This is a genomic window from Campylobacter taeniopygiae, from assembly GCF_005406225.1.
Taxonomy (GTDB): Bacteria; Campylobacterota; Campylobacteria; order Campylobacterales; family Campylobacteraceae; genus Campylobacter_D; species Campylobacter_D taeniopygiae.
The window spans coordinates 1-99,681 of the sequence record NZ_NXLY01000007.1 but is presented as its reverse complement, the minus strand read 5'-3'; the positions used below and the strand labels follow the sequence as shown (position 1 = coordinate 99,681).

Here is a 99,681-nt window from a genome sequence, read left to right as displayed (position 1 = left end):
TCTCCTTTTTCTACTACTTGAACAGTAGAAACAGATTCTTTTACAGCTTGGTTATCTTGTTCTAAACCTTGTTTAGTCATAAGGATGTTTTCATTGATGGCTTTTGAGATTTGACCAAACTCATCATTGGTTTTTATATTAATAGTAGAGACATTCTTTGTTTTATGATTGATAAAATCAAAGAAGGCATTAAGACCACTTTGGATGGTGGTGAGTGGGGAGAGGAGTTTGGCGATAAAAATATATAATAATAAAGAAATAATTGCCACCATAATCAAAGAAGAAACAATTTGCACATAAGTCATTTTAAGAATTGGCTCGGTTACAATATCAAGTGGTTCGCCAATACATATGGTTGAATTTTCGTATTTTGCACATATAGCAAATCTTTCGCTATTGTCCCTTTTTCTTGTATATTCAAAAGGTTCAAAATCCGCTTTTGTTTTAGATATAGCAGCAATTTGATCAATATTATAACCTTCTTTAAGTTGCTCTTTATCTGTCGCTGCAAAAATTTTATTGTTTTTATCAAATGCAAAAGTTCTTCCAGGATTTGCCTCATACTCTTGTTGTAAATCTTTAGTTAAAACATCAATTGCCAAAACTCCAATAAATTTACCATCTTTGTATAGGGCTTTAGAGTAGGTAAAACAAGGAAGTTTAGAAGTGATATCGACATAAGAAGGAGTTATATAAACATCATTTGTTTTTAAAGCTTCTTGATAATATTCTCTTGTTCTTGCATCATAATTATCTGCCTTTCCATAAATACCAAAATCTAACCCTTTAGAATCAGAATCAGAATCAGAAACAATTAATTCTCCATTAGGTTGAGCAATATAGGCTGCCAAAAATCCTCCAGCATCCCTTAAAACTTTAAGCTCCTCGCCCACATTTTCTTTAAGTGCTTGCTCACTACTCAATTCATCATAAGAAAAACCTGAAATTCTTTTACTATAATTTTCAAGAGCTTCCAAATTCTTTTCTTGAAATGATATAAGAGAGTTTTTAGCAACCTTTATATAACTAGTTTCTGTTTCAATAACTTCATCATAAATCAAGTTCTTTAGGAAAAAATAAGTTATAAAACCTAAAATACTTAAGCAAATTATAGTTATTAAACCTGCAACAAAAGAAACCTTAAATTTCAAATTTCCCATAAATATTCCCTTTTTCAATTTTAATAATTTTTACCAAAAGATGGTATTATAACGAAATAAGAATTTATTTTATATTAATTAAATACTATCTCTAAAATATTTAAAACAGGGTTTAAACAATGGTAAAAAAAATATTTTTCTTATTTGCAATTTTATTAAGCTTTTTAAATTTGACTTGGGCTAAAGATATAAAAAATCACAAAGATATCCCTACTGTAAGTGTGAGCATACCACCTCAAGCCTTTTTTGTTGAGAAAATAGCCGGAGATACTGTAAAAATAAATATTATTTTACCGCCTAATACCAATGAGCATCATTTTGAATTTAAGCCAAGCGTTATGAAAAAACTCGAACAAAGCGAAATTTATTTCACTATAGGTTTAGAATTTGAAAAAATTTTTATTGATAAATTTCATCACAATTTTCCTAACTTAGAAATAGTCAATATGCAAAAAAATATCAAATTACTTGATTTTCAAGATTCACACCACCAAAAAGATCCTCACACTTGGCTAGATCCTGTCTTAGTGCAAACCATGGCTTTAAATATTTATGATGCCTTGATCCAAAAATATCCTGAAAATAAAAATCTTTACAAAGAAAATTTAAACAAATTTTTAGCAGAATTAGACAATCTTAATTTGCAAATTTCTTCAAAACTTGAAAATATAAAACAAAAAGAATTTATTGTTTATCACCCTTCTTGGGCTTATTTTGCCAAACGCTATCATTTGATTCAAATTCCTGTAGAAAATTTAGGAAAAGAACCAAAAATAAAAGAATTAAAACAGCTGATAACTTTTATTAAAGATAAGCACATTAAAACTATTTTTGTTCAAAATGGCTTTCCTGAAAATGCAGCAAAAACCTTGGCCCATCAATGTGATGCCCAAATTTACATCATCAATCATCTTTCAAAAGATTGGGAAAAAGAACTTTTAAAAGTCAGCGATGCTCTATCTAAAGCTTTAAAATAGGTAATTTATGGAATTTTTTTCTATTAAAAATCTTAATTATTCCTATAATAAAGAATGCGTTTTAAAAAACATCGATCTAATATACGATAATCAAGATTTTTTATCCATAATAGGTCCAAATGGTGCTGGAAAATCCACACTCATAAAGCTAATTTTAGGACTTTTAAATTCTCACAATACAATCACATTTAAACAAATTAAAAAAAGTGAAATCGGCTATGTTCCACAACATACTTTAGCCAATCCAAATTTTAATCCTAGAGTCCTTGAAGTCGTGCTTATGGGACTTATCAATAAAAAAAGATTTGGTTTTTACAAACAAGAAGATAAAAACAAAGCCTTAAAAGCTTTAGAAAAAGTCCAAATGCAAGATTTTTGGAATAAAAAAATCAACGAATTAAGCGGAGGGCAAAGACAACGCGTATTTATAGCAAGGGCTTTGGTGGATGAATGCAAAATGCTTATTTTAGATGAACCAACCGCAAGCGTTGATAGCAAATCAGCAATACAAATTTTTGAGCTTTTAAAATCTTTACATGAAAAAGGCATAGGCATTTTGCTTGTTTGCCATGATATCAATTTAGTTCTTGTTTATAGCGATAAAATCGCACATTTAAATAAAGAATTATTTTTACATTCTAATCAAAAAGAAAAAAAGAAAAGCGATTTTTTAAAACATTTATACGAAAATCATTCCCATTTTTGCGATGTAGAAATGAGTTTAAATTCATGCTTGTGCGATCATAATTGCAAGGATAAAAATTTAAAAACACCACTGCACTTTTCTAAGGAAAAATAATGTTTGAAATTTTTCATTTCACTGTATTTCAAAACGCTCTTTTTGCGGCAATTTTAGTCAGTATTGCTTGCGGAATTATAGGAACTTTAATCATGATCAATCGGCTTTTTTCCATGGCCGGAGGGATTACACATGGGGCTTTTGGAGGTATAGGGATCGCTTTTTATTTTTCCTTGCCTATTTTGCTTAGTACAAGCATTTTTACCCTTATCTTAGCCTTTATCGTTGCCTTTTTAGTCAAACATTACGAGCACAGAAGCGATAGTATCATTGCTGTGATTTGGGCATTTGGCATGGCAATTGGGATCATACTTATAGATTTAAGTCCTAGCTATAATACCGATCTTATGGCTTATCTTTTTGGAAACATTTTAGCGGTTGAAAATGAGGATTTATATTTAATGGGTTTAATTGATGGGGTTGTGATTTTTTTAATGCTTTTATTTTATAGACAATTTGAAGCGATAAGCTTTGATGCTGAATTTGCAAAAGTGCGTGGAATTAATACAAATTTTTTTCATTATCTTTTAATCGCACTGATGGCATTTTGTATTTGTATTTCAATCCGCCTTGTTGGACTTATTCTTATTATAGCGCTGCTAAGTATTCCTAGTTTTATCGCTGAAAATTTTAGCAAAAAACTTGGTTTTATAATGATTCTAGCAAGTTTTTTGAGTATGATTTTTTGCTTAGGCGGGCTTTTGCTTAGTTATTATTTCGATCTTTCTAGCGGAGCTTGTATTATTATCGTTGCTTGTTTTGGTTTTTTAATCAATTTAGGCGTGAAAATCGTTTGCAAAAGGTAAGGGTGCGAACAAAATTTTTAATTTTATGCGACCTTCTAAGAAATTTAAAAAATCACTTGCTTTAAAAAAATACTCATCTTTTTTGCTTTTCTCTTTTAATTCTAAAGTCCTCCCGCACAAAGGATAAATAAGCCAAACCTCTTTTACCTTAAATTTAGCAGCATAGGCAAACATTTGATAAAGATCGCTTTGTGCGATAGAGTATTGTTTTTTATCATCACTATCACTTAGAATTTTCCATTTAGTATCTGCGATTATATGATCTTGGATATAAAGATCTGGTTTAAGCAAAAAACAATCTTCGCTGTTATTTTTATTCATTAGAAATTTAGTTTTATCTTGAGTTTTAATCTTAATTTGATCATTGGCTATTTTAAACATATGAGTTACATAATCTTCAAAAAGTTTTTCCATAGGAAAAAGCAAAGCAAAAGCTTCGTTGCTTCCTTTATAAGGGGTAAAAGTTTCTTTTTGTAAAAAAATCCTACACCAAGAAAGCAAAGTTTCATAATAATCAAAATGTCTTGAAATTTTATACTCAAAATCTTTTTTGTAGTTTTTAGATAATTGCACATCATCAAGCATTTGCAAGGCTTTTGTGACTTTAAATTTATGCATAGTTGTTTTGGATTTTAAAAACTCAAGTGTAGATTTTATCAAACGATTTGGCGGAATATCCAAGATAAACTCATCGCTTTCTGTAAAAAATCTTTCTTTATGGATAAGATTGTGTTTTAAATTTTCACTAAAAAGCAATTTTCCCTTTAAAAAAGCCCTGTTATCTTGTATGCTCACATAATCTTTTTTTAATCCTTTTTTAAAAATCAAATCCAATTCTTCCAAAAACATAGAAATAAAAATTTCAAATAAAGGCATTTTAGAAGTTTTCAAAGATGAAATATGACTTTTTTTAAAAGGAGAATTTTTTAAGGTTGTAAGTAAATTTAACAAAAGTTGCTTAGAAGGAAAATTGTAATTTTTTTCATAGTTAAAATTTACAAATTTTTCTATTTTGATCTCGTTTTTAGGCTCGTTCTTTTGTATATCTAGTTTATAAATTTGTTTTATTTGATGAAAATTTATTTTTTTAAAATTCTCATCTTTCTCTCCTTGATAATTTTCTAAATCGGTACATTTGGGTAAAATCTCCAAAATCCCGCTTTTTGTTTGTATCATACCCACATAATTTTTAGCTTTTAGCGTATTTTTATTTTTAAAACCTAAAAAAATTTCATTATTTTTAGCAAATTCTTCTAATTCTTTATAAAATTTATTTGCCCTATTTCCAAAATCTTTTTTTAAGTCATTCTCGCCAAAAGCCTGATATTCAATAACTTGAAAAACATTAGTCATTGTTTTTATTATTTTCTTCGGTTTTGTTATCGATATAAATTTTTTGATACGTTTCTATTTTATCCCAAATTTCATTATCAAAAGGGTTAATATTATAAATAGTTTTCTCATTGTATGTTTCTAGCTTCTTAATGCTATTTAAATAATCATTTTCTTTATTTTCTGCTTTTTCAACCATACGATTATCGTTTAAAACAGCATTTATTAAAGCATAATCATCGTAAAAATACTCTTGCAAAAGAGGGATAATTTTATTTTGAAAAACGCTCTTTAAATTTTCTAAATTTTTAACACCTATGAAAAACGCATGTCCTATAGTTTTTTCCCTATCTAGCAAGCATTCTATACGAGTATTGATAGCTGTTAATAGTTTTGATAAATCTACATCTTTATATTCTAAATTTTCTAATTCTTTAGGATCAGGCATCATCTCTACAAATTCAAAACGCCTTCTTAAGGCTGTATCAAGCGAAGTTATACTTCTATCAGCTGTATTCATAGTGCCTACAATATAGACATTTTCAGGCACCCCAAATTTTTCACCACTATAAGGCAAAGTTACCCTTAACTCTTCTTCCTTGCCTATTCTTTTGCTTGGTTCTATCAAAGTTATAAGCTCGCCAAAAATCTTACTTACATTACCGCGATTGATTTCATCAATAATGATAATGTAAGGCAAATTTGTTTCTTTTGGTTTGTCTTGATAATCTTTCAAACCTTGCGATTTTAAATAATTTAATATAGCTTTAACATATGCTGAATTATATATTTCATTTACACTGGAAGTTTTATATAATTTCATTATATTTTCTATATTTACTGGATAATCTTTATGATTTTTACTCATATCATCAAATTTAATTCTAAATGTTTTTCCACCTCTATACTGAATAGAATATTTTGTATTTGGCAATTTAAAATATTTTTCCGGATTATCATCTTCTTCTTTTGCTTTTTCTTTTAATTTATTTATATAAACATTAAAGTCTTTTATATTATCTTCATTTTCTAAAGCCTTTTTGCAAAGTTCTTTAAAAATTCCATCTCTTATTTCATATTCCAACTCTTTAGAATTTCCATTATCTTCGTTTATAACAGGTTTTATACCCTCTACAAATTCTTCATATCCGTAACTTTGATGAAAGGTAGTAAAAACTATTTGTCCATTTTTTACATACTCATCAAATTTTGCTTTTTTGTCTATTCTATTTTCTAAATTTTCACCCAAAATTTCTAAAGCTTTATCTATAGTATGATAAGTCTTTCCTGTCCCTGGAGGCCCATAAAGAATTTGATTTAAAGATATATTTTCATCTTGTATATCTTTTCCAAAATGAACTTTAAAAAATTTCTCATAATATTTCAATGCATTAAAATACATATTACCATTTTTAAGATTTTCTGATAAAAAATTTTTATCTTTGTCTAATTTGTGTTTATTTCTATAAAATTCATTGTTATCACTACAACTATACAAACTCTTATCTAAAAATTTCTTAGATATATTATCTATTGCATCAATATATTCTTTTATAACTTCATCGTGCAATTCACTTTTTAAAAAATTAAAAAATAGTTCTTTTATTTCTCTAATATAATTTTCACTATTTTCACCATATTCAAACCATAAAGGATTGGCTATTTTATTTATCATATCTATTAATGATAAATTTTCATCTTCTATTAATTTTCTATAAATTTCACATGTTTTCAATTTCTGTTTAAATTTATTTTTGGATATTACGTTTAAAACATCTTTTGAAAAAATATTAACTATTTTAATATTTTTTATATCTTGATAATGAAAAGCTATTTTCCATTTTACAGCATCCCCAAAATTTATCTTTTCTATCGCCTCTAAATCATTATTTTTACTTGCTTGTATTATTTTTACAATTATTTTTTTTACATTTTCAAAAGCTTCATCTTGGTTATTTCCATATTTAGATAACCAAGCATAATTTTGATTATACAATCTACCTTTAGAAGATTTTTTTTCACCCTCATCGTTTCTTCTATATATACCAAATTTAAAACTTGAGCCACCCCAAATGCTTCCTATATTGCCAAGTTTATTTTCTATCCAAAAAGTAAAATCATCTCTATTTGGATTCTCTTTTAATACACTGGTATATTCTTTTAAAGTCATTTCTTGGACTCTATCCAAAGTCCATACTTCTTGAAATTGTAAAAAATTATCCGCCAATTCTTGAGATTCTTTTTTATCTAAATTCCACATTCAATTTCCTCTTTAGCTATTTTAAAAATTAATAAACATTATAATAAATTATTTATTAATATTTAATAAATAATTTATTTACCACTGTACGAAAGTTCTAGCTTTTTTTATATCATTAAATTTAAGAGTGATTTTTTCATTATCTAAGGTTTGTAAATTTATATTTTCATTTTCAACGCTAAGAATTTTTGCCTCGATCTTTTCTTTTTCATTGGTTGTGATTTTTACAAGCTCATGGATGCTTTTTTCAAAATGCTCTATTTTACTAAGCTTTCTTTCAAGCCCACAGCTTGAAACCTCTAAAAAATACTCTCCACTTACAGGTGGTTCCACATCAAAAATAGGTGATAAAATCTCACTAAGCCTAGCACAATCATCCAAATTTATCCCCACTCTTTCACCTTTTTCATTTAAAGGATTCATCACATAAATTCGGTAAATTTTTTTTCCATTTTCACTGACTAATTCACTATCATAAAGTTCTAAATTTGCTTCTTTGCATAAAGCCTCAAGATTCATTTTTTTCCTTTTTTATCTTTTCAAAAAGCGCATCCATGTGATTTTGATACTCGAGTCTATCATCAAATTTAAAATGAAAATTCGGACAGCGATACCAACCTTGCTCACTCATACAATAGTTTTGCAAAGCCCTTGATGCCTTTTTTAAAGCGTTAAGAATTTTTTCTTGCTCATGGGCATTGAAAAACATTTTATCAAGATACACAAAAGCATCATATCTGCCTTTTTTGCATTCTACATCCACAACACAAAGATTTTTTAAATTCTCATCATCTAAATTTGCCAAAGCTTCAGGGATAAGCTCTTTTAAAATGCTTTCTGTGCGTAATTTTTTAATCTCGGCTGGATTCATAGACTTACTTTTTCTTCAACTTCTTTATAACTTTCTATATAATCACCCACTCTCATATCATCACATCCTTGTATGCCAACGCCACACTCATAGCCTTTTGCAACCTCTTTAACATCATCTTTAAAACGTTTTAAAGAACTCACGCTTCCTTCAAAAACCACAACGCCTTCTCGTATGAGACGAATTTTAGCCCCTCTATTGATCACGCCTTCTGTAACCATACAGCCCGCAATTTGACCCAATTTTGGCACATTAATCACTTGTCTGATTTCAGCTTGACCCAATTGCTCTTCAGAAATTATAGGGCTCATCATACCACCAAGCAAGGCTTTAACATCGTCTAAAAGATTATAAATAACATTGTAGGTTTTTATTTCAACACCTTTATCTTTAGCACGTTCTTTGATTTCCCCTGTTGGACGTATATTAAAACCAAGCACGATAGAATTTTCACTCGCACTAGCAAGTTCAATATCGCTTTGTGTGATTCCACCTACCCCGCTATGGATGATATCGACTTTAATTTCATCGTTTCTTAATTTTTCCAAACTCGCTTTTAAAGCTTCTAGCGTTCCTTGAACATCTGCTTTTAATATAACTGGTAAAGCTTTGATATTGCCTTCTTTGATTTTAGCTCCAAATTCATCAATGCTGACTTTTGTGGATTTGCTAAGCTCTTTTTGACGATTGTATTCATAACGTTTAGCTGCATACCCTCTTGCTTCTTTATCGGTTTTAACAGCAATTAAAATTTCACCCGATTGTGCCACTTCACTTAAACCAACTATCACTCCACATTCACCTGGCTTGATCTCTTTAAGTGCTTTACCTTGATCATCACTCATAGCTTTTATTTTTCCATAAGAAACACCCGCTACAACCGTATCACCTACTTTTAAAGTTCCATTTTGCACGATCACAGTAGCAACTGCACCACGACCTTTTTGTATGGAAGATTCTATAATACTTGCCTTTGCGTAATTTTTAGGATTTGCTTTTAACTCTAAAATATCAGCCTGTAAAAGCACGATTTCAAGTAAATCTTCTATCCCCATCCCCGTTTTAGCAGATACACCTACAAATTCATAACTTCCACCCCACTCTACTGGCATGATCTCAAGTTCAGCAAGTTGTGTTTTTACCATATCAGGATTTGCGCCCTCTTTATCCATCTTATTGATCGCTATGATGATAGGCACATTAGCAGCTTTTGCATGATTAATCGCTTCTTTTGTTTGAGGTTTAACCCCATCATCAGCAGCTACAACGATAATAACAATATCAGTGATACTTGCACCCCTTGCACGCATAGCCGTAAAAGCCTCATGACCTGGAGTATCGATAAAGGTGATCTTTCGATCATTTTTTTCCACCATATAAGCACCCACATGCTGGGTAATTCCCCCTGCTTCACCACTTGCAACACGAGATTTTCTGATAAAATCTAGCAATGAAGTTTTACCATGATCAACGTGTCCCATTATCGTAATAACAGGTGCTCTAGTGATTAAATCTTTTTCATCATCTTGAGTTTCATAATCTTTTACATAATCAAATTCATCCGCTTCATTAGTAATAGTAATTTCTATGCCAAATTCAGAGCCCAAAATCTCAATAGCATCTTCATCTAAAAAATCATTTTTAGTTGTCATCATACCAAGCATAAAAAGCTTTGAGATCACTTCGCTTGTGCTTTTGCCTATTTTATCGGCAAATTCATACACTCTAATTTCTTTAGGAATTTCAACGCTTGTAATGGCTTCATTTTCTTTTTTTTCCACTTTTTTAGGCGGTTTTTTACGACTTCTTCTTTGAATTCCACCTTCAGCAAAATTAACAGAATTACCCACAGCTTGGCGTAAAAAATTAGGCTGTTTTTTAACCATATTGTTCGGCTTTTCTTCTTCCTTAACGCTAAAATCAGGCAAAACAACCTCATCCTCATCATCTAAAGAAATTTCGGCAAAATCTTGATTTCCTAAAAGATCCATTTTTTGAGTATTTTCTTTTTTGACTGCGATATTAGGTTTTTTATCTTTTTTCTTCTTTTTTGCAGAATCATCGAGATCAGTATTTGAAAACATCGTTTTTAAATTAATTCTTTCTTGATTTGAAGGAGTTTCAGCAGCACTTTTTGGTTCTTCTTTTTTTGCAAGTTCTTCTTCGGTTTTTTTCTTTTTAACAATCACAAGCCCTCTTCTTTTTGCCAAAGTAGCACTCGCTAAACTCTCTTGAACTTTTTCTTTAGGCTCTTCTTTGACTTCTTCTTTTGGCTTAATCGTTTCTACTTTTTCTACCTTTTCTTGTTTTGCTACAGTAGTAGTTTTTGCAGTTTGAACCTTGTCTTCTTTTGCTTTGGTTTTTGTTTTTTTTGCCGGAGTTTGCTTGATATTTTTCTTAAAAGCTTCGGGGATAACTTTAGTTTGTATGTATTCATAAATTCCCGCAGCAACATCAGGTTCTACGGCATTTGATGCGGTTTTGATATTGAGTCCTAATTCGTTGGCCTTTTCGATGATTTCTTTGCTATCGTATCCTAATTCTTTTGCGATTTCATGAATTCTAATTTTTGCCATTTAAAACGATCTCCTTTATATTCTGCTGAGTGATTTTTATATTTAATTTTTTACATATTTTTGAGAATGTGGCCTGAAATTTTTCATCCTCCATTAAAAGACAATGATTGCACAAATAAATACTACGACCAAAAGCTAAATTTTGGTATAACTCCGCCTTAAAAACCTTTAATCTATGCAATTCTTTTTGAAAAAAACGATTTTTGCAAACCACGCACATTCTAACCGGTTTATGTTTGTCTGCATTTTTAGAATTATATCTTTTTTTTTCATTTTTTAGCAAATTTCAAAACCTTTATTATCAAATTCTAAAACCAAAATTTTAAAATTTCTAAATTTTTTCTCAAGTTGCTGTTTTAAATAATTTGCATCCTCTTTATAAGCAAGATTAAAAAAACTAGAACCTGATCCTGAAAGAGTACTCATTAAAGCTTTGTTTTCTAAAGCAAATTTTTGCACCTCAAAAAGTTCGGGTAAATTTTTCATTCTATGATTTTGATGAATTAAATCTTTACTAGCTATAGTTAATAAATCGTATTTTTTTTCCAAAAAACAAGCTGTAAGAAAAGAAGAATGAGCTAAGTTAAATACGCACTCTTTAAGATTAAAACTTGATGGTAAAGCCGTACGACTTTGCTCTGTGCTTATAAATACATTTGGAATAACTACAACAGCACTTAAATTTTCATCTATGGATTTTTTTATACTAAAAACATTTTCATTTTCAACCACAGAAGTTACAAATCCTCCCAAAACCGCCGGAGCTATGTTATCAGGATGATTTTCATATTTTAATGCCTCATTTAAGATTTTTTGTTTTTCAACCCTAAATCCAGCCATTTCAAAAGCCGCTCCAATAGCTCCAACAATGACAGCAGAAGAGCTTCCAAGACCTCTAGATAAGGGAATTTTATTTTCAAAAATAAAGCGAAATTTTTCTTTTTTTCCACTCAATCTTTCATAAACTTCATTAAAAATACTCACAAAAATATTATTTTTTTTAAGGCTTAAATTTTCACTGCCTTCTCCATAAATGCTGATGCTAAAAAAATTGGATTTTTCAATGATAGTGCTATTAAAAAGCCCTATGCTTAAACCAAGACAATCAAATCCTGGTCCTAAATTTGCACTCGTTGCAGGTACTAAAATTTTCAATATTGATTCCTAGTAAAATTATTTAAATTGCAGGTAAAAAATAAAAAGGTAGATTATCATCTTTTTTATTAAGCTTGCTTAAATTTGAAGGTAGGATAAACTCTCCTGAAACAGCCTTTTCTAAAACAATTTCATCCCCTTTTTTGACAAAACACATTTCTCTATGAGCACTGATGGGCTGATTATTATTCAACTCAAATGCGCTAATTGCAAACAAAGGGATATTTTTAACTATACTTAGGGTACTCAAACTCACATAAGAAATTTTAATCCCCATAAAAGAGCCTGGACCGTTAGCATAAATAAGCTCATCAAAGGTGAAATCTTGAAGTAATTCTTGTAAAATTTTAGGTATAAATTCACTCGCTTTTTCATCGCTTGTTATGCTTTTTACAAGAAGATCATTTTCATAAACACCAAGCATTAAAGGCTTAGATAAGGCATTAAGTAAGAGAGAAGTTTTTATGCAAAAACCTTTTCATAAGCTTTTTCATTTGCTTTTTCAAGACTGACAATTTCATAAGCTTCTTTATCTTTTAACACCTCTTTAGTGAGCAAGTGATTTAAATGATGGCTTCCAGCAAAAGATATATAATCGCCAAAAACTCTATATCCAAGCAAGGTTAAATCCCCGATAGCATCTAAAATTTTATGTCTTACAAATTCATCCTTAAAACGCAAACCTTCAGGATTTAAAATTCTACTCTCATCGACAACTATAGTATTTTCCAAACTGCCGCCAAGGGCTAAATTTTTATCTCTAAGCATTTGAACATCTTTTAAAAAACCAAAAGTTCTAGCTCTTGCGATATTTTCTATATAATTTTTTTTGCTGAATTCAAAATTATAAGTTTGCTCACCTATAACCGCATTATCAAATTTGATGGTATAATTAATGCGAGGCTCTTTAGTCGGTATTAATCTTACAAATTTATTCCCATCTCTTACTTCTATTGGTTTTTTAATAACCATAATTTTTTTAGGTGCATCTAGTTCTACAACTCCCGCTTCATCAAGCATCATACAAAAACTAATACTTGATCCATCCATAACAGGAGCTTCGTTTGCATTTAAAACAATACGCACATTATCAATTCCATAAGCATTTATAGCACTCATTAAATGCTCTATCGTTGAAATAAAACCGCGATCATCTCCTAAAACAGTGGCCATTTGAGTATTGATTACATTTTCAGGAATCGCTTTGTAACTTGCATTTAAATCACTCCTAAAAAAAACTATGCCGCTATCAGCCTCCAAAGGCTCAAGAGTAATTTCGATAGGTTCGCCTTTGTGTAGTCCTATTCCTACACCTTTTACTGATCTTGCTAAGGTTAATTGTTTCATTGTTTTTGTCCTAAAATTATTTTTTTTCCATTATTTAAAACTTTATAAATGTTTTCCTCGATCCATTTTCTATCTTGCCATTGCTCCGGACGTGTTTCTATTCCTTGAACTAAAACCCCAAAATGCAAATGATCTCCAAGAGCTAAACCACTTTTTCCTGTTCTTGCGATCACACTTTGGCTGGCTATTTTTTCGCCGACATCAATATCTTTAGATGAGCAATGTCCATAAAGACTATAAACACCAAAGCCATGATAAACAATCAAATTAAGCCCGTAAATTCCATTCTTTTGTGCAAATACAACTTTTCCAGAATTATTGCTAAAGATTGGAGCTTCTCTAACACTAGCCAAATCTATACCCATATGGTAAGAATCGCTAACAAATTGACCATTATAAGAGTAATATCTATGATCAGCAAAATCCCCAACTTTTAACGCATGTTTCAGTGGCAAAAATAAATTAAGGGAAAAATTATCAATTTTATCTTCTAAAACATTTGAAGTGATTTCATGTATGAGTTTTTCATTATCATTTCTTAAAGTTTCATTGACGAATTTAAATTTGTCAAAACGCGTAAAATTATTGTCTTTTGGAGCGTATTCTTGAGCTAAATTTTCAATTTTACCATCTAAGAAACTATCCGTAAGGTTAATATTAGAAACTTTATACTTTCTATTTAAAAAATAATACCTTATGCGCTCTTTAGAAGTATTTCCGGCCTTATCTGTTGCAATCACATAAGCTCTAAACTCATCGTCTCTTGCATCCCAAGCAATAAGGGCTGCATAATAACCATCTTTAACATAAGGAGTTGCTTTAAAGATCTTTCCTCTATTTGTCTCGATATAAACTTGATCTAAGTTAGCATCTTTTGCAGAAAATACAACGCTAGCTGCCCCGCCTTGCTCGATTTGATAAGAATTGCTTAAAATATTTATTTTAGGAGAGGCATTATCGACTATAATCGCGATTTGTTTTTTTGCTTTATCTTGATCAAAAATATTCCAAAAACAATCATTTTCAGCAATAATTTCCATGATAAAAGATTTTGATTTTTCGCTACTTTTTGGCAAAGCAACTTGCAAAGTAATATCATTTAATTTTTGTATTTTTTCATCTGCAATTAACATTCCAGAATCTTGATCATCTTTTTTTAAGATAATTTTTACATTTTTAATAGAATGATTCTCATCTTTAATATGCACAGAAATAGGTTTTTCAAGATTTGTATAGACAATATCGGGCATAAGAATTTGAGGTAAGCTTTTTCTCACTATATCTTCTTTTTTTACAATAAAAAAAGCTGCCAAAACAACAAGGATTAAAAAATACAGATAAAAAGTCTTTTTCTTTCTTCTTGCCATCTTTTCTTCCTAAGATAAAAATCAATATTTTTAGTTTTTAAAAATTTTATAAAAATATAGTAAACACTTAAAATAGAGAAATTAAAAATCATAAAGAAGCTTAACTTAAATAAAAACAGCTTTAAAACATTTTGTTTTTGTTAAAATTTTTCTGATATAATCATAACTTTTGTAATATAAAGCTTATTTTTAGGTAAAAAAATCAATGAAAAAAATTATCAGTGTTTGTTTATTAGCTACTTTGAGTAGTGCTACTGTTATAAAAGAAATTAAATTTAGCGGTTTAAATCATCTTTCAAATACAAGTGCACTTAATCTTACCGGTTTAAAAATTGGAGAAAAGCTAGATCTTTCTAAGGTTAATAAAGCCATACTTAATCTTTATAAGCAAAATTATTTTGATAATATTGCCGTAGAAGAAAATAATGGGATTTTAAACATTATTGTTACAGAAAAACCGAGTATTGCTAAAATCACAGTTACAGGAATTGCTTCCAATGATCGTAAGCAAATTGAAAGTATGCTCAGAATTAAAAGAGGAAATTTATTTGACGAATCAAGTGCCAAAGAAGCATGTGATCGCATTAAAAACTACTATGAAGCAAGAAGTTATTTTGACACTGTTGTAGAATACAAAACAAAAACTCTAAACAATACAGACGGCCTAGAGCTTGAATTTATAGTAAATCGTGGAGAAAATATTATCATCGATAATGTTTATTTAAGTGGAGCTAAAAAGCTATCTTACTCCGATATAGAACCTGCTGTTATCAATAAAGAAAAAGAATTTATGGGCTGGATGTGGGGAAGAAATGACGGAAAGCTTAAAATATTTGAATTAAATAATGATAGCGCAAGAATTAGCGATGAGTATATGAAAAAAGGGTATTTAGATGTACAAGTTTCAGCTCCTTATCTAAAAACTTATACGGATTTATATCAAGCTGATTTAACCTATTTTATCAAAGAAGGCAAACCTTATAAAATTAAAAATATCTCTATAGAAAATCCTTTATTTGAAGAAAAGCAAAATTTAAAAACAGTTAAAAATCTACGCTCTAGCGTCGGTAAAATTATCAATATCGAAGATGTTAGAAAAGATGTAAAAACTTTAGAAACGCAAAGTGCTGATTTAGGTTATGCTTTTGTTGAAGTTTATCCAGATATCCAAAAAAATGATGAAACCCATGAGGTTACAATTAATTTTAAAGTCATTCCTCATGAAAAAGTTTATATTAGAAATGTAATTATTGCAAATAATTCTCGTACAGTCGATCGTGTTATACGTAGGGAATTATATATTACAGAAGGCAATTTATATAATAGAACGGATTTAACCGAATCCAAAAACGCTCTAAGAAGAACTTCTTATTTTGATGATGTTAATATTAAAGAAAAAAAGGTTGATGATACACATATTGATCTTATTGTCGATGTCAAAGAAGCTTCAACCGGTGCAATTTCTGGAGGTATAGGATATGGATCAAGTGATGGACTACTTTTAAATGCTTCTCTTTCTGATACAAATATTTTTGGATCAGGAATTAAAAGCTCGGTGAGTGTGGACAAAAGCGACGATACTTTATCAGGAAGAATCAGCTTAATTAACCCACGAGTTCTTGATAGTCAATATAGCCTAGGAGGAACTCTTTATTCTAATGATTATGAGTGGGATAATTATTCAGAAAAAAATTATGGATTTGATATTACTGTAGGTCGTCAATTTGCAAGATATTTTAATGCAAGTTTAACTTATAATTTAGAACAAAGTGATATTTATCATCTTAGTCCAACCCTTTTAAGAACAGGCTATGATCTTGGAAAAAGTATCAAAAGTTCTATATCTCCAGCCCTTTCATTTAATAATACAGATGATTATTATTTACCAAGATCTGGAATCATCACTTCGACAAGTCTTGAGTATGCTGGAATCGGTGGAGATCAAAAATTTCTATCCTCAAGCACTAGGTTTAATTTTTATCAAGGTTTGCAAGATTATATAGGCTATGATCTCATTTATCGCTATAAAGCAAGTTTTTATAAAGTTTGGAATAGAGGTTACTTACCAATCAATCAAAGAATTTATTTGGGAGGTATTCGCTCAATTCGTGGTTTTGAAAGTAGAACTGTAAGCCCTAAAAATGAATGGGGTGATGAAGTGGGCGGAACGATAGCTTTTGCCAATTCCGTAGAGCTTAGTTTTCCATTGATAGATAGAATCAAACTTCGTGGAAGTATGTTTTTTGATTATGGTATGATAGGACGTAAAAATTTAGATGAAATTAAAAGAATGAGTACGGGCGTTGGTTTAGAATGGATCACTCCTATAGGACCTTTACAACTCATCTTTGCTAAACCGCTAAATAAGAAAAAAGGCGATGATACGAGTACTTTTGAATTCAATCTAGGAACACGTTTTTAATATTTTTTAGATGCATTAATGCATCTAAAAAATCAAATACTTACTACAAATAAATTTCATTTCATAAAAATTTTACTAATTGCAAGAAAAGATAAGAAAATTTTGATATAATTCTTAAATTTTTTAAATCTAATTAGGTAGTTTATATGAATTTTGCAGATATTTTTTCAAAAATTAGAAGACAACAACCTAGCGTAAAAGAAGCACCAAATCACTGGGTAAAATGCCCAAGCTGTCATGCTTTAATGTATTATAAAGAAATAGAATCTTGTTTTAATGTATGCCCTAAATGTTCTCATCATATGAGAATTTCTCCTATAGAAAGAATCAATCTTTTAAGCGATGAAAATAGTTTTGTAGAATTTGATGCAAATTTGGAAGCTATTGATCCTCTAAAATTTGTTGATAGCAAATCCTATAAAAAAAGATTGAGTGAAAATCAAAATAAAACAGGCAAAAAATCTGCGGTCGTAAGCGGAGAATGTACAATTGACGGGATTAAAACTCAGCTAGTTGTATTTGATTTTTCTTTCATGGGGGGCTCTTTAGGATCAGTAGAAGGTGAAAAAATAGTTCGAGCCATACAAAGAGCCATCAGTAATAAAAATCCTTTAGTGATTGTAAGTGCAAGTGGAGGTGCTAGAATGCAAGAAAGCACCTATTCTTTAATGCAAATGAGTAAAACAAGTACTGCTTTAAAACTCTTAAGCAAAGAAAAAATTCCTTATATTAGCATCTTAACAGATCCAACCATGGGAGGTGTGAGTGCTTCTTTTGCTTGGCTTGGAGATTTGGTGATTGCCGAGCCAGGGGCTTTGGTAGGCTTTGCAGGAGAAAGAGTTATAAAACAAACCATAGGAGCTGATTTACCACAAGGCTTTCAAAGAGCTGAATTTTTATTAGAACATGGTCTTATAGATGCAATAGTCGAACGATCTGAAATGAAAAAATATCTTAGCGATGTACTTAAGTTTTTTTGCGGAAACTGATTTGCAAATTAATATTTTTTATATACAAAAAAGTGATGAATTTGAAATTTTAGATCAAAAATATTTTAAGTTAATATCTAAATTTGCCACAATTAAAGAATACAATCTTTTTAATAAAAAAATAGCTAATGCACAAAATCTTAATAATCCAGAACTAGCAAAAAAAAGTTATGAAGAAGTATTTAATGCACATAAAAAAGGCTTTAATATAGCCCTTGATGAAAGAGGCAAAGAGCTAACAAGTTTAGAATTTGCCAAAATGATACAAGATAAAATTGAATTAAGTTTTTTTATAGGTGGAGCTTATGGACTGAGAAAAGAATTTACAGAAAAATTAGATTTTAGCCTTTCGTTGAGTAAATTGACTTTGGCACATTATTTTGTTAAAACTTTGCTTTTAGAACAAATTTATCGCGCCTTTTGCATTAACTCCAATCACCCTTACCATAAATGAATTAGGAAATTTCATGAAAAAAAATGACTTAAACTTTTTTAAAGATAATCTAGAGCAAAGAAAAAAAGCTATCAAAGAAGATTTGCACAGCAATTCTAAAGAAATTGAAGCCTTACACAATAGCGTTCCTAGCGATAGCGTTGATTTTTCAGTGATAGAAACAAATTCTCAAATTGATCTTGCTATCAGTGCTAATTTAAAACAAGAATTAAAAGAAATTGAAGAATCTCTCGATAAAATCAAAAACAATACTTATGGAATTTGTGAATCTTGTGATGACGAAATTGCTGTTGAAAGACTCAAAATAAAACCTCATGTAAAATATTGTATCACTTGTCGCGAAAATTTAGAAAAAGGAAAAATTTATGAAAGTTAAATTATTTTTGGGTGCTAGCCTTATTTACACTCTTATAATTTTTACATTTGCTTGGTATTTAAAACTTGGTAGCTATACTCTAAATTTTAGGACTTATAATTTTGAGCTTCCGGTTATGATTTGGTTGATTTTACCTTTAATTCCTTTGATTTTTTTTGCTACTTTTCACATGATCTTTTATCATTTTTTACTCACTTTTAAATTCAAGCATTTCTTCAAAGACTCTGCCAAATTTGAAAGCTATATCCAAAATTTACTTTTAGAAAAAGAGTTAAATACAAGCTTTAGCACTCAAGAATTTAGAAAAGTAGCACAACTAGCAAAAATTGTAAAAACCCATGAAAAAATTCCAAATGAAACCAAGATCAATGAAATTCTAGATCTTATTGATGCTTTAAATAATCAAGAATATGTCAATATTTCTAAATTCAAGCTTGCAAATAATAATATTTTATTTTTAAAAAATGAGCAAAATCGCATTCAAAATGATATAAATTATGCCTATTCTAAAATAAAAAACATCACTGAAATCAAAGACGAGTTTGAGGAATTAGCCTTTAATACTCTTCTTAAAAAAGGCAATTACGAACAAATCAAAAGTATTAAAATTTCTAAAAATTCTCATCAAATTTTAAATTTAATCAAACGCTTTAAAGATGGAAATCTTGAACTTAATACCGCTGAATTTGAAGTTTTACTGACTCATTCTCTCTTAAATGAAAAAGAATATTTAAGCATTGCGAAAATGAGTATTAAATTTTTTAATCCAGATGCAATACTAGGAATTTTTTCTAAAATAAAAAATGAAAAAAATGAAGCGTTAAAAGCATACTTATATTTACTTGCCGAATTTGGACTTTTAGATGAGTTAAGAGAGCAAATTAGAAAAGATGAAAAAAAATTCAGTGATTTTAAAGCCTTTTTAATCCTTAAAGAAAATAACATCAAATTTGATTTAAATCATCTTATACAATGATAGATTTTACCAATAAACCCTTATTTTTAGCTCCAATGGCAGGTTTTTCAGACTTGCCATTTAGAAATGTGGTTAAAAAATTTGGAGCTGATGTAACCATTAGTGAGATGATAAGCTCTAATGCTTTAGTTTATGAAAGCTCTAAAACTTTGCACATGTTAGAACGTTCCGAATTTGAAAAACCTTATATTGTGCAAATTGCTGGAGGCGATAAAGAAGTGCTTAAAAAAGCGGTTGAACTTCTTAATCAAATGGATTTTATAGATGGTATAGATTTTAACTGCGGCTGTCCTGTAAATAAAGTAGTTAAGCAATGTGCCGGTAGCGCCTTATTAAACGATTTGGAACTTTTTAAAACTTTAGTGGGAGTGATCAAGCAAACCAATAAAAAAAGATTGACAAGCGTCAAATTTAGACTAGGATTTAATGAAAAATATCCTGAAAAAATGGCTAAAATTTGCGAAGATTTAGGTGTTGATTTTGTAAGCATTCATGGACGAACAAGAAAACAACTTTATAGCGGAAAGTCTGATTATGACTCTATAGCCTTTGCTAAAGCAAATGTAAAAATTCCTGTTATTGCTAATGGGGATATTAATGCAAATAACGCGCTTGAAGTTTATAATATCACAAAATGCGATGGATTGATGATAGGAAGAGCAAGTATAGGTAATCCTTGGATCTTTTATGAAATAAAACATAATAAAAAAGTTGAAGAAAATTTAAAAAAAGAAATTATATTAACCCATTTTGAAGAAATGCTAAAGCATTACCAAAATCAAGCTGTAAGTATATTTCGTAAGCATTTGCATGAGTATTCTAAAGGACACAAAGAAGCTTCAGCTTTTAGAGATGAAATCAATCGCATCAATGATGCAAAAGAAATGAAGAAAAAAATAGAATCATTTTTCCAATCATTTTAAATTTGAAGTTTTTAAAAGATTAAAAACTTCAATAAAATTTTTACTGACATCCCTCGCATTCTATGCTGCGATCGGCCACATTGACTTTTTCACTATTAGGGCTTTCACTTCTTAAATAATATGTAGATTTAACACCAAGCTCCCAAGCAAGTTGGTAAATTTCATTAAGATAACCTCCGCTTGCCTTATCTAGCGATAAAAAGATATTTAAACTTTGTCCTTGATCGATCCACTTTCCACGTATAGCAGCTGCTTTTACTAAAATTCTTTGATCAAGCTCATAAGCTGGAGTATAATATTCCCAAGTTTCAAGGCTTAAATTTGGAACAACAACAGGTATCATGCCGCTTAAATTCTGCTCAAACCACTTGCGCTTATAAACAGGTTCTATAGTTTGAGTGGTTCCTACCAAAATAGATATAGAAGAAGTAGGAGCAATCGCCATTAAATACCCATTTCTCATACCATCTTTTTTTACTTTTTCTCTAAGTTTATTCCAATCACAATCACTTTGATTAAACAAACCTTCTCTTAAAGTTAAAGCTTTAGCTTGTTCATTGGCAACATCAATAGGAAAAATTCCTTTACTCCAGTTTGATCCTTGAAAATCAGGATAAGATCCTTTTTCTATGGATAAATTAGAACTTGCATTGATAGCCTCAAAACTAATTTTTTCCATAATTCTATCAATCATTTCAAAATGCTCTTCACTTCCCCAATGAATTCTAGCTTCGGCAAGCATTTGTGCTTCTCCCATAACTCCAAGCCCTATAGAACGCGATTTTAAATTTGTATCTTTTACTTTTCTATGAGGATAAAAATTTAAATCGATCACATTATCAAGCATACGAATAGCCGTAGGCACAACGCGTTCTATATCTTCATTAGAATGTACTTTGCTTAAATTAACACTTGCCAAATTACACACAGCGGTTTTGCCGTCATTTTTGTATTTTTCAACTATATAAACTTTATTGCCATCAATACTGTCTAAAGTTGAAATTTTCTTAGCTGATTTTTCATAGCCACCATCTATAATAACACGCTCTTCTTCATCATAATGTCTCTCATCGCCGTTTTCAAAAACAACTTTAATTTGATAATAATTAGCATCGGTATTTTGAAAAATTTCAGTGCATAAATTTGAACTTCTAATGATTCCAACGTGAGAATTTGGATTGGCTTTATTAGCAGTATCTTTAAAACATAAAAATGGCAAACCTGTCTCAAAATAATTTAACAATATTTTTTTCCAAAGCTCTTTAGCCTCTACGATTTCTTTAACTATATTTTCATCTTTTTCATATTCTTCATAACGTTTTTCAAATTCTTCACCATACAAATCACACAAATCAGCTGTATCAGCAGGATCAAAAAGCGTCCATTTATCATTAGCTCTAACCCTTTTCATAAAAAGATCATTGATCCATAAAGCAGGGAAAAGCTCATGTGCTCTACGTCTTTCCTCTCCGGAATTCTTTCTTAAATCTATAAAATCACCTATATCCATATGCCAAGGCTCTATATAAACCGCAATAGCACCTTTTCTAGTTCCAAGTTGATCTACAGCCACCGCAATATCATTTGTAATTTTTAAAAAAGGAATGATCCCTCCGGCTGCATTTTTATGTCCGTCTATGCTTCCACCCATAGCACGAACTTTAGACCAATCCCAACCTATACCACCACCAAATTTAGATAAAAGTGCCATTTCTTGATAAGAATCAAAAATTCCTTCAATATTATCAGGAGTGCTTCCTATATAACAAGAACTGAGTTGATGTCTAGTGGTTCTAGCATTTGAAAGAGTTGGGGTAGCAAGCATAATTTCAAATTTAGAGATCAAATCATAAAATTTTTTAGCCCATTCTCCAGGATTAAATTCATTTTGCGCCAAAAACATAGCTATAGCCATAAACATTTGCTGTGGAAGTTCTATGGGCATACCCTTACTATCTTTGATCAAATAGCGATCATATAAAGTTTTAACACCCAAATAAGTAAATTGCATATCGCGTTCAGGCTTAATATAGTCATTTAAATCGTCTAAATCATATTTTTCTTTTAAGCCCAGTAAAATTCTTCCTTCTTTTTCCCCTCTTTCAAAATAATCACGTAGGTGATTATAGCGATTCATACCATTAACTTTTTTATACAAATCAAACAAAAAAAGTCTAGCAGCAACAAAAGTCCAATTTGGACAATCAATATCTATCTTATCTACAGCCGTTTTAATAAGAGTTTTTTGAATTTCTTCAGTTGAAATTCCATCCCTAAACTGAATTTTTGCATCAAGCTCTAACTCACTTAAACTCACACCTTCTAAATCTCTCACAGCATCGGAAGTGCATTTTTTAATTTTAGAAATATCTAACTCTTCTGTTCGGCCATTTCTTTTTATAACTTTCATTGTTTTCCTTGCTTAATTATTTAAATGTTCTTGCAAAAATAGCATCAATATTTTTTGTATAGTAATTATAATCAAAACATTTACGTATATCTTCTTCGCTTAAACTTTTTCTTAAATCTTCATCATTTAAAAGTGCGATTAAAAATAAACTTTCGTTTTTATCATTGATTGCTTCTTTGCCATTTTGCAAATCAGCCCATACCTTCATAGCATTTCTTTGAACGATTTTATAAGCTTCCTCGCGACTAATTCCTTTGAAAGGAAGTTCTAGCAAAACACGTTGAGAAAAAACAAGTCCTCCGGTAAGATTTAAATTTTTCATCATATTTTCTGGATAAACTAAAAGATTTTCAATTAAATTTGTAAGACGTGCAAGCATAAAATCTGCTGTTATAAAAGCATCAGGTAAAATAAATCTCTCTACACTAGAATGAGAAATATCTCTTTCATGCCAAAGTGCAACATTTTCCAATGCTGGAGTAACAAAAGATCGAAGAACTCTGCAAAGTCCTGTAATATTTTCACTCAAAACTGGATTTCTCTTATGTGGCATTGCCGAACTTCCTTTTTGCCCTGCACTAAAAAATTCTTCAGCCTCATAAACTTCCGTTCTTTGAAAATGCCTTATTGCCACAGCGATTTGCTCACAAGATGAAGCTAAAATCGCAATAGCTGAAATCACTTGTGCGTAACGATCTCTTTGGATAACTTGATTTGAAACTGGAGCAGGTTTAAGATCTAAATTTTTGCAAACCTCTTCTTCAAATTCCAAAGGAGCGTGGGCGAAATTTCCCATTGCACCGCTGATTTTTCCATAACTAATCACTTCTTTAGCGTGCTCTATAAGATCTTTAGCGTGCAAAATTTCATCATACCAAATTGCAACAACCAAGCCAAAAGTTATAGGCTCACCATGAATTCCATGACTTCTTCCAACCATTAAAGTATTTTTATGCTCCATAGCACGTTTTTTTATGGCTTCTAAAAGCAATGAAATATCCTCTAAGATAAGCTCCAAACTTTCTTTGATTTGTAAAGCAACCGCAGTATCAATGCAATCAGAACTCGTCATTGCATAATGCACAAAGCGACTCTCTTCTCCCAAACTTTCACTCACACTTGTAAGAAAAGCTATAACATCATGTTTGGTTGTTTTTTCAATTTCATCAATTCTATCAATGTCAAATTTTGCATTTTTTAAGATTTTTTCACAGTCAGTATCATTAATAAGACCTAATTTATTCCAAGCTTTTACAGCTGCTAATTCTACTTTTAACCATGCATCATATTTGGCTTTAACATCCCATTTTTTAGCCATAATTTCTCTGCTATATCTTGCAACCATGCTTTTAAACCTTTTTTAGTTATAATTTTAAAATGAAAAAATGGAATTTTATCTAAAAAATTCTAAGAAAGAAGTTAAATGCCCTATATCAAAACAAAACTACCTAATAATGGAAAAAAGGCGTTTCAGGTCCTTATGGAGGCCTTAAAAATTCCCATAAATGAGGCACAAAGACTGATCGATAAAAAAAGACTTTTTTGCGATGGAAATTTAGTTGAAGAAAAAAATAAAATTTTAAATGGAACGATAGAATTAATTGTTTATGAAACCCATCCAAAGGGAGTGGAGATTGTATTTGAAAATGAAAATTTTGCCGTACTTGAAAAACCAAGTGGCGTTCTTAGCCATCCTAATGGAAGGCATTGTCAATATAGCCTTAGTGATGAAATTTGGCATTTATGGGGAAAGCAAGCCTGTATAGCCCATCGTCTTGATAAAGAAACAAGCGGTTTAATCCTCGTTGCAAAAAATAAATATGCTCAAATTGAATTTAAAACCATGTTTGAAAAAAGACAGATTCAAAAAGAATATTTAGCTTTGGTTTTAGGAAAAGTAGAAAAAAATTTCAAAATTGATGCTTGTATAGATTTAATCAAAAATTATCACGATGTAAAAACCAGAATGCAAATTTGCGAAAAAGGAAAACAAGCTTTGACCGAATTTGAAATTTTGAATTTTTTTCCTAAGCACAATTGCACACTTTTACTTTGCAAACCCTTAACAGGAAGACAGCATCAAATAAGAATTCACTTACACCATGCAAAATATCCTATATTAGGGGATCCACTTTATGGCTTAAAAAAAGAAGAAATTGAAGCGATATTAGATGAAAAAATAAATTTGGAAGAAAGAATCCATCTAACAGGTGCTAAACGCTTATGTTTGCATGCTAAAACATTAAAATTCATTTTTAGAGATCATCAATTTATCATTGATTCTAAAAAAAATATTGAAAATGAATTTATACAAGCCTTATATATCTAATGCTTTAAAAATTTATTATTAATTAATAAATTTTACATTATGATTATAAAACTTTTAAAAACAAGGAAACTAAACAATGAAAATATTTTATACAATGCTATTTTTAATAACAACAACATTTGCAATTGATATGATCACTCCACTTCCAGATAAAATACCTTATGATAAACAAAAAGCTATCCTTGGAAAAAAATTATATATGGATACCTCTTTATCTAAAGATGGAAAAGTATCTTGCAATACCTGCCATAATATTAATAATTATGGAGTGGATAATACCACAAATTCAACAGGGGTGAATAATCAATTAGACACGCCTTTTAACACACCAACGACTTTTAATTCTGTGTTTAATTTTGTCCAATTTTGGAATGGACGGGCACAAAATTTACAAGAACAAGCAAAGGTGCCTTTATTTAATCCTAAGGAAATGGGTCTAACTCCAGAATTTCTCTTAAAACAAGTCAATGCAAATGCTGATTATGTAAAAAGTTTTAAAGACATTTATGGGGAAGTTAGCGTAGATAACATAGCTGATGCAATTACAGAATTTGAAAAAACGCTCATCACTCCAAATTCTCCTTTTGACAGATATTTAAAAGGAGATAAAAATGCAATTTCTGAAAAAGCAAAAAGAGGCTATGAAGAATTTAAAGCTCAAGGTTGTATTTCTTGCCATCAAGGGCAAAATATAGGGGGCAATATGTTTCAAAAAATTGGCATTTTTCAAGAATATCCTAATCAAGAAAATTTAGGACGCTATGAGATTACAAATAAAGAGAGTGATAAAATGGTATTTAAGGTACCAAGTCTTAGAAATATAGCCAAAACAGCCCCTTACTATCATGATGGAAGTATACCGACTTTGGATGCTTGTGTTCAGTTCATGGCCTATTATCAACTTGGAAAATTTTTAGATCAAGAAACCGTAGATAATATAGTAGCTTTTCTAGAAAGTTTAACAGGAGAATATCATGACAGCATCCAATAAAAAAATTTCTTTTTTATATCAATTTATTTTTTTAGCAATTTGCACACTGGTTGCTATTTTTATATTATTAGGAATTATTTTCAATAATTACACCTCAAGTAAAAATACTAAAGAAATTATAAATACTTTACAGACGCTTCAAATTTTAAATACACGCATCGATAAAGTTTTTCAAAATAGCTTTAATTTTATCAACTATGATGAAAGTGTTGCAGCTGTTAAACAAATGGAAGATATGTTAAAAAAGCTTAAAGAATTAGGGATTGATGATTCTCATGCTGAAGCTATTTTTAAAGAAAAATTAGCACAATTAGATCATTTCAAATCGGCTAATTCCATCGCCGTAAATTCTAAATTTTATCTTTTTGAATTAGCTAAAGATTATTTCAATGAAACTGAAAATAATTTAAGCAAAAAAGATTCTCAAAATTTAAAGACAATGAATGCTATTCTTAGAATTGTTGCCACAGAAAATGTTTTAGAAAAAACCACATTAAAACATTTAGATGCCTTGATACAAAATTTATCAATGATGAAAAATAATGATACTTTAGATCTTTTTGCAACCCATTATAAAATGATCTTAAAACAAATCCAAATTATGCAAAGCGAATCAACTATTTATACTAATTCTACTTTAGCTAAGGAACTCAATCGCCTTAATCAAATCACACAATCAAATATTGATAAAATTAATATACAAAAACTATACGTAGCAATTGGGGTTTTTGTTTTGGTTTTTGTTTTACTGATTTTATTTATCTCTATTACTTTGAAAAAAATCATTATTCCTGTAAGAATCTTAGAAAAGCTAAGTACTAATTTAGCCAGTAAAGAAGCCAACTTATCCTCTCGCTTAAATATAGATCCAAAAAGCGAACTAGGACAAAGTGCTGCACACATCAATTCTTTTATTTCAGTTGTTCAAAATTCTGTACTTGAAGCTATTGAAAATGCAGAAGCCAATCATAAAAATTCCGAACAACTAAAAAACAACGCTAACACACTTGAAGAGAGTTCTAATTCTCAAAATAATCAAATTGAAAATGTGAAAGAAATTACTAATGTTTTAGATGATCACATTATACTAGCTGGAAATTTGGCACAAGAAAGCGTTGATAATATGCAAGATATGCATTTATTGATGAATAAAGTTGGAAGCACTCTTACTCAACTTGTTAATCTTATTAATGAAAACAATGCAAAAGAGCAAAATGTTGTTGTTAATATGGATAATTTAACCCAAAGTGCCGACAATATTATAGAAATTACTAATTCTGTTAGAGATATAGCCGATCAAACCAATCTACTTGCCCTTAACGCAGCTGTTGAAGCAGCTAGAGCAGGAGAACATGGACGAGGTTTTGCAGTCGTTGCTGATGAGGTTGGAAAACTTGCCGATAAAACAAGTAAATCTCTTTTAAGTATCAATGCTACTGTTAATACTATCGTGCAGCAGATCAATGATAATAAATCTTTAATGGATCTTATTCACGAATCCATGAAAGAAACTTCTGACAAAACCAATAGCTTACAACAAGAACTCATTAACTCTATGCACAAGTTAGAAAGCTCTATACAATCGACTCAATTTATGAAAGATAAAAGTACACAAGTGCAAGAAAAAATGGTTATTTTAAGAGATAGCGTTGATAAAGTAAATGAACTTGCTAACCTTATCAAAGATCTTTCTTGTGAAATTAATAATATTTCTAGCAATGTCTTCAATGGAGCTTCTAAACTTTCACAAAAACTTAATAATTTCAAATAATTTTTTCCGTATTTTATAAATACGGATTAAATATTTTATGTTTATTTTATTTTAATGGGGTACAATTTAATAACTTTAGCTAAAAAGGAGTTATTATGGAGTTTTTGGAACTTTTATTAATTTTTGTTGCCTTAATACTCATCATTAAAAAACCAGAAAAAGAAAATCTGGCTTTTAGTTTAGTGATGATAGCTTGGCTTATGATGATTGTTTTTTATGTTGGTCACAAATCAACTGGACTTTTAACCATAATGAATTTGTAAGAAGGATAAAAAATGAACGAAATTAATAAAGCAAAAAAATTTTATACCTTAATGTGTCTAGCGGGTTTTTTAATCATACTTTTACCCGTAGGAACTGCAAATATTATTTTTGGTTATTTTCTAGCTGACAGCCCTTGTGTGCTTTGCTGGGGACAAAGAGAGGCGATGATTTTTATCGGAGTAATGGCTCTTTTCATAGTTCGCTATGGAATGAAAGGAAAATATCTAGCTGCTCTTTTAATCATGACTGCAGCGGGTCTTTATCAGTCTTTTGCGCATTTTGGAAATCATGCCATGGAAGATTTAGATCAAGGTTTTGGTTTGCCTGTTTTTGGAATTCATACCTATTTTTGGGCTGAAGTTGTATTTTGGGCAGTTGTATTGCTTTTAGGTTTCATTTTTATTTTTGCACCAAAATTCAGTGCCTTTGATAAAGAATTAAATGGTGAAAAATTTAGAAAATACACAGGCTTCTCACTTGCTGCTGTTGTTATTAGCACTATTATTGTAGCTTCAAATGTTTTTCAAGCTTTTGTTGGAACTGGCGTATTTCCTTATGTAGGTCAAGGAGATCCTGTAAGATTTACCCTTAATCCAAAATATATAATTTGGAGCACAGATAGCTGGAATGGATTATGGCAAAATATCTCTTTCTTAGGAAAACGAGATGTTAAAGCTCCTGATTATGCTTTTGCACCAGCAAGTGATAAACTAGGAATTAAATTTGATAATGATGTCAATAATTCTCCGTTTGCAAAAATTGATGAAAATCTAAAAATATTAGATGAACAAACCATTAGCTTTAATAAAGCGATCAATACACTAGATTTTATCAACAATGAATTTGTAGCAAGTTCTAAATGGGATGTTTATTTCTTAGACAACAACTTCACTACAAAAGATAGCTTTGAGCTTGATCCATATTTTTCAGCAAGCATCGATCCTATCGTAGGAATTATTCCTTATATGAATGATAAATTTATCCTTATGGGTTCTAATAAATCTTTCTTAAGATTTAAGAAAAATCCAAATGCGGACGACACTTTACAATATGCTGATTTTGTAAAAGGAGCTAATCACTTTGAAGGTCAAGGAAAAGATCTAGGCCGTGGAAGATTAAGTACTATAAGATCTAAATTTAATCACGTAGCAAGTATGACTACAGATGATCAATATTTTTATCTTGCTACAGTTCCAAACAATAAAGACGCTAAAACCTTTGTTATTTCTAAATACTCTTTAAAAGATCTTGTTTTATCTGGAGAATTTACACCAAAAGCAGATCTTAAAGAAGGTAAAACTTTAGGGGATCTTTATATTACTTCAATGACTGATAAAGATGGAAAAATATACGCTTTAAGTAAAAATCATAATGTTATAGCAGTGATTGATCCAGTTAAAGAAGAAGTTGTTAAAACTCTATCTTTTCCAAATACTATAACTAATGCAAGAAGTATTTTCTTTAAAGATGGAAAAATAAATATTCTTTCTTATCAAGATGGAGCAAATAAACTCTTTACTCTAAATTAAAACTCAAGTCCTAGTTAAAGCTAGGACTTTTGCATTTTTAAAAGCTTAAATCCAAAATCATCTTGATATTCTCCTACGATTTGAAAACCAAATTTTTGATAAAATTTTAAAGCTTTTTTATTGTCAAAATTAACTTCTACTTTATTTAACTTAAAATCCTGCATCGCCTTTTTTAAAAGTTGAGATCCAAAACCTCGATTAAAAAACGAAGGGTGTATAAAAAGCATTTGAATTTCTTCTTGATGAAAACCTAAAAAACCTGCCAATTCATCTTTTTCATAAGCAAATAAAAATTCTAATCCTTTAAAATCAAATTCCATTAAATATTTTTTAATGATTTTAAAATTCTTTTCATCTAAAAAATCATGACTTGCCTTAACACTTTCTTCCCAAAGCCCTAAAAGCTTTTCTATTTGAGTTTTGCTTAATTCTTTATAGTGTCTAATCATTTTTATATTTAATCCTATCTTTTACTCCTGCTTGTTTAAAACCTTTTAAACGAAGCAAACAGCTATCACATTCCCCACAAGCTTCATCATTGCTTTCATAACAAGACCAAGTAAGTTCCAAAGGCACATTATCTTTTAAAGCTAACTCAACGATTTGCCCTTTATTGAGATTTATAAGCGGAGTTTTTAGTGAAACTTTAAAATTTTTACTCGTTCCATTATTGATAAAACTCTCTGCTTTTTCTATAAATTCACAAGTACAATCAGGATAACCACTACCATCTTCTTCCACAACCCCTATAAAAATACTTTCACAATTTTCTTTTTCAGCTAAAGATCCCGCAATGCTTAAAAAAATTCCATTGCGAAAAGGAACGTAGGTTATAGGTGGAGTGTCGCTATTTAAAAGAAGTTCATTTTTAGGTATATTTAACTCCTTATTAGTTAAAGCATTTCCTCCTATGATCTTAATAAAACTTACATCCAAAATATAAGATTTTTCAACTTTTAAAGCTTGGCAAATTTTTTTAAAACATTCTCTTTCTTTTTCTTGAGTTCTTTGTTCATAATCAAAATGCAAAGCTACGATCTCATAGCCTTCTTTTTTTGCCAAATAAGCACACAAAGTGCTGTCCATTCCACCGCTGATTATGCAAAGTGCTTTTTTACTCATTTTTATCCTTAATTTGTTATAATTTTTGTAATTTTAACGAATTTTTTAATCTAAAAATATAAAAAGGCAATTTTATGATAAATATAAAACTCATAGAACACATTTTTAAAGCCGCTTCCATTAGTCGCTGGAATGATTACCCAAGAATGGCAAATTTAGTTGAGCTTGATAAACAAGCGCATAAATTTATTATTGCTTATTTTATTGCTAAAATGGAAAAAGATGTTGATATGAAAATGATTATAGAAGGGGGTATTTTTGAGTTTTTAAGTCGCGTTGTGGTGACCGATATACGCCCTGATGTTTATCATGAAATCGTGCGTCAAAAAAAAGATGAGGTTAATGCTTGGGTTTTAAGTAAAATCGAGCCCATGATAGCAGATATTGAAGATGGAGAATTTCTTAAACGTTTTGAAAATTATCTTAATAATAATTCCTATGCTAAAGAAAGACTCATTTTAAAGGCTGCTTCTTATTTTGCTACTAGATGGGAATTTAATATCGTTTATCAAACCTCAGCTTTTTTAAATGATATTGACGATATTAAAAACAAAGTTGAAGAAGAATTGGAAGATTATTACGAGTTAATAGGAGCTAGAAAAATCGCTCTAAATCAAAAAATAGCAAAAATAATCGATCTTAGTGGAAGATTACGCTTTCAAAAACGTTGGGCACAAACTCCAAGAATTCCAGAAACTGCTGTGCTTGGACATATGTTAGTAGTTGCAATTTTGGGTTATTTTTATTCTTTAAAAATCAAAGCTTGTGATAAAAGATTAGAAAATAATTTTTATTGCGCTTTATTTCACGACTTGCCAGAAAGCCTTACAAGAGATATTATTAGTCCTGTTAAATATGGCATAGAAGGTCTTCATGAAATTATAAATGATTATGAAATGAAACTAATCAATGAAAAAATTCTTCCTTTTGTACCTGAAAATTTAAGAGCTGAATTTTCTTTTATACTAGGCATTAGAGAAGGAAGAGCTGGAGAACCTAATTTTGTAAAAAATGAATTTGAAAATCGCACCTATAAAAATAAAAAAATAGAACTTTGTAGCGGGAGCTTGAGTTCTTTTAATGAAAATGATTTTGGAGCGATTGATGGAAAAGCTTTAAAATACTGTGATAAACTCGCTGCTTTTATAGAAGCAGGACTTAGTATAAGCTATGGGGTTAAGTCCAAAGAACTTGAAGGTGGTTTTTTAGGAATGTATGAATTTTTTGAAAAAAACCGCACTATAGATGGAGTCAATTTTTTTGAAATATGCACAAAACTTAAAGAATACTTTAAAATTTAAAATAAATTTATTGACAAGATATATTGAATGTGGTAGAATGAAATTGTAATCAAAAATCCAAAAAAAGGAGAGAGACTATGAAAACTGATAGAAAATATACTCTAGCATTTTTTATAGGGATTTTAGCAGGTGTTTTTGGTGCAATTGTAAAATGGGGATGGGAAGTGCCTTTTCCTCCACGAAATCCTAATGTATTTTGGCCAGTAGATGCATTAGAACGCGTAACTCCACCTAAAATTTTTCTAGAGCAATTAGGGTTACCTACGGATTGGACTTATACATTTTCAGGTATGCAAATGCCTTTGTCAATTTTTATAGTCCATGTGGGATTTTCTATTGTATTTGCAATAGCATATTGCATGATAGCAGAGAAATGGCATAAAATCACAATGTGCCAAGGAGCTGTTTTTGGCTTTTTTGTTTATCTTTTTGCCCATGTAATTGTTATGCCTTTAATTGCAGAAGTTCCACCTCTTTCAGAAATTCCTTTTGATGAACATTTATCTGAAATTTTTGGACACATAGTTTGGCTTTGGGGTATAGAAATCGTGCGTCGAGATATAAGAAATCGTATCACGAAAGAAGTTGAAATATAAAAGCATCTTGAATTAGATGCTTTGCAATTTCATCAAGTATTTATAATTGATAAAAATTATCAATTGACAGAAGTATTTTTTTATAATACAATACACACTTATCTTAAAAAAGGAGTCTAAATGAGACAATACGAAACTTATAAGTGTTCAAAATGTGGCAACGAAGTTGAAATTCAAGTTGTAGGTGGAGGAAAACTTACCTGTTGTGGCGAAGAAATGCAATGCATTACAACAGATTTAACGGCTGTAAATCTCATGAAAGCTTTTGCAGGAGAATCTATGGCTAGAAACAAATACGACTTGTTTGCCGATATTGCAGAAGAAGAAGGATGGCATGCAGTTGCTAGACATTTTAGAGAAGCTGCCGAAAATGAAAAATGGCACGCAAGGGCTGAATTTAAAGCTTATCATGAAATCGTAGATGGCAAACCTTTAGAAATAACAACAAAAAATCTTGTAAGCGCAGCAGAAGGTGAAAATTACGAACATACAACCATGTATCCAAATTTTGCAAAAATTGCAGAAGATGAAGGCAAAAAAGCTATAGCAAGATTATTTACTGCTATTGGAAAAGTAGAGATTGAACACGAAAGAGAATATCTAGCTCTTAAAAAAATGCTTGAAGAGGAAGAATTCTTTAACAGCGAAGAAGAAGATTTATGGGTTTGCGAAGTTTGCGGACATATCCATCGTGGCAAAAAAGCTCCTGCTGCTTGTCCTTTATGTAAAGCTCCAAGAGAATACTTTAAAAGAGAATTTTTAGGTTAATTAAGCAAGCCTTATATTAAGGCTTGTAACTCCTCTTAGATAAATTTAGTAAAATATTTCTATGAAACTTTTATTTTCAGATAATGAACTTTTACCTAGGTATGATGAAAATTTAATAGGCATAGATGAAGCAGGACGTGGAGCTTTAGCGGGTCCTATGATGATGGCAGCTTGCAAGCTTAATAAAAAAATAGACGGACTTTGCGATTCTAAAAAACTCAGCGAAAAAAAACGCGAAGAACTTTATGAAATCATTATACAAAATTCAAACTATCTCATCTTAGCTTTTTCATCCGATCAAATTGACACTCTAGGGCTTAATGCTTGTTTAAAAACAGGCTTAGCACTCATAAAAAGGCATTTTAAGACACACTCTCATTTTTTATACGATGGCAATACAAATTTTGGAATTAGTGGCATTAAAACCCTAGTTAAGGCAGACGCTAAAATTTTACAAGTAAGTGCAGCTAGCATACTTGCAAAAGTAAGCAAAGATAGAGTTATGAATTTTTTAGCTAAAGAATTCCCTTGTTATGAATTTGAAAAAAATAAAGCCTATGGCACCAAAACCCATAGGGAATTAATAGCCAAATTTGGAACTTGCAAACTACATAGAAAAAGTTTTAAACTAAAATGAAATTATCATTTTAGTTTATTTTTATCCTTGTGTGATTTTCAAAAAAGCTGTTAAACTTGGATCTTTTTCATGCTTGCAAATTTCAAGCATTTTCAACATCTTTTCATAATCCCTTGGCATAATCTTAAAAAAATCCTTCTTATCAAATTTATCTAGTATATCCTTAGCTTTTTTTGAATCGGTATAAAAAATATGTTTTTCTATCATCTTTTTTAATTCTTTTTCGTCTTTAGCGTTTAAATCCTTAATATCCACAAGCTCCGTATTAACATGAACTTCATTGTGCCTTCCTAGTATGTAAGCAACGCCTCCACTCATTCCAGCTGCAAAATTAGCACCCACATCACCAAGCACGACTACAAGCCCGCCTGTCATATACTCACATCCATGAATTCCCATTCCTAAAACCACAGCTTTAGCACCTGAATTTCTCACACAAAATCTCTCTCCAGCTATGCCATCAAGATACACTTCACCTTCAGTTGCACCATACAAACAAGCATTTCCTGCGATGATATTTTCTTCGGGTGAAAAAGTCGCCTCATCTGAAATTTTAGCGATGATTTTTCCTCCACTTAAACCTTTGCCTAAATAATCATTACTATCTCCGATGATCTCAAGCTTGATCCCTTTGATCAAAAAAGCTCCAAAGCTATTTCCAGCATTTCCTATAGCTTTAATATGGATATTATCTTCCATTAAAGCATCTTTTCCATGAGTTTTTAAAATTTCACTTGAAAGCATAGTCGCAAAAGTCCTGCTTTGATTGCCCACTTCTAAAGAAAGTTTGATCGGTTCTTTTATAGCATTTTTACAAAGCGGGAGTAAAATTCTATAATCAATCGTTTTTTCAAGTTTATTATCTTTATAATCTTTAAAATGCACTGCGGTTTTATTGTAAGTGGATAAAGATTTTAAAATTTTATCTAAATTAATTTTTCCTGCTTTAGCTTGTGCATTTTTTTGATGAAGTTTATCCACACGACCTATCATATCGTCTAAACGTTCAAAACCTAATTTAGCCATGTATTCTCTTAACTCTTCTGCTATAAAATACATAAAATTAACAACCTCATCCACCTTACCTTTAAAATTCTTTCTAAGCTTTGCATCTTGAGTGGCGATTCCAACCGGACAAGTATTAAGATGGCAAACCTTATTCATACTACAACCCATTACAATCATAACTGCTGTTGCAAATCCGAATTCTTCAGCCCCTAAAAGTGCTGCTATGGCCAAATCTCTTCCCGTCATGAGTTTGCCATCAACTGCTAATTTTATTCTATCTCTAAGCTTGTTTAAAATAAGGGTTTGGTGTGCTTCAGTAAGTCCTAACTCCCAAGGAATTCCCGCATGTAAAATTGAAGTTCTAGCACTCGCTCCTGTTCCTCCATCATAACCTGAAATTAAAATAGAATTAGCTCCTGATTTTGCAACACCAGCAGCAACGGTTCCTATACCATTTGCACTGACGAGTTTTACTGAAATTTTCGCATCCTTGTTTGAATTTTTTAAATCATAAATAAGCTGAGCCAAATCTTCAATAGAATAAATATCATGATGTGGTGGCGGAGAAATAAGAGTAACAGCTGGAGTAGAATGTCTAGCTTTTGCGATCCAAGGATAAACTTTAAAACCTAGCAATTGTCCCCCTTCTCCAGGTTTTGCCCCTTGAGCAACTTTAATTTGAATTTCTTTTGCATGGATTAAATAATTTAAATCCACTCCAAAACGGCCACTTGCAACTTGTTTTATAGCAGAATTTTTATCGCTTTCATAGCGTTCTTCATCTTCCCCACCCTCACCTGAATTTGACTTTGCACCTATTTTATTCATCGCCATAGCCAAACACTCATGAGCTTCTTTAGAAATTGATCCATAGCTTATTGCACCGGTTCTAAAACGTTTTACTATGCTTTCTACACTTTCTACTTTATCGATGCTGATAGCTTCATTAAAATCAAATTCCATTAAAGAACGCAATGTCACTTGTTTTTCATCAATCAAAGAAGAATACTTTTTAAAAATTTTATAATCATTATTTTGACACGCCTTTTGAAGATTAAAAACAATCATAGGATCGATTAAATGTTCCTCTTTAAAAGTTTGCTCATTGAAAGCATTTTTATAAAAATGAAGAAATTCTTTTTCAAAATCGTGCAAACTAATACCCTCTATACGAGAGACAGTAGAGCCAAAATATTTATCAATCATTTTAGAATTTAATCCCAAGCATTCAAAAAGTGCCGATCCATTATAACTTTGCAAAGTAGAAACACCCATTTTAGAGGCGATTTTTACTATGCCATTTGAACTTGCATGGATAAAATTTTCCACCGCTTTTTCATAACTTAAATCAAGTTCTTTATCTTGAATGAGTTTATAAATACTTTCATAAACCAAATAAGGATTGATCACAGTCGCACCATAACCCAAAAGACAAGCAAAATGATGAATTTCTCTAGGTTCTGCACTTTCTATAATGATACTTGTATGTGTTCTTAAATTTTTTCTAACCAAATAATTATGCACCCCAGAAACCGCAAGTAAAGCAGGGATATAAGCATTATTTTCATCGACTCCTTTATCACTTAAAATCACGATAGAAGTTCCTTTTTTTATCTCTTTTTCTATTTCTATAAAAAGATTATCCAAAGCCTTTTCTAAATTCATTTTAGAATAATCATAAAGTATAGAAAATTCTTTCACTTTAAAATTTTTCAAAGATCTAATCTCAAACAATTCTTCATTCGTAATAATTGGTAAAGAAATTTTTACACGTTTCGCGTTCTTTTCATCAGGCTTTAATAAATTTCCTTCACAACCTAAATAAATTCTCGTTGAGGTTACGATTTCTTCTCGTATAGAATCAAGCGGAGGATTGGTCACTTGCGCACAAAGCTGCTTAAAATAATTATACAAAGGTTGATAGTTTTTAGATAAAACAGCCAAAGGCGTATCAACTCCTGTAGAAATAATCTCTTCTTTAGCATTTTGTGCCATAGCCTTAATACTAAGTTCGACCTCATCCCAACCAAAAATTTTTTGAAGTTTAAAAATTTCATCTTGCTTTAAAAATTTGTGCTTATAGGCTCCACTATCTTGTTTTTCAAGATCGATCAAATTTGTAAGCCATTTTTGATAAGGTTTAGCATTAGCATAATGTTCTTTAATTTCATGATCAGTTACCACCCTACCTCTTGCAGTATCGACAAGTAAAAGTTTTCCTGGCTCTAAACGTTTTTTAGCTTTGATATTTTTTTCATCGATTTTTAAAGCTCCTGTTTCACTAGAAAGTATCAACATATCATCTTTTGTAAGGTAATACCTTGAAGGACGAAAACCATTTCTATCTAAACTCGCCCCCATAATCACACCATCTGTAAAAACAATCGCAGCAGGACCATCCCAAGGCTCCATTAATAAAGAATGATACTCATAAAATGCACGTTTATGACTTTGCATATTTTCATTTTTATGCCAAGGTTCAGGTACCATCATCATAAAAGCTTCTTCTAAAGTTCTGCCATTTAAAGCTAAAAATTCTAAAGTATTATCAAACATAGCAGAATCACTGCTTTCTTTAGCAATGATTGGAAAAATTTCATCCAAATTTTCAAAATAATCACTTTGCATCAAATCTTGTCTTGATCTGATGCCATCAACATTACCTCGTATAGTATTAATCTCACCATTATGCACCATATAACGATTTGGATGTGCTCTTTCCCAACTTGGAAAAGTATTGGTAGAAAAACGAGAATGCACTAAGGCTATAGCTGATTTCATATTGACATCTTTAAAATCAAGATAAAAATCACTCAATTGTGTAGAAAGTAACATTCCTTTATAAACAATAGTCCTAGAAGAAAAGCTAGAAAAATAAAATTTAGGCACATGTAAAGCCCTTTTTTCTATCAAACGACGGCAGCTATAAAGCACTCTTTCAAATTCAATTCCTGCATTTATTTCATCAGGCTTTTTCACAAAGGCTTGTAAGAAATAAGGCATAGCTCTTAAGGCACTCTCTCCTATATCGCTAGGATTAAAAGGAACTTCTCTAAAACCTAAAAATTCAAGATTTTTATCTTTTAAACCTTGCAAAAATATAGCCTTAGCTTCCTCTTTAGCCTCTAAATTAGGAGATAAAAACATTTGTGCAACAGCATAATCACCTTTTTTTGGAAGTTCAAAGCCTAATTCTTGAGTTTTAAAAAAATCGTGCGGAATTTGGATTAAAATTCCAGCTCCGTCTCCTGAATTTTCTTCAGCTCCAAAACCTCCTCTATGCTCTAGATTCATCAAAATTTCTAAAGCATTACAAATAACCTTATAAGAAGCAATACCGCGTATATTAGCAACAGCAGCAATCCCACAAGCATCATGCTCATTTTTAGAATCATAAAGTCCTATGCTTTGATTTTTTTCTAAAATATCCTCTAAATTCATCTTTACTCCTTATAAATTGTTTTTCACTATTTATAAGGATTATAACATAAATAAGAATATAAACTAGACGCTATAAAAACATAGCGATAATACTTCCTAAAATCAGTAAAGGGCCATTGTAAAAAATAAAAGTTGGTATGCAAGTATCTTTAATATGATCGTGCTGTTTATCAGCATTTAAGCCCACAGTTGTTCCCATTGTGGTTTCACTAGCAGGACTTCCAGCATCTCCTAAGGCTCCAGCTACCCCTAAAATAAAAATCGTCAAAGGGATACTAAAACCAAGCTCTATACAAATAGGACAAAAAAGCGTCGCAATGATAGGAATCGTTCCAAAAGAAGTTCCTATACCCATAGTCACGATAAGTCCGATTAAAAGCATTAAAAAGATGGCTAAAAATTTGCTTTGTTTGATCCATGGAATCACAAAATTAACAAGTTCTTGCACCGCTCCACCATGTCTTAAAACTTCTCCGTATCCCGCTGCTACAAGAATAACAAAGGCGATAAACCCCATAGTCTTAAGCCCGTCATCAAAAATCTCATTGACATTGCTATATTTTACCCCACCTAAAACGACCATTAAAATAAAGCCTAAAAGTCCAGATAAAGGTAAATTCATAGTGATAAGTTGCAAAATTAAAGTCAAAATCAATCCGGCTAAAACACCCCATTCTTTACGTGTCATTTGCAAATTTTCTAAGTCGATTTTAGCTAATTCTATTTCTTTATATTCCTTTGGTTTGCGATAAAAAACAAAAATCGCTAAAAAAAGCCCAGTAATCATACAAATAGCTGCAAAATACATCGTATGAGTGACATCATTTAAAGTTACATTAACGCCGTTTTTTACAAGATTATCTTTTAAAAGATCTTGGAAAGTCAAACCAAATCCAACAGGCAAAACCATATAAGGAGTTGTAAGACCAAAAGTTAATGCACAAGCAACTGCCCTACGATCTATCTTTAAGCGATTAAACAAACTTAAAAGTGGCGGTATAAGCAAAGGAATAAAAGCCACGTGAATAGGGATTAAATTCTGAGAAAAACAAGAAATTATAGCAATGGATAAAATCAATAAATATTTTTTATGAGAAATAAAATGACTTACTATTTTAATCAAATACGCTGTTAAGTGAGTGCGAGAAATGGCTGCAGCGATCGCGCCCAAAATAACATAACTTAAAGCCGTTTTTAAATTGCCTTGCATACCATCAATCAAAACATTCATACTCTCTGTTAATGGCATATGATCTAGCATTCCTGCTACAAGTGCTGAAATTAAAAGGCTTAAAAGCACATTGAAACGAAATAAACAAAGTAAGCTCATCAATAAAACGCTTACTATAACTGGATTTGTAAGTAAAGTCAATTTTTTTCCTTCATTATAAATTTTTGATTTTATAAAAAATCATGGAAATGTTATTTTATTATAAAATACTTATTTTTACATCATTATTTTAAAATAATAATTTTTTTTAATTAAAAACATTAATATTATAAATTATTTAGATTATTTAAATTATACTAAAATTATCGTATTTAAAAAATCAAAGGAAGTTACAATGAAAAAAACTGATCACAATGAAGAAAACAGAAGAGATTTTCTAAAAAATTTAGGAGTGAGTTTGCTTGGTATAAGCGTATTATCTAGTTTTTCTTTTAAAAATTTTTTAGGCAGCAAAGCTTTAGCAAAAGAATTACCAAATTTTAAATTAGAAGGAAAAAAAGATTTAATCTATCATGGTGATAGACCAATGACTGCAGAAACAGAAATTTATGCTCTTGATAGCGACTTTACAAAACCTGAAAATTTCTTTGTTAGAAATAACGGCGTTCCACCAACTCTAGAAACTATCAAAGCAAGATTAAAAAAAGGTTGGACTTTAGAAATCGGCGGCGAAAGTGTTGTGAATTCTAAAACTTATACTTTAGATGAGTTAAAAAAGAAATTCAAAACTTACACTTATGCCTTAACCGTTGAATGTGGCGGAAACGGAAGAGCAGAAGTTTTACCTAGCACTAAAGGAACTCAATGGGGTTATGGTGCTGTGGCTTGTGGTAGATGGACTGGAGTAAGATTAAAAGATATTTTAGAAGATTGTGGTCTTAAAAAAGACGCTGTTTATATCGGATATTATGGAATAGACACTAAGTTAAATGGTGAAGAAAGCGCTCCTATTAGCCGTGGTGTTCCTATTTCTAAAGCTTTACAAGATGAAACCTTAGTCGCTTGGGCTTATGAAGGAAAAGACATTCCACTATACAATGGCTATCCTTTACGTTTAGTTTGTGGAGGTTATCCTGCGAGTACCAGTGGAAAATGGCTAAGCAAAATCGTTGTAAGAAATAAAGTTCATGATGGTGAAAAAATGGAAGGATCTTATAGAGTTCCTGTAACTCCGGTTAAACCAGGTGATTTTAGCTATAAAGGCGAAACAAAAATCATAGAATCAATGCCGGTAAGATCTGTAATTACCAATGTAAAAAATGGCACTCAAGTAAAAGTTAATAAAAAATTTGAAGTTAGAGGAAAAGCTTGGGCGGGAGAGTTGTTTGTAAAAGATGTTTTTGTAAGTTGTGATTATGGTGTAACTTGGATTAAGGCTAAAGTAGAAAAACCACTTAATCGTTTAGCATGGCAAAAATGGAGCGCTGAAGTTTCCATCCCAACAAAAGGATATTATGAAATTTGGGCTAGAGCAGTCGATAGTGAAAATAAAAGCCAACCTATGGTTTTAGCACAATGGAATCCAGGCGGTTATTTAAATAATGCTTGCCATAGAGTGAATGTATATGGAGTTTGATCATGTTTAAAAAAATTTTATTTTTACTCACTTTAAGCTTGAGTTTTTCCCTTGCTCAAGATTATAAAGTCAATCCAGAAACAGGTTTGATCATCGATCCTGTTTCACCTTTAGTGGAAGCTAATTGTCTTGCTTGTCATAATTCAGGACTCATTACAAATATGCACGCGAACAAACAAGCTTGGTTAGCTGCTATTAGATGGATGCAAGCAGAAGAAGGACTTTGGGAAATTCCGGCCGAAGATGAAGAAAAGATTTTAAATTATCTTGAAAAATACTACGGAGAACAATACAACACTAGAAGAAGAGTTCCTTTGGCTGTTCTTTTAGAAAATAAATAATTTTAATTTATCAAAAAAAGTGAATTTCTTTTTTTGATAAAAATCTTTAAATGATTTTTTTATCTTTCAAATATTTTTGCATTTTTTCATCATTATAAATTTCATCATAGAATTTATATCCTATTCTTTCAATATCTGATATATCAATATCCTTGTTTAGATTTTGTATAAATTCATTAAAATCTTTATTTTTATTTACCAACAAATCTAAAGTAATAAGATCTAAATTTGATTTTTCTCTAGCCTTAATGATCACTTTAGAATCGTTAATATCTCTAACATCAAGCTTGATAAAACCGATTCCAAAAGCATTGTTTAATCTCCAAAGCTCATTCATAATCTCATCATCAAATTCCAAAGCAACCAAATAACCTTCATTTGCCCAGCTAGAATTACTCACAGCTTGAAAATAACTTTGTCTTAAATTTGAAAAATCAAGTTTTATTTTAAGCTCAAAACTATAAATTTTGTAAGAAATTTGATTTAAATTCTTGCAAAGTTTAAAAGTTTCATCTTCATAATCTTTGAAAGGAAAATGCACACCTACTATATCAGGATGGATCCATTCATTTTCACCACTTTTTCCTTTATGGGACTTTTCATGAAAAATAGTCTTAGAATAAAGATTAAAATCAGGACTTTCAAATAAAAACTTAACCACTAAAGGATGCAAATCTCTTTCTCTAAATTTACTTTCTTCTTTTTGAATTTCTATATTTTTTGATTTTGCAAGATTGAGTTCATTTTCTCTTTCTTTTAGCCAAAATTTCGTTGGATTTTTAGAAACAACTAAAAATAAAGAGTCTTTGCCATTTAAATTAACATAAATTTTAGCAGCTAAACTTGCAACAGGGGTTTTAGTTAAAGTTCCATTTTGATAACTTTGGAGTTTTTTATCAAAATTTTTATTTAAAGCGTATTGCCAAATTTCATTCGCACTTAAAGGAATTTCACTTTCTTTTAAAACTTCTATAATCAAATCTAAAAAGCTATATTTTTTCATCAAATTATCTTTAAATCAGTTTTGAAATAAAGAAGAAAAAATCTTCTTTATTTATTCACACATCCAAATGCTTCACATCCTTAGCGTGCGCTTGGATATAATCGCGTCTTGGCTCTACCTCATCACCCATGAAAAGATTAAAGGTATCATTAGCACTTTGTGCGTCTTCTATAGTGATTTTAAGAAGTCTTCTTATACTTGGATCCATAGTCGTTTCCCAAAGCTGTTCAGGATTCATCTCACCTAAACCTTTATAACGCTGGATATAAGCTCCTTTTTTGGCATTTCTCTCAACTTCATCTAAAATTTCTAAGATATCTTTTTCAAAAGTTAAATCACGTTCTTTGATTTTATTAAAGATATAATTTGCTTCTTCATAAAGCGGATGCGCAAATAAATCATCATTGATGATGAGTTCTTCTAGGCCATTTTCAGTTTGTATATACATACGAATTTCATTTTCATTGATGTAATGATTTAAGATATTGTGGCCTTGTTTGTCTAAAAATGCTTTGATGATTTTAAAAAGTTCTTCATTGTTTTCTTTGATAAAATCAGGATTTTCTATAAGATAACGGATCACAGAAATCACATTAAAACGTTTTTTTAGATCATTTAAAACTGATCTATAAGCGGCAACGATTTTTAAAAAGTCTTTAAGATCATTTAATCCTATGCCTTCATAATTAGAACTTTCAATTCCTGTCTCGATCAAATAATCATTTAAAGCTTTTTCATCTTTAAGATAAATTTCTTTTTTTTGCCCTTTTTTATAACGATAAAGTGGCGGTTGTGCAAGATAAATATGTCCATTAGCCACAAGTTCATTCATAAAACGGAAGAAGAAGGTTAAAAGCAAGGTTTGTATGTGTGATCCATCCACATCCGCATCCGTCATAATGATGATCTTATGATATCTTAATTTTGAAATGTCAAAATCATCACCTATACCACAACCAAAAGCGGTGATCATATTTTGGATTTGTTCTGATTTTAAAATTTTATCCAGTCTTGCTTTTTCAACATTAAGAATTTTACCACGCAAAGGCAATATCGCTTGAAAAGATCTTTCACGTCCTTGTTTTGCAGAACCACCCGCAGAATCACCCTCAACAAGATAAATTTCACTTTCACTTGGATCCTTACTTTGACAATCAGCCAATTTTCCTGGCAAAGTTCCAACACTTAGGCTTTCTTTTTTACGGGTTAATTCTCTAGCTTTTTTAGCCGCTTCTCTACCACGTGCAGCCATTAAAGCTTTATTCATAATGGCTTTTGCTTCGATAGGATTTTCTTCAAAATATTTGCTTAGATACTCAAAACTAGCCTTTGAAACGATAGGACGCACATAAGAAGATCCTAATTTTCCTTTAGTTTGTCCTTCAAATTGTGGTTCAGGCACCTTCACACTTACAACAGCTATAAGGCCTTCCCTTACATCTTCACCGGTGATTTTATTATCTTTTTCTCTAGCGCTAGCATTAGCTTCGATGTAATTGCTGATCACACGAGTTAAGCCCATTCTAAAACCGGCTTCATGAGTTCCGCCATCTGGGGTTTTGATATTATTTACAAAAGAGAGTAAATTTTCACTATAAGTGTCATTATAAAGCAAAGCTACTTCTACATTAACATCTTCTTCATCTACACTAAAGAAAATCGGTTTTGTTAAAGCTTCTTTTTTATTCATATCGCTTACAAATTGTGAAATTCCACCTTCAAAATGAAAACTTTCACTTTTACCTACACGATTATCTTTAAAATTAATCGTAATTTTTGGATTTAAATACGCAAGTTCTCTAAATCTTTTTGCCAAAATTTCATAATCAAATTCAGTCACTTCAAAAATGGTATTATCAGGCCAAAATTCAATTGTCGTTCCTGTTTTTTTACTTTTTCCTATGACGCCAAATTCACTTGTAACTTTACCTTCTGAAAATTCTTGACGATAAATTTCTCCATTTCTTTCAACTGTGGCTACAAGTTTTTTAGAAAGAGCATTAACAACAGAAACTCCAACCCCGTGCAAACCACCTGAAACTTTATAGGTATCTTTATCGAATTTACCTCCTGCGTGAAGAACGGTTAAAACAACAGTTAAAGTAGGCATATTTTCCGTTGGATGCATATCTACAGGGATACCACGTCCATTATCACTTACGATACAGCTTCCTTCAGTGGTAATTTCTACATCAATAGTATCACAATGTCCAGCCATAGCTTCATCGATAGAATTATCCACTACTTCATAAATCATGTGATGAAGTCCGCCTATATTGGTATCACCTATATACATACCAGGGCGTTTTCTAACAGCTTCTAAGCCTTTTAAAACTTTAATATTACTTCCGCCGTAATTTTCTTGCATATCTTTCCTTTTTTATCTAACTTTTTAAAAAATTTCTTACAAAATCATAGGCATAATGATCATAGATAAACCTTGAGATTTAACTACGAAAGCTAGATTAGATTCATTAACATTTAAGCTGAATTTTTCTTCTTCTATAGACATTAAAAAATCAAGTAGATATTTTATTTTTATAGTTAGAGTGAATTCTTCATTTACACCTGTTTGAATTTCAAGTTCAGTTTTTGCTTCCATATTGTCTAAGCTGATACCTTCAAAGATGATTTTATCTTTATTAAAATGAAGTCTCATTTTTTCAGTTACGACGCTGATTTTCTTAAGACTATCGATAAAATCTTCAGTTGAAAATTCAAGAGTTTGTTTGAATTCTTTTGGAATGACTTTTTCATAATCTGGGAATTTATCGTTGATAAGTTTGGTAAAGAATTCAAAATTATCATTTTTAGCGATAAGCATATTTTGATCATAATAAATTTCTATTTTTTCATAGAAAAGTTTTTGCATTTCCATAATAGCTTTTTTAGGAATACTTATAGAAAATTCTTGAGGATTAGTTTTATCAAGAGTATAAACAGCAAGGCGTCTAGTATCAGTTCCAACGAAATTGATTTTATCAGTTTTGATATCTAAAAAAGCACCATTTAAAGAATATTTTGGATTGTTAGTATCGATGCTTGGTAATATTTTTTTAAGAGAACGACTCAAATCACTTGAATCAATATCAAATTGATTTTTTCCTTCTGTTTTTGGAAAATCTGGAAAATCTTCATAATTAAACATAGGCAATTTATATTTTGTTCTTTTTTGTCTTATAAACAAGAAATTATCAATAGTTTCTAAGATAACTTCTTCATTATTTAAACTTTTAACAACATCAGCTATATTTTTTGCATTTGCAGTTGCAAAACCACTGCTTTCAACGCGGATTTTTCTTATTTTATAATTAATTCCTATTTCAAAATCACTCGCTTTGATGATGAGTTTATCTTCTTCAGCTTGAAAAAGTAAGTGTGAAGTGATGGTGCTAGAGTCTTTTTTTTCAACGTAAGCATTACATAAAAGTATAGCTGACTCAAGTGTATTTTTGTTAATACTGAGTTTCATTTTTTCTCCTTGCTTATATTTAATTTTAAATTCGTCGTAATAATAGGGCTGTTGAAATTGTGAAATTTTTCAGCAAAAAATCATTAAATTTGTATTTTATCATACTTTGCTTAATTCTATTTTTTTCACATACCCTTTCTATTTTTTTCACCTTTTTTCACTTAAATTTGACTTTTGGCCAAGACTTTATTTTTTAATTCTTCTATTTTAATTTTTGTTTCGCTATTTTCTTCCATCAATTCTTTGATTTTTTTCACATTATGTGAAATAGCCGTATGATCTTTCATTACGAAAAAATTCGCTAATTGTGAAAAAGTAAGGCTAGTAAGTTCCCTTGCTAAGTAGATCGCAACGCGTCTAGCTGTGACTACATTTTGTTTTTTATTGTTTGATTTCACATCGCTTGGCTTGATGTTAAATTCTTTACAAACTAAGGCTAAAATATCTTCTATGCTAATATTTTCTTTTTTTTCTTTGATATGATCTTTCATAACACTTTTTGCAAGTTCAAGCGTGATTTCTTGTCCGACTATATTTGCATAAGCGTTTAAGCTGATGATGATCCCTTCAATTTCTCTTATATTATCCCCTAAAGAAGTAGCGATGTAATTTATGATGTCATTAGAAAGATTGATATCATTAAATTCACATTTTTTTCTTATGATAGCGATTTTAGTATCAAGTTGAGGTGGAGTGATATCAGCGATGATCCCATGTGCAAAGCGGCTTTTTAAGCGTTCTGTGATGCCTTTTAACATATTGGGTGGATTATCTGAAGTCATGATAATTTGGCCATTATTATTTTTGATTTCATTAAATATAAAGAAAAATTCTTCTTGAATTTTATCTGTTTTGCCTAAAAATTGCACATCATCTATGAGTAAAACATCGCAATTTCTATATTTTTCATGGAATTTATCTAAAGAGCCATTTTTTAAATTTGAAGTGAATTCATTGACAAAATTTTCACTCGTTGCATAGATCACTTTTTTACCCATTTCTAAACTTGCATTGCCCACAGCCTGAAGTAAGTGAGTTTTTCCAAGTCCTGTTGGCCCATAGATAAATATAGGATTATAAAGTTTGCCGAGTTTATCTTTATGAGTGATGGCCTTACAAGCTCCATAAGCGTATTTGTTAGAATCCCCAACCACAAAACTTTCAAAAGTAAAAGAAGGATTTAAAATCGTGCTTTGCTCTTTAGTGTTTGCGATATCGATTTTAGTTGTGCTTTTGCTGTGTTTTTGATTTTGGGCTTGAATTTTGATATTGGCTTTTATCCCGCTTTGCACTTCGTAAAAATGTGAAATTTGATGGGCGTATTTTGTTTGTATGAATTTAGCGATAAGTTCATTTGGTGCGTTAAAAACTAAAAGATCAGCTTTGCTTAGTTTTTCATTGAATTTTAAGATCGATATATAATTTTCGTATTCGTTTTCGCTTAATTCTTTTTTTAAAGATAGGAGTATCTCGCTTGGGTTCATAATCTCTCTTTAGAATTTTTTAATTGTATAAATTTTATCTTAAATTTTATAAAAAAAGGTTAAAATCCTTTTTTATCTTTAATAAGGCTAGTTATGAAAATTTTAGGGATTGATCCAGGTTCAAGAAATTGCGGTTATGCTATTATTGAGGCGGATAAAAATAAAAATTTATTGATAGAAGCAGGACTCATTAAAATCAAGCCTAGCACTTTACAGTATCAAATCACAGAGCTTTGTGAAGGTTTGGATCTGATCTTTAAAGCACATCAATTTGATGAGGTAGCTATAGAAGATATCTTTTTCGCTTACAATCCAAAAACCGTTTTAAAACTCGCGCAATTTCGTGGAGCTTTGAGTTTAAAAATTCTACAAATTCATGGAGACTTTGCAGAATACACCCCTTTACAAGTTAAAAAAGCCGTTACAGGAAAAGCAAAAGCGACAAAAGAACAAGTTGCTTTTATGGTAAAAAGACTTTTAGGACTAAGCAAAGAAATTAAACCTTTAGACATCACAGACGCTATAGCAGTAGCTTTAACTCACGCTGCAAATTTAAGAGTGCGTGTTTGATCAAAAATTTCTAAAAAATTCTTATTTTTTACTCAAAAATTTCAAAAGTTGGAACAGAACTTGCTTATAAAATTGCATAAAACGCTAATGCGTTAAAAACAATATTTTATAAAGGATTCAACCATGATGAGATCACTTTGGTCCGGAGTGAGCGGACTTCAAGCACATCAAACAGCAATGGATGTTGAAGGTAATAACATAGCCAATGTTAATACTAATGGTTTTAAATATTCTCGTGCTGACTTTGGAACGATGTTTAGTCAAACTGTTAAGATTGCTGCATCGCCAACTGATGGTAGAGGTGGACAAAATCCACTTCAAATTGGACTCGGTGTTTCTGTAAGCTCAACCACAAGAATTCATTCTCAAGGATCGATCCAAACTACCAATAACAATACCGACGTTGCAATCAACGGTGATGGCTTTTTTATGGTAAGTGATGATGGAGGTTTGACAAATTACCTTACAAGAGACGGGGGTTTTAAACTTGATGCTTATGGAAATTTTGTCAATAATTCAGGTTATGTTGTCCAAGGTTGGAATATCAACTGGGATACTCAAAGTATCGATTCTTCAAGAAGTCCTCAAAACATCTTTATCGATCCGGGTATGCACATCCCTGCCGCAAAATCAACCGAAGTTGCCATTAAAGCAAATCTAAACAGCGGTTTAAGTATAGGCACAGCAAAAACTCCTATATATGGACTTGATTCAGTTCACGGTTACAATAAAAAAACCGGTGAAACCAAAGACGAAAACGATACAGGTATCACCCAATTTTACACCACTTCTAAAAATTCAGTTGAAGTCACTGAAAAAGGCGTCGATTGCGCTTCTTTATTTAATGGAAGTGGAACAGGGCTTAACCTTAGAGAAGGCCAAGGCATCTGGGTATCTTACGCCGATGCGAAATTCAGCACTCAAGGTGGAACAGGTTTTGATAAAAATAGTGTTAAAAATCAAGATAATGTTATTTTTTGGGGTGATACTAGTAAGCCAACTAAATTAGATATTACCATAAATGGAATTCATATTGAAAACGATAATATTACTGGCATTGATGAAGCAATAAGATATATCAATACTTTTACTGTTCCAACTGATAGCCGAGAGGGCACAGGAGTAAAAGCGGTTAAAAATAAAGATGGCACAGGTATAGACTTTATAAATACCAATTCAGACGGCACTACTGATAATATGAAAAATATCGATTTAACTGTTAATAATGCTAATACAGCCGGTGAATTATGGAATATAAAAACTAAAAAAGATAACGGAAGTGATATATTTGATTGGGAAAGTACTAATCCCGTAGGAAGTGTTAATAATAATGGAACACATTGGATACAAGGTGACACTAAAGATAAATCACATAATATTAATATTGTAACAGCCCATAAATACGTTTACACTTCTTCTCCAGTGGATCTTCCTCCTATGTATAATCCTGACAGTGGAGCAAATTATAATACTGCATTAGAGAATACTACAGGAACAGCTGAATATAATTATAAATTAGCGATGAGTGGATCTTATTTAAATACCGATCAAAGAACTTTCCATTCCACTGAAGATCTAAGAGAGCTCTTACAAAGAGACGCCAGATATGGGGTAGATTATGATGGTAGTGGTGGCTTTGAAGTCGATGGTAGCGATCTAAATGAGGGTGTAAAAGTAACTGTAAGCGCAAGTGGAGAATTCATCATCTCAAATCCTAGCGAACAACCAGATAGACCAGGTTATAATGGTCAAACTCAAACTCAAAGAAAAGCTCATAATATTAATTTCAATGTCACCTCTTACACAGATTCCGATGGTAAAGTAAGCACCAATGAAGCCTTCACTAATATCTTTAAAGGTTTTGATGGAAATTTAAATGTAGGCAATAGCAACAGAAAAAGCGAACAACTTTTCTTAAGTTCTTTCTCAGCCGGACTTGAAATTTATGACTCACTAGGTTCTAAACACACCCTAGAAGTGCAATTTGTAAAACAAAGCACCACTCAAGATGGAGGAAACGAATGGCAAATGATCATCCGTGTTCCAGAACCTGCAGAAATAAACACTACAGGCGAAGGCCCAAGCAATATCGTTGTAGGAACAGCAAGATTTAACAATGACGGATCTTTATCCTCATACAGTCCTAGAACTTTAAATTTCTCACCAAACAATGGTGCAGCACCAAACCAACAAATCAAACTTAGCTTTGGAACAAGCGGAAGTAATGATGGTATTGTAAGTTCAAACTCAGCTTCAGCACTTACAAGCCAAGCAACCGATGGTTACCCTTCAGGAAACCTAAAACCAGACGCTATACGTGTAGATGATAAAGGAAATATCTTAGGAGAATTCACCAACGGAAAAACCTTTGCTGTGGCAAAAATGGCTATGGCTTCTGTAGCAAACAACTCAGGACTTGAAGAAATCGGCGGCAATCTTTTCAAAGTGACTGCTAACTCTGGTAACATAGTCGTAGGTGAAGCAGGAACAGGCGGCCGCGGAGATATGAAGACTTCAGCACTTGAAATGTCAAACGTGGATTTGAGTCGTTCTTTAACAGAGCTTATCATCATCCAAAGAGGTTATCAAGCAAACTCTAAAACGATTTCAACCAGTGATCAAATGCTTCAAACTTTGATCCAATTGAAACAATAATTTTTTGATCTTTTGATTCTTTATAAAATTTTTTCCCACTTTTGTGGGAAACTAATCTTGCTTTACAAGTCTATTTTCTGGTAGATTTGTAATACTGGATTGGACTTGACTGCCTTCAAAATTATTGCTAACTCGCTCTTTTTAGAGTGAGTTGCAAATAATTTTGAAAATTATCAAATCTAGAATTTATCTTTTTTTAGAATCTATCTTTAAAAACTATCCTTACTTAATACAAGTTAAGATTTTAAATTTTTGCAAGAATGAAATTTGCTATAATTTGAATTTTTAAATTTATCACAAGGAAAAATAAATGCGTTATGGTGAAAAAGAAATCAAAGAATTTAATGTAGATAATATGGAAATTTGGCCCAATGATGCTAAAAATGACTATATCATAAAGATCACTTTACCTGAATTCATGTGTTGTTGTCCTAGGAGTGGTTATCCTGACTTTGCAACGATATATCTTGAGTATATACCGGATCAATTTGTAGTCGAACTTAAGGCTATAAAACTTTATATCAATACTTTCATGCATAGAAATGTTTCACATGAAGCAAGTATCAATGAAATTTACAATACCTTAAAAGACAAACTCAAACCAAAATGGATCAAAGTTGTAGGGGACTTCAATCCACGTGGAAATGTGCATACAGTCATAGAATGTCGTAGTGATATAGTGGTGCCTAAGTGAGTAGAATATGCCCATTTTTTAATAAAAATTTAAAATTTTTCTAAAATAAATATGATATTAAATATTAAAATTATATAATTTATAAATCTAAAAAATTTTAGATTGATTAAAATTTTAAGGGAAGACATGGATAAAAAATTATTGAGTATAGTTGCCGGTGTGTGCTTGTTTGCTAATATAGCTTTAGCGGATGAAAAATCAGGATTTTTCATAGGAGCTGATGCTGCTTGGATGCATTCTAATGTAAAAGGTGATCTTAAGCATAATTTAACAGGTATGACTTTCAATGGAGATGTGTCAGGAAATATCCCTAATTTTGGATTAAGAGCTGGATATCGTTTCAATGAATCACATAGAATTTATGCCGCTTATAATTATTCTGACGAATTTAATGATTTGATTAAAACTCCAAGAATTCAAATAGAGGGCGATTTTACGACACATAAGTTTTTATTAGGCTATGATTTCACTCCAAAGCTTTTCACAAATACAAGGGCGGTTTTAGGTGTGTATTCTGGTTATGCAAAAACTAATATCGATCTAAAAACATCGTTTTTATCTCTATCTCAGGATTTTGATGGTTTTGTTTATGGAGCGAAATGGGGTGCTCTTTATGAACTTACTCCATGCAATGAAATAGAGTTTGGCGTTAAGGCAGAACAAATTCGTTATAATTCTAGAAATTTCTACCAAAGTAGAATTGGATCTAATTTTTATGATCCTAAGCAAACAAATTATGGTGTATATCTAGGATATGCTTACAAATTCTAAGCGAAAAAATATCGCTTTTTTAGGTGCTGGATCTATAGCAAACAAAATCGCACCGATGCTAAAACAAGCAGGATTCCACCCGTATGCGGTGGGATCTTTAAGCCGTGCAAAAGATTTTGCTTTGACGCATGGTTTTGAAAAATTTTATACTGATTATGAAGGATTACTTAAAGATCAAAATATCGATCTTGTTTATATCAACACCCCACATTCTTTACACTATGATCATATAAAGCTTTGTCTTGAAAATCATAAAAATGTGCTTTGCGAAAAATCTTTCACTTTAAATTTCAAACAGGCTAAAGAGGTGGTGGAATTAGCAAGGGCTAAAAATGTGCTTTTAGCTGAAGGCATTTGGACGCGTTATATGCCTTATATAGATATCATTAAAGATCTTTTGGCATTAGCATAGAAGCAAATTTAGCCTACAATGTTACACATAAAAATCGCATAACAAGTTTAGAGCTTGGTGGTGGTGCTTTGCTTGATGTAGGAATTTATACACTTAATTTTGCTCTTAGTTTTTTAAAAGATGAAATTAAAAATATTATTGCAACTTGTAAAAAAATGCCTAGTGGTGTGGATGAAAGCAATGGGATCATCTTAGAATTTCAAAAGGGTGCTTTTGCTTTTTTAAATTCAAGTGTAGCTGCTATTAGTGATAGAAAAGGCGTTATAAATGGAACAAAAGGTTATATTTGCGTTGATAATATCAACAATCCAAATTCTATAAAAGCTTACGATAAAGAAAGAAAGTTAATAAAAGATTGTCTCGTGCCAAGTCAAATCAATGGTTTTGAATACGAATTTGAGGCCTGTTTTAAAGCCCTAGAACTAAATAAAATAGAATGTGATGAAATGAATCATGAAGAAATTTTAAAAATGATGAATTTGATGGATAGGGTGCGTGAAAAAATGGGAGTGAAATTTATCGGCGAGTGATCAACTACCCCCACCGATAAAATATTTTTCAACATCATCAAGCAATTTTTCACAAATTCTTGATTCTGTATTTTTATCTACAACAAGATTAATCGCAGTTTTTGTATCTCTAAAACTTCCAGCGGATTTTGAATTTTCACGCGAAAGCTTTTGATTATCTTTGGTGTATTCTATAGTGATATTAAATTTAAGCGCGGCACTGGCTTCACCTAGATTGGTTTTGATTAAAACATTCATTTGAGAAGCTTTGGCTAAAGTCGCTTGAGTTTTATTGACAATTTCTTTAAAACGTTGGCAAGAACGGATCAAAGAAGAGATGAATTTGTTATCAAGTCCCTCATAAGCAACTTTGAGTTTATTTTTTATATCTTTTGTACTTTCTTTTTCTGGAGCGACAAAAACCATGTAAAAACCATTTTTTATTTGAACGTTATCGCTTTTTGTATCACGCCCACTTGACATTACTTTGACATAAATTGCATTATCAAGATATACGCGATCAACCATAGGGCCGTAAATTTCGTATTCTTTTTTGCGAACAATAACCTCTCTTGCTAAAACATTGAGTTTGACATTGGCTTCATGGATAATGGGTTCCATTTCTTTTTTAATTTCAAGTAATTCTTTTAACATAAAAATCCTTTTCTTGTTAAAGGGTTGATTTTGAAAAATTTTTCTTTAAAATATCAAATTAGCTTTTATATTTTTAAAACTAAATTATATCATAACTAATTTACTATATCGTTTTAATGAGAATTTATTTTAATCCATTTTATATTAGAATGATCAAATAAAGATTATTAAAAGTTTTAAAAAATGGTGGCTCCGATTGGACTTGAACCAACGACCACTACCATGTCAAGGTAGTGCTCTACCAACTGAGCTACGGAACCATGGTGGAGCATAGCGGGTTCGAACCGCTGACCCCAACGCTGCCAGCGTTGTGCTCTCCCAGCTGAGCTAATGCCCCTTGTTTTAAGAAATTTGAATTTTAGTAAAATATTACTTTTTTTTGCCTGAAAATTTTAAGTAAAAATTAAATTTTTTGCAATTTTATTGGAATATTTGTAAAATTTTTTTGATCGGCTTTTAATAACAAAAATAGTTTGATTAAATTTATTGATTAATTTTTTTTATAAATATTTAGGTAAGTTTTTGATAACTTTACCATCGGCATAAGTTTGATCAATGGCAGACAGGAAGGGATTCGAACCCTCGAAAGCTTGCACTTTACACGCGTTCCAGGCGTGCTCCTTCAACCGCTCGGACACCTGTCTAAAATCGTTATTATAGCTAAAATTTTTCAGAATAAAGAAAAATTTTAGAAAAAAAAGCTATAATTTTGACTTAAAAACTTTTTGTCAGGGTAGCTCAGCTGGTTAGAGCGCTGGTCTCATAAGCCGGAGGTCGGGAGTTCAAGTCTCCCCCTTGACACCATTTCTCCAAATTTATCTCAATATAATTTAACAAATTTTAAATATTTGTTTTATAATTGTTAATTTATTTAAAGAGTTCTTATAATTTTGCTAATTTTTAAGTAATTTATGCTAAAAATAGGCCATGGAAAAAAATATTATTTTAGAAAATAATTCATATTTGGAAAAATTTTTTTCACATTTAAAAATGGATAAAGAATCTATTTGTGAAATTATTTGTGAAAATACAAAAACCTTTATAAATCAAGCTCCGCATAAAATAAAACAAGTTAAGGGCTATAAATACAAAGATAAAACGATTTATGAGTATAAGCTAAAGTTACCTAAACAAGCTTACCGTTTGGCATATATTTTTGATGGAGATGATATTAGGATTTTTTATATTTCTAAGACTTTGATCAAGGCTGATTTTACAAAAGAAATAGCAAAAGTAGTGTAATGATACAAAATAAAGATTTTATTCAAATTTGTTTTAAAAATTTAAAGCAAATCAATACTTTGGATATTTTGATTTTTCAAACTTCAAAAAAAGACAGAGCTATAAAAGTTCAAAAAATATCAGATGAAAGATTCAATGTTTTTGAGGAAGGTTTCTTTTGTAAAGAATTTTTAAATTTGGATGATAAAGAACTCAAAAAAATTCTCAAGCAACTTCAAAAAATAGAATTTCCAAGATCAAATCAGCTTTGGTTGAAAATAATTAAAAATAAATGATTTTATTATTTATTTTTAATTTGGATAAAGTGGAGTATTAATTAGTCTATTTGGGAGATAGAATTAGTTTTTATTTGTTTTGTCTTTAAAAATTACCCAAGCCATTCCAAAAAAGCCAACAATTACCACTGCTGATACAAAAATAATTTCAAAAATATCTAAACTTGTCACGGTGTTTTTACCCTTTCTTTTAATTGCCCACAAGCCGCTGAAATATCAAGACCTTTGCTTTCTCTTATGGTGCAAGTGACACCTTTTTGACTGAGTAAATCTTGAAATTTGATAGCATTTTCTAATTTAGGGCGTTGATATAAACTTCCTTCGTGAGGATTGAAAAGTATCAAATTTACTTTAGCCTTGATACCATTTAAAAGCTTAACAAGCTCCTTAGCGTGTTCTATTTTATCATTTACATTATCAATCAATAAATACTCAAACATCACTCGTTTTCTTTGATCTATAGGAAATTCTTTGACTGCCTCCATGATAGCGGCGATATTGTAAGCTTTATTGATCGGCATTAATTCCGTACGGAGCTCATCATTTACCGCATGTAAGGATATAGCAAGGAGTACTCCTAAATTCATTTTGCCTAATTCTTTTATTTGTTTAGCTAAGCCACTTGTGCTAATGGTTTGTCTGCGAGGGCTGATAGCTAGACCATTATTACAAGAGAGTATTTTAACTGCTTTGGCGACATTTTTAAGATTATCAAGGGGTTCGCCCATGCCCATATAAACTATATTGATTCTTCTTTCATAAGGAATTTGATTATCTTTTTTAATGTAAAGAATTTGTGCAACAATTTCTCCAGCACTAAGATTTCTTTTAAGTCCGCCTTTTGCAGTCAAGCAAAAGCTACATCCGCTTTTACATCCTACTTGAGATGAAACACAGATTGTAAATTTTGCATGAGCTATTCTTTTGCCTTCTTCATCAAATTTTTCTTTTTTCATCGGCAATAAAACGCTTTCTATGCGTAAGCCATCTTTTAATTCAAAAAGATACTTTATGCTTTCATCTTTGCTTTTTTCTTTAAAGACGCATTTTAGAGCATCGAAATAATATTCTTTATTTAATTCTTCTCTTAAATTTTTAGGCAAAGAACTCATTTCTAAAAAGCTATCGGCGTATTTTTGATAGATCCATTGATAAATTTGTTTCACGCGAAACGTTGGTTGAATTTTATCTTCCAATTCTTCAGGAAGAAAATCTAAGATATTAATAGGTTTGTCCAAATAATCTTCCTTGATTAAATATAGTTGTGTTCTTTTAAATAATTTTCTAATTTTTCTTTGGCTTTTTTGTGATTTTTTATAAAATCTTCATGTGCGTTTTCATTGCAAAAATTTGTCGCACACAAAATGCATTTTGCTTGAATATTAAATTTTTTCGCAACACTAAAGACAGAAAAAACTTCCATATTTTCAAAATCTAATCCAAATTCAGCTAATTTTTTAGCCGCAGAAGTATTTTGGCAAATATAATTTGAAGAATTGATCTTGTAAAATGTTTCTTGTGAAACATTTTCAATATTAGTATTAAAATGAATTTCATTAAGTGTTGGGGTATAAAAATTTTCACTGATTTGAGAATATTCTATATTGAAAACATGGGAACTTTCATAAATTCCAAGAATTTCACCTTTATCATAAATTCCACAACTCCCTATAAAAAGCAGATCTTTAGGTTTTTCTTTTAAGCAAAGCTCTGTTAAGTTAATACCCGATTCTATAAGCCCAACTCCTATACTTTTAGCAAAAGAAAAATTTTCATTACCACCAGCACAAACAATCATAAAGTTCTCCTAAATATATTTTTAGTATAATTTTAACTAAATAAGACTTAAAATTAAGAATTTTTGGTTAAAATAAAAAGTTCAATCATGGTAAAAACAAAAAAACATTACGGACAAAATTTTTTAAATGATAAAAGCATATTAGATAAAATCATCCAAGCCATACCCAATGGTGTAAAAAATATAGTAGAAATTGGGCCTGGCTTAGGTGATTTAACGCAAGAACTTTTGAAAATTTCTAATGTAAAAGCGTATGAGATTGATTCAGATCTTATCCCTATTTTGCAAAATAAATTTCAAAAAGAATTAGAGTGCGGAAGGCTTAATTTAATTCATAAAGATGCAAGCGAAATTGCATGTCTAGATGAAAAGAAGTATTTTTTAGTTGCTAATTTACCTTACTATATAGCAAGTCATTTGATTTTGAAAGTTTTAGAAGATGAAAATTGCTCGGGCTTAATAGTAATGGTACAAAAAGAAATGGCGTTGAAATTTTGTGCTAAGCATGGAGAGAAAGATTTTTCAGCTTTGGGAATTTTAAGCGCTGTTGTTTGTGATTGCGAAATACTTTTTGATGTTAATCCTGAATATTTTTCTCCACCGCCTAAGGTGATGTCAGCGGTGATAAAAATGACTAAATTTAGGGAATACAAAGATTTTTGCCATATCGACACTTTTAAGAGATTTTTAAAAGAATGTTTCAAATCTCCAAGAAAACAGCTTATGGGGAATTTAAAAAACCATAAGATAAAATTGGAAGAAATTTTTAAAGAGTTGGAAATTAAATTAAACTCAAGGCCACATGAAATTTGCGTTGATTCATACCTTAAAATTTACGAAAGAGTAAAGGAAGACTATGAACGAAAACAACAATGAAAATAATGAAAATTCTGTAAAAACAAAGAAAAATAGATTTTATAATAAATTCAAAAATCGCAAGAAAAAAACAACAGATTCTGATAATGAAGCATCCGATCAGGCGAATTTGAAAAATTCAAATGAAAAAGCTAATGCTGGTTTTAAAAATACTGATGAAGAATCTAAAGAAAAAAGAAAAAAAAGAAATCGCAATTTACCTTCTAAACTTAGTGGAAATGAAGATTGGCAAATAGCTCTTGCAGAATGTATAGAAGCTAATCGTGTTTCACATGAAAATCGTTTGCACCCTTTAAAATATAATAATTCTAGCGAACATAAAATCCGCATTATTCCCCTTGGGGGACTTGGTGAAATTGGTGGAAATATCACTGTTTTTGAAACAAATAATGAAGCAATTATTGTAGATATCGGTATGAGTTTTCCAGATGGGACTATGCACGGAGTAGATATCATCATACCTGATTTTAGTTATATTAGAAAAATTAAAGATAAAATAAAAGGTATTGTTATCACTCATGCACATGAGGATCATATAGGAGCTGTGCCGTATTTTTTCAAAGAATTTCAATTTCCTATTTACGCTACACCTTTAGCTCTTGGAATGATTTCAAATAAATTTGAAGAACACAATCTTAAAGCTGAAAGAAAATGGTTTAGACCGGTTGAGAAAAGAAAGGTTTATGAAATAGGTGAATTTAGTGTAGAATGGATCCATATTACACATTCTATTATCGATGCTTCAGCTTTAGCGATTAAAACCGATGCAGGAACGATTATCCATACGGGAGATTTTAAAATAGATCAAACTCCAATCGATGGCTATCCTAGTGATTTAAATCGTTTGGCTTATTATGGAGAAGAGGGTGTTTTATGCCTTTTGAGTGATAGTACCAATTCTTATAAAGAAGGTTATACTAAAAGCGAAAGTTCAGTAGGACCAACTTTTGATCAAATTTTTTCTAAGACTAAAGGTAGAGTGATAATGAGTACTTTTAGTTCAAATATACACCGTGTTTTTCAAGCGATCAGCTACGGGTTAAAATACGGAAGAAAAGTTTGCGTAATAGGCCGTTCTATGGAAAGAAATCTCTATACAGCTATGGAGCTTGGCTATATTAAACTTGATCGTAAAATTTTTATCGATGCAGATGAGGTGAATAAATTTAAAGACAATGAAGTTTTGATTGTAACCACAGGTAGTCAAGGTGAGACTATGAGTGCGCTTTATAGAATGGCAACAGATGAGCATAAATTCATCAAAATCAAACCTACAGATCAGATTATTATTTCTGCTAAGGCAATCCCAGGCAATGAAGCTAATGTTTCTGCGGTGCTTGATTATCTTTTGAAAGCGGGAGCTAAGGTTGCGTATCAAGAATTTAGCGAAATTCACGTAAGTGGTCATGCAAGTATAGAAGAGCAAAAATTAATGCTAACGCTTGTAAAACCTAAATTTTTCTTGCCAGTACATGGAGAATATAATCATATTTTAAAGCATAAAGAAACAGCTATGAAATGTGGAATTCCAGAAAGAAATATTTATCTTATGAGCGATGGGGATCAAGTTGAAATTTGCCAAAAATATATCAAGCGTGTTAAAACCGTTAAAACTGGTAAAGTCTTTGTAGATAATCAAATCAATAAGCAAATTGCCGATGATGTTGTTATTGATCGTCAAAATTTAGCAGATAATGGTATAGTTGTGATCATCGCTCAACTTGATAAGGCAACAAAAACTCTTATTAATAAACCTAGAGTTTTTAGTTATGGACTTGTGGCTGATAAACACGATCATGCTTTTTCTAAAGAAATGGCAGATGTTTTGAGTCAATTTTTTGCCAATGTAAAAGATGAAATTTTAAATGATCCGAGATTTTTAGAAAATCAAATTCGTCAAGTGCTTAGAAAGCATATTTTTAGAAAAATCAAAAAATATCCGACTATAGTTCCTACTATTTTTGTGATGTAAAAGATGTTTAAACTTTCAAATCGTCGCTTTATGGGAGCTAAAACAAAACTTTTAGCTTCTTTAAATGAAATCATTTCTCATCATATTAGTTTTAATGCTAAAAATAATATCTTTTTAGATCTTTTTGGTGGAACGGGTGTTGTGAGTGAGTTTTTCATCAAAGAAAAGATTTTTGATGAGTTTATTATCAATGACTTTTTATACTCAAGTCATATCATCTATCAAGGATTTTTAGAGCAAAAAGAGTTTGATTTAAAAAAACTTGAAGAAATTCAAAAAAAATATAATCTTTTAACGCATATAAAAGAAAATTATTATTCTAAACATTTTGGAGATAAATTTTTTTCTTTTAATGATGCTAAAAATATAGGCTTTATAAGAGACGACTTGGATAAAAAATTAAAACAAAATAAAATCAGTCAAAAAGAGTATCATATCTTACTCTCAAGTTTATTTTATAGCGTGGATAAGATAGCTAACACAGTGGGACATTATGATGCCTATAGAAAAAATATTTTATTAAAAGATAGGTTTAAATTCGAACTTATTGAGCCTATTAAGACGGATAAAAAGATAAAAATATATAATCAAGATGCAAATTTGCTTGCAAAAGAATTGCAAAAAGACTTTTTAAAAAATAAAATTAAATGTGTTTTTTTAGATCCTCCTTATAATTCTAGGCAGTATTCAAGATTTTATCATTTATTAGAAACTTTAGCTAAAAACGATAAAAATGAGCTTTTTGGTATAGCAAAAAAGCCAAAGCCTGAAAATATAAGTGGATATTGCAAAGCAGAGGCTAAAGAGTTATTTAAAGATTTAATTAAAAATTTAGCTAAAATAACCGAGTATGTGGTTTTAACTTATAATAATACTTCTAGTGCTAATACAAGAAGTAATATCCGCATAAATGACAATGAAATCAATGAAATTTTAAATAGTGTAGGCAAACTCGAGATTATTGAAATCACTTTTAAGCCTTTTAGCAGCGGTAAAACAGATTTTAAAGATCATAAAGAAAGAATTTTTTTATGCAAGATAGATTGATACAAAGTCCTTTAAATTACACAGGGGGCAAATATAAACTTTTATCTCAAATTTTGCCATTTTTTCCAAAAAATATCAATTTAATGCTTGATTTATTTTGCGGTGGAGCTAATGTGGGTCTTAATGTAAATTCAAAAAAACTTATACTCAACGATAAAGAAAAAGAACTTATAAGGCTTTTTAAGTATTTTAAAAAGCATCAAAGTGATAAAATTTTTAAAGATTTAGAAAATTTAATTGATGAGTTTAATCTTAGCAAAAGCTCTAAAATGGGTTATGAATTTTATAATTGCAATAGTACAAAGGGGTTAGCAAGTTATAATAAAGAGAATTTTTTGAAACTAAGAAATTCTTACAATAAAGATAAAAACATACTTAAACTTTTTTTACTTATTGTTTTTGGTTTTAACAATCAATTGCGCTTTAATTCTAAAAACGAATTTAATCTACCTTGCGGAAAAAGGGATTTTAATTTAAAAATGCAAGAAAAACTAAGACTTTTCATAGAAGCTTTACAAAATAAAGAAGTATATTTACAAAATAAAGATTTTAGAAAATTTGATATAAATATACTTGATAAAAAAAGTTTTGTTTATATTGACCCACCCTATTTTTTGGCAAGAGCTAGTTATAATGAAAATGGTGCTTGGAGCAAAAATGATGAGCTTGATTTGCTTGATTTATTGAAAAAGCTTGATGATAGGGGTGTTAAAGTTGCACTTTCAAATGTTATTTTTCATAAAAATAAGGAGCATAAAATTTTAATACAATGGCTTAAAAATAACACTCAATTTAAAATTGAATTTTTAAATTTTTCTTATAAAAATTGTAATTATCAAGCTAAAAATTCTTATACTCAAGAGATTTTATTAAGGAATTATAAATGAAGTATGATTATTTTGGAAATACAAGTTTAAGGGTAAAACATTTACTTTTAAATTTTGAAACCCAACTTCTTTTATTTGAAGAGCTTTTTAAAAATGCTGATAAAAAAGAAACTTGGGAGAATAATTCTACTTTACAAATAAAATATTTAGAAGCTTTGCAAAATCATAATTTGTTAGAAAATAAAAATAAAACAACTCATTTGGGCACAAAAGATGCTAGAGTAAAATCAGCTCCTTTAGAGGATTTTGGACTTATTAAACGCAAAGAAAAACTTATTAGCGAACAAGGTTATGAGCTTTTAGAGCTTATTAAAAATCAAGCCTACAAAATCGATAATGACTTTTTACAGATTGATTTAATTTCTATGTTTTTCTTAAAAATGAGTTTGAAATTTTCAAAAAGTGAAAATTTATTACAAAAATACTTAGAAGTATTTGCATTATATAATGGAAGTATTTCAAAAGAGCTTTTTTTATTTTTACCCCTTATTAATAATTTTAAAAATACAAAGGAATTTATAGAGCTTTTTGATAAAAATCAAATTTTAGATTTTTTAATTTTTAAAGATTATAGAGATAAATTAGAGCAATTTTTAATTGATTTAGAAAATAAAAATTATGATAAAATGAATTATTTTCATACCGCTAAAGGCGAACAAAGTGCAAAAGATATCCTTTTTGCTTTAAAATTATTTTTAGAATTTAGAGAAAATAAAGATAAAAATATTTTTTTAGAACTTTTAAAAGCCAAAAAAGATGAAAAATTTTATAGGTTTAAAGAACTTTATTTAAGCTATATAAGCAAAGAAATAAATAAAGAAAATAAAATTAAAGATTTAATTCATTTTTGTGAATTAGATTCTTTGCAAGATTTTGGTAAAAGGTTTTTTAAACTTATTTTTAAAGCTAGAATTATGAATAATCTTAAAGATTATGCTGATTTAAATGAAAGATATTTAAATTTATGTGGGATTTTTGAATTTAATTTAGAAAGTATTAGCATCAATGAAATTTTTAAACTCGTTTTAAAGCATTCTAAATATAAAGATATTTTAAAAATTATTACCCATTCTAAAATTTCAAAAGAGCTTTTAAGTGAGTACTTTAACGATAAAGAATTTAAAGTATTTTTTAAAAACTATGAAATTAATTCCTTAAAAGAATTAAAAACTTATACAAAAAAAGAAAATCTTAAAAAAATACACAAACTTTTAAAATATAATTTTACCAAAGAAAAGATTATTAATATTTTAGAACTTTTTGAAAATAGAAAAAATGATGATAAAATTGCTTCTTTAGTAACAAAAGAAGCAACTATACCAACTATTTTTGAATATATCATAGCTATTTCTTGGTGTTATATAGATGATTTTAATTTAGAGCATATTTTAAATGCAGGTTTAAGTTTGGATAATAAATTTTTACCAAAATCTCATGCAGTAGGTGGTGAAGCAGATTTTATTTATCATTATAATAAGCATTCTTTAATGATAGAAGCAACACTTACTCAAAAAACAAATCAACGCAGAGCTGAAATGGAAAGTGTTTCAAGGCATTTAGGAAATTTACTTTTAAATTTAGAACAAGAAAAAAGAGAAAAAAGCTTTGCAATTTTTATCGCTCCTTATTTGGATAAAAATGTTTTAAATGATTTTAGAAGTAGAATTTATTGTTATTTTGAAAATGAAACAAATTTTATTAAAGGAATGAAAATTCTTCCTCTTAGCATAAAAGATTTAAAAAATATTTTAAATTCAAATTTAAACTATAAAGAACTTTTGCCTAAAATTTATGAAATTTTAGATGATAAGGATGATTATGGAAGTAGATGGTATAAAGAAAATATAATAAAAATAACTCAAAAGGCATAGCAATGAGAATCAATAAATTTATATCACACAATAGTCGTTACTCTCGTCGTGAGGCTGATGAGCTGATTAAACAGGGCTTAGTAAAAATCAATAATAAAATAGCCCTTTTAAGTGATGAGGTTAAATTTGATGACAAGGTTTTTTTAAAAGGAAAAAGATTACAAAAAAGAACGCAATTTAGTGTCATCATTTATCATAAACAAAAAGGTGAAATAGTCAGCAAAAAAGATGATCGTGGAAGAAAGACGATTTATGATACTTTGCCAAGACAATTTAATACTTGGCTTAGCGTAGGAAGACTTGATTTTGCAAGCGAAGGTTTGCTTTTGCTAACGGATTCTCCTGTTATAGCCGATGCTTTGATGCATAGTGATTTAGAACGTGAATATTATCTTAAAGTTAAAGGTGTGGTGAATAAACAAGTTATAGAGGCTATGCAAAATGGCTTAGAGATAAAAAATGAAAAAAAAGGCGCTCATGCAAAAACTAAAATTACCTCTATGACTTTTTCTCCTTTTTTGGATTTTGAAATTTTTGGATCAAGTGGAGGTTATACTAAATTAAGAGTAGTGATCAATGAAGGTAAAAATAGAGAACTTAGGCGATTTTTTGGGCATTTTGATTTAGAGGTTATGGATCTTAAACGCGTGGCTTTTGGGGCTTTGGATCTAGGTGTTTTAAAAGCCGGAAAATATCGTTATTTGGAAAATGGAGAATATGATAAATTGCGAGATTTTTTAAAATCCAATGAAATCAAATATTAAAAAGCCCTTTCGGACTTTTTAATATTTTAGTATTTTTCAAAATATTTTTGAATTTTGGCACTATCATGGGTTTTTGTAAGAGCTAACATCAAAAGAACTCTTGCTTTTTGTGGATTTAAATTTTGAGCACTGATAAAACCTAAATTTTGATCGTCTTTATTTACTGCTACAGATCCTGCAACCACTCTAGTGCTTACAGCTACTTTTAATCCTTTTTTCATTAAATCTTTTAAGACTTCTTTTTGGTTTTCATGGATGCTTCCAGCTCCACTTCCTGCCACAACCAAACCTTGAGTCCCATTATCAAACAAAGCCTTAGCTGCAACACCACTTCCATCATTGGAATAAGTATAAAGTATATCAACTTTTGGCAAAGTTTTTAATTTGCTAACATCAAAAGGAGTTTTTGTAGTATGATCCTTTGAGATTGTATTGTAGAAAAAGACTCTTCCATCAACTATATAACCTAAATTTCCAAAATCAGGCGAAGTAAAGGCATCAACATTAAGAGTATGGGTTTTAACTGCTCCTCTTGCACCTAGTATTTTATCATCCATTGCGATCATCACGCCTTTATTTTTTGCATTTTTATTAGCTGCTAGAGCTACAGCATTGTAAAGGTTTTTTGGGCCATCTGCACTCATAGCAGTTGCTGGACGCATAGCACCGACTAAGACAATAGGTTTATTGCTTTTTACGGTTAAATTTAAAAAATAAGCTGTTTCTTCCATGGTATCAGTTCCGTGAGTGATTACAATACCATCCACATCTTTTTTAAGTAATTCATTGATTTTTTTGGCTAGTTTTAACCAAATTTCATTATTCATATTAGAACTATCGATATTAGCAATTTGCTCCCCGCTTACTTGTGCGATATCTTTGATTTGAGGAACAGCTTTGATTAGGGTTTCTACACCTATAACTCCAGCTTTATATCCCGTTGTTTCAAGTTCGCTATCAATCGAACCAGCTATAGTCCCACCGGTTGCTAAAATCACAATTTTTGACTTAGCTTCTAAGCAACTAACACTCAATAGCAAAAATACTATTAATGAAATAATATTTTTCATACCTTCCTCCTTTTTTAAATATTTAAAAATTATAATATAATTTAAATAAAAATAAATAAATTTTAAACTAAATATTTAAAAATAAGAAAGTATTTTTACTCATTTATAAAAAATAATAAAATTGATTTTTAAATTTTTAATGCTATAATTTGCCCCTTTAAGTTTGCAGGTTGCAAAATAACATTTTTAGAGGTTTTTTATGGAAAATTTTTTAATTAATTTTTTTCATTTATCCCAAATTAAAAGTTTCTTACTCATTATTTTAATTGTTTGTCTTTTTGCCTTGCTCAAATTTTTCAAAAAAAGACTAAAATTTTATTTAATCATGGCAATTTCTTTAATTTTTGGTTTTGCTTTAGGGTATTTTTTACTTTATTTAGCAGGTTTTCCTAATGAAGAAATATCAAAATTTAGTTCTTCAAATTCTTTACGTTGGTTTTATGAAATTCATATTTGGATGAATTTTTTAAACACTTTGTATATAAGCATTTTAAGGCTTTTAGTCATTCCTTTAGTACTTATTTCTTTAATTCATGTTTTGATACATTTAGATGAAAAGATTCAAATAAAATCTTTGTTTTCTCGTGCTTTTTTTTGGTTTTTATTTTCAACGGGCATTTCAGCTTGTATTGGAATTTGTATTGCAATGGTTGCAAATCTTGGAAATAATATAGCTTTTGTATCAAATTCAAAAAATCTTCACGAACTTAAAGGTTTAGATGAGATCATTTTAAATTTAATCCCAAATAATATCATCAATGCTATGAATTCAAACAATATTTTAGGGGTGATTATATTTGCTTTTATTTTATCTTTTGGGGTAAGAAGTCTAAAAGAAAATCGTGGATTTAGAATTTTTTCTTTATTGACTAGTTTTCTACATCAAGTTATCATGAAGATCAGTCTTTATGTGATAAAAATCATGCCTTATTTTATCATTACAATGATCGCTAATGCCTTGATTTTAAATGGCTATAAGGTGCTTATTGATTCAATTTATTTTATAGCTTTGCTGTATGTTTCTTTTGTGGCTGTTTTTATTTTACATGCGTTATTATTATTGCTTCATGGGTTAAATCCTTTTATGTATTTTAAAAAGGCTTTGCCGGCTTTATTGATGGCCTTTAGCTCAAGAAGTTCAGCAGGAACTTTACCGGTTACCATTTCTACTTTAACTCAAAATTTAGGCGTTACTCATACTAATGCTTCTTTTGTTGCAAGTCTTGGAACAACTATGGGAATGAATGGTTGTGCCGGATATTATGCAGGAATGATTGCTGTTTTTATGTTTCATGCTCTAAATATACCTATGGGTATGAGTGAAATATTAATAACGATTGCTTTATGTATCATTGCTTCTTTTGGTATCGCTGGAATTCCAGGTATCACGATAATGATCATCTCTGTTATGCTTTCAGGACTTGGAATGCAAAGTCATTTTGCCTTACTGGCTATCATTTTAGCTATAGATCCTATACTTGATATGGCAAGAACTTGTAGCAATGTTTCAGGAGCTATGGTTGTAAGTCTTATAACAGATAAAGAAATGAAAAATTTAGACATGAAAAAATATCAAGAAAATTAAAATATAAATTTTTAGGTAGAATTAAAATTTTTTCAAAGAATTTATAAGATTTTAAATTCTTTGAATTGAAATTGAACTATAGATTTTTATAAGTATCTAAGATCTTGATATTTGTTAAAAAGTTTTTGTATATCTTAAGAAAAACCCATCTGTTCTAGGTTCTAGCATCAAATTAGGCACACGATCTACTAAAACAAAATTCCAAAATCCAGCTACTGCAGCACCTGCTATAATATCTCTTGTGTAGTGTTTATCTGCTTTTACGCGAGAATAAGCTGTATAAGTGGCTAAGATGTACGGAATAATTGCTTGTTTAATCCCATATCTTTTATGGATAAAAGTCGCTCCAAAAAATGCTGCCGCACTATGTCCACTAGGAAAGGATAGATTGTCGCTTTTATCAGGTCTTTCTTCTTTAACAATACGTTTAAGAATTTCTACACTTGCTTGAGTTGCGGCAAAACTCAATGTATAGGGTAAAATTCCATTTTTAAAATCATCATTATAAAAAAGCAATCCAAAAGCATAAATTGGGACTGCAATTTGAGTTATATCTCCTGCATTTTTGACTTGCTTTTTATCATCAAAAATATTTGCATTTAAGTTAGAAATGAAAATCAATAATAAAAAAGCTTGGATTAATTTCATATTAAACCTCCAAATAAAAAAATAATGAGATTTGTATTTTACCCCCTCCCTGAATTTAAACTTAAAAAAAGTATTTTTAAATTATTTTTTATTAATATTTTTAAATTTTTCATCTAGATATAATTATATTTTTTTCCTTTTTAAAAGGATGAAAATATAATTTTTTATCAAATTTTCTTGACTTTTGAAAGCCAAATTTACTATACTCTCATTTTTATTTTTGGTTAGTTTTAAACTAACGAGTTCTTTTTAAAGGAAATATCATGGAAAGAATTAGGCTTAAGCTTAAAGCTTATGACCATCGAGTACTAGACAGAACAGTTGCAGCAATCGTAGAAGCTGTCAAAAGAACAGGTGCGGATATTAGAGGTCCAATACCAATGCCTACAAAAATCAAACGCTATACAGTTTTAAAATCTCCACATATTAATAAAGATTCTCGTGAGCAGTTTGAAATCAGAATTCACGCTCGTATGCTAGATATTGTAGCAGCGACTCCAGATACAGTTGATTCTTTAACTAAGCTTGATTTGGCGCCAGAAGTAAGCGTTGAAGTTAGAGCTATGGGTAAATAAAGGATAGAATATGGAATACATTGTAGAAAAAATTGGAATGAGTAGAACTATCAATAGTCCAAGTATCGCTGTAACTTTGCTAAGAGTTGTCAATGCAAAAGTATGCGAAGTTGAGAATGGAAAAGCGATAGTAGCATATTCAAAAGGTAAAACAAATAATAAATGTATCGCAGGACAACAAAAAAAATACAACCTTTCTGCTGAATTTAATCGTTTTGCAACTTTAGAAGTGGCAAATACTGAAGCAGGTGATTTAGATGAAACTCCATTGAGTGAAGCTAAAATTTTAAAAGTAAGTTTTAACTCTAAAGGTAGAGGTTATAGCGGTGTTATGAAAAGACATAATTTCGCTGGAGGTCCGGCAAGTCACGGTTCAAGATTTCATAGACGTCATGGTTCTATAGGTAATAGAGAATGGCCAGGTCGTGTTCAACCAGGTATGAAAATGGCAGGACATTATGGAAATACAAAAATAACTGTTAAAAATGAAGTCGTGTCTTATGATAGTGAAAATAAGATTTTAGTTGTTAAAGGTGCAGTTCCAGGATACAATGGAGCTATGGGTAAAATAAGGATTGCAAAATGAGTAAAGTAACCGTTTTAAATGATAAACTAGAAAAAGCAGGTGAACTTGATTTACCTTCAAAATACGCAGAAGTAAATCCACATAACCTTTACTTATATGTAAAATCTTACCTTGCTAGTCTTAGAGCAAATACAGCTCATACTAAAGGTAGAAGTGATGTAAGTGGCGGGGGTAAAAAACCTTGGAGACAAAAAGGTCGTGGTGGTGCTCGTGCAGGTTCAACTAGAACAAATGTTTGGGTAGGCGGTGCTGTTGCTTTTGGTCCAACTAATGAAAGAAATTATTTTCAAAAAGTAAATAAAAAACAAAAAAGATTAGCACTTGAAAGAGCTTTAGCGGATAAAGCAGCTAAAGGTGCTTTATTTACTGCAGATTCTCTAACTATAGAAAGCGGTAAAACTAAAGACGCAAATGCTGTTATTAAAAAGCTTGGTGTAAAAGATGCTTTAATTGTTAAAGATTTACTAGATGAAAAAACACTTTTAGCTTACAGAAATTTAGCAAATTGCTATGTTGTAGATGTAACCGAAGTTAATGCTTATTTGGTATCTGTGTTTAATGCTGTTATTATGGAAAAATCAGCGTTAGAATCTATTACAAAAGAAGGATAATTATGGCAGATATTACTGATATTAAAACAATACTTTATACAGAAAAAAGTTTGAATTTGCAAGAGCAAGGTGTCGTAGTTATTCAAACTTCTCCAAAGATGACTAAAACAAGTTTAAAAGCTGTTTTAAAAGAGTATTTTGGCGTAACTCCACAAAGTATCAATTCTTTAAGAATGAGTGGAAAAGTTAAACGCTTTAGAGGTCGTTTGGGGCAAAGAAACGATTATAAAAAATTCTATGTTAAGCTACCTGAGGGTGTTAGCTTAGAAAATGTGGAGGCTTAAGATGGCAATTAAAACTTATAAACCATATACTCCAAGTAGAAGATATATCACTGGTTTAAGCTCAGAAGATATTACAGCAAAACCAAGTGTTCGCTCACTACTTGTTAAACTTCCATCTCATGCGGGACGCAATAGTTACGGAAGAATTACAAGTCGCCATAAAGAAGCTGGCGCTAAAAAACTTTATAGAATTATAGACTTTAAACGTCGTAAATTTGGTATCGAGGGTAAAGTAGAAGCAATCGAGTATGATCCATACAGAAATTGTAGAATCGCTCTTATTTCTTATAGAGATGGTGAAAAAAGATATATTATCCAACCACGTGGATTAAGCGTAGGTGATATAGTTGCTGCAGCAGAAGGCGGACTTGATATTAAACCAGGTAATGCAATGAAGCTTAAAAATATTCCTGTAGGTACTATTGTTCATAATATTGAATTAAAGCCAGGAAAAGGCGGTCAAATGATCCGTTCAGCAGGTGCTTATGCTCAACTTATGGGTAAAGAAGAAAAATATGTAATCTTAAGACTTGCAAGTGGAGAAATGAGACAAGTTTTAGCTGAATGTATGGCTAGTATCGGTGAAGTAGGCAATGAAGAATGGTCTAACATCACTATAGGTAAAGCGGGTAGAAATCGCCATAGAGGTATCCGTCCTCAAACTCGTGGTTCTGCGATGAACCCAGTTGATCACCCACACGGAGGGGGAGAAGGTAAGAAAAATTCTGGACGCCATCCAGTAACTCCATGGGGCAAACCAACTAAAGGTGCAAAAACTCGCCGTAAAAAAGCTAGTGATAAACTAATAATTTCAAGAAGAAAAGGAAAGTAAGATGGCTAGATCACTAAAAAAAGGTCCTTTTGTTGATGATCATGTAATGAAAAAAGTCATCGCTGCTAAAAAGGCTAATGATAATAAACCTATAAAAACTTGGTCTCGTAGAAGCACTATCATTCCTGATATGATAGGTTTAACTTTTAATGTTCATAATGGAAAAAGTTTTATTCCAGTTTATATAACTGAAAATCATATCGGTTATAAACTTGGAGAATTTGCTCCGACTAGAACATTTAAAGGCCATAAAGGTTCTGTTCAGAAAAAGATAGGTAAATAAGGAGAGGTGTATTTATGAGTAAAGCTTTAATTAAATTCATAAGATTATCTCCGACTAAAGCAAGACTTATTGCTAGAGAAGTTCAGGGGATGAATGCAGAACTTGCAATGGCTAGTTTAAAATTTATGCCAAATAAGGGAGCAAAATATATTGCAAATGCAATTTCAAGTGCGGTAGCAAATGGTGGTTTTGAAGCAAATGAAGTGATTGTAAAAAGTTGTCGTGTGGATGCAGGTGCTGTCTTAAAAAGATTTAGACCACGTGCTAGAGGAAGTGCAAGTCGCATAAGAAAACCTACTTCACATATTTTAGTAGAAGTAGCAAAAGTAGAAACAAAAATCGAAGAGAAAGCAACTAAAAAAGCTTCTGAAAAAAAAGCGACTACAACAGCTAAAAAAACAAGCACTAAAAAAGTAACAGCGAAAAAGGAAAGCTAATGGGACAAAAAGTAAATCCAATTGGTCTAAGACTAGGAATCAATAGAAATTGGGAGTCAAGATGGTTTCCAACTAAAGCTAATTTGGTAGAAAATATTGGCGAAGATTATAAAATAAGAGCTTTCTTAAAAAGAAAACTTTATTATGCAGGAATCAGTCAAATTTTGATCGAAAGAACTGCTAAAAAGCTTCGTGTAACTGTAGTTGCAGCAAGACCAGGTATTATTATCGGTAAAAAAGGTAGCGATGTTGATAATTTAAGAAAAGAATTACAAGATCTTATCGGAAAAGATGTCAATATCAATATCAAAGAAGAAAGAAGAGCAGGAGCTTCTGCACAACTTGCAGCTGAAAGCGTAGCAACTCAACTTGAAAAAAGAATTGCTTTTAGAAGAGCAATGAAAAAAGTAATCCAAGGAGCACAAAAAGCAGGTGCCAAAGGAATTAAAGTTTCAGTTTCTGGCCGTTTAGGTGGTGCTGAAATGGCAAGAACAGAATGGTATCTTGAAGGACGTGTGCCACTTCATACTTTAAGAGCAAAAATCGATTATGGTTTTGCTGAAGCTAGAACCACTTATGGTAACATAGGCGTTAAAGTTTGGATCTTTAAAGGTGAAGTATTGCAAAAAGGTTTGCAGGCTGAAAAAACCGAAGAAAATGCTCCAGCTAAAAAACCAAGACGCACAAGAAGGAGTAAGTAATCATGTTAATGCCAAAAAGAACAAAATATCGTAAAATGATGAAAGGGCGTAACAGAGGTTATGCTAATCGTGGGACTGAATTTACTTTTGGTGAATTTGCTTTAAAAGCAACTGAAGCAGGAAGAATTAATTCACGTCAAATTGAAGCGGCTCGTATCGCTTTAACTCGTTTCGTTAAAAGACAAGGTAAGACTTGGATTAGAGTTTTCCCTGATAAACCTTTAACTAAAAAGCCTTTAGAAACTCGTATGGGTAAAGGTAAAGGTGCTGTTGAAGAATGGGTAATGAATATCAAACCAGGTCGTATTATTTATGAAATGGCAGGAGTAAGCGAAGAAATGGCTAAAGAAGCATTAACTTTAGCAATGCATAAATTGCCATTTAAAACTAAGTTTGTTACAAGAGAGAGCCAAAATGAAATATACTGAGATTAAAGATAAAACAGCAGCTGAGCTTGCAACAATGCTAAAAGAAAAAAAGGTGCTTTTATTCACTTTAAAACAAAAGCTAAAAACAATGCAGCTAACTAATCCTAAAGAAGTTAGTGAAGTTAAAAAAGACATTGCTAGAATCAATACAGCAATTAACGCTTTAAAATAAGGATAACAAATGGCATTTAAAAGAGAAATTCAAGGCGTTGTTGTGAAAATTGCTGGAGAAAAAACAGCAAGTATTTTGGTTGAAAGAAAGGTTGTTCATCCAAGATATAGAAAAATCGTAAAACGCTTTAAAAAATATCTAATTCATGATGAAAGAAATGAAGTTAAAGTTGGTGATACTGTTGTTGCTGTAGAATGCAGACCACTTTCTAAAAGAAAATCATTTCGCTTAAAATCTGTATTAGCAACAGGAGTTGAGTAATGATTCAAAGTTTTACAAGACTTGCAGTAGCTGATAATAGCGGTGCAAAAGAACTTATGTGTATTAAGGTTTTAGGTGGTAGCAAAAGAAGATATGCTACTGTAGGTGATGTTATCGTTGCATCTGTAAAAAAAGCTTTGCCAAATGGTAAGGTAAAAAAAGGTCAAGTGGTAAAAGCGGTTATCGTTAGAACTAAAAAAGAAATTCATAGAGATAATGGCTCTTTAATTCGTTTTGATGAAAACGCTGCAGTAATTCTTGATAATAAAAGAGAGCCTATAGGAACTCGTATTTTTGGACCAATAGGTAGAGAAGTTAGATATGGTGGCTTTATGAAAATTGTTTCACTAGCACCGGAGGTGTTATAATGGCGGTTAAATTAAAAATAAAAAAAGGTGATAACGTAAAGATTATCACAGGAGATGATAAAGGTAAAACAGGTAAAGTTTTAGCTGTATATCCAAAAACTCTTAAAGTAGTAGTTGAGGGATGCAAAATTGCTAAAAAAGCGATCAAGCCTAGTGATAAAAATCCAAATGGTGGCTTTATCAATAAAGAAATGCCAATGGATATTTCTAATGTGGCAAAAATTCAGGAGTAAGCAATGATGAGATTGAAAGAAAAATATAATCAAAGCATTAAACCTGCATTGGTTAAAGAATTTGATATTAAAAATCCTATGCTTATTCCAGCGATCGAAAAAGTAGTTATCAGTGTGGGAGCTGGAGAACTTGCTAAGGATCAAAAAGTGTTGCAAAATATTGCTGACACAATTTCTTTAATTGCTGGACAAAAAGCTGTTATCACTAAAGCAAAAAAATCTGTAGCTGGTTTTAAAGTCCGCGAAGGATTTCCAGTTGGAGTTATGGTTACTTTAAGAAAAGATAATATGTATGCTTTTCTTGATAAGCTAATCTCTATTGCTCTTCCAAGAGTAAAAGACTTTAGAGGTTTAAGTAGAGATGGTTTTGATGGACGTGGAAATTATAACTTTGGTCTTGATGAACAACTTATGTTTCCAGAGGTTGAGTATGATAAAATTTTAAGAACTCATGGTATGAATATTTCTATAGTTACAACAGCACAAAACGATAAGCAAGCACAAAAACTATTAGAACTTATCGGTGTACCATTTGCAAAAGGAAGAAAAGATGGCTAAAAAATCAATGATTGCAAAAGCAGCACGTAAGCCTAAATTTAAAGTAAGAGGCTATACTAGATGCCAAATTTGTGGACGTCCGCATTCAGTTTATAGAGATTTTGGAATTTGTAGAGTTTGCTTGAGAAAAATGGGCAATGAAGGCTTAATTCCAGGTCTTAAAAAAGCAAGTTGGTAAGGAAATAAAATGATAAATGATATAATTTCAGACTCATTAACAAGAATTCGCAATGCGGGAATGAGAAAACTTGAAACAACTAAACTTTTACACTCTAAAGTTGTTGAAGCTTTGGTTGGAATTTTTCAAGCTAAAGGTTATATTGAAAGTTTTAATGTTATCGAAGAAGATAAAAAGAAATTTATCAATGTGATCTTAAAATACGATGAAAAAGGTAAAAGTGTGATTAATGAACTCAAAAGGGTTTCAAAACCAGGTCGTCGTGTTTATAAAGGAAAAGATGAAATTAAACGTTTTAAAAATGGTTATGGTACGATTGTAGTAAGCACAAGCAAAGGCGTTTTAGCTAACGATGAAGCTTATAAAGCAGGAGTTGGTGGCGAAATTTTATGTACCATTTGGTAAAAAAATCTGCTTTTTATGGCATTGGGTATCCATTCTTTGCAAAAAGTAGAAATATCCTAGACAAATAAAAAGGAAAAAATATGTCTCGTATAGGTAAACAACCAATCGCTATTCCTAGTGGAGTAGAGGTTAAATTAGAAGGAAATTTACTTAAATTTAAAAAAGGAAATTTGGCAAAAGAGCTTGATACAAAAGCTCATGTTAATGTTGAGATTAAAGATAACAATATTCTTTTTTCTCCAAAAGGTGAAGACAGACAAAGCAGGGCTTATTGGGGAACTTATAGAGCTTTAGCTTATAATATTGTTGTAGGTTTAACTCAAGGCTTTTCAAAAACTCTTGAAATCAATGGAGTAGGTTATAAAGCTGCTTTAAAAGGAAAAATTTTAGAATTAAGCCTCGGTTTTTCACATCCTATTAATTATAATATTCCTGAAGGCATTGAAATTGTAGTTGATAAAAATAATGTGATTGTCAAAGGAAGTGATAAGCAAGTAGTAGGACAAGTTGCTGCTCAAATTCGTGAATTTAGACCACCTGAGCCATATAAAGGAAAAGGCGTTAAGTATTCAGATGAGCGTATTATCCGCAAAGCCGGTAAGACATCTAAGAAATAAGAGGACTAAAGAATGAGAGCAAATGTATTAAAAAGAAAATTAAGTTTAAGAATTAAAAGAAAAAAGAGAATCAGAGCAAAAATTTCTGGTTGTGAAAATTTTCCAAGAATCTCTGTATTTAAATCAAATAGAACTCTTTATATCCAAGCAATCGATGATGTTAAAGCTGTAACTTTGGCTGCAGCAGATGGACGTAAATTAGGCATTAAAGCCAACAAAGAAGGGGCTAAAAAAATTGCCGCTGAATTTGCGAAATTATTAAAAGCTAAAAAAATTGAGCAAGCTGTGTTTGATAGAAATGGTTATGTTTATCATGGAGTGATCGCAGTTTTAGCTGAATCTTTAAGAGAAAATGGCATTAGGCTATAAGGGGTAATTGATGGAAAAATATAATAGAGAAGAATTCGAAGAAGTCATTGTTGATATTGGTAGAGTTACTAAGGTAGTTAAAGGTGGTAGAAGATTTAGATTTACTGCTTTAGTGATTGTTGGTAATCGCAAAGGTTTAGTAGGTGTTGGCTATGGAAAAGCTAAAGAAGTTCCAGATGCTATTCGTAAAGCAGTCGATGATGCATTTAAAAATATTGTTGAAGTAAAAACTAAAGGTTCAACTATTGCTCACGATGTAGAAGTAAAATACAATGCAAGTAGAATTTTACTTAAACCAGCTAGCGAAGGTACGGGAGTTATTGCTGGTGGTTCTACGCGTCCTATTGTAGAGCTTGCTGGTATTAAAGATATTTTAACTAAATCTTTAGGCTCAAATAATTCAGCTAATGTGGTTCGCGCTACTATTAAAGCTTTAACAATGCTAAAAGGATAAGTCATGAATTTAACAAAAGCAGCGGGTTCAACGCACAAAACTAAAAGAATAGGTCGTGGCCAAGGCAGTGGTATGGGTAAAACTGCCACTAAAGGTGGAAAAGGCCAAACTGCTAGAAAAGGTTATAATGAAAAAAGAGGTTTTGAAGGAGGTCAGCAACCACTTCAAAGAAGATTACCAAAAGTAGGTTTTACATCTAAAGTAGAAAAACCTTATGTAATCAATGTTGAAAAAATTACAGCTGTAAAAGATCTAGCTGAAATTACAATTGAAAACATCAAAGGTGTTCACAAGCTTTCAAAATCTGTGAAAAAAGTTAAGCTTATCGGTGCTAGTGCTAAGAGCTTAGTATCAAAAATTAAAGACGAGAATATTAGCGTCACTGGAACAAAATAATGAATAGAGCATTGACGAATAAGATCTTAATCACTTTAGCTTTTTTATTTGCTTATAGGGTTCTGGCTTATATTCCAGTTCCTGGCGTCAATGCTGATGTGATTGCGGATTTTTTTAACCATAATCAAAATAATGCTTTAGGTTTATTTAATGTTTTTAGCGGTGGGGCAGCACAACGTTTTTCTATTATCTCTTTAGGAATTATGCCTTACATCACTGCTTCTATTATAATGGAACTCTTCGCAGCAACTTTTCCAAGCATCGGTAAGATGAAAAAAGAACGCGATAGTATGCAAAAATACATGCAAATTATCCGTTATGCGACTATATTGATCACTTTAGCTCAAAGTATAGGTGTGGCTATAGGTTTGCAAAGCTTACACGGCAAGGGTGGATCAAGTGCTATTATGATAGAAAATTTAAATATGTTTATCGCACTTTGTGCTATTTCAATGCTTGCAGGAACTATGCTTTTAATGTGGCTTGGAGAACAAATCACTCAAAGAGGTATAGGAAATGGTATTTCTTTAATTATTTTTGCAGGTATTGTTTCAGGGATTCCAAGAGCGATTTCAGGGACTATAGGTCAGGTAAATTCAGGAGAGATGAATTTCTTAACCGCTTTTGCTATTTTTGTTTTGATTTTAATTACGATAGGTGCTATTATTTATGTAGAGCTTGGAGAACGTAGAATTCCTATTTCTTATTCTCGCAAGGTAGTGATGCAAAATCAAAATAAACGTATTATGAATTATATTCCGATTAAAATCAATCTTAGCGGAGTCATTCCTCCAATCTTTGCAAGTGCGATTTTAATGTTTCCGACAACCATTTTGCAAACCAGTACAAATCCTTATATACAAGCTGTTAATGATTTTTTAAATCCTAATGGATATGTATTTCACATTTTGACTTTTATTTTTGTGATTTTCTTCGCTTATTTTTATGCTTCTATAGCATTTAATGCTAAGGATATTGCAGATAATCTTAAAAAGCAAGGTGGTTTTATCCCAGGAATTCGTCCAGGAGAAGGAACTTCAAATTATTTAAATGAAGTAGCCTCTCGTTTAACGCTATCTGGTTCTATTTATCTAGGAATTATAGCAACCTTGCCTTGGGTTTTAGTGAAATTTATGGGAGTGCCTTTTCAATTTGGTGGCACTTCAGTGCTTATTGTAGTGCAAGTTGCACTTGATACGATGAGAAAAATCGAAGCTCAAATTTATATGAGTAAATATCAAACCTTAAGTGCGGTAGGTTTGTAGAATATATAATGCAAAAAATAAAGCAAGGAATTTCTAAATTTTTCATTTCCTTGCTTATTTTTGCTTATTTTAGAAAAGTTATTTTTTTAGATTTATCCAAAAATGATCCTTTGGGACAAATGGCTGTTTTATCACACAGAAACGGTGCCATCGATGGTTTTTTATACGCTTTTATTTTTCCTCAAATCCAATTTTTATTAGCCAAAAACTTAAGACGTAGTTTTTTAGGTAAAATTTTCTTTCATGGTATTGAGATCACGAGAAAAAAAGACAGAGAAAAGGCGTTAAAACAAGGTTTAAAAATAAAAGAAAATGATAATTTTAGCACTTTAAAACAATGCTTAAATTTGATGCAAAATGGCAATACTTTGGGAATATTTCCCGAGGGTACTAGTGCTTTAAATCCTAAACATTTAAAATTTGATAACGGAGCTTCCAAAATAGCACATTTAATGCTAAAAAAAGATACCTTAGAAATGACACCCTTGAGCATTTTTTATGATGATCCTGCTAAAATGGGTTCTAAGGTTTTTATTGTAAAAGGAAAGAATTTAAAGTGGGATTGTATCCAAGATAAAGAAAATTTACATACTCAAATCAGCACAGCTTTAGAAAGCATATTAATAGAGTTTAAAGATGAAAAAGAGCAAGAAATTTGCCAAAATTTAGCTGTTTTTGCTTCATTATATAGAGATGATTTGTATTTAAAAATATTAAAGAATTCTAAAATTCTAGAATTGCAAGAAAAGTTGAAGTCTTATGAAAATAAAAGCCATAAAGCTTTTTTATATAAAAATTGTGCCATTTTTCCCAAATCTTTTTGGCTAAGCTTGTGGGTGTTTTTAATTACAGTGATTATTGTAGCACCTACTTTTTTGTTGAATTTACCTACTCTTATAGGTTCTTTTATTGCGGCGAAATTTTCCAAAGAAAAACATACTATAAGTCTTTATAAAATTTTATCTGGAGTAAGTATTTTTACAATTTTTTATGTGATTTTAGCTTTATTTTCTCCGTTTTTAGCTTTTTTATGTATGGGTTTATCTTTATGGGGATTTCATCTTTATGGAGCTTTTAAAAAACATGGAATATCTTTGCTTAATGCCATATTTTTTAAGCAATTAAAACAAGATTATGATGATTTGCAAGAGAAGATTAATGAGTGTTTTAAAGAATAAAATTCAGCTTTTTGAATGTTTATGGCTTTGTCTTTTTGGTATTATGTTTTTAAGGCTTGTTTTTGATGTATTTTTTAGTATTTATACTTTAATTATTTTAGGCTATTTAATGGCTAGTTTTGTTCTTTTGTTTCTTAAAAATTATCGTTTGAAATTCGGTATTTATGTTCTTTTCATGAATAGCATTTTTACCTTAATAAAAGAAATTTCTCCCTTAATCAATGCTGGTAAAAAGGATTATTATCTTGCTTTAATTGATGCTTTTATTTTAGGAGACATTAAAAATTTATCTCTATTTTTTGATAATTTTTCCAATGCTTATTTTACAGAGCTTTTAAGCATCGCTTATTTGCTTTTTATGGTGCAACTTTTATTTTATTTCATTTTTTATCTTTGTAGAGATGAAAAAATTTCAAAAGCCTTTTACAATGGGATTTTAAGTCTTTATGCTATAGGATTTTTAGGGTATATTTTTATTCCAGCTATAGGCCCTTATTTTTATTATGCAAGTGAATTTAAAAGTTCGCTTAACGGATTTTTCTTTAGAGATTTTTTAAACAAAGCTTATCCAAATTTTAGTAATTTTAGCGATGTTTTTCCAAGTTTGCATTGCGGGGTTTCTTTATTTATTTTACTTTTTTTGAAACATTTTGATAAAAAACATTTTTATTTTTGGCTTATTCCTTGTATTCTACTTTGGTTTTCTACGATTTATTTGCGTTATCATTATTTGATTGATTGTATTGTTGGTTTTATTTTGGCATACTTGTCTTATCAACTTGCAAAAAGGACTTTCAATGCAAATTTTAAAATTCAGCGATAAAAAAGCTACAATCTTAGAGTTTTGTGGCGGTAAAGGGGCAAATTTAGCTAAACTAACAAAAGCTGGTTTTAAGGTGCCACAAGGCTTTATTATTAGCGTAAAAGCTTATTACAAATTTATAGAAAATAATAAAAATGTTAAAAATTTGATTGAAAGTTTCAATCATACTTTTGATTATCAAGATTTAGATAAGTTAGAAAAGCAAAGCAAGATCTTAAGGAAAGCTTTTTTAGAGCTTGAATTTGACGAACAATTTTTAAAAGAATTTGATGAAAATTTAAAAGAATTTGATGAAAATACAGCTTTTAGTGTGCGTTCTTCTTCTACAATGGAGGATTTAAATTCTGCTGCTTTTGCAGGAGCGCATGATACTTTTTTAAATATTTATGGTAGAGATGAAATTTTAAAGCATATTAAACTTTGTTTCGCTTCTTTATGGCAAAGTCGCGCTATTTTATATCGTGAAGAAAAAAACTTTTTTCAAAATGAAGCTTGCATGGCTGTTGTGGTACAAAAAATGGTTAATGCTGATTTTGCAGGGGTAAGTTTTTCTATCAATCCTGTTAAAAATCGTAACGATGAAATTTTAATCAATGCAAATTATGGTTTGGGCGAAAGTGTGGTAAGCGGTGAATTTGATGTGGATGAGTATTCCCTTTCAAAGAGTGATTTTTCCTTACTTTCTACCCATATAGCCAAAAAAGAAATTTGTATTATTCAAGATAAATTGGGCACAAAAGAGGAAAAAGTAAGCAAAGAAAAACAAGAAATTCCTTGCCTTACCGAGGAGAAATTAAGGCAAATTGCAAAGTTAAATTGCGATGTGGAAAATTATTACGCTTTTGCACAAGATATAGAATGGGCTATAGAAAAAAATGAGCTTTATTTGCTTCAAGCAAGAGCGATTACAACATTAGCAGAGCGATGGACGCGTGATGAATCAGCAGAGCGTTATCCAAATGTAATTACTCCTTTTACTTGGGATTATGTGGATAAAGCTTTTCATATTTCTTTAGAATATTCTTTTAAGATGATGAATTTACCGAGTTTTAAAGGTAAATGGTTTGCGAGTTTTAATAATTATATTTATGGTAATCAAAATATCATTTGGCTTTATATGCAAAGTGGCAATTTAGGAATTGATTTTAAAAATTTAAATATAGCGTTAGAGCAAATTTTGCAAAAATATCCTCATGTTTATGAACTACCAAAGCAATGGATGAGGGATTTGGATTATTATTTAAAAGGTATAGGGGCTTTAGAAAATAAAGTAATATCAGATAATAAACAAGCTTTTGATTTTTTAGATGATGTGGTGAAACTTGGCACAATGTACTTTCGTCCAAATATTGCTATATCTATAACTCAAAGCTTGCTTTATAAAATTTTAAAAATATTGTTAGAAAAATTAGTAGGAGAAAAGTCTAGTTTTTATTTTGATATTTTAACCAGTTTTGATGAGAGCAAGACTGCGCAAGTCAATGAAGATTTGCTCTCTTTAGCTAAATTGATCGCAAAAGATCCGTTTTTAAAAAGCGAATTTGAAAAATATAACTCAAAAGAGCTTAAAGAAAAAATATTCGGATATAAAATTTCTCAACAGTTTTTAAAATTTTTAGAAAATCACGGACATAGGGAAATAGAATTTGATCCTTATCATCCTACTTGGGTTGAAGCACCTGAAGTAGTAATTGATAACATTAAGCTTTTGCTAAATAGTGATTTTTCAAATAATAAAAAATTCCAAAAGAAAAAAATATACTTTGATACCAAAAATGAGCTTTTTGCATTATTGCCAAAAGAATGGCATTTTGGCTTTGATGAGCTTTTAAATTTGGTAAAAACTTATACACTTTTGGATGATTTGGAGCATTATGAAACAACGCGTTTGAGTATTTTAGTAAGAAAGGCGGTTAAGGCTATAGGTAAGCATTTTGTAAAATTAGGCATTATAAAAGATCCTACGGATGTATTTTTTGCCCATATGCAGACAATTTCAGCTTATAAGGAAGGCAAGATAACTATCGATAAAGTGCGTTTGGAAATAGAAAAAGAAAAAGCACAATATTTTGAAAATTCCAAAAAAATCCCTGCTTGGAATTTAGGCGAAGAGGATGAAATAATCGAAAATGAAAGTGAAATCCTAGAAGGGGTGGCTGGAAGTATAGGAGTAAGCGTAGGAGAGGTTTATTTGGTGCATTCTAAAGATGATTTTTCACATTTTCCCAAAGATGCGATTTTGGTTGCACGAACAACCAATCCTGCTTGGACACCGCTTTTTTATACTGCAAAAGGCGTGATCACAGAAAGCGGAGGAGCTTTATCACATGGAGCGGTGACTGCAAGAGAGATGAAGTTACCTGCTGTAATGAGTGTAAGAAATGCTATGAAAATTCTTAAAAACGGAATGAAGGTAAAAGTTGATGGTGGAAAAGGTAGGGTTTATATTCTTAATTAACCCTAGCTTTTTGTTTTAAAAATACAAATATAGCACAAACCGTAAAAATCACAATAGCCCATATTAAAAAAGCATCAACTAATCCTATTTGTCTTACTATAGGTTGAGATATAATAGGGCTTAAAAATTGTCCAAGGAAAATACAACTTGCTAGTATCCCATAAGCTCTAGCCCTTGCATTTTCAGGACATATGGAAAAAAGATAAGCGGTATTATTGACAAGCATAACACCCCCTCCGGTTCCTAATAATGCTAAGGCCATTAAAACCGCTATAAAGTTATGAACTAAGAACAATAATAAAAAGGAACATCCCACTATAAATAAAGTCAAAATATAAATTTGCTTAATGCTTAAAAAACGCATAATATATTTATAGCTAAGCGAAAAAACTCCATAGCAAAGGGCAGAAACAGACATAGAAATTCCGATGTATTTAGGATCTAAGCCTAAATGCTCCTCGATATAATAAGGAAGTTGTGTTGGAGAAATATAATATACCACCATAATAAAAAATCCTATAAAATAAACAGGAAGGAATTGCCAATAATTTGTTTTTGCCTCCACTTTGCTGTGATTATAAAACTTAAAACGTGGTTCAAAAAGATAAAGTATAGCTATAAGAGTAATAAATATTCCAAGCCCATAAACTAAAAAAGGATAACGCCAAGAATAACTAGAAACAAAACCCGCAATAGAAATAAAAACAGCACCCCCAACTGCACAGAAAAAACCTTGCAAACTCAAGGCATTTTCACGCCGATTAAATCCACCATGGCTATAATAATCCCCAAGTAAAGCTGAAGCTCCAGTCATGATAAAAGCTGTAGCCATTCCAAAAATAGCTCTAGAAAGTAAAATAGCATAGATATCATTGAGAAAAAATCCACTCACTCCAGCTATAGTCCATATTATCATTGCAGGAAAAACAAATTTTAATTTACCAAATTTATCCATTAAAATTCCTGCAAAAGGTGATAAGATAACGACAAAAATGGCGGGCATGGTTAAAACCAATCTCACTAAGATATCAAGGTGAGCTAAAGTAAAACTTGTTGAGTTTGTAGCACCTGCTTGAGTTAAAAGATTTTCAAAATGCCTACTAATTGCTGGCAATGCTGAAGAAATAACCACGCTGCCCAACATGGTCATAGCCGCCATAGAAAATACTGCGATTTTAAAGGTAGATTTTTCGGTAATTTCAACTATTTTCTTATCTAATTTTGTATCATTGGGGTGAAATTGATAATGTTTTCGCATTTTAAAGCCTTTTTTATTTTATTATACTCCAAATTGATTATATGTTTCTATTTTTAGCAATTTATAAGTAAATTTTTAAATTTTTTTAGCTAAATTCAGCTTTTATTTATTAATATAATGAAATGTTTCTAAAAATCAGCATTTGAGGTCTAGCTCATGAAAAAAAATTTAATCATAGTAGAGTCTCCTGCTAAAGCTAAAACTATAGGTAATTTTTTAGGGAAAAATTATGAGGTTATAGCTTCTAAAGGGCACATAAGAGATCTACCTAAAACAAGCTTTGGTATAAAAATAGAAAATGATGAATTTATACCAGAATACAGAATAACAAGCGATCATAGCAGTTTGGTTAAAGAGCTTAAAGAAAAAGCAAAAAATGCTTCACAAGTTTATCTTGCAACGGATGAGGATAGGGAAGGTGAAGCTATAGCGTATCATATTGCCAAAGCTATAGGTAAGGATGAAAATATTTTACCTCGTATTGTATTTCACGAGATCACCAAAAGTGCGATTGAAGATGCTTTAAAAAATCCAAGAAAACTTAACATGCATTCAGTCAATGCTCAACAAACTAGGCGTTTATTGGATCGCATAGTGGGTTATAAACTAAGTCCTTTGCTAGGGCAAAAAATTCAAAGAGGTTTGAGTGCTGGTCGTGTTCAGAGTGCTGCTTTGAAAATCATAGTTGATAGAGAAAAAGAAATTCGTGCCTTTGTGCCTTTGGAGTATTTTAGCATTGATATGATTTTTAATTCCGATTTGGATGCTGAGTTGGTTGAATTTGATAAGGCAAAAATTGAAAAATTAACCATTACCAATAAAGATCGTGCAAAATTGATTCTTCAATCTTGTAAAAATGGCGGTTATGTGATAGAAAATATAGAAAGCAAGGAAAGAAAAATCGCTCCACCGCCTCCTTTCATGACTTCAACTTTACAGCAAAGTGCAAGCAATCGTTTAGGATTTAATCCTAAAAAAACTATGATGTTAGCTCAAAAACTTTATGAAGGGGTTAATACTCATCAAGGCATGATGGGTGTGATCACTTATATGAGAACTGATAGTTTGAATTTGGCTAAAGAAGCGGTTGATAAGGTAAGAAAATTGATCCAAAAAGATTTTGGAAAAGATTATTTGCCTAGTAAAGCTAATGTTTATGTAACAAAGGCTAAGGGTGCGCAAGAAGCACACGAAGCTATCCGTCCTACAAATTTGGAATTTACGCCACAAATTGCAGCTAAATTTTTAGATAAAGATGAATTAAAGCTTTATACACTCATTTATAATCGTTTTTTAGCTTGTCAGATGAATCCTGCTATTTCTCAAACGCAAAATGTTTTTGTAAAAAATGATAAGGCTTTATTTAAAATAAGTGGTAGAAAAATTCTTTTTGATGGATATTATAAAGTTTATGGAGATATGGATAAGGATAAAATTTTGCCTAATCTTAAAATAGGTGAGAACTTAAAAATTCAAAAATTAGAAATGAATTCGCATTTTACTGAACCACCTTCAAGATATTCTGAAGCAGGGCTTGTGAAAAAATTAGAAAGCTTAGGTATAGGACGTCCATCAACCTATGCTCCGACTATTTCCATACTTACAAGTCGTGATTATGTTAAAATTGATAAAAAGCAACTCATTCCTAGTGATATTGCCTTTAATGTAACTGAAGTGCTTGAAAAGAATTTTAGTGATATTGTAGATAGCAAATTCACTTCAAATCTTGAAAATACTTTAGATGATATTGCTGAAGATAAAGCGGATTGGCAAAATATCTTAAAAGAATTTTATTACCCTTTTATGAGAAAAATTGAAGAGGGAAAAACAAAGATTGCAAGTCAAAAAACGGTGACAAAATTAGGTGAGACTTGTCCTGATTGTGGAGGAGAACTTGCGATAAGAAAGGGACGTTTTGGTGAATTTGTGGCTTGTTTAAATTTTCCAAAATGCAAATATTCTAGAAATTTAAAAAATGAAAATAAAGCAAATGAAGAAAACACAACCGCAAAAAAAACCAATAGTATAGGCATAATTTGTCCCAGTTGTCAAAAAGGTGAAATTGTAGAACGTTTTTCTAAGCGTGGAAAATTTTATGGTTGTAGTGCTTATCCAAAATGTAACTTTATTTCTAAATATAAGCCAAGTGATGAAAAATGTGAAGAATGTGGCGAAAATTTGGTTATTAAGGAACTAAAAAAAGGTACTTTTTTAGAATGTCTTAAATGCAAAATCAAAAAAGAAATGAAAGAATAAAAGAAATTTATTTAAGTCTTTTTTTGTTAGAATGCGAGTTTTAATTGTTAAATAGGAGAAACGATGCAAATCATGCTTTGTGCTATTTCTAATATAGCAAGCGGAAATTGCTCAGAAGATTGCAAATACTGCACTCAAAGTGCTCATGTAAAAACAGATATTCAAAAATATAGACGTAAAGAAATTTCTCAAATTGTTTTAGAGGCTAAAATTGCTAAGAAAAATGAGGCTTTAGGATTTTGTTTAGTAACCGCTGGACTTGGACTTGATGATGAAAAATTAGAATATGTTTGTGAAGCTGCAATGGCGGTTAAAAAAGAAGTTCCTGATTTACTCCTTATAGCTTGTAATGGTATGGCCAGTGTAGAACAACTTAAAGAATTAAAAAAAGCGGGAATTTTTTCTTATAATCATAATCTTGAAACCTCTAAAGAATTTTTTCCTCAAATTTGCACCACCCATACTTGGGAAAGTCGTTTTCAAACTAATCTTAATGCTAAAGAAGCAGGGCTTATGCTTTGTTGTGGTGGAATTTATGGCATGGGTGAAAGTTTTGAAGATAGAATAAGTCTAAGAAAATCTTTGCAAGAATTGCAACCTTTTTCAAGCCCGATTAATTTTTTTATCGCTAATGATAATTTAAATTTAAAAGTTCCTAAATTGGATGCTGATGAAGCTTTAAAGATTGTTAGTGATACTAAAGAGGCTTTACCACAAACTGTAATTATGGTTGCAGGTGGAAGAGAGGTTGTTTTGGGTGAAAGACAATATGAAATTTTTAAAGCGGGTGCAGGTGCTATTGTTATAGGCGATTATCTTACGACAAAAGGAGAAGAACCGAGTCGTGATATAGTCGAGTTAAAAAAGATGGGATTTACATTTGCATCACAATGTCATTGATACGCAAGGTTTAATTGACTTAAAAATTCTTATAGTTATAGCGCTTTGTTTATTATTTTCTCCACATATTGCTAAAATTTTACGTTTGCCAATTTCAGCCACTGAAATTATTTTAGGATCGATTGTGGCTTATTTTGGCTTTATTGGAAAGAGTGAAAATTTTTCTATTTTAGCTAATGTGGGTTTTTATTATCTGATGTTTATCGCAGGTATGGAAATAAATTTAAGAACTTTTTTTAGCCTTGATAAAGAGATCATTAAAAAAAGCTTTTTATATATTATCTTACTTTATGTTTTATCTTTACTGATTGTGTGGATTTTTAAACTTTCTTTTGTCTTTGTTTTGATTATTCCTGTTATGAGTGTAGGGCTTTTGTCTTTACTTTACAAGGATTTTGGAAAAGAGTGTGATTGGTTAAATATAGCCATGATAGTCGCAACCTTAGCTGAGGTTATTTCCATAGTTCTTTTAACGATAGCTGGGGCATTTTTACAAGAGCAAACAACAATCGTAGATGTGGCACAAAGCATTTTGTATCTTGCCATCTTTTTAAGTCTTTGCTTTTTGATTTTTAAATTTCTTGGTGTTCTTTTTTGGTGGTATCCTCAATTTAAAATCGTTCTTATGCCTTGGGAAGATAAAAACGAAAAAGATATTAGATTTTGTATGGCAATTTTTATTTTAATCATCGTTGCTATGATTATCACAAAACTTGAAATTGTTTTAGGATCTTTTATCGCGGGATCTTTTATCGCGACTTTTTTGGGTCATAAAAAGGATTTAGAATATAAAATTTCAACTTTTGGTTATGGTTTTTTAATTCCGATTTTTTTTATTTATACGGGTTCAACTTTTGATTTATCGATGATTTTAAATTATCATATTGTTTTAAAAGCTATTTTATTGATGCTTGTGATGGTGGGATTAAGAATTTTATGTGCGAGTGTTTTTGTAAAAACGATAGGATTTAAAAACATGGTTTTATTTGGATTGGGTCATTCTATGCCTTTAACTTTGTTGATCGCAACGGCTACATTGGGATATTCTGCAAAAGTACTTGATCAAGAAATTTATTCAGCACTGATATTAACAGCTTTATTTGAGGCTATTTTGGTAATGAGTGCGATTAAGTTTATTTCAAATATCAAGAAGTGATTTTGATTGTTGGAATATTTTGGCTAATATTGGATTAAAGTTTTAAATTTAAGGAAAGTGATGCGCTTAGATTATTGGTTAGAACTTGCTATTGAAGCAGCAAATAAAGCTTCTAAGGCTATTATGCAAGAGCGAAAAAATTTAAAAGATTGGAAAAAAGAGGATGGCTCGGCTTTAACTTCAGCTGATTTAGCATCCGATCAAATTTTAAATGATATTTTAGGAAAAACAGATATAAAGGTTTTATCTGAAGAAAAAATTCTAAGCCGAAAAGAAAGTGAAAATTTGCAAACTTTTTGGCTTATCGATCCACTTGATGGCACGAGTGGATTTTTAAAAGGTTCGGATGAATTTTGCATCATGATTTCTTTAATTCATGAGAATAGACCTATTTTATCGCTTATTAAAAATCCATCAACCGAAGATATTTATTATGGACATAAAGAAAGTAAAGTCTATAAAAATGATGAGTTTTTAAATATAGATGAAAAATGGTTTAAAGATAATCAGTTTAAAGCCTTATTGAGTGTAAATCATTTAAGTAAAACGGATTTAGAATTCGCACAAAAACATAAATTAGAGGCTGTTAATATTGGTTCAGGGCTTAAATTTTGTGCTATTTTAGAAGGTAGGGCAGGAATTTATAGACGTCTTGAGAGGTTAAATATTTGGGATATAGCAGCGGGAGATTTTTTGGTCAATTTAAATGGTGGTTTTATGGGGATGTTGGATCAAAATTTAATTCCTTATAGTCCTTTAGAGCATAGATCGCAATTTTTTATATGTGTTTCTCAAAAAAGTTTTTTGAAAGATTTTTTATAATAATCAAGGGTTATCAATGAGATTAGTTTTTATTTTATTTATAAGTTTGTTTTTAAATTTTAATCTTTTTGCTAATGATTTGTCGCAAAAAAAGATTATTAAGCTAAAGCCAAGTGAAGATAATTTTGAATTGATAGATCTTGGACAAAATCCAATTAATTCTAGTTTAGACAATCAAAAAGCTGTTTTTGATAGTTCGAGTTTGATTGAAAAAAAACCTGCTTTAATCAAGGATAAAGATAAAGATTTTGCTATCGTTTTAAGCTTTAGAAGAAATTTTGGGTATCTATCCGATGGGCTTAGAGTTGAAGCTAGAGACTTTTCAACTTTATTTTCTAAAAGATTGATCAATGCTTTAAATCTAAATTTTGCAAATTCTGTAGCAAATGGTTTGTATCAAAGTCCTAAAATTTTATCAAGATTTAGCCCTAAAGATGCTAAACTGATTAATGTCAGCCCTTTTTTAAAACATGAGAGGGATAAAAATAAAATTTATGCTAAATTTATAGATTATCTTATCGTAGTTAATTTGGATGATTTTTATGTCAATACTACAAACTATTTTATAACCGTGACTAAAGATGCTGTTGCTAAAATCAATTTCAAGATTATTGCTTTAAGTAATGGCAAAATTCTTCAGGCAAAAAATGTGAAATTAAATTTTGCTCTTGATCCTAAAAATTCAAGCAAAAACTATCAAAATATCATAGATCAAATGCCTAAAATGCTATCAGAAGTTATCCTTAAGGAAGTAAAAACATTAACGCTTATGCATTAATGTTTTTAATTTTTTCTTGTAGTTCCTCTATACTTAAAAATTCCTCTCTTAATTCTTTTGCTATTTCATGTGCGCTTATAGGATCAAGTCGAGATAAGATTTTTCTAAGTTCGTCTTTGATTTGCCATTTATTCATCTCTTCTAAATTGATATAAATTTGCATATTTTTTCCTGTGTTTAAATTAATAAGAACAAAAAATTAAATGATAATAACTTCATTTTCTAGCATGATTCCAAATTCTTCAAAAACTTTTTTTCTTGCTAGTTCGATCAAAAAGATCGCATCTTCATAACTTGCATTTTTTTTATTGATGAGAAAATTAGCGTGTTTATCGCTTAGCATCGCATCGCCTTTTCTAAAACCCTTTAAGCCAACCGTTTCAATCAAGCGTCCAGCAAAATCTCCTTGAGGATTTTTAAAAATAGATCCAAAACTTGCCCCGCTAGGTTGATTATTTCTAGCATTTTTTAAAGCTTCATCTTTTGCGTGATCAAAGCCAAATTCTAATTTAAATTCCGCCCAAAAAAAAGGCACTTTTAAAGGACAAAACCTATAATCAAAATCGATATTTTCACGCAAAATTTCGCCTTTTGAAGTGGCGATTTTAATTAAATTTTGACTGATGCATTCTCCTTTAAGCCCCGCATTCATTTTCAAAAGTCCTCCTAGGGTGCCAGGAATTTTACCAAGGTATTCAAAGCCGCAAAGATTATTTTGTTTGGCAAAATTATATATTTTTCTAGAATTAGTTTTACATCCTATACGAAGATGCAAAAAATCCGATTTTTGATCTAGAATTTCAATGAAATCAAATTTTTCACCTAAAATTCCTATATTTTTTGGCTTAGGACTTACGAGTAAATTGTTAGCTCCTCCTATTAAAAAACCTTCAAAATCACTGATTTGATCTAAAATTTGAACTTCAAATTCATTGCCTATGCGAACGGATGAATATTTTTTAAAATCAATAATCATTTAATAAAAGTTGGAATTTGATTGAGAATGTTTTGAGTAAAATCAATCATCGTAGTCGTCATCCAAGGCATTAAGAAGATGATTACAATAACCACTAAAATGATTTTAGGCACAAAAGAAAGTGTCATTTCATTGATTTGTGTTGTCGCTTGAAATATACTGATAATCAAACCCGCAATTAAACCCGCCAAAAGCATAGGTAAAGATAGTAAAAGTGTGATTTTAAAAGTTTGAACTCCTAATCCAACTAAAGTACCTTCATCCATGTTTTCCCCTTAAGAATTTCTTGCTTGTTCATATTCGCTAGGTATGAGATAATCATTTACATTTATAATCTTATCATAAAATTTATAATCATATCCTAATTTAAATAAGGTATCAATAGCTTTAAATTGTGTTTCATCCATGCTAATCGAATTTTTATTTGCATAAAGATTAAGATAAGTATCAAGCTTGTCTTTATCTACACGAATAAGATTTCTTTCTAGTAGCATTGGAGCTATAATTTTGCGATTTGAATCAGCGATTTTTACCGCAAGAGTTAAATCTTTTTCAATTTCAATGGCATCATTTAAAGGTAAAGATCTGCGTAAAGCCATTCCACCTAAAGGTAGGGGTAAATTTTCTTTGGCTAATTCTAGCCATATATCCCAAATTTCAGCTTCCACACAAAGATTTTGATCAAAATCCAAAATGCTTTCATGGATCAATACTCCAGCATCTACTTCTCCACTTAAAACCGAATTTTCAATATCTAAAAAGTTTTTATAAATAATTCTAGCTTTAGGATATTTCATACGGAAAATTAAAGCATTGGTTGTATTAGCCCCACTAAGAGCGACTTTAAATTTCCTTTTTAATTGAACATTTTTTTTCTTAATCAATTTGGGCCCATAACCTTGTCCAAAGCTTACTGCTGTGCGTAAAAGTGCATATTCTTTGGCGATTAATGGATAAAGTCCAAAAGAAATAGCTGTGGCGTCAAATTCATTTTTTAAGGCAAATTCATTAAGAGTTTGTATATCTAAAGCAGTATTTTTATAATTAAAATGATTGCCCATCCAGCCAAAGTGAATCGCCATAAACATAAATATATCATCAGCATCGGGAGAGTGTGCGACTGTTATCGTTTTTTTCATTGTGTAGTTTAACCTTGAGTAAATTTTTTATTGAAATTATTTTATAAAATTTCATTTAAAAATTTATAAAAATAAAACATTATTTAATTTTATTTTGTAGAATTCTTAAATTAAAATTTTTTAAGGAATATAATGGACGACAATAAGAAAAAATCTTTAGATGCAGCCTTAAAAAGCCTTGATAAAGCTTTTGGAAAAGGAACAATTTTAAGGCTAGGAGATAAGGAAGTTGAACAAATTGATAGCATAAGCACTGGATCGGTCGGTTTAGATCTTGCTTTAGGTATAGGAGGTGTGCCTAAAGGAAGAATTATTGAAATTTATGGACCTGAGAGTTCTGGTAAAACAACCCTTACTCTTCATATTATCGCAGAATGTCAAAAAGCAGGTGGAATTTGTGCTTTTATCGATGCAGAACACGCATTGGATGTTAAATATGCAAGAAATTTAGGCGTTGATACGGATAATCTTTATATCTCTCAACCTGATTTTGGTGAGCAAGCATTGGAAATTGTAGAGACTATCGCTAGAAGTGGTGCTATCGATCTTATCGTTGTTGATAGTGTCGCTGCTTTAACACCAAAAGCGGAAATTGAAGGCGATATGGGAGATCAGCATGTGGGTCTTCAAGCAAGATTGATGTCACAAGCCTTAAGAAAACTTACCGGTATTGTACATAAGATGAATACAACGGTTATTTTCATCAATCAAATTCGTATGAAAATAGGTGCTATGGGCTATGGAACACCAGAAACAACAACTGGAGGAAATGCACTTAAATTTTATGCTTCTGTGCGTTTAGATGTTAGAAAAGTAGCAAGTTTAAAGCAAAGTGAAGAGGTTATAGGAAACCGCGTTAAAGTGAAGGTGGTTAAAAATAAAGTGGCTCCTCCATTTAGACAAGCTGAATTTGATGTGATGTTTGGAGAAGGTTTGAGTCGTGAAGGCGAGTTAATCGATTATGGTGTTAAACTTGATATTGTCGATAAAAGTGGGGCTTGGTTCTCTTACAAAGATAAAAAATTAGGACAAGGTAGAGAAAATTCAAAAGCATTTTTAAAAGAAAATCCTGAAATAGCTGAGGAAATCACGAAAGAAATCCAAAATTCTATAGGTGTTGAAGGTATGATCAGTGCCTCTGAAAACGATGAAGAGGATTGAGATGTTATTGATCGAAGATGTAAGAGCTTTTGAAGTTTTAGACAGTAGAGGTAATCCCACCCTTAAAACAGAGATTATGCTAAATGATGGGAGTGTGGGATCTGCTATAGTTCCAAGTGGTGCAAGCACTGGTTCAAAAGAGGCTTTGGAATTGCGTGATAATGATGAAAGATTTTTTGGGAAAGGTGTTTTAAACGCTATTTCAAACGTGAATGAAATTATCGCCGAAAATATTATAAGTCTTGATGCTTACAATCAAACTCAACTTGATGAGGTGTTAAAAGAGCTTGATGGGACAAATAATTATTCTAAAATTGGAGCCAATGCGACTTTAGGTGTTTCTATGGCTTTAGCGCGTGCTGCTGCTAATTCTTTAAATATCCCTTTGTATCGTTATTTGGGCGGAGTTAATGCAAGTATTTTGCCTGTTCCAATGTGTAATATTATCAATGGAGGCGCCCACGCAAATAATAATATAGATTTTCAAGAATTTATGATTATGCCTTTTGGTTTTTCAAGTTTTAAAGAGGCTTTAAGATCGGTTTGTGAAATTTATGCTAATTTGAAAAAAGAATTAGCAAGTCTTGGGCATTCTACAGCTTTAGGAGATGAAGGTGGTTTTGCTCCAAATTTATCTAGCAATGAAGAAGCTTTAGAGCTTTTAATGACATGTATTAAAAAAACTGGATATGAAAAAAATATTAAACTAGCCTTAGATGTAGCAAGTACTGAATTTTTTAAAGATGGAAAATATCACATAGAGGGTAAAATCCTTTCTAGCGATGATTTGATTGAAAAGTACATTGAACTTTGCTCAAAATATCCTATTTTTAGTATTGAAGATGGTTTAGCTGAAAATGATTTTGATGGATGGATTAAACTCACTCAAAAATTAGGAGATAAAATTCAACTCGTTGGAGATGATCTGTTTGTTACTAATGAAGATATTTTGCGAGAAGGCATTGTTAAAAAAATGGCCAATGCTGTTTTAATAAAGCCAAATCAAATTGGCACTATTACCCAGACAATGAAAACAGTGCGTTTAGCTCAAAGAAATAATTATAAATGCATCATGTCCCATAGAAGCGGAGAAAGCGAAGATACCTTTATCGCTGATTTTGCTGTTGCTTTAAATACAGGGCAAATTAAAACCGGTGCTTTAGCACGAGGGGAAAGAACTGCAAAATATAATCGTTTGCTTGAAATAGAGCTAGATAATGATGAGTATTTAGGAGAGAAACTCTGAGTGATTTATTAAAAGAGTATGATGAAAGTACCAAAAAGAAGGGCTTTTATGTTCATATTGTAAAAATGTTTTGTTGGACTTTATTGGTTATTGTTGGAGCGATTTATTTTGGGAATATGCTTTTTGGGCAATATTCCTTAGATACTTTGCTTTCTTTGGAGGCTACTAAAGAAGACTTAACCAAACAAATATCTTTGCTTAAAAAGCAAAATGCTAAAGCCCAAAAAGATTATTTTGAATTAAAAGGATTGTATCCAAATGAAAACTAGAATTTTGACAATATTTTTAATTTTTATATCTTTTTTAAATGCTGATGAAAACCCTTTTAAAGTGGAAAAAAAAGAAAAAATGATTGTTCCGCAAGAATTTCAAGAGAGAACTTTTAAATTTAATTCTGATGCAAGGATTTTAAAAAGTATCACTTTTCATTATGTTAAAGCAGATGGTAGCGAAGATAAGTTAAGCGTCGATATTAATAAAAGTGTTAATTGGCACGATTCTTATGTTTTAACACATTCTAAAACCCCAGAGCCTTCAAAAATTTTAGATGTTTCTGTCACTATACCACAAAATACCAGCCAAGAAACAAATAAAACAACTGAAGTTGATATCCCTTTGCAAATTGCAAAAATTTATGATTTTATATCCTATACTGTTTATAAAAATAAAATCAAATTAAACACTCAAGATGATCTTATTAGCGATTTTTCAGTGGGTAATCCTAGCAAGATTATTATCGATTTTAAATCCACAGCAATTTATCCGACTAAAAACATACGACTTAAAAATTCTATATTTAAACGTATAGATTTTGGATCTCATAAAGGATATTATAGACTTGTGATTTATCTCGATGGTGTGTATAATTATGAAATACAAAAAGATTCTACAGGATATATGGTTCATTTATCTTGATTAGATTTTTTCTTTTAATTTGCCTCTCTTCTTTTGTTTTTGCTGATGAAATCTTGCTTTTGACTCAATTCAATAAGCAGGATTTTCAAAATAAAAATTTGAATGAATATGTAATGAGTGAAAAGCTTGATGGCGTTCGTGGAATTTGGGACGGAAAATCTTTAAAAACTCGAAAAAATCAAACCATAACACCACCTTCTTTTTTTATGAAAAATTTTCCTCCTTTTGCTCTTGATGGGGAACTTTGGATAAGTAGAAATCAATTTGATTTAATCTCTTCTCTCATAAGAACAACACACTCGGATGCAAATTTATGGAAAAAAGTAAGCTATAATGTTTTTGACGTGCCTAATGCTTGTGAAGAATTCGATCTTAATCCTTGCAACCTTGAAAATAGACTTCAAGTTTTACAAAAATATTTACAAAAAAATCCTAATCCATATATAAAAATCATTCCACAAATTCCTATTGAAAATGAAAAACATTTAAATGAATTTTACGAGAATATTGTAAAAAACAAAGGTGAAGGTGTAGTTATACGCAAAAGTTTAAATCCTTATGAAAAAGGCAGAAGCAAACAAGCTTTAAAATTAAAACCCTATAACGATGCAGAATGTCAGGTGATCGGCTATACAAAAGGCAAGGGAAGGTTTGAAAATCAAATCGGTGCTTTGATATGTAAAACAATGGATGGCAAAATCATTAAAATAGGCAGTGGTTTAAAGGATCAAGATAGAAAAAATCCACCTTCTATAGGAACTATTATTACTTATAAATTCAGCGGATTGACTAAAAATTCACTTCCGCGTTTTCCAGTTTTTTTACGCATTAGAGAATAAATTTCTTGACTTATGATTTCTTTTTTGATAGAATACTAGTTTTTAAATTCGGGGTGTAGCGCAGTCTGGTTAGCGCACTTGGTTTGGGACCAAGGGGCCGAAGGTTCGAATCCTTTCACCCCGACCATTTTAATTATAAAATGGTGAGTGTAGCTCAGTCGGTTAGAGCATCAGATTGTGGTCCTGAGGGTCGTGGGTTCGATTCCCATCACTCACCCCATCAGAGCGCCCGTAGCTCAACTGGATAGAGCGACAGACTTCGGATCTGTAGGTTATGGGTTCGATTCCTATCGGGCGTACCAACCTTTTATGCGTTCATAGCTCAGCTGGATAGAGCAACGGCCTTCTAAGCCGTAGGTCAGAGGTTCGAATCCTCTTGAGCGTACCACTTTTGCGGATGTGGTGAAATTGGCAGACACGCCAGACTTAGGATCTGGTGCAGCAATGCGTGAAGGTTCAAGTCCTTTCATCCGCACCACTTCATTTTTCTCATTTTTAATCGCGATAAAATTTTAATCAAAGAAAAAATATACTTATTTAAATTTTATTAAAAGCAAAAACAATAAATATATGCTAAAATACACATTAAATAATAATCTTAATTTTTGTAATGTAATGTTAAAAAGGGAAAAACATGAAAAAAATACCTGTGAGCTTAAAAGATATATTTAATATCAAAAAAGAAGCATCAAGTGAATATAATAGTTTTATATTGTATTTAATTAGAATTTTATTCAATAATGATAGAGAGAGAACTCTTACTGAATATGATATCGTATCTAGTACAACATTTATAAACTTTATAAATCCAGAGTTACCTGATATAGAATTAGATAATTATCAAGGGGTTTCTTCAATACAAGGATTTTATTACACTTTGAATTTTTTTAAAGTGTTTAAATTAAATCATCCAGTTATTAAATTTACCGAGTATATTTGGTATGATAGTATTTCATCGGATACTATGTTTGTAAATGAGTCTTATAATAATCTTATCAATACCAGACTACCATATTTTAATCCTGATTACAACGGTTTAGATTATGTGAATATTGATAGAAGTGAATTTAATAAGTTAATAAACAAAACCCATAAATTAAAATTAACGTTAAAGAAATATGAAAATCTAAGGTTAGATAATCATGTTAAAAACAATATTGAAGCCATTATTTGTTTATTGTGTATTTATTGTAATGAATTAGCAGATGATATTGAAGTATCCTCCTTTAACGATGATAGAATAATATTTAATATAGCGGGGTATTTTAGTATAATCATTTTTAAATATAATCTATTTAAACCAAGTTATATTAAGATCATAGGGCATTATGATGTAAAAAAAGATATTAAAAATGACAAATTAAATATATATACGCTTAATGATGAGTGTATAACATTGTTTGGTTTTATCAAATTTATCACTTTGGTTAATTATTTGTATAAAATGAAAAAAGATATAATGAGCTATCTTGCAAAAAATAACATAGATGTTGATTCGTTAGATGAAAAAAATCCCAATATAATAAATAATGCCAAATTTGCGACTATTTATAAAATTATTTTAGATAAATATATAAATAATTACAAAAAGGTTGTGGCTAAAAATAAATTGAAAATAGATAAGAATAGCTATTTTTATAAAAGGTTTATCAAAGTCTCTGAAGATATATCTATATTGCTTACATTAGATATAATATCTGGTATTAAAAAATAGTTTTGAGGTGCTGGATTTAAGAATAATCTACATCAATTATACAAAAAAGGAAAACAAATGGCTGAAGAAAAAATCATCTCTTATGAAGAATTTCAAGCAAATCCTATGCTTCAATGGTTTTTTGATACAGAAATCAAGCATAGTATTAAAGATAAATATTATCAAGAATGGCAAGAATATGTTAAAAAAACAGATTTAAATACAATGTATATTATAGAAAATCCAAAAGGTAAAGATGTTTATGACTTATATCCATACCAAAGACCTGATATGGCTTCTCACTTATTCGGTGGCCACGAATTATATGATCATGAATTTTTTGAATTTATTTTGCAATTCATAAAAGATCAAAAATGGTTGAATTTTTTATTGGCTTGTATTAGTTTTACAATAGAAGATGAAGATCATCGCATAGTTTTAGAAAAAACAAAAAAAGTTATTAAGCTTTTAGTGGATAAGGGAGCTAATATCAATGCTTGCTTTTATCAAAAGGAAGGACGGTATGAACCTTTGATCTTTGAAACCAATTATCTTCTTGATGCCACTAAAATAGAAAGGGCTAATAAATTAGAACTTTTACATTTTTTACTAGAACTTGGAGCAGATCCTAATCTTAAAAATTCAGAGGGTGAAAATTTATTGCACAAGTTTCTTATTTCAGAGGAACAAAAATTTGCTAATGCCTTAATCGATAGTGGTAAAATGAAAGATATCAATGAAATCATAGAATATGATAAAGGATCAATTTGTTATGGAGAAAATGCTTTAATATTGGCTGTAGAGGGGTGTTATTCTAATACAGTTAAAAAACTCATTGAAGCAGGAGCCAATGTGAATGTTTTTGATCAATTTGGAGATTCTGCTCTTGATAATATAGGCAATAAAAGTGAAACCATAAAAAAATACCTTCTTAAAGCAGGAGCTAAAAGTTCTTTAGAGCTTTTAGGTAGTGAAGAAAAACATATAGAGCTTATGAATGAAATGCGAAAAAAAAGAGAAATACAAGATAAAATAAGAAAAGAACACGAAAAGCAACTTAAGGAAAACTATCTTGCTATCTTAGAAAAAACTCCTTTGGCTTTTCATAGAATTATGGAACTTACCGAGGAGTAATGACTCTAATATAAAAAATCTTAGGAGGAAAAAATGGTAAAAGAAATTGATTATAAATTGCTTATAGCAATTGAAGAATCCAACATAGAAGAGTTTCAAAGTGCTTTAAAAAATGGAGCTAATATTAGTGGTGTTGTGAGTGAAGAATACGAAGAATATGGAGATTTTGAATCAAGTTATGGTTTTACATTTTTAGCTGTAGCTGCAGAAACAGCTTTACGCGAGATTATAAATGTTCAACATAATAAAAAAGGCTTCAATAAAGAAGAATATGAAAAACAATACAGCGATGCTTTTGAAATTTTTAACACCTTAAAAGCTTTAAAACCAAATGAAAGTCAAGAAGATTGTATCAGTGCAAAAATTTGTATAGAAGGTATTGCCGAAACAAGAGAAATGGAACTTTATGATGATCCTTATTGTTATGGATATGATGAATTTGATGAAGAGATGGGTGAAGATGAATGGATAAGTGAAGATCCTGTTGTAGAGTATTTGAAAAGTTTTAAATTCGAATGAAAATATAAAGAGCTTTATCTTTATTTAGTGATTAAGGCATTAAAGAATTAGAT

General features: G+C 30.6%; 103 protein-coding genes and 9 tRNA genes. 78 read left to right on the top strand and 34 right to left on the bottom strand.

Annotated elements, in window-relative coordinates; genetic code table 11:
• Nucleotides 1-1,160: PDC sensor domain-containing protein (locus CQA75_RS04840; protein WP_212741795.1), on the bottom strand; the 1,160-nt coding region annotated here is incomplete at its 3' end.
• 119 nt (nucleotides 1,161-1,279) lie between these two features.
• Here CQA75_RS04840 and CQA75_RS04835 point away from each other — a divergent pair.
• From CQA75_RS04835 to CQA75_RS04825, 3 genes are read left to right on the top strand one after another with little or no spacing between them, the layout of a single operon-like run.
• Entirely contained in the window at nucleotides 1,280-2,137 is an 858-nt protein-coding gene (locus tag CQA75_RS04835) for a metal ABC transporter solute-binding protein, Zn/Mn family (protein WP_137623911.1), read from the top strand.
• 7 nt (nucleotides 2,138-2,144) lie between these two features.
• Nucleotides 2,145-2,936: a metal ABC transporter ATP-binding protein gene (locus CQA75_RS04830; RefSeq protein ID WP_137623910.1), complete on the top strand. Its 792-nt coding sequence runs from the start codon at nucleotides 2,145-2,147 to the stop codon at nucleotides 2,934-2,936.
• Nucleotides 2,936-3,742 (top strand): metal ABC transporter permease, encoded by an 807-nt coding sequence (locus tag CQA75_RS04825; protein WP_137623909.1) that lies wholly within the window; start codon nucleotides 2,936-2,938, stop codon nucleotides 3,740-3,742. Before CQA75_RS04830 ends, CQA75_RS04825 begins: the two co-directional genes overlap by 1 nt.
• Here the strand turns inward: CQA75_RS04825 and CQA75_RS04820 are convergent.
• From CQA75_RS04820 to pgp6, 10 genes are all read right to left on the bottom strand, one after another.
• A complete protein-coding gene (locus CQA75_RS04820; RefSeq protein WP_137623908.1) occupies nucleotides 3,713-5,095 on the bottom strand; it encodes an McrC family protein in 1,383 nt (460 codons plus the stop codon). The two genes, CQA75_RS04825 and CQA75_RS04820, sit on opposite strands and share 30 nt — an antisense overlap.
• Complete coding sequence (locus CQA75_RS04815; RefSeq protein WP_137623907.1) at nucleotides 5,088-7,334, bottom strand: McrB family protein; 2,247 nt, start codon at nucleotides 7,332-7,334, stop codon at nucleotides 5,088-5,090. Before CQA75_RS04815 ends, CQA75_RS04820 begins: the two co-directional genes overlap by 8 nt.
• A 78-nt stretch (nucleotides 7,335-7,412) precedes the next feature.
• Nucleotides 7,413-7,853 carry a ribosome maturation factor RimP gene (gene rimP / locus CQA75_RS04810; RefSeq protein ID WP_137623906.1) on the bottom strand — a complete coding sequence of 147 codons (441 nt, stop codon included), beginning with the start codon at nucleotides 7,851-7,853 and terminating at the stop codon, nucleotides 7,413-7,415.
• Nucleotides 7,843-8,205: a 30S ribosome-binding factor RbfA gene (gene rbfA, locus CQA75_RS04805; RefSeq protein ID WP_137622711.1), complete on the bottom strand. Its 363-nt coding sequence runs from the start codon at nucleotides 8,203-8,205 to the stop codon at nucleotides 7,843-7,845. The genes rimP and rbfA overlap by 11 nt, the downstream gene beginning before the upstream one ends.
• Nucleotides 8,202-10,781: a translation initiation factor IF-2 gene (gene infB / locus CQA75_RS04800; RefSeq protein ID WP_137623905.1), complete on the bottom strand. Its 2,580-nt coding sequence runs from the start codon at nucleotides 10,779-10,781 to the stop codon at nucleotides 8,202-8,204. Before infB ends, rbfA begins: the two co-directional genes overlap by 4 nt.
• A complete protein-coding gene (locus CQA75_RS04795; RefSeq protein WP_137623904.1) occupies nucleotides 10,768-11,064 on the bottom strand; it encodes a YlxR family protein in 297 nt (98 codons plus the stop codon). The genes infB and CQA75_RS04795 overlap by 14 nt, the downstream gene beginning before the upstream one ends.
• Entirely contained in the window at nucleotides 11,058-11,936 is an 879-nt protein-coding gene (gene thrB, locus CQA75_RS04790) for a homoserine kinase (protein ID WP_137623903.1), read from the bottom strand. The genes CQA75_RS04795 and thrB overlap by 7 nt, the downstream gene beginning before the upstream one ends.
• 22 nt (nucleotides 11,937-11,958) lie before the next feature.
• On the bottom strand, nucleotides 11,959-12,360 hold the full coding sequence (locus CQA75_RS04785; RefSeq protein ID WP_137623902.1) for a tRNA threonylcarbamoyladenosine biosynthesis protein TsaB: 402 nt from the start codon (nucleotides 12,358-12,360) through the stop codon (nucleotides 11,959-11,961).
• 38 nt (nucleotides 12,361-12,398) lie between these two features.
• Nucleotides 12,399-13,283, bottom strand: coding sequence for a UDP-3-O-acyl-N-acetylglucosamine deacetylase (lpxC, locus tag CQA75_RS04780; protein WP_137623901.1), 885 nt, complete (start codon nucleotides 13,281-13,283; stop codon nucleotides 12,399-12,401).
• The gene (gene pgp6, locus CQA75_RS04775) at nucleotides 13,280-14,650 is read right to left on the bottom strand and encodes a peptidoglycan metallopeptidase Pgp6 (RefSeq protein WP_137623900.1); all 1,371 of its coding nucleotides are present in this window, start codon (nucleotides 14,648-14,650) and stop codon (nucleotides 13,280-13,282) included. The genes lpxC and pgp6 overlap by 4 nt, the downstream gene beginning before the upstream one ends.
• A 205-nt stretch (nucleotides 14,651-14,855) precedes the next feature.
• On the opposite strand from pgp6, the gene bamA reads away from it, so the two are divergent.
• The 6 genes from bamA (at nucleotide 14,856) to CQA75_RS04745 (ending at nucleotide 20,790) form a co-directional block, all read left to right on the top strand.
• Entirely contained in the window at nucleotides 14,856-17,072 is a 2,217-nt protein-coding gene (gene bamA, locus CQA75_RS04770; RefSeq protein ID WP_137623899.1) for an outer membrane protein assembly factor BamA, read from the top strand.
• Between the two features lie 146 nt (nucleotides 17,073-17,218).
• The gene (gene accD, locus CQA75_RS04765) at nucleotides 17,219-18,061 is read left to right on the top strand and encodes an acetyl-CoA carboxylase, carboxyltransferase subunit beta (protein WP_137623898.1); all 843 of its coding nucleotides are present in this window, start codon (nucleotides 17,219-17,221) and stop codon (nucleotides 18,059-18,061) included.
• A 1-nt stretch (nucleotide 18,062) separates the two neighbouring features.
• A complete protein-coding gene (locus CQA75_RS04760; RefSeq protein ID WP_171000082.1) occupies nucleotides 18,063-18,515 on the top strand; it encodes a 23S rRNA (pseudouridine(1915)-N(3))-methyltransferase RlmH in 453 nt (150 codons plus the stop codon).
• 13 nt (nucleotides 18,516-18,528) lie between these two features.
• A complete protein-coding gene (dksA, locus tag CQA75_RS04755; protein WP_137623896.1) occupies nucleotides 18,529-18,891 on the top strand; it encodes an RNA polymerase-binding protein DksA in 363 nt (120 codons plus the stop codon).
• The gene (locus CQA75_RS04750; protein WP_137623895.1) at nucleotides 18,881-19,867 is read left to right on the top strand and encodes a hypothetical protein; all 987 of its coding nucleotides are present in this window, start codon (nucleotides 18,881-18,883) and stop codon (nucleotides 19,865-19,867) included. The genes dksA and CQA75_RS04750 overlap by 11 nt, the downstream gene beginning before the upstream one ends.
• Entirely contained in the window at nucleotides 19,864-20,790 is a 927-nt protein-coding gene (locus tag CQA75_RS04745) for a tRNA dihydrouridine synthase (protein ID WP_137623894.1), read from the top strand. The genes CQA75_RS04750 and CQA75_RS04745 overlap by 4 nt, the downstream gene beginning before the upstream one ends.
• A gap of 40 nt (nucleotides 20,791-20,830) precedes the next feature.
• Here the strand turns inward: CQA75_RS04745 and CQA75_RS04740 are convergent, their stop codons facing one another.
• The gene (locus CQA75_RS04740; RefSeq protein ID WP_137623893.1) at nucleotides 20,831-23,200 is read right to left on the bottom strand and encodes a ribonucleoside-diphosphate reductase subunit alpha; all 2,370 of its coding nucleotides are present in this window, start codon (nucleotides 23,198-23,200) and stop codon (nucleotides 20,831-20,833) included.
• 16 nt (nucleotides 23,201-23,216) lie between these two features.
• Nucleotides 23,217-24,545: an adenylosuccinate lyase gene (purB, locus tag CQA75_RS04735; RefSeq protein ID WP_137623892.1), complete on the bottom strand. Its 1,329-nt coding sequence runs from the start codon at nucleotides 24,543-24,545 to the stop codon at nucleotides 23,217-23,219.
• Nucleotides 24,546-24,623: 78 nt separating this feature from the next.
• Between purB and CQA75_RS04730 the strand changes: the two genes are divergently transcribed.
• The 5 genes from CQA75_RS04730 (at nucleotide 24,624) to dsbI (ending at nucleotide 30,084) form a co-directional block, all read left to right on the top strand.
• Nucleotides 24,624-25,529 (top strand): RluA family pseudouridine synthase, encoded by a 906-nt coding sequence (locus CQA75_RS04730; RefSeq protein WP_137623891.1) that lies wholly within the window; start codon nucleotides 24,624-24,626, stop codon nucleotides 25,527-25,529.
• 76 nt (nucleotides 25,530-25,605) lie between these two features.
• On the top strand, nucleotides 25,606-26,520 hold the full coding sequence (locus CQA75_RS04725) for a cytochrome-c peroxidase (RefSeq protein ID WP_137623890.1): 915 nt from the start codon (nucleotides 25,606-25,608) through the stop codon (nucleotides 26,518-26,520).
• Nucleotides 26,504-28,291 carry a methyl-accepting chemotaxis protein gene (locus CQA75_RS09595; protein ID WP_137623889.1) on the top strand — a complete coding sequence of 596 codons (1,788 nt, stop codon included), beginning with the start codon at nucleotides 26,504-26,506 and terminating at the stop codon, nucleotides 28,289-28,291. Before CQA75_RS04725 ends, CQA75_RS09595 begins: the two co-directional genes overlap by 17 nt.
• A 95-nt stretch (nucleotides 28,292-28,386) precedes the next feature.
• A complete protein-coding gene (gene dba / locus CQA75_RS04715) occupies nucleotides 28,387-28,554 on the top strand; it encodes a disulfide bond formation protein Dba (RefSeq protein WP_137623888.1) in 168 nt (55 codons plus the stop codon).
• A gap of 12 nt (nucleotides 28,555-28,566) precedes the next feature.
• Nucleotides 28,567-30,084: a disulfide bond formation protein DsbI gene (gene dsbI, locus CQA75_RS04710; protein ID WP_137623887.1), complete on the top strand. Its 1,518-nt coding sequence runs from the start codon at nucleotides 28,567-28,569 to the stop codon at nucleotides 30,082-30,084.
• A 20-nt stretch (nucleotides 30,085-30,104) separates the two neighbouring features.
• Here dsbI and CQA75_RS04705 read toward each other — a convergent pair whose 3' ends face one another.
• Together CQA75_RS04705 and queC are read right to left on the bottom strand one after the other, a co-directional pair.
• On the bottom strand, nucleotides 30,105-30,533 hold the full coding sequence (locus tag CQA75_RS04705; RefSeq protein ID WP_137623886.1) for a GNAT family N-acetyltransferase: 429 nt from the start codon (nucleotides 30,531-30,533) through the stop codon (nucleotides 30,105-30,107).
• Nucleotides 30,526-31,206: a 7-cyano-7-deazaguanine synthase QueC gene (gene queC / locus CQA75_RS04700; protein ID WP_137623885.1), complete on the bottom strand. Its 681-nt coding sequence runs from the start codon at nucleotides 31,204-31,206 to the stop codon at nucleotides 30,526-30,528. The genes CQA75_RS04705 and queC overlap by 8 nt, the downstream gene beginning before the upstream one ends.
• A 74-nt stretch (nucleotides 31,207-31,280) precedes the next feature.
• Between queC and CQA75_RS04695 the strand changes: the two genes are divergently transcribed.
• The 4 genes from CQA75_RS04695 to CQA75_RS04680 all read left to right on the top strand — a co-directional run bounded on the left by CQA75_RS04695 (nucleotide 31,281) and on the right by CQA75_RS04680 (nucleotide 34,508).
• Nucleotides 31,281-32,507: an HD domain-containing protein gene (locus CQA75_RS04695; protein ID WP_137623884.1), complete on the top strand. Its 1,227-nt coding sequence runs from the start codon at nucleotides 31,281-31,283 to the stop codon at nucleotides 32,505-32,507.
• A gap of 77 nt (nucleotides 32,508-32,584) precedes the next feature.
• Nucleotides 32,585-33,103 (top strand): YagU family protein, encoded by a 519-nt coding sequence (locus CQA75_RS04690; protein WP_137623883.1) that lies wholly within the window; start codon nucleotides 32,585-32,587, stop codon nucleotides 33,101-33,103.
• 120 nt (nucleotides 33,104-33,223) lie between these two features.
• Entirely contained in the window at nucleotides 33,224-33,871 is a 648-nt protein-coding gene (locus CQA75_RS04685) for a ferritin family protein (RefSeq protein ID WP_137622688.1), read from the top strand.
• Between the two features lie 61 nt (nucleotides 33,872-33,932).
• Entirely contained in the window at nucleotides 33,933-34,508 is a 576-nt protein-coding gene (locus CQA75_RS04680; protein WP_137623882.1) for a ribonuclease HII, read from the top strand.
• Between the two features lie 21 nt (nucleotides 34,509-34,529).
• Here the strand turns inward: CQA75_RS04680 and gltB are convergent, their stop codons facing one another.
• Both gltB and CQA75_RS04670 read right to left on the bottom strand, forming a co-directional pair.
• Nucleotides 34,530-38,957: a glutamate synthase large subunit gene (gene gltB, locus CQA75_RS04675; protein ID WP_137623881.1), complete on the bottom strand. Its 4,428-nt coding sequence runs from the start codon at nucleotides 38,955-38,957 to the stop codon at nucleotides 34,530-34,532.
• 70 nt (nucleotides 38,958-39,027) lie between these two features.
• A complete protein-coding gene (locus tag CQA75_RS04670) occupies nucleotides 39,028-40,329 on the bottom strand; it encodes a Na+/H+ antiporter family protein (RefSeq protein WP_137623880.1) in 1,302 nt (433 codons plus the stop codon).
• A gap of 193 nt (nucleotides 40,330-40,522) precedes the next feature.
• Here CQA75_RS04670 and sorA point away from each other — a divergent pair, with 193 nt between their 5' ends.
• Together sorA and sorB are read left to right on the top strand one after the other, a co-directional pair.
• Nucleotides 40,523-41,764 (top strand): sulfite:cytochrome c oxidoreductase molybdopterin oxidoreductase subunit, encoded by a 1,242-nt coding sequence (gene sorA / locus CQA75_RS04665; protein ID WP_137623879.1) that lies wholly within the window; start codon nucleotides 40,523-40,525, stop codon nucleotides 41,762-41,764.
• Nucleotides 41,765-41,766: 2 nt separating this feature from the next.
• Nucleotides 41,767-42,105, top strand: coding sequence for a sulfite:cytochrome c oxidoreductase monoheme cytochrome C subunit (sorB, locus tag CQA75_RS04660; protein ID WP_137623878.1), 339 nt, complete (start codon nucleotides 41,767-41,769; stop codon nucleotides 42,103-42,105).
• Nucleotides 42,106-42,151: 46 nt separating this feature from the next.
• Here sorB and CQA75_RS04655 read toward each other — a convergent pair whose 3' ends face one another.
• From CQA75_RS04655 to dnaA, 4 genes are all read right to left on the bottom strand, one after another.
• A complete protein-coding gene (locus CQA75_RS04655) occupies nucleotides 42,152-43,111 on the bottom strand; it encodes an HTH domain-containing protein (RefSeq protein ID WP_137623877.1) in 960 nt (319 codons plus the stop codon).
• A gap of 52 nt (nucleotides 43,112-43,163) precedes the next feature.
• Entirely contained in the window at nucleotides 43,164-45,476 is a 2,313-nt protein-coding gene (gene gyrB / locus CQA75_RS04650; RefSeq protein ID WP_137623876.1) for a DNA topoisomerase (ATP-hydrolyzing) subunit B, read from the bottom strand.
• Between the two features lie 36 nt (nucleotides 45,477-45,512).
• On the bottom strand, nucleotides 45,513-46,580 hold the full coding sequence (gene dnaN / locus CQA75_RS04645) for a DNA polymerase III subunit beta (RefSeq protein ID WP_137623875.1): 1,068 nt from the start codon (nucleotides 46,578-46,580) through the stop codon (nucleotides 45,513-45,515).
• A 161-nt stretch (nucleotides 46,581-46,741) separates the two neighbouring features.
• Complete coding sequence (dnaA, locus tag CQA75_RS04640) at nucleotides 46,742-48,064, bottom strand: chromosomal replication initiator protein DnaA (RefSeq protein WP_137623874.1); 1,323 nt, start codon at nucleotides 48,062-48,064, stop codon at nucleotides 46,742-46,744.
• 93 nt (nucleotides 48,065-48,157) lie between these two features.
• Here dnaA and ruvC point away from each other — a divergent pair, with 93 nt between their 5' ends.
• From ruvC to CQA75_RS09335, 6 genes are all read left to right on the top strand, one after another.
• A complete protein-coding gene (gene ruvC, locus CQA75_RS04635; RefSeq protein ID WP_137623873.1) occupies nucleotides 48,158-48,634 on the top strand; it encodes a crossover junction endodeoxyribonuclease RuvC in 477 nt (158 codons plus the stop codon).
• Between the two features lie 123 nt (nucleotides 48,635-48,757).
• The gene (flgE, locus tag CQA75_RS04630; RefSeq protein WP_137623872.1) at nucleotides 48,758-51,289 is read left to right on the top strand and encodes a flagellar hook protein FlgE; all 2,532 of its coding nucleotides are present in this window, start codon (nucleotides 48,758-48,760) and stop codon (nucleotides 51,287-51,289) included.
• Between the two features lie 310 nt (nucleotides 51,290-51,599).
• Nucleotides 51,600-51,983: a preQ(1) synthase gene (gene queF / locus CQA75_RS04625; protein ID WP_137623871.1), complete on the top strand. Its 384-nt coding sequence runs from the start codon at nucleotides 51,600-51,602 to the stop codon at nucleotides 51,981-51,983.
• A 126-nt stretch (nucleotides 51,984-52,109) separates the two neighbouring features.
• Nucleotides 52,110-52,754: an outer membrane beta-barrel protein gene (locus tag CQA75_RS04620; protein WP_137623870.1), complete on the top strand. Its 645-nt coding sequence runs from the start codon at nucleotides 52,110-52,112 to the stop codon at nucleotides 52,752-52,754.
• Nucleotides 52,738-53,166 carry a Gfo/Idh/MocA family protein gene (locus tag CQA75_RS09340; protein WP_212741794.1) on the top strand — a complete coding sequence of 143 codons (429 nt, stop codon included), beginning with the start codon at nucleotides 52,738-52,740 and terminating at the stop codon, nucleotides 53,164-53,166. Before CQA75_RS04620 ends, CQA75_RS09340 begins: the two co-directional genes overlap by 17 nt.
• Nucleotides 53,167-53,234: 68 nt before the next feature.
• A complete protein-coding gene (locus CQA75_RS09335; RefSeq protein ID WP_212741793.1) occupies nucleotides 53,235-53,696 on the top strand; it encodes a Gfo/Idh/MocA family protein in 462 nt (153 codons plus the stop codon).
• Here the strand turns inward: CQA75_RS09335 and CQA75_RS04610 are convergent, their stop codons facing one another.
• The 4 genes from CQA75_RS04610 to CQA75_RS04595 all read right to left on the bottom strand — a co-directional run bounded on the left by CQA75_RS04610 (nucleotide 53,697) and on the right by CQA75_RS04595 (nucleotide 54,973).
• Nucleotides 53,697-54,329 carry a hypothetical protein gene (locus CQA75_RS04610; protein WP_137623869.1) on the bottom strand — a complete coding sequence of 211 codons (633 nt, stop codon included), beginning with the start codon at nucleotides 54,327-54,329 and terminating at the stop codon, nucleotides 53,697-53,699.
• A 184-nt stretch (nucleotides 54,330-54,513) separates the two neighbouring features.
• Nucleotides 54,514-54,589: transfer RNA gene (locus CQA75_RS04605), tRNA-Val, on the bottom strand.
• Nucleotide 54,590: 1 nt separating this feature from the next.
• Nucleotides 54,591-54,666, bottom strand: a tRNA-Ala gene (locus CQA75_RS04600).
• A gap of 219 nt (nucleotides 54,667-54,885) precedes the next feature.
• Nucleotides 54,886-54,973, bottom strand: a tRNA-Ser gene (locus CQA75_RS04595).
• Nucleotides 54,974-55,056: 83 nt separating this feature from the next.
• Between CQA75_RS04595 and CQA75_RS04590 the strand changes: the two genes are divergently transcribed.
• The 3 genes from CQA75_RS04590 (at nucleotide 55,057) to CQA75_RS04580 (ending at nucleotide 55,846) form a co-directional block, all read left to right on the top strand.
• Nucleotides 55,057-55,133, top strand: a tRNA-Met gene (locus tag CQA75_RS04590).
• A gap of 123 nt (nucleotides 55,134-55,256) precedes the next feature.
• On the top strand, nucleotides 55,257-55,571 hold the full coding sequence (locus CQA75_RS04585) for a hypothetical protein (protein WP_137623868.1): 315 nt from the start codon (nucleotides 55,257-55,259) through the stop codon (nucleotides 55,569-55,571).
• Nucleotides 55,571-55,846: a hypothetical protein gene (locus tag CQA75_RS04580; RefSeq protein ID WP_137623867.1), complete on the top strand. Its 276-nt coding sequence runs from the start codon at nucleotides 55,571-55,573 to the stop codon at nucleotides 55,844-55,846. The genes CQA75_RS04585 and CQA75_RS04580 overlap by 1 nt, the downstream gene beginning before the upstream one ends.
• Before the next feature lie 167 nt (nucleotides 55,847-56,013).
• On the opposite strand, the gene rlmN is transcribed toward CQA75_RS04580, so the two are convergent.
• Nucleotides 56,014-57,084, bottom strand: coding sequence for a 23S rRNA (adenine(2503)-C(2))-methyltransferase RlmN (rlmN, locus tag CQA75_RS04575; protein ID WP_137623866.1), 1,071 nt, complete (start codon nucleotides 57,082-57,084; stop codon nucleotides 56,014-56,016).
• Between the two features lie 14 nt (nucleotides 57,085-57,098).
• Nucleotides 57,099-57,644: a phosphorylase family protein gene (locus tag CQA75_RS04570; RefSeq protein ID WP_137623865.1), complete on the bottom strand. Its 546-nt coding sequence runs from the start codon at nucleotides 57,642-57,644 to the stop codon at nucleotides 57,099-57,101.
• Nucleotides 57,645-57,731: 87 nt separating this feature from the next.
• Here CQA75_RS04570 and rsmA point away from each other — a divergent pair, with 87 nt between their 5' ends.
• Genes rsmA through CQA75_RS04540 form a run of 6 tightly spaced genes read left to right on the top strand, consistent with a single transcriptional unit; the run spans nucleotide 57,732 to nucleotide 65,061 of the window.
• The gene (gene rsmA / locus CQA75_RS04565) at nucleotides 57,732-58,520 is read left to right on the top strand and encodes a 16S rRNA (adenine(1518)-N(6)/adenine(1519)-N(6))-dimethyltransferase RsmA (RefSeq protein WP_137623864.1); all 789 of its coding nucleotides are present in this window, start codon (nucleotides 57,732-57,734) and stop codon (nucleotides 58,518-58,520) included.
• Nucleotides 58,501-60,492: a ribonuclease J gene (locus CQA75_RS04560; protein WP_137623863.1), complete on the top strand. Its 1,992-nt coding sequence runs from the start codon at nucleotides 58,501-58,503 to the stop codon at nucleotides 60,490-60,492. Before rsmA ends, CQA75_RS04560 begins: the two co-directional genes overlap by 20 nt.
• Nucleotides 60,493-60,495: 3 nt before the next feature.
• The gene (locus CQA75_RS04555) at nucleotides 60,496-61,539 is read left to right on the top strand and encodes a DNA adenine methylase (RefSeq protein WP_137623862.1); all 1,044 of its coding nucleotides are present in this window, start codon (nucleotides 60,496-60,498) and stop codon (nucleotides 61,537-61,539) included.
• Nucleotides 61,524-62,426, top strand: a complete 903-nt coding sequence (locus tag CQA75_RS04550; RefSeq protein WP_137623861.1) for a Dam family site-specific DNA-(adenine-N6)-methyltransferase — start codon at nucleotides 61,524-61,526, stop codon at nucleotides 62,424-62,426. Before CQA75_RS04555 ends, CQA75_RS04550 begins: the two co-directional genes overlap by 16 nt.
• On the top strand, nucleotides 62,423-64,297 hold the full coding sequence (locus CQA75_RS04545; protein ID WP_137623860.1) for an AlwI family type II restriction endonuclease: 1,875 nt from the start codon (nucleotides 62,423-62,425) through the stop codon (nucleotides 64,295-64,297). The genes CQA75_RS04550 and CQA75_RS04545 overlap by 4 nt, the downstream gene beginning before the upstream one ends.
• A gap of 2 nt (nucleotides 64,298-64,299) precedes the next feature.
• Nucleotides 64,300-65,061: a pseudouridine synthase gene (locus CQA75_RS04540; RefSeq protein WP_137623859.1), complete on the top strand. Its 762-nt coding sequence runs from the start codon at nucleotides 64,300-64,302 to the stop codon at nucleotides 65,059-65,061.
• 26 nt (nucleotides 65,062-65,087) lie between these two features.
• Here CQA75_RS04540 and CQA75_RS04535 read toward each other — a convergent pair whose 3' ends face one another.
• Entirely contained in the window at nucleotides 65,088-66,131 is a 1,044-nt protein-coding gene (locus CQA75_RS04535) for a type II asparaginase (RefSeq protein ID WP_137623858.1), read from the bottom strand.
• 199 nt (nucleotides 66,132-66,330) lie between these two features.
• On the opposite strand from CQA75_RS04535, the gene CQA75_RS04530 reads away from it, so the two are divergent.
• A complete protein-coding gene (locus CQA75_RS04530; RefSeq protein WP_137623857.1) occupies nucleotides 66,331-67,716 on the top strand; it encodes a dicarboxylate/amino acid:cation symporter in 1,386 nt (461 codons plus the stop codon).
• Between the two features lie 114 nt (nucleotides 67,717-67,830).
• Here the strand turns inward: CQA75_RS04530 and CQA75_RS04525 are convergent, their stop codons facing one another.
• Nucleotides 67,831-68,364, bottom strand: coding sequence for a phosphatase PAP2 family protein (locus CQA75_RS04525; RefSeq protein WP_137623856.1), 534 nt, complete (start codon nucleotides 68,362-68,364; stop codon nucleotides 67,831-67,833).
• A 263-nt stretch (nucleotides 68,365-68,627) separates the two neighbouring features.
• Between CQA75_RS04525 and rpsJ the strand changes: the two genes are divergently transcribed.
• The 24 genes from rpsJ (at nucleotide 68,628) to CQA75_RS04405 (ending at nucleotide 82,836) form a co-directional block, all read left to right on the top strand.
• The gene (rpsJ, locus tag CQA75_RS04520; RefSeq protein ID WP_002779353.1) at nucleotides 68,628-68,939 is read left to right on the top strand and encodes a 30S ribosomal protein S10; all 312 of its coding nucleotides are present in this window, start codon (nucleotides 68,628-68,630) and stop codon (nucleotides 68,937-68,939) included.
• Nucleotides 68,940-68,949: 10 nt separating this feature from the next.
• The gene (gene rplC / locus CQA75_RS04515; RefSeq protein ID WP_137623855.1) at nucleotides 68,950-69,525 is read left to right on the top strand and encodes a 50S ribosomal protein L3; all 576 of its coding nucleotides are present in this window, start codon (nucleotides 68,950-68,952) and stop codon (nucleotides 69,523-69,525) included.
• Complete coding sequence (gene rplD, locus CQA75_RS04510) at nucleotides 69,522-70,136, top strand: 50S ribosomal protein L4 (protein ID WP_137623854.1); 615 nt, start codon at nucleotides 69,522-69,524, stop codon at nucleotides 70,134-70,136. The genes rplC and rplD overlap by 4 nt, the downstream gene beginning before the upstream one ends.
• Before the next feature lie 2 nt (nucleotides 70,137-70,138).
• Nucleotides 70,139-70,420 carry a 50S ribosomal protein L23 gene (locus CQA75_RS04505; RefSeq protein ID WP_137623853.1) on the top strand — a complete coding sequence of 94 codons (282 nt, stop codon included), beginning with the start codon at nucleotides 70,139-70,141 and terminating at the stop codon, nucleotides 70,418-70,420.
• A 1-nt stretch (nucleotide 70,421) separates the two neighbouring features.
• The gene (gene rplB / locus CQA75_RS04500; RefSeq protein ID WP_137623852.1) at nucleotides 70,422-71,252 is read left to right on the top strand and encodes a 50S ribosomal protein L2; all 831 of its coding nucleotides are present in this window, start codon (nucleotides 70,422-70,424) and stop codon (nucleotides 71,250-71,252) included.
• Between the two features lies 1 nt (nucleotide 71,253).
• Complete coding sequence (rpsS, locus tag CQA75_RS04495) at nucleotides 71,254-71,535, top strand: 30S ribosomal protein S19 (RefSeq protein WP_002779444.1); 282 nt, start codon at nucleotides 71,254-71,256, stop codon at nucleotides 71,533-71,535.
• 14 nt (nucleotides 71,536-71,549) lie between these two features.
• Complete coding sequence (gene rplV / locus CQA75_RS04490; protein WP_137623851.1) at nucleotides 71,550-71,972, top strand: 50S ribosomal protein L22; 423 nt, start codon at nucleotides 71,550-71,552, stop codon at nucleotides 71,970-71,972.
• Nucleotides 71,972-72,673: a 30S ribosomal protein S3 gene (rpsC, locus tag CQA75_RS04485; protein ID WP_137623850.1), complete on the top strand. Its 702-nt coding sequence runs from the start codon at nucleotides 71,972-71,974 to the stop codon at nucleotides 72,671-72,673. Before rplV ends, rpsC begins: the two co-directional genes overlap by 1 nt.
• Nucleotides 72,674-72,675: 2 nt before the next feature.
• Nucleotides 72,676-73,101, top strand: coding sequence for a 50S ribosomal protein L16 (gene rplP, locus CQA75_RS04480; protein ID WP_137623849.1), 426 nt, complete (start codon nucleotides 72,676-72,678; stop codon nucleotides 73,099-73,101).
• Entirely contained in the window at nucleotides 73,088-73,273 is a 186-nt protein-coding gene (rpmC, locus tag CQA75_RS04475) for a 50S ribosomal protein L29 (protein ID WP_137623848.1), read from the top strand. Before rplP ends, rpmC begins: the two co-directional genes overlap by 14 nt.
• Nucleotides 73,274-73,282: 9 nt before the next feature.
• Entirely contained in the window at nucleotides 73,283-73,534 is a 252-nt protein-coding gene (gene rpsQ / locus CQA75_RS04470) for a 30S ribosomal protein S17 (RefSeq protein ID WP_002779439.1), read from the top strand.
• Nucleotides 73,534-73,902, top strand: a complete 369-nt coding sequence (gene rplN / locus CQA75_RS04465) for a 50S ribosomal protein L14 (protein ID WP_137623847.1) — start codon at nucleotides 73,534-73,536, stop codon at nucleotides 73,900-73,902. Before rpsQ ends, rplN begins: the two co-directional genes overlap by 1 nt.
• Nucleotides 73,902-74,135, top strand: a complete 234-nt coding sequence (gene rplX, locus CQA75_RS04460; RefSeq protein ID WP_137623846.1) for a 50S ribosomal protein L24 — start codon at nucleotides 73,902-73,904, stop codon at nucleotides 74,133-74,135. The genes rplN and rplX overlap by 1 nt, the downstream gene beginning before the upstream one ends.
• A 3-nt stretch (nucleotides 74,136-74,138) precedes the next feature.
• Nucleotides 74,139-74,693, top strand: coding sequence for a 50S ribosomal protein L5 (gene rplE, locus CQA75_RS04455; RefSeq protein WP_137623845.1), 555 nt, complete (start codon nucleotides 74,139-74,141; stop codon nucleotides 74,691-74,693).
• Complete coding sequence (locus tag CQA75_RS04450; protein ID WP_002779433.1) at nucleotides 74,686-74,871, top strand: type Z 30S ribosomal protein S14; 186 nt, start codon at nucleotides 74,686-74,688, stop codon at nucleotides 74,869-74,871. The genes rplE and CQA75_RS04450 overlap by 8 nt, the downstream gene beginning before the upstream one ends.
• Nucleotides 74,872-74,880: 9 nt before the next feature.
• A complete protein-coding gene (gene rpsH, locus CQA75_RS04445) occupies nucleotides 74,881-75,276 on the top strand; it encodes a 30S ribosomal protein S8 (protein WP_137623844.1) in 396 nt (131 codons plus the stop codon).
• An 80-nt stretch (nucleotides 75,277-75,356) separates the two neighbouring features.
• Complete coding sequence (gene rplF / locus CQA75_RS04440; protein WP_137623843.1) at nucleotides 75,357-75,893, top strand: 50S ribosomal protein L6; 537 nt, start codon at nucleotides 75,357-75,359, stop codon at nucleotides 75,891-75,893.
• A gap of 12 nt (nucleotides 75,894-75,905) precedes the next feature.
• The gene (rplR, locus tag CQA75_RS04435; protein WP_137623842.1) at nucleotides 75,906-76,262 is read left to right on the top strand and encodes a 50S ribosomal protein L18; all 357 of its coding nucleotides are present in this window, start codon (nucleotides 75,906-75,908) and stop codon (nucleotides 76,260-76,262) included.
• A gap of 10 nt (nucleotides 76,263-76,272) precedes the next feature.
• The gene (rpsE, locus tag CQA75_RS04430; protein ID WP_002779428.1) at nucleotides 76,273-76,716 is read left to right on the top strand and encodes a 30S ribosomal protein S5; all 444 of its coding nucleotides are present in this window, start codon (nucleotides 76,273-76,275) and stop codon (nucleotides 76,714-76,716) included.
• Nucleotides 76,717-76,719: 3 nt separating this feature from the next.
• Complete coding sequence (rplO, locus tag CQA75_RS04425) at nucleotides 76,720-77,112, top strand: 50S ribosomal protein L15 (protein ID WP_137623841.1); 393 nt, start codon at nucleotides 76,720-76,722, stop codon at nucleotides 77,110-77,112.
• Nucleotides 77,112-78,377: a preprotein translocase subunit SecY gene (gene secY, locus CQA75_RS04420; RefSeq protein ID WP_137623840.1), complete on the top strand. Its 1,266-nt coding sequence runs from the start codon at nucleotides 77,112-77,114 to the stop codon at nucleotides 78,375-78,377. Before rplO ends, secY begins: the two co-directional genes overlap by 1 nt.
• Before the next feature lie 8 nt (nucleotides 78,378-78,385).
• Nucleotides 78,386-79,555: a 1-acyl-sn-glycerol-3-phosphate acyltransferase gene (locus CQA75_RS04415; protein WP_137623839.1), complete on the top strand. Its 1,170-nt coding sequence runs from the start codon at nucleotides 78,386-78,388 to the stop codon at nucleotides 79,553-79,555.
• Entirely contained in the window at nucleotides 79,536-80,378 is an 843-nt protein-coding gene (locus CQA75_RS04410) for a phosphatase PAP2 family protein (RefSeq protein WP_171000081.1), read from the top strand. The genes CQA75_RS04415 and CQA75_RS04410 overlap by 20 nt, the downstream gene beginning before the upstream one ends.
• Nucleotides 80,353-82,836 (top strand): PEP/pyruvate-binding domain-containing protein, encoded by a 2,484-nt coding sequence (locus tag CQA75_RS04405; RefSeq protein ID WP_137623837.1) that lies wholly within the window; start codon nucleotides 80,353-80,355, stop codon nucleotides 82,834-82,836. The genes CQA75_RS04410 and CQA75_RS04405 overlap by 26 nt, the downstream gene beginning before the upstream one ends.
• Here CQA75_RS04405 and CQA75_RS04400 read toward each other — a convergent pair.
• The gene (locus tag CQA75_RS04400; RefSeq protein ID WP_137623836.1) at nucleotides 82,829-84,094 is read right to left on the bottom strand and encodes an MFS transporter; all 1,266 of its coding nucleotides are present in this window, start codon (nucleotides 84,092-84,094) and stop codon (nucleotides 82,829-82,831) included. The two genes, CQA75_RS04405 and CQA75_RS04400, sit on opposite strands and share 8 nt — an antisense overlap.
• A 156-nt stretch (nucleotides 84,095-84,250) precedes the next feature.
• Here CQA75_RS04400 and topA point away from each other — a divergent pair, with 156 nt between their 5' ends.
• The 5 genes from topA (at nucleotide 84,251) to CQA75_RS04375 (ending at nucleotide 90,006) form a co-directional block, all read left to right on the top strand.
• Nucleotides 84,251-86,350: a type I DNA topoisomerase gene (topA, locus tag CQA75_RS04395; protein ID WP_137623835.1), complete on the top strand. Its 2,100-nt coding sequence runs from the start codon at nucleotides 84,251-84,253 to the stop codon at nucleotides 86,348-86,350.
• 63 nt (nucleotides 86,351-86,413) lie between these two features.
• Nucleotides 86,414-87,250: a biotin synthase gene (locus CQA75_RS04390; RefSeq protein WP_137623834.1), complete on the top strand. Its 837-nt coding sequence runs from the start codon at nucleotides 86,414-86,416 to the stop codon at nucleotides 87,248-87,250.
• The gene (locus tag CQA75_RS04385; protein WP_137623833.1) at nucleotides 87,231-88,406 is read left to right on the top strand and encodes a cation:proton antiporter; all 1,176 of its coding nucleotides are present in this window, start codon (nucleotides 87,231-87,233) and stop codon (nucleotides 88,404-88,406) included. The genes CQA75_RS04390 and CQA75_RS04385 overlap by 20 nt, the downstream gene beginning before the upstream one ends.
• 60 nt (nucleotides 88,407-88,466) lie before the next feature.
• Nucleotides 88,467-89,228 (top strand): 3'(2'),5'-bisphosphate nucleotidase CysQ, encoded by a 762-nt coding sequence (locus tag CQA75_RS04380; RefSeq protein ID WP_407920025.1) that lies wholly within the window; start codon nucleotides 88,467-88,469, stop codon nucleotides 89,226-89,228.
• Nucleotides 89,229-89,244: 16 nt separating this feature from the next.
• Nucleotides 89,245-90,006 (top strand): hypothetical protein, encoded by a 762-nt coding sequence (locus tag CQA75_RS04375; RefSeq protein WP_137623831.1) that lies wholly within the window; start codon nucleotides 89,245-89,247, stop codon nucleotides 90,004-90,006.
• Here the strand turns inward: CQA75_RS04375 and CQA75_RS09155 are convergent.
• Genes CQA75_RS09155 through CQA75_RS04360 form a run of 4 tightly spaced genes read right to left on the bottom strand, consistent with a single transcriptional unit; the run spans nucleotide 89,996 to nucleotide 92,121 of the window.
• Entirely contained in the window at nucleotides 89,996-90,169 is a 174-nt protein-coding gene (locus tag CQA75_RS09155; RefSeq protein WP_171000080.1) for a hypothetical protein, read from the bottom strand. The genes CQA75_RS04375 and CQA75_RS09155 overlap by 11 nt on opposite strands.
• A gap of 36 nt (nucleotides 90,170-90,205) precedes the next feature.
• Entirely contained in the window at nucleotides 90,206-90,982 is a 777-nt protein-coding gene (locus tag CQA75_RS04370) for a UDP-N-acetylmuramate dehydrogenase (protein WP_137623830.1), read from the bottom strand.
• Complete coding sequence (gene fliQ, locus CQA75_RS04365; protein WP_137623829.1) at nucleotides 90,979-91,248, bottom strand: flagellar biosynthesis protein FliQ; 270 nt, start codon at nucleotides 91,246-91,248, stop codon at nucleotides 90,979-90,981. The genes CQA75_RS04370 and fliQ overlap by 4 nt, the downstream gene beginning before the upstream one ends.
• A gap of 9 nt (nucleotides 91,249-91,257) precedes the next feature.
• A complete protein-coding gene (locus CQA75_RS04360) occupies nucleotides 91,258-92,121 on the bottom strand; it encodes a menaquinone biosynthesis family protein (protein WP_137623828.1) in 864 nt (287 codons plus the stop codon).
• Between the two features lie 132 nt (nucleotides 92,122-92,253).
• On the opposite strand from CQA75_RS04360, the gene recA reads away from it, so the two are divergent.
• The 13 genes from recA to CQA75_RS04295 all read left to right on the top strand — a co-directional run bounded on the left by recA (nucleotide 92,254) and on the right by CQA75_RS04295 (nucleotide 99,628).
• The gene (gene recA / locus CQA75_RS04355) at nucleotides 92,254-93,282 is read left to right on the top strand and encodes a recombinase RecA (RefSeq protein WP_137623827.1); all 1,029 of its coding nucleotides are present in this window, start codon (nucleotides 92,254-92,256) and stop codon (nucleotides 93,280-93,282) included.
• Between the two features lies 1 nt (nucleotide 93,283).
• Nucleotides 93,284-94,528, top strand: a complete 1,245-nt coding sequence (gene eno / locus CQA75_RS04350; RefSeq protein ID WP_137623826.1) for a phosphopyruvate hydratase — start codon at nucleotides 93,284-93,286, stop codon at nucleotides 94,526-94,528.
• Between the two features lie 65 nt (nucleotides 94,529-94,593).
• Nucleotides 94,594-94,797 carry a hypothetical protein gene (locus CQA75_RS04345; protein WP_137623825.1) on the top strand — a complete coding sequence of 68 codons (204 nt, stop codon included), beginning with the start codon at nucleotides 94,594-94,596 and terminating at the stop codon, nucleotides 94,795-94,797.
• Nucleotides 94,787-95,443, top strand: coding sequence for an AMIN domain-containing protein (gene cgpA, locus CQA75_RS04340; RefSeq protein WP_137623824.1), 657 nt, complete (start codon nucleotides 94,787-94,789; stop codon nucleotides 95,441-95,443). Before CQA75_RS04345 ends, cgpA begins: the two co-directional genes overlap by 11 nt.
• A complete protein-coding gene (locus CQA75_RS04335; protein ID WP_137623912.1) occupies nucleotides 95,443-96,282 on the top strand; it encodes a DNA ligase in 840 nt (279 codons plus the stop codon). Before cgpA ends, CQA75_RS04335 begins: the two co-directional genes overlap by 1 nt.
• A 49-nt stretch (nucleotides 96,283-96,331) precedes the next feature.
• A tRNA-Pro gene (locus CQA75_RS04330) sits at nucleotides 96,332-96,409 on the top strand.
• Between the two features lie 16 nt (nucleotides 96,410-96,425).
• Nucleotides 96,426-96,502, top strand: a tRNA-His gene (locus tag CQA75_RS04325).
• Nucleotides 96,503-96,507: 5 nt separating this feature from the next.
• A tRNA-Arg gene (locus CQA75_RS04320) sits at nucleotides 96,508-96,584 on the top strand.
• A gap of 9 nt (nucleotides 96,585-96,593) precedes the next feature.
• A tRNA-Arg gene (locus tag CQA75_RS04315) sits at nucleotides 96,594-96,670 on the top strand.
• Nucleotides 96,671-96,675: 5 nt separating this feature from the next.
• Nucleotides 96,676-96,760 (top strand) — tRNA-Leu (locus tag CQA75_RS04310).
• A 156-nt stretch (nucleotides 96,761-96,916) separates the two neighbouring features.
• Complete coding sequence (locus CQA75_RS04305; RefSeq protein ID WP_137623823.1) at nucleotides 96,917-97,996, top strand: hypothetical protein; 1,080 nt, start codon at nucleotides 96,917-96,919, stop codon at nucleotides 97,994-97,996.
• Nucleotides 97,997-98,053: 57 nt separating this feature from the next.
• Nucleotides 98,054-99,109 (top strand): ankyrin repeat domain-containing protein, encoded by a 1,056-nt coding sequence (locus tag CQA75_RS04300; protein ID WP_137623822.1) that lies wholly within the window; start codon nucleotides 98,054-98,056, stop codon nucleotides 99,107-99,109.
• Between the two features lie 33 nt (nucleotides 99,110-99,142).
• The gene (locus CQA75_RS04295) at nucleotides 99,143-99,628 is read left to right on the top strand and encodes a hypothetical protein (protein ID WP_137623821.1); all 486 of its coding nucleotides are present in this window, start codon (nucleotides 99,143-99,145) and stop codon (nucleotides 99,626-99,628) included.
• Nucleotides 99,629-99,681 lie beyond the last annotated feature (53 nt).

Excerpts from the sequence above, each read along its gene's own strand:
- CQA75_RS04835 (WP_137623911.1), top strand. The coding sequence starts at position 1,280 with ATGGTAAAAAAAATATTTTTCTTATTTGCAATTTTATTAAGCTTTTTA.
- CQA75_RS04830 (WP_137623910.1), top strand. The coding sequence starts at position 2,145 with ATGGAATTTTTTTCTATTAAAAATCTTAATTATTCCTATAATAAAGAA.
- CQA75_RS04825 (WP_137623909.1), top strand. The coding sequence starts at position 2,936 with ATGTTTGAAATTTTTCATTTCACTGTATTTCAAAACGCTCTTTTTGCG.
- CQA75_RS04820 (WP_137623908.1), bottom strand. The coding sequence starts at position 5,095 with ATGACTAATGTTTTTCAAGTTATTGAATATCAGGCTTTTGGCGAGAAT.
- CQA75_RS04815 (WP_137623907.1), bottom strand. The coding sequence starts at position 7,334 with ATGTGGAATTTAGATAAAAAAGAATCTCAAGAATTGGCGGATAATTTT.
- rimP (WP_137623906.1), bottom strand. The coding sequence starts at position 7,853 with ATGAATCTTGAGGCTTTATGCAAAGAAGCAAATTTAGAACTTTATGAT.
- rbfA (WP_137622711.1), bottom strand. The coding sequence starts at position 8,205 with ATGAATCCAGCCGAGATTAAAAAATTACGCACAGAAAGCATTTTAAAA.
- infB (WP_137623905.1), bottom strand. The coding sequence starts at position 10,781 with ATGGCAAAAATTAGAATTCATGAAATCGCAAAAGAATTAGGATACGAT.
- CQA75_RS04785 (WP_137623902.1), bottom strand. The coding sequence starts at position 12,360 with ATGCTTGGTGTTTATGAAAATGATCTTCTTGTAAAAAGCATAACAAGC.
- lpxC (WP_137623901.1), bottom strand. The coding sequence starts at position 13,283 with ATGAAACAATTAACCTTAGCAAGATCAGTAAAAGGTGTAGGAATAGGA.
- pgp6 (WP_137623900.1), bottom strand. The coding sequence starts at position 14,650 with ATGGCAAGAAGAAAGAAAAAGACTTTTTATCTGTATTTTTTAATCCTT.
- bamA (WP_137623899.1), top strand. The coding sequence starts at position 14,856 with ATGAAAAAAATTATCAGTGTTTGTTTATTAGCTACTTTGAGTAGTGCT.
- accD (WP_137623898.1), top strand. The coding sequence starts at position 17,219 with ATGAATTTTGCAGATATTTTTTCAAAAATTAGAAGACAACAACCTAGC.
- dksA (WP_137623896.1), top strand. The coding sequence starts at position 18,529 with ATGAAAAAAAATGACTTAAACTTTTTTAAAGATAATCTAGAGCAAAGA.
- CQA75_RS04750 (WP_137623895.1), top strand. The coding sequence starts at position 18,881 with ATGAAAGTTAAATTATTTTTGGGTGCTAGCCTTATTTACACTCTTATA.
- CQA75_RS04745 (WP_137623894.1), top strand. The coding sequence starts at position 19,864 with ATGATAGATTTTACCAATAAACCCTTATTTTTAGCTCCAATGGCAGGT.
- CQA75_RS04740 (WP_137623893.1), bottom strand. The coding sequence starts at position 23,200 with ATGAAAGTTATAAAAAGAAATGGCCGAACAGAAGAGTTAGATATTTCT.
- purB (WP_137623892.1), bottom strand. The coding sequence starts at position 24,545 with ATGGTTGCAAGATATAGCAGAGAAATTATGGCTAAAAAATGGGATGTT.
- CQA75_RS04730 (WP_137623891.1), top strand. The coding sequence starts at position 24,624 with ATGCCCTATATCAAAACAAAACTACCTAATAATGGAAAAAAGGCGTTT.
- CQA75_RS04725 (WP_137623890.1), top strand. The coding sequence starts at position 25,606 with ATGAAAATATTTTATACAATGCTATTTTTAATAACAACAACATTTGCA.
- CQA75_RS09595 (WP_137623889.1), top strand. The coding sequence starts at position 26,504 with ATGACAGCATCCAATAAAAAAATTTCTTTTTTATATCAATTTATTTTT.
- dba (WP_137623888.1), top strand. The coding sequence starts at position 28,387 with ATGGAGTTTTTGGAACTTTTATTAATTTTTGTTGCCTTAATACTCATC.
- dsbI (WP_137623887.1), top strand. The coding sequence starts at position 28,567 with ATGAACGAAATTAATAAAGCAAAAAAATTTTATACCTTAATGTGTCTA.
- CQA75_RS04705 (WP_137623886.1), bottom strand. The coding sequence starts at position 30,533 with ATGATTAGACACTATAAAGAATTAAGCAAAACTCAAATAGAAAAGCTT.
- queC (WP_137623885.1), bottom strand. The coding sequence starts at position 31,206 with ATGAGTAAAAAAGCACTTTGCATAATCAGCGGTGGAATGGACAGCACT.
- CQA75_RS04695 (WP_137623884.1), top strand. The coding sequence starts at position 31,281 with ATGATAAATATAAAACTCATAGAACACATTTTTAAAGCCGCTTCCATT.
- CQA75_RS04690 (WP_137623883.1), top strand. The coding sequence starts at position 32,585 with ATGAAAACTGATAGAAAATATACTCTAGCATTTTTTATAGGGATTTTA.
- CQA75_RS04685 (WP_137622688.1), top strand. The coding sequence starts at position 33,224 with ATGAGACAATACGAAACTTATAAGTGTTCAAAATGTGGCAACGAAGTT.
- CQA75_RS04680 (WP_137623882.1), top strand. The coding sequence starts at position 33,933 with ATGAAACTTTTATTTTCAGATAATGAACTTTTACCTAGGTATGATGAA.
- gltB (WP_137623881.1), bottom strand. The coding sequence starts at position 38,957 with ATGAATTTAGAGGATATTTTAGAAAAAAATCAAAGCATAGGACTTTAT.
- sorA (WP_137623879.1), top strand. The coding sequence starts at position 40,523 with ATGAAAAAAACTGATCACAATGAAGAAAACAGAAGAGATTTTCTAAAA.
- sorB (WP_137623878.1), top strand. The coding sequence starts at position 41,767 with ATGTTTAAAAAAATTTTATTTTTACTCACTTTAAGCTTGAGTTTTTCC.
- gyrB (WP_137623876.1), bottom strand. The coding sequence starts at position 45,476 with ATGCAAGAAAATTACGGCGGAAGTAATATTAAAGTTTTAAAAGGCTTA.
- dnaN (WP_137623875.1), bottom strand. The coding sequence starts at position 46,580 with ATGAAACTCAGTATTAACAAAAATACACTTGAGTCAGCTATACTTTTA.
- dnaA (WP_137623874.1), bottom strand. The coding sequence starts at position 48,064 with ATGAACCCAAGCGAGATACTCCTATCTTTAAAAAAAGAATTAAGCGAA.
- ruvC (WP_137623873.1), top strand. The coding sequence starts at position 48,158 with ATGAAAATTTTAGGGATTGATCCAGGTTCAAGAAATTGCGGTTATGCT.
- flgE (WP_137623872.1), top strand. The coding sequence starts at position 48,758 with ATGATGAGATCACTTTGGTCCGGAGTGAGCGGACTTCAAGCACATCAA.
- queF (WP_137623871.1), top strand. The coding sequence starts at position 51,600 with ATGCGTTATGGTGAAAAAGAAATCAAAGAATTTAATGTAGATAATATG.
- CQA75_RS04620 (WP_137623870.1), top strand. The coding sequence starts at position 52,110 with ATGGATAAAAAATTATTGAGTATAGTTGCCGGTGTGTGCTTGTTTGCT.
- CQA75_RS09340 (WP_212741794.1), top strand. The coding sequence starts at position 52,738 with ATGCTTACAAATTCTAAGCGAAAAAATATCGCTTTTTTAGGTGCTGGA.
- CQA75_RS04610 (WP_137623869.1), bottom strand. The coding sequence starts at position 54,329 with ATGTTAAAAGAATTACTTGAAATTAAAAAAGAAATGGAACCCATTATC.
- CQA75_RS04585 (WP_137623868.1), top strand. The coding sequence starts at position 55,257 with ATGGAAAAAAATATTATTTTAGAAAATAATTCATATTTGGAAAAATTT.
- CQA75_RS04580 (WP_137623867.1), top strand. The coding sequence starts at position 55,571 with ATGATACAAAATAAAGATTTTATTCAAATTTGTTTTAAAAATTTAAAG.
- CQA75_RS04570 (WP_137623865.1), bottom strand. The coding sequence starts at position 57,644 with ATGATTGTTTGTGCTGGTGGTAATGAAAATTTTTCTTTTGCTAAAAGT.
- rsmA (WP_137623864.1), top strand. The coding sequence starts at position 57,732 with ATGGTAAAAACAAAAAAACATTACGGACAAAATTTTTTAAATGATAAA.
- CQA75_RS04560 (WP_137623863.1), top strand. The coding sequence starts at position 58,501 with ATGAACGAAAACAACAATGAAAATAATGAAAATTCTGTAAAAACAAAG.
- CQA75_RS04555 (WP_137623862.1), top strand. The coding sequence starts at position 60,496 with ATGTTTAAACTTTCAAATCGTCGCTTTATGGGAGCTAAAACAAAACTT.
- CQA75_RS04550 (WP_137623861.1), top strand. The coding sequence starts at position 61,524 with ATGCAAGATAGATTGATACAAAGTCCTTTAAATTACACAGGGGGCAAA.
- CQA75_RS04545 (WP_137623860.1), top strand. The coding sequence starts at position 62,423 with ATGAAGTATGATTATTTTGGAAATACAAGTTTAAGGGTAAAACATTTA.
- CQA75_RS04540 (WP_137623859.1), top strand. The coding sequence starts at position 64,300 with ATGAGAATCAATAAATTTATATCACACAATAGTCGTTACTCTCGTCGT.
- CQA75_RS04535 (WP_137623858.1), bottom strand. The coding sequence starts at position 66,131 with ATGAAAAATATTATTTCATTAATAGTATTTTTGCTATTGAGTGTTAGT.
- CQA75_RS04530 (WP_137623857.1), top strand. The coding sequence starts at position 66,331 with ATGGAAAATTTTTTAATTAATTTTTTTCATTTATCCCAAATTAAAAGT.
- CQA75_RS04525 (WP_137623856.1), bottom strand. The coding sequence starts at position 68,364 with ATGAAATTAATCCAAGCTTTTTTATTATTGATTTTCATTTCTAACTTA.
- rpsJ (WP_002779353.1), top strand. The coding sequence starts at position 68,628 with ATGGAAAGAATTAGGCTTAAGCTTAAAGCTTATGACCATCGAGTACTA.
- rplC (WP_137623855.1), top strand. The coding sequence starts at position 68,950 with ATGGAATACATTGTAGAAAAAATTGGAATGAGTAGAACTATCAATAGT.
- rplD (WP_137623854.1), top strand. The coding sequence starts at position 69,522 with ATGAGTAAAGTAACCGTTTTAAATGATAAACTAGAAAAAGCAGGTGAA.
- CQA75_RS04505 (WP_137623853.1), top strand. The coding sequence starts at position 70,139 with ATGGCAGATATTACTGATATTAAAACAATACTTTATACAGAAAAAAGT.
- rplB (WP_137623852.1), top strand. The coding sequence starts at position 70,422 with ATGGCAATTAAAACTTATAAACCATATACTCCAAGTAGAAGATATATC.
- rpsS (WP_002779444.1), top strand. The coding sequence starts at position 71,254 with ATGGCTAGATCACTAAAAAAAGGTCCTTTTGTTGATGATCATGTAATG.
- rplV (WP_137623851.1), top strand. The coding sequence starts at position 71,550 with ATGAGTAAAGCTTTAATTAAATTCATAAGATTATCTCCGACTAAAGCA.
- rpsC (WP_137623850.1), top strand. The coding sequence starts at position 71,972 with ATGGGACAAAAAGTAAATCCAATTGGTCTAAGACTAGGAATCAATAGA.
- rplP (WP_137623849.1), top strand. The coding sequence starts at position 72,676 with ATGTTAATGCCAAAAAGAACAAAATATCGTAAAATGATGAAAGGGCGT.
- rpmC (WP_137623848.1), top strand. The coding sequence starts at position 73,088 with ATGAAATATACTGAGATTAAAGATAAAACAGCAGCTGAGCTTGCAACA.
- rpsQ (WP_002779439.1), top strand. The coding sequence starts at position 73,283 with ATGGCATTTAAAAGAGAAATTCAAGGCGTTGTTGTGAAAATTGCTGGA.
- rplN (WP_137623847.1), top strand. The coding sequence starts at position 73,534 with ATGATTCAAAGTTTTACAAGACTTGCAGTAGCTGATAATAGCGGTGCA.
- rplX (WP_137623846.1), top strand. The coding sequence starts at position 73,902 with ATGGCGGTTAAATTAAAAATAAAAAAAGGTGATAACGTAAAGATTATC.
- rplE (WP_137623845.1), top strand. The coding sequence starts at position 74,139 with ATGATGAGATTGAAAGAAAAATATAATCAAAGCATTAAACCTGCATTG.
- CQA75_RS04450 (WP_002779433.1), top strand. The coding sequence starts at position 74,686 with ATGGCTAAAAAATCAATGATTGCAAAAGCAGCACGTAAGCCTAAATTT.
- rpsH (WP_137623844.1), top strand. The coding sequence starts at position 74,881 with ATGATAAATGATATAATTTCAGACTCATTAACAAGAATTCGCAATGCG.
- rplF (WP_137623843.1), top strand. The coding sequence starts at position 75,357 with ATGTCTCGTATAGGTAAACAACCAATCGCTATTCCTAGTGGAGTAGAG.
- rplR (WP_137623842.1), top strand. The coding sequence starts at position 75,906 with ATGAGAGCAAATGTATTAAAAAGAAAATTAAGTTTAAGAATTAAAAGA.
- rpsE (WP_002779428.1), top strand. The coding sequence starts at position 76,273 with ATGGAAAAATATAATAGAGAAGAATTCGAAGAAGTCATTGTTGATATT.
- rplO (WP_137623841.1), top strand. The coding sequence starts at position 76,720 with ATGAATTTAACAAAAGCAGCGGGTTCAACGCACAAAACTAAAAGAATA.
- secY (WP_137623840.1), top strand. The coding sequence starts at position 77,112 with ATGAATAGAGCATTGACGAATAAGATCTTAATCACTTTAGCTTTTTTA.
- CQA75_RS04415 (WP_137623839.1), top strand. The coding sequence starts at position 78,386 with ATGCAAAAAATAAAGCAAGGAATTTCTAAATTTTTCATTTCCTTGCTT.
- CQA75_RS04410 (WP_171000081.1), top strand. The coding sequence starts at position 79,536 with ATGAGTGTTTTAAAGAATAAAATTCAGCTTTTTGAATGTTTATGGCTT.
- CQA75_RS04405 (WP_137623837.1), top strand. The coding sequence starts at position 80,353 with ATGCAAATTTTAAAATTCAGCGATAAAAAAGCTACAATCTTAGAGTTT.
- CQA75_RS04400 (WP_137623836.1), bottom strand. The coding sequence starts at position 84,094 with ATGCGAAAACATTATCAATTTCACCCCAATGATACAAAATTAGATAAG.
- topA (WP_137623835.1), top strand. The coding sequence starts at position 84,251 with ATGAAAAAAAATTTAATCATAGTAGAGTCTCCTGCTAAAGCTAAAACT.
- CQA75_RS04390 (WP_137623834.1), top strand. The coding sequence starts at position 86,414 with ATGCAAATCATGCTTTGTGCTATTTCTAATATAGCAAGCGGAAATTGC.
- CQA75_RS04380 (WP_407920025.1), top strand. The coding sequence starts at position 88,467 with ATGCGCTTAGATTATTGGTTAGAACTTGCTATTGAAGCAGCAAATAAA.
- CQA75_RS04375 (WP_137623831.1), top strand. The coding sequence starts at position 89,245 with ATGAGATTAGTTTTTATTTTATTTATAAGTTTGTTTTTAAATTTTAAT.
- CQA75_RS09155 (WP_171000080.1), bottom strand. The coding sequence starts at position 90,169 with ATGCAAATTTATATCAATTTAGAAGAGATGAATAAATGGCAAATCAAA.
- CQA75_RS04370 (WP_137623830.1), bottom strand. The coding sequence starts at position 90,982 with ATGATTATTGATTTTAAAAAATATTCATCCGTTCGCATAGGCAATGAA.
- fliQ (WP_137623829.1), bottom strand. The coding sequence starts at position 91,248 with ATGGATGAAGGTACTTTAGTTGGATTAGGAGTTCAAACTTTTAAAATC.
- CQA75_RS04360 (WP_137623828.1), bottom strand. The coding sequence starts at position 92,121 with ATGAAAAAAACGATAACAGTCGCACACTCTCCCGATGCTGATGATATA.
- recA (WP_137623827.1), top strand. The coding sequence starts at position 92,254 with ATGGACGACAATAAGAAAAAATCTTTAGATGCAGCCTTAAAAAGCCTT.
- eno (WP_137623826.1), top strand. The coding sequence starts at position 93,284 with ATGTTATTGATCGAAGATGTAAGAGCTTTTGAAGTTTTAGACAGTAGA.
- CQA75_RS04345 (WP_137623825.1), top strand. The coding sequence starts at position 94,594 with ATGTTTTGTTGGACTTTATTGGTTATTGTTGGAGCGATTTATTTTGGG.
- cgpA (WP_137623824.1), top strand. The coding sequence starts at position 94,787 with ATGAAAACTAGAATTTTGACAATATTTTTAATTTTTATATCTTTTTTA.
- CQA75_RS04305 (WP_137623823.1), top strand. The coding sequence starts at position 96,917 with ATGAAAAAAATACCTGTGAGCTTAAAAGATATATTTAATATCAAAAAA.
- CQA75_RS04300 (WP_137623822.1), top strand. The coding sequence starts at position 98,054 with ATGGCTGAAGAAAAAATCATCTCTTATGAAGAATTTCAAGCAAATCCT.
- CQA75_RS04295 (WP_137623821.1), top strand. The coding sequence starts at position 99,143 with ATGGTAAAAGAAATTGATTATAAATTGCTTATAGCAATTGAAGAATCC.